Genomic DNA, 114,227 nt, shown 5'->3' on the forward strand with positions numbered 1-114,227 from the left:
GCGCGTCTCTGACAGGCTCATCACGGCACGCTTCATTTCCAGTGGTATTGGCGCCCTGATATTTTTGGCCGTGACAGCAGTGCCGCTGACGCTAAAGCTGACAGGAGTCTGGAGCGGCTACCCGGCATGGTTAGCATGGGCAGCCCCTGCAGTAGTTGTCATCATCATTGTGTGGGAAATGATCCTCATCCCCCGACAGGTGCGTGCTATTGGCTATGCGGAACGTAACGAGGACCTACTGATCCGCGGTGGCATCATGTTCCACCGGGTCATGGTTGTGCCCTACGGTCGCATGCAGTATGTGGACGTGACCATGGGGCCATTGGAACGCTTGCTCGGGCTCAGCACCATCCACCTCCACACGGCATCCCCTGGCACTAACGCGCTCATCAATGGTCTGCCGGCAGTTGAGGCCGCACGCCTCCGTGAGCAGCTCTCTGCCCGTGGTGAGGCAAAATTGGCTGGCTTGTGAACGAGGAAGCTCGCGCTCATGAGCAGTTTTTCCGGACCGACGCCGAGGACTCCTGGCATCGAGTACACCCTGTCTCGCCCTTTGTCCGCGGCTGGGTTGCCATCGTTGCCGTTATTTTCGTTTTTGGCAGGAACTCGCTGAGTTCTCTATTTAGCGAGGATTGGGGCGGCGGTGGTTCCCCCACTGGTGGCGCTCCAGCGTTATTTATTGCGATGGTTGTAGGTGCTGCCATAGTCATTTTTGGTGTGGCGTTCTTCCTGTCGTGGCGCTTCACCCGCTACCAAGTAACCGATCAGCACGTGCACATTAACTCCGGTGTGGTGTTCCGGCAACAGCGCAGGGCCCGCATTGATCGGGTACAGGCGATCGATGTGGTGCAACCGCTGGTGGCAAGGATGTTTGGGCTTGCGGAACTGAAATTTGAAGTGGCCGACGGAGGGAAGTCGGCTATGAAACTCTCCTTCCTTAAGCTCACCGAGGCCAAGCGGCTGCGGGCAGCAATTCTTGCCCGTGCGGCAGGGGTGAGCGTTGATCCGCAAGCCCCGGAGCAGGTCCAGGAGGCCCCAGAGCATCACGTGCTTAGTCTGAATACAGGCCGGATTATTGGTGCGGCAGTTATCAGCAGCACAACAGTGTTTGCCCTGCTTGTCATTGCCGCAGCCGTGGTGGCCGTTGTCTGGAGTGGGAGCCCCGGAATCCTCGTTGCCGCTATCCCCATTTTTATCGGTATTGGGGCGGCGTACTGGAAATCCATCACGACAGATTTTAATTTCAGGGTTGCGGTTTCCCCGGATGGTGTGCGGCTCCACTATGGCATGCTGGAAACCCGTTCCCAGACTATTCCCCCTGGCCGAGTTCAAGCTGTTGGTATCAGCCAAGGACCTATATGGCGCCCATTTGGTTGGTATCGGGTACATGTGAATGTTGCCGGCTATGGCGCTGATGCCTCGGATAATGGTTCACGGACGGTGCTGTTGCCGGCTGGAACGCTTGAGGAAGTCATGACGGTGCTTTCGCTGGTGTTTCCGGATCCGGGAGTTGAAAATCCCTTTGACGTCTTTACCGCCGGGCTGCGCGGGCCGGGTAACACCGAAGGATTTGTTCACTCGCCGCGCTCGGCTCGTTGGATCGACCCTTTGGCATGGCGCTATAACGCTTTCCGGGCTACGCAGACGGCTCTGCTTTGCCGTCACGGAGTACTTTTTAGAAGGCTCCAGGTTGTGCCCCATGAGCGCACCCAGTCGCTGGGCCTGCGCCAGGGACCACTTATGGCAGCACTTGGTTTGGTCGACTTTGAACTGCATTCAACAGTGGGCCCTATCCGTCCACTGGTGCACCACATGTCGGTGGCAAACGCTCTGCAGCTATTCGATGAACAGGCCGTCCGGGCTGCCACGGCACGGCGTTTGCATCGCAACGAGAGATGGCTTGAATCTGAGGTAGACCCTTTTCCGGGGATCTCCACGCAGCCGCCGCGTTTAGTGAAGACAGCTGACGAGCAAAAATTCTTCCCAGAGGAGCATGAACGTGGCCATTAAGCCAGGCCGCCTTGGCATAGGAATCATCGGTGCGGGCAAGGTAGGTGCCGTATTGGGTGCGGCACTGCGCTCCGCCGGGCATGCTGTTGTAGGAGTGTCAGCTGTTTCGGAGGCGTCTTTAGAGCGTGCTGAACTGCTGCTGCCTGGGGTGCCGGTGCTTGAGGTCTCTGACATTGTTGAACGCGCGGAACTGGTTCTACTTGCCGTTCCGGATGATGTGTTGGCTGACTTGGTGGCTGGTCTTGGGGCCATGGGTGCCTGGCAGGTGGGCCAGCTGGTGGCTCACACCTCGGGTCGTTTTGGCACCGGCGTTTTGGCTCCGGTAAAAGCGGCCGGTGGAATTGCGTTGGCGCTGCACCCCGCCATGACGTTTACCGGAATGAGCCTGGATTTATCCCGGCTCTCCGATTGTTGCTTCGGGGTCACTGCGGACCCGGCCATGCTGCCCATCGCCCAAGCCCTTGTGGTTGAGATGGGTGCCGAGCCGGTGGTCATCGCCGAAGCCGATCGGGTCCTGTACCACGGCGCATTAGCCCACTCAGCGAACCATATGGTCACACTTGTAGCCCAGGCAGCACAAATTTTGGGTGATATTGGTGTGGAATCGCCCAACCAGGTCCTGGGACCGCTGCTGCGAGCCGCCTTGGAAAACGCTCTCACTTCGGGTGAATCGGCACTGACGGGCCCGGTAGCCCGGGGCGATGTTGGGACAATCGCGGCCCATTCAGCCGCGCTGCGAGAACACGCTCTTGACACGGGCTCGCGTGACGTACTGGATGCTTATCTGGCCATGTCAGGTGCAACGGCGGCCCGCGCGGCAAGACGCCGGCTCTTGTCCGCCGAAGCGTATTTAGGAGTCCAAGCAGCTTTGGCCAACGACGACGCTGAAACGGACCCCGGGGCACCGCTTAGCTAGTCATTGATACAAGTGAACAAGTGTTTTTCAGACCTTGCCGAAAGTGAAGATCATGAGTATTGCCCTAGTGAAAACCATCGCCGAACTCAAGGCTAGGACGGCGCAGCTGCTGCACTCTCGCGCGCAGAGCCAGGGCTTAAGCGCAGAAACGGCGATTCGCCCGGGCACGCTTGGGTTGGTTCCTACGATGGGGGCGCTGCACCACGGACACAGCGAACTGGCCGGCACTGCCGTTGCGGAAAACTCGGTGGTGGTTGCTTCGGTGTTTATCAACCCTCTGCAGTTTGGTGATGCCGGGGATCTGGCCCGTTACCCCCGGAGCACTGAAGCCGATCTTGCCCTGTTGGATCAGGCCGGCGTTGACTTCATGTTCTGCCCGTCCGTGGCGCAAATGTATCCCGGTGGTGAGCCGATGGTTAGAGTGACTGCTGGAAAAATGGGGGAGATTTATGAGGGTGCCTCACGTCCTGGACACTTCGACGGTGCACTGACAGTTGTCTCGAAGCTGCTGCATGTGGGGTTGCCCGACGGCGGCCTGGGCGCCCCCGAGCTGTCTGGGCGTCCGGCTTACCGGGCGTATTTTGGCCAGAAGGATGCGCAGCAGTTGACCTTGGTGCGCACAATGGTGAAGGACCTGAATTTTCCTGTTGACATCGTGGCCGTGCCAACAGTGCGTGACACGGATGGGCTTGCCTCCTCCAGCCGGAATCGCTTTCTCTCAACGCAGGAACGGGAGGCAGCTCTGGTGCTTTCACGTGCGTTACGGCTTTTAAAGCAGCGTGCCGATGCCCATGAGCCACTTGATATCTTCTCAGCCGAGGAATTGGTCCGTAGCGCGCCCGGGGTGGAGCTGGATTATTTGGAAGTTGTGGATCCGCAGACACTTGCCGCGCGTGGTGAGAACTGCCAAGACACCCCGTTCACTGGAGAGGCATTAGCCCTTATCGCGGCCAAAGTGGGGGCTGTCCGGCTGATCGATAACATGCTCCTGGGCTGATCTCTAAAACTCGCTGGACCACGATTTTTCCCGCCGCTTCCGTTGATATTGGAGATGATGACACCCCGGAGGGGGTGTCATCATCTCCAATATCAACGGAAGTTCCAGATCACGCACACCCGATTACGTGTTTTCCTCCCGCTCCGTCTAACATTGCTCAAGCGTGCCCTGCGCCACAATCGTGGTCCGTATTCTCGCGTTTTTGCAACTGCTTCGACCCGAGGATCACCATGAAACTGTTGAAATCAATCCCGCTACTTGGCTGGATTATCCTAGCCATCGTCCTAGGTATTCTTACGGGCCCGGTGATGCCCGTATGGCTCGGCAGCGTATTCATGACTTACAACTCGATCTTCTCGGGCTTCCTGGGCTTCGTTGTCCCACTGATCATTTTGGGGCTTGTCATGCCAGCCATTGCCGAGCTTGGCAAAGGCGCCGGCAAGTGGCTAGGGATTACGGCCTTGATCGCCTACGGGTCCACTGTCCTGGCGGGACTGCTCGCGTACTTCGTGAGCAGGTGGCTGTTCACCTCGACCCTCTCAGGGGGTGGGCTTGATGCGTTTGGTGATGAGTCCGGCTCGGGGTTCAGTCCCTACCTGACGGTGGTGGCCAATGCCAGTGACTCGGCGACAGAGATTGTCCTGCCTCCCGTGATCGGCGTCATGAGTGCTCTGGTGCTCGCGTTCATACTTGGCATTGGACTCACAGCTTTCCACAGCAAGGTGCTCTTTCGCGGAGCCGTCGAATTCCGCACAGTCATTGAGTCAGTGATCCGGCGCATTATTGTGCCAGCACTGCCGCTATTTATCTTTGGTATCTTCATGGATCTTTCAGCCAGTGGCTCCGCCGTTACCGTTGTAACAAAGTTCCTGCTCGTAGCCGTTGTTTCCTTTGCCCTGACGTTCGTGGTGCTGCTTGCGCAGTACTCCGTGGCGGGGGCAATGTCCGGCCTTAACCCGTTCAAAGCACTATGGAACATGCGTGATGCGTATTTCACAGCATTGGGTACCTCATCCTCAGCTGCGACAATTCCTGTGACGCTTGCCTCTACCAAGAAGAATGGAGTTTCGGACTCGGTATCGGGCTTTGTCGTGCCGCTGTGTGCCACCATCCACCTGTCGGGTTCGATGGTGAAGATTACCTGTTTCTCAATCGCCGTCCTATTGCTCACCGGCGGCAGCGTCACCTTAGGCTCTTACCTGCCGTTTATCCTGATGCTCGGAGTGATGATGATTGCCGCGCCGGGCGTTCCTGGCGGTGCGATCGCTGCTGCCGCGGGACTACTTTCGCAGATGCTTGGGTTTGGCGAGGCCGAGGTGGGGCTCATGTTTGCGGCGTACATCGCGCTGGACAGCTTCGGCACGGCCACGAACGTGACAGGCGATGGCGCCATTGCCTTGATAATGAACAAGCTCACGCGGGGGCACTTGGGTAGCCAGGCGCAGGATCCGGCAGATGAAAATGTGGAAGCTGGAGAAGGCGGCACGGCCACCTCACACGCTCTGGCCTAGAGGTGGGGGGGGCCTAGAGGTGGGCGGCCTAGAGATGGGCGGCCTAGGGATGGGGCGGGAGACCAAGCATATCTTCCATCAGCTCAACACTCTGATCGAAGAGTTCCGCGTAATTGCTGAAGGCCCCTTCCAAGTGACCAAACACTTCTTGGCTGATGATGCCCAGCACTTGGCTCCAGGCGGTGAGGGCACGAATGAGAGTGGCAGGGGCAACTGTGTCGGCAGTGGCCCGGTAGTCCGTGACGGACGAGCCGTAAATCAGGGTGAACTCTCGTGGGTGCGCTACCGCCCAATCTCGGACCGACTGGCATACGGCACGCCACCGGCCGCTGTGATCGCCTCTAGGCGTGTTTTTGACTGCTTGTTCTGCCTGCTCGCCCAGGGCGTCGTAGGCCCCAATGATCAACGCTGTGAGCAAAGCATCGCGGTTCTCAAAGTACTGATAGAGCCCAGAGGGCACCATCTCCAACTCCTGTGCCACCGCTCGAAGGGATAACTCACTAGCCCCGACAGTGGCTAGTTGGCGGCGAGCCACGTCCAGGATTTCTTGGGTCAGGGCAGTGCGAGCTCTAGCGCGCGCGGTTCCAGATACAGTCGTGGATTTAGCGTAGCGGTATGAGAACGCTCGACTACATAGTGAACGGTGTTCTTTAGGTGTTCGGTGAGGTTGGAGATGATGACACCCCATCCTCCGGGGTGTCATCATCTCCAACCTCACCGGGGTGGGGCAGGCGGCAGGGGGCAGTGACGGCGGATGAGGCGGTTAGAGGTGCGCCTGGAGCTGATCTGCCGTTGGGTAAGCGGCTTGAGTGCCCTTCTTTGTTGCGGCCAATGCTGCGGCAACTGATGCGTAGCGGGCGGCTTCAACCAGGCTGTCCCCAGCTGCCAATCGCGCGGCAACAGCGCCGGTAAAGGCATCTCCGGCCCCGGTGGTGTCTACAGCGTCAACCTTGGTTGGCGATATCCGAACCACCTGTTCGGAGGTGTTCAGCGAATCCAGCACAACGGATCCGGCAGCTCCTAAAGTGAGAAGAACCTTGTGCAGCCCGCGCTGGCCAAACTGCGCTATTGCACCATGCCAATCAGTGACCGGGGCGTCCTGGGCAGGCATGTCAAAGCCGTCAAGGAACTGGGAAGCCTCGTGGGAGTTGACGAGCAAAACATCGGTAAGCTCGGCCAGTTCCTGGGTGATGGGAGCGTAAGGCGAAAGGTTTAGCAACACTGTTGCTCCGGCGTCGTGCCCGGCCTGCGCGGCGGCTTGGACGGTATCCAGGGGAACCTCCAGGCATAGACAAACCACCCCCGCATCAGCAAACACGGCTGGAGACATGTGGTCAGCGGACAGTGTTCCGTTGGCTCCGGCGGAGATAATGATGGTGTTCTCGCCGTTGGCATCCACGGAAATCACGGCAACACCTGTGGGCTCAACGACCTGCTGAACATGGCTGACATCAACGCCAGCGCCGGCCGTTGAAGCAAGTAACATCCGGCCATTGTCATCGCGCCCAACGGCGCCAAGCAAGGTGACAGTGCCGCCCAACTTGGCGGCGGCAACAGCCTGGTTGGCGCTCTTGCCGCCGGGATTGACGGCAAAACCATTGCCGTGCAGAGTTTCTCCCGGAGAAGGGAGCCGTTCACAATATATGGTGAGGTCGGCATTGAGCGAACCCGCCACCACTATTTTCTTTGTGGTCATGGTGCAACCTCCGCATCAAGGGGTTTGGGCACTAGCAGGGAGGCGGCAAAAGCTGCCGCCGTGATGGCGATCGCCACGAGAACTACGCTTAGATAAGAGCCATGGCCATTGAGCGGGCCGGTCGCCACCAGAATCGCCGGTAGAACCAAAAAGCTCAGGCCGGCACCCAGGTTGAAGGCTCCGGCGTTCATGCCGGGCAGGAAACCGGGGTTGCCCTCGGGGGAGAGGACCACGCCAAGGCCATTGAGCATGATGTTCACGGTACCGGCGTACATGATTCCCAGCAAGACGGTGCCCGTAATCATCCATGGCAAGCTATGCAGGCCCAGGAATCCGATGATGGCCAGCGCTGCGATGCTACCCAGCAGCCCAACCCGCAACATCTTGGTATAGCCAAAGACGGGTGCGATCCGGCCGGTAATAGGTCCAAAGAGCCACCCCAGCAACGCGTAGGGAGTCAGGATCAACAAACTCATCTGGGTTGCGCCAATTCCAAAGCCGGGGTCCACTGCTTGGACGAACGCCGGAACAATTCCGTTGATTACGGCAAAGATGCCTGTCATTGTCAGTGTTGTTGTTAGAAGTGGGGCCCAGGTGGAACGTTGGCGCAGATGTACTGTCTCAACCATGGGATGTGTGGAGCGTTTTTCCACAGCCCAGAAGGCCATGAAAGCAATAACAGCAAGCACGCCCAGTGCCAGTGCACTGAGCAGTGGACCGGTTTCCATGCCACCAACCAATTTGGTGGCCTCATTCAAAGCAGTCAGAAGGGCGCCGACGGCAACAACAATGAAGAACACGCCAAGCCAGTCCATTGTGGTGCCTTCGCCGGGTTTGCTCTCTCCTGCCAAAACGGCGATCAAGACGGTGGCGATCGCGGCAATGACAACCATGAGCCAGAAAATACTCCGGAAACCAAAGTGTTCGGCAAAGTAGCCGCCCACAAAAGAATCAATGCCAGCGATGCCTCCGTTGACGGCCGTGATCAGGCCCATGAGTGCGCCGTACTTTTTGGGATCCTTAACGGCTGAGTGCAGCATGATCAGGCACAGCGGAACGGTGGGTCCGCTAATGCCTTGGATGATGCGGCCAACAAACAGCCACGTGATATCCGGTGCCATGGCGGAAATGACCGAGCCAATGCCCATCAGGACCATCATGGCGATGAGCACCTTCTTGCGCCCGATGATGTCGCTCAAGCGCGGCAAAAATAGTGAGAAGACGGCTGCCGCTGTGAAGAACCAGGTCTGGGAAAGGCCAATCGATGCCTGATCGGTTTGCAGTTCCTCACCCATTGTCACAAGTGCCGGGCTGAGCATTGAGGCGTTTAGCTGGAAAGCCACACAGGCCGTCAATAATGCAATCATTAAAGCCGTGACGTTACCGGGCTTGGTTAGTGCTCCGGACTTTGCTAGCTGGGATGGACGGCTCAAAGTTCAACCTCGCCAATGCGTACAAGAGCGTCTGTGATCAGGTTCCAGAACTTTTTGTGGTCAAGGCTCACAGCCACGGAGGTTTTGCAGTCAACAGGAGCTGGTGCGCGGAAGTCAGCTACTGTCATGCCGAGGGTCAGGGTGCCGGTCAGCTCAATGTCAACGGGCACCTTGTGCGTTGTCATGACTGTGGGGTCAATGACATAGGCGACGGCGCAAGGGTCATGGACGGGCGGGTAATCGAATCCCTGGATGTCCTTGTAAGTTTTGGTGAAGAACTCCATCAATTCCATGACGAACTTGGCCGGCTTGGTGCCCACGGCCTCGATCGCGGCAACAACCTCAGGGGTTGCCAGCGCCTGGTGCGTGAGGTCAAGGCCCACCATCACTACTTCCCACCCGGCGTTGAACACGATATGGGCGGCTTCGGGATCGATCTTGATGTTGAATTCAGCCACGGGGGACCAGTTGCCCACGTGGTAGCCGCCGCCCATGAGGACAACTTCCTTCACGCGCTGAACAATGCGCGGCTCCTTGCGGGCAGCCATGGCAATGTTTGTTAGCCCCGCAGTGGGGACAAGGGTCACAGTGCCGGGCTCGTGCGTCATGATGGTTTCAATGATGAGGTCGACGGCGTGACGAGGGTCAAGAGTGATGCTCGACTCAGGCTGGGCTGGTCCGTCCATGCCGGAATCTCCATGGATGTCGGCGGCGGTTTCAATACTGCGCACCAAGGGGCGGTCGCAGCCGGCGGCAAACGGCACTCCTGTGATCCCGGCAATTGTGCCTACGCTGAGCGCGTTGCGCGTTACTTTTTCCAAGGTCTGGTTGCCCACAACAGTTGTTACTGCCAATAGTTCAATGTTTGGGTTGCCGTGCGCTAGCAGGAGCGCAACTGCGTCATCATGGCCGGGATCGCAATCCAGGATGATCTTGCGAGGTGTTGTGACCGCATATGCGGCGTCAACTGGCTGGCTGAGGATTTGTTCCGGATTCACTTTTTCTCCACGTCGTTGGGGCGATTCAGGGTCCAGGGACCGTGCGCAGGATTCAGTCTGACATTGAGGTCTTACGTACGTCAAGCGCTTAACGCGGTTCACGTTAAGCGCTTGACGTCCGTTGGTTGACGCAGCGTGCTCAACGCACCGATACGATCGATTCATGCAGCTGCCAACAACACAACAGTCCGGCAGTGCCGTGAGGCCACGCGTCACTGCAGCAATGGTCGCCACCCGGGCGGGTGTTTCAGCGGCAACCGTCTCCCTTGTGACAAGCGGCAAGACCGCCGGGCGGGTCTCCGCTGAGAACATCGCCAAGGTTGATGCCGCCGTCGCAGAGTTGGGCTATGTGGTCAATGGGTTGGGCAGTTCTCTGGCCAAAGGTCGCAGCAACATAGTGTTTCTCGTGGCTCCAGATGTCTCCAACCCGTTTTATGCAAAGGTCATTGCGGGTGTCAAGGAAGCCATTGGCAAAGACTTTCAGCTATTGCTCTCCGTTACCGAGGCTGGGCAGACACCGAAACCGCAGGACGTGCGAAGGCTGCTTGCACTGCGACCGGCGGGACTACTCATTGACGCGCCCAGCGCGGAGTTCCTCACAGAGCTGCGGGCCAGCGATCCCATGGTGCTCTTGGACGCTGCCGGGATTGAAAGTGAAGTCCCTTCCGTAAACTTTGATGTGGCCCATGGGGCACGGATGTTGGCGGTGCATTTGGCCGAGCAGGGACATAACACAGTCTGCTATCTGGATAGTTCAACAGGTACTGGGACCTTCCGGGTCCGCCGGGAAGCCTTTTGCGAAGAAGCACAGCTGCGGGGGATTGCTGTTGTCGCCACGGCGTCCACAACCGTCGATGTTGGCACGGCGGCGCTGGCGTTCACCAGTCACTGGCCAGCCTGGTCAGCTCAGGGGGTGACCGCTCTCGTATGTGCCACGGACACTCAGGCTTATGGGATCTTGCAAGAAGCTCGTGTGGCAGGAGTTGCGGTACCGGAATCTTTGGCCGTTACAGGGTTTGATGACTTGCCGTATTCAGAAACATCCAACCCGGGACTCACATCCGTGCACCTGCCCGCCGGGGAAATGGGAAGTTTGGCAGGAGGGGAATTGCTGAAAATAATATCCGGGGAAGATACCACCGGCACACATTTGACTCTAGAAGCCACCCTCGTCATTCGGGGGTCCACACGCGCAACTTTGCACAGTGATTAGTCACCAACTAAGTGTTTAGTAAAGGGCACGGAGGGTTCACTCAGATTCACCAACTAAGCTGTTATATCGTGAGCGCAGAAAATAACCCCACCCCCGAGCCCAGTGACGCCTCCGAGCAGATGCTCGTCCGCATGGACAAGCGTGCCAAATTGCTTGAGCGAGGTGACCAGGCCTACCCGGTTGGGGTGGCACGAACCCACACGTTAGAAGAAATTCGGGCCAAATACCCGGATTTGGAAGCGGATTCCGCGACAGGCGAGATCGCAGGAGTTACAGGACGCGTTGTTTTTGTGCGGAATAAGGGAAAGCTCTGCTTTGGCACATTGCAGTCAGGCGCGGGAACACGCCTGCAGGTAATGCTCTCTTTTGCCAACGTTGGCGAAGATGCCCTGGCTGACTGGAAGTCACTTGTGGATCTTGGTGACCACGTCTTTATCAAGGGTGAAGTCATCAGCTCCCGCACCGGCGAGCTTTCCATTATGGCCACAGAGTGGGCCATGGCCTCCAAGGCGCTACGGCCGTTGCCGGTGTTGCATGCGGAGCTGTCCGAGGAGATGCGCGTACGCAGGCGTTATGTGGACTTGATTGTCCGTGACGCTGCCCGTGAACAAGTCAAAACGCGCTCCGCTATTGTCAAAGCAATCAGGGACACTCTTCATGGCGAGGAGTACATTGAGCTGGAAACACCCATTTTGCAGCTCGTCCACGGTGGAGCCTCCGCCCGACCGTTCCACACACATCTTAATGCGTTCGACCAACCGATGACGTTGCGTATTGCTATTGAGCTTTACCTTAAACGGGCCGTTGTTGGCGGTATGGACAAAGTCTTTGAAGTTGGCCGAATCTTCCGCAATGAGGGTGTTGATTCCACGCATAGTCCCGAATTCACCATGCTTGAAGCGTATGAAGCGTATGGTGACCAATTCACCATGGCTGCAACCATGCAGCGAATTATTCTTGCCGCAGCAGACGCAACTGGTTCCCGAGTCATTGAAACGGCTCGCGGACAGATTAATCTCGACGGCGAATGGCCTTGGCTTCCTGTCTACAAGGGACTTTCGGATGCTGTTGGAGTTGAAATTACTCCGTCCACCACACCACAAGAATTACGGGATATTGCAGCCAAGCAGGAAATTGGAATTGATTCGACCTGGGATGCGGAGAAACTGGTAACCGAACTATTCGGTGAAATTGTTGAACCAACACTTATTCAACCAACATTTGTTTGCGATTATCCTCCGTCGGCTCAGCCGCTGGCGCGTCAGCACCGTGAAAAGCCTGATCTGATTGAAGCCTGGGATCTTGTTATTGACGGTCGCGAAACGGGAACCGCTTTTTCTGAACTCATTGATCCAGTTGTTCAGCGTGACCGTCTCACACAGCAATCTCTTGCGGCCGCGGCCGGAGATCCTGAGGCAATGCAACTTGATGAAGATTTCTTGCGTGCCTTGGAATACGGCGCCCCGCCCATGGGTGGACTCGGGTTGGGCGTGGACAGACTAGTGATGCTCTTCACGGGTGTTGGAATCCGCGAAGCCATTCTCTTTCCTTTGATGAAACCCGAGTAGGAACGGCGAAATTATGGAATATGTTGCGGTTATCCTGCCTTCTTTAGGTGTAGGAGCCCTTTTCTACTTCGCAATGAAGGCGATATTTAATGCTGATAGGTCTGAACGTGATGCGCTAGCGCGGGCTGAACAGGATGCGGATAGCGACCAGGATCACGCAGCGCAATAGTCATTACACTGATCGTTCTTTGACGTAAATGAATTTTAGAACCATAATTTGTTATGTAGCATTCATTAAATCTAATGTGAGGCGATAACCCCCATGGCACAAAAAATTCACATCACACTCGTGGACGATATTGATCAGAGCCCTGCAGATGAAAATGTCACGTTCGGTTTAGACGGAATCAATTACGAGATTGATCTGTCTGCAGAGAATGCGAACTCATTGCGCGAGGCCTTGGCCACGTACGTTGGCGCAGGCCGTCGCGTAGGTGGCAGAGCTGTTCGCGGCCGCGGCCCGGCAACCGCAACAAAGTCCAGCAGCGATGTGGCACAGATTCGCGCCTGGGCGCGTGAGAACGGCTACACAGTGCAAGAGCGTGGCCGCATTCAAGCTGAAATTCGCGATGCTTACTACGCGGCGCAGGGCTAATACTTGCGTGATCCCATAAATCGGTAAATCGATTTTTTGGAAGTTGGCCAGAAGTCGGCCGGAAGTTAAAGATGTTTCTGAGGTATCTGGTGGGTGTCGAATGAGCACCCGTTTGGGGAGCCAATTACCATAGATCAACGGCGGGATCACCTGAGATGGTGGTCCCGCCGTCGTACTTTAAGAACACAGTGCCGCGCCCGGATGCAAACTTGCTATTTCCCCTGTGGCGAACATGCCCCCATAACGGCCGGGCACTGCGTAGCATCAAAGTACGCAGTAAGAGGAGTGTGGCGAAATGTTTGAGCGATTTACTGATCGAGCCCGACGTGTTGTTGTGCTGGCCCAAGAAGAGGCCCGCATGCTCAACCACAATTACATTGGCACGGAGCATATTCTGCTCGGCCTCATCCACGAGGGTGAAGGTGTTGCCGCCAAGGCCCTGGAGTCCTTGAACATTTCCCTTGATGGTGTCCGGGAACAAGTTCAGGAGATCATTGGGCAGGGGCAACAGGCTCCTAGCGGGCATATTCCCTTCACCCCGCGCGCCAAGAAAGTTCTTGAACTTTCACTGCGCGAGGCCCTGCAACTGGGTCACAACTACATCGGTACTGAGCACATTCTGCTCGGACTGATCCGTGAAGGCGAAGGCGTTGCCGCTCAGGTACTAGTGAAGCTCGGCGCTGATCTGGGCCGTGTGCGCCAGCAAGTCATCCAGCTGCTCTCCGGTTACCAAGGCAAGGAACCAGTGGCCAGTGGCGGCGGCCAGCCTGAAGGGCAGCCCGCGGGCTCGGCTGTTCTTGACCAGTTCGGCCGTAATCTGACACAGGCTGCACGGGAAAATAAGCTTGACCCTGTCATAGGACGCGAGCATGAGATGGAACGCGTCATGCAGATCCTCTCCCGCCGCACCAAGAACAACCCTGTTCTCATCGGTGAGCCCGGCGTTGGCAAGACTGCAGTTGTTGAAGGTTTGGCCCAGGCCATTGTGCGCGGAGACGTTCCTGAGACCATCAAAGACAAGCAGCTGTACACCCTTGACTTGGGCTCCCTTGTGGCAGGTTCTCGGTACAGAGGTGACTTCGAGGAACGTTTGAAGAAGGTGCTCAAGGAGATCCGCACCCGCGGAGACATTATCTTGTTCATCGATGAAATCCACACGTTGGTGGGGGCAGGTGCCGCCGAGGGCGCCATCGATGCCGCCTCTATTCTGAAGCCCATGCTGGCCCGCGGTGAGCTGCAGACCATCGGTGCCACAACACTGGATGAGTACCGCAAGCACATTGAGAAAGATGCCGCCCTAGAGCGTCGATTCCAGCCCATTCAGGTGCAGGAACCCACGGTTCCGTTGACCATTGAAATCCTCAAGGGCCTGCGCGACCGTTACGAGGCACATCACCGTGTCTCCATCACCGACGGTGCCCTGACCGCGGCTGCCACCTTGGCAGATCGTTACATCAGCGATCGGTTCCTGCCAGATAAGGCCATTGACTTGATTGATGAGGCAGGTGCGCGTCTGCGTATCCGCCGCATGACGGCTCCGCCGGAGCTTAAGGCCATGGATGGTGAAATTGCTGCCGTGAAAAAGCGCAAGGAAGACGCCATCGACGCCCAGGACTTTGAGGGTGCCGCATCCTTGCGAGATGACGAGCAGAAAATCATCACTGCCCGTGCCGAAAAGGAACGTCTTTGGAAGTCCGGTGGATTGGATGAGATTTCCGAGGTGGATGAGGAACTCATCGCCGAAGTTCTTGCCAACTCCACTGGTATCCCTGTCTTCAAGCTGACCGAGGCCGAGTCCACGCGTCTGCTGAAGATGGAAGATGAAATCCACAAGCGCGTGATTGGCCAGAATGAGGCCATCAAGTCAATCTCGCAGGCCATTCGCCGGACGCGTTCGGGGTTGAAGGATCCCAAGCGTCCAGGCGGCTCGTTCATTTTTGCCGGCCCCACAGGTGTTGGTAAGACTGAGCTGGCCAAGGCACTTGCTGAGTTCCTCTTTGGCGATGAAGATGCGCTCATCACGCTGGATATGTCCGAGTATTCAGAGAAGCACACAGTGTCTCGACTCTTCGGTGCTCCTCCGGGCTACGTTGGCTATGAAGAAGGTGGGCAGCTGACCGAAAAGGTCCGCCGTCGTCCGTTCTCCGTGGTTCTGTTCGATGAGGTTGAAAAGGCCCACGCCGACCTGTTCAACTCACTGCTGCAGATCCTTGAAGATGGCCGTCTCACAGACAGCCAGGGCAGGGTTGTGGACTTCAAGAACACCATCATCATCATGACCACGAACTTGGGCACGCGCGATATTTCCAAGTCGATCGCCACCGGGTTCCAGTCAGGTTCAGATACTCAGACCGGTTACAACCGGATGCGAGCACGGGTAACAGAGGAGCTCAAGCAGCACTTCCGCCCCGAGTTCCTGAACCGTGTTGATGACGTAGTGGTCTTCCCGCAGCTCACCCAGGATGAGATCATCGAGATCGTTGACCTGATGATTGCACGTTTGGAGTCTCGTCTTGCAGATAAAGGTATGGGCATTGAGCTCACACCGGCAGCCAAGATTTTGCTCGCCACCAAGGGCTACGACCCCGCTATGGGTGCACGGCCGCTGCGCCGCACCATCCAGCGCGAGATCGAAGATCACCTCTCCGAGAAGATCCTGTTCGGGGAACTCAAGGATGGCGACATTGTCACCGTGGACGTTGAAGGCGAAGGTGACGAGGCAAAATTCACTTTTGTGGGCGCAACCAAACCGAATGTTCCGGAGGCCATCACTGCCTCAGCTGAAGCAATCGATGTAGTAAAGCACTAAAGCACCAAAGTACAGCGAAGGGCGCATGACCTGAATGGGTTGTGCGCCTTTTTTGCGTGCTGGTTTATTACGCAGGCCGGATTTGCGACGTCGAAAAACTCCGGCCAAGGGTCATAGACTGAAATGGTGACTACCAATACCTCCAACCCAGCTATTTCACTGCGGGCCGCCCGCACTTCCGACGTTCATGCCATCAAGGAACTTGTGGCGCCCTTGGCGGAAAAACGAATCTTGATTTCCAAAGAATCAGTCACCTACTTTGAAGCTATCCAGGAATTTCTTATCGCTGAGGTTGACGGGAAGATCGTTGGCTGCGGGGCGTTACACGTCATGTGGGAAGATTTGGCGGAAATCCGCACATTGGCCACCGATGATGGATGGCGAGGGCATGGGGTTGGCCGGGCGCTGGTTGATCAACTACTTGCAAACGCTCAAGAGTTGGGTGTGGGACGGGTATTTTGCCTGACCTTTGAGGTGGACTTTTTTCTTCGCAACGGATTCGCAGTCATGGCCGACCAAAGTGTTGTGGACCCTGCTGTTTATTCTGAACTGTTGCGCTCGGCAGATGAGGGTATTGCCGAGTTCCTTGACCTGGCTAGGGTCAAGCCCAACACTTTAGGCAACACACGCATGATCCGGACCCTTCCGGCCTTACCAGCAGGGAACTCTCCGGGGTAAGGTTCGGATGGGAGCCAGACTGAAACTGGTTTGCCATTCACCGCTGTGCGATTCGGAAGGTTTTGCCTTGAAAAAGCTCATCAATGATCCCAAAACAGTTGTCGATGAATCTGTGGAGGGGTTTGGTCAGGCCCACGCAGACCATGTAAAAGTTCATCCGGACCCGTTGTTCATTACGCGCAAAGATGCGCCCAGGGAGGGCAAGGTTGGCCTGGTCTCCGGTGGCGGTAGCGGGCATGAGCCCTTGCACGCCGGGTATGTTGGTTACGGCATGTTGGATGCGGCAGTGCCGGGGGCCATGTTCACCTCGCCCACGCCGGATGCGATCATTCCGGCAACCCTCGCAGCGAACGCGGGTGCCGGCGTCGTCCATATTGTGAAGAACTACACCGGTGACGTACTTAATTTTGAGACGGCGGCGGAAATGGCTGAAGCTGAAGGTGTCTTGGTGCGCACCATTTTAGTGAACGACGACGTAGCCGTGGAAGATTCGCTGTACACGGCTGGCCGGCGCGGGGTTGCGGGCACGGTTCTTGTAGAGAAGATCGCCGGGGCAGCCGCGGAACGCGGAGACGATCTGGACGCCGTCGCAGCTATTGGTAACAGGGTCAATGATAATGTGCGCAGCATGGGGGTCGCACTATCAGCGTGCACAGTCCCGCACGCGGGTGTCCCCAGTTTTGAGCTGGCAGAGGACGAGATTGAGATAGGTATTGGCATCCATGGGGAACCGGGCCGGCACAAAATACCGATGGAGAATGCGGACGGGATCACCGAAAGACTGCTTGAACCCATTCTGGCCGACCTCAAGCCAAAAGCGGGGGATAAAGTACTGCTGTTCGTCAACGGGATGGGTGGTACACCAACAAGCGAGCTTTACATCGTTTACCGCCATGCTGCCAAAGTTCTGGCGCAGGCCGGTCTGGTGGTTGAACGCTCACTGGTGGGCAACTACATCACGGCCCTTGAAATGCAGGGCTGTTCCATCACAGTGCTTCGGCTGGATGATGAAATGACCAAACTATGGGACGCTCCGGTGAACACGCCGGCACTGCGTTGGGGGATGTAAATGTCAGAGACAACACTTGATGTGGCGTGGGCCGTGGACTGGCTCCGCCGCAGTGCAGCAGTAGTGGGCGAAAACCGGGTGGCACTGAGTGAGCTGGACAGGGCCATTGGAGATGGAGACCACGGCGAAAATATGGATCGTGGATTCAGTGCCATCCTCCAAAAGCTGGACGCCGAGCCTCCTGCCACGCCGGGAGCTGCATTCAAGCTTGCTGCCATGACCTTGATGTCCAAGGTGGGCGGGGCGGCCGGACCGTTGTTTGGCACAGCCTTCCTGCGCGCGGCAACCGCAGTGGGGGATGCCACTGCTATTGATTCCGGCATGCTTGCTGCGGCACTGGGAGCTGCCCGCGATGGAGTTGTTGCCCGCGGCAAGGCTGCTGTGGGAGAGAAAACGATGATCGATGCCTGGAGCCCCGCCGTGGATGCGGCAGCAGCTGCTTCCTCTGCCGGGGCTTCGCCGGCGGTGTTGCTGGAGAACGCTGCCGCGGCGGCCGAAGCCGGCGCAGTATCTACCGACCCGCTGATCGCGCGAAAGGGGCGGGCCAGCTATTTGGGGGAGCGGGCAATCGGGCATAGGGATCCCGGAGCGGCCTCGTCGGCGCTCATTTTGCGTGCTGCAGCGCAAGCGGCAGGGGTTAGCGCATGAACGTTGGATTAGTGATCATCTCGCACAGCGCCCAGCTAGCTGCCGGGGTGGTTGAGTTGGCCGCCCAGATGGCCCCGAATGTTGTTCTGGTTCCTGCCGGCGGCATGGACGACGGCGGCATTGGAACTTCCCTGGAAAAGGTCATGACGGCGCTGTCGCGAGCAGATACCGGCAGTGGTGCCGTGGTGCTGACCGACCTAGGGTCAGCCGTTATGACTGCCGAAGCGGCTCTTGAGTTCATGGGCAACCCCGAGGAGCTAAAACTGGCAGAGGCTCCATTAGTGGAGGGTGCGGTTGCAGCCGCCGTAGCGGCTGAATCGGGCGCCTCCCTAGCCGATGTATGTAAAGCCGCTGAGACGGCGTTGCAACCAAGCGCGGTGGCAACGCTGCCAGCGGAGGAAAACGGTTCGGATCTAGATGGTGATGGCGCAGTAAGTGCCGTTCTGACATTGCTGAACCCGATGGGCTTGCATGCACGGCCGGCTGCGGTCTTAGCGGGAAAGTTGGGTGCCATGGATGTTCAGATCGATATCAACGATGTGGATGGCCAATCGGTCATGATGCTGATGACCCTGGGCGCAGGGCAGGGGACCGAGCTGAACGTTTCTGCCACTGGACCGGATGCGCAGCGTGCGGTTGATCTGGTGCGCAGCGAAGTTGCCGCTGGTTTCGGAGAGCTCTGAGGGCCCGCTTTCCAGGGGAGAATTTTTTCTTGCTCCTGATCCCCCGTCTTTACTGGGGGGATCAGGAGCAAAAGGAGAGTCAGGTCAATGCGGTAGGTGATAGCCGGCGTCGGAGAGCTCTGCCAAACCATCTGCCACCAGCCCGGTTAGGGCACGTTGCAGCTGGGGGGCGTGTGTGTTCAAACTATGTAGCTTGCTTAACTCGGAACCGACCTCAGCATGCACCAAGGCTGCCGCCGCGTCCCAGAAGAGATCCGCGTGCACCGGGGAGCTTGCGGCGCGCAGCACGGCCATGACCGCGCCACGAACTTGCCTGTCGGTGCCTGCCCAAGGCTGCCCCTTGGGAATGTATGTGGGTTCGGGCTGGCCGGCCGCGATCCAAGCACACTTATCTAACACCGGGCAACTCTGGCACTTTGGATTGCGGGCAGTGCAAATTAGTGCACCCAACTCCATCACACCCGCATTCCAGAGCACCGATTCTTGGGTGTCTTGGGGCAGCAGCTTAGTGGCCAAAGCCATCTCGGCAGCTGTGAGAGTGGGCGCCGGCAGGGCTTGTCCAATAACGAGCCGGGCGTGTACACGGCGGATATTTGTATCAACAACTGTGCTCCGCTGACCGAAAGCGAAGGCGGCAACTGCGGCGGCCGTGTAGGTGCCCACGCCTGGAAGGGCTAACAGTTCCGCGTAGGTACCTGGCACGGCACCATTGTGCTGTTGAACAATCTGTTGCGCGGCGGAATGCAATCGCAGTGCTCTGCGTGGATAACCTAGTTTGCCCCAGGCGCGAAGCACATCAGCTGCGGGTGCGGCGGCGAAATCAGAAGGGGTGGGCCAGCGCTCCAACCACTGCTCCCACACTGGCCGTACCCTCACTACGGGAGTCTGTTGGAGCATTATTTCACTGACAAAGATTCCCCACGCTGAACAATCCCCACGCCACGGCAGGTCTCTAGCCTCGCGGCTGAACCACTCCTGGATTTCTTTGTACACCCAAACTCCTTGTAGCTTGCTGTTTCTCATGTCGCTGCTGGTGGATACCATGGCGCAGTGGCAGTTCCACTGTAGATTACCCACGGCTCAGTGGCGCCCAGGCCGCCTCATCATGCGGGCTGGGCGCTGCGTTGATCCATCCCACGACATCATTTGGCGGCGTGGTTAGCGATGGGTGGAGCACGATTTAGATAAGCTGAGGATGTGGGAACAAAAGGGAAGTCCGGAGCGGGCAGGGGTCCTTCCTCCGCGCCTCGATCCAAACCCAGAGTTTCGGCCAAAGTGTACCGACGGCGCCGGTTGGTGGCTCTTATTTTGCTGATGGGCGTCATTGTTGGACTTGTTGTTGGTGGGTTCTTCATCGCGGGCTTGCTTGGAACAGGCAGCAGTACCCAGGATTCCCCCGGCCTCGATTCAGGCACAGCGAATCCGAAGAGTGCGCCGAAACCCGGCACACCGCCGTCGGCCGTTTGCGATGAAGCTGGCATCAAGGTAACGGCCGCTGTAGATAAACCGGCCTACGGGCCGGAGGAAACACCTATTCTGACATTGCAGGTGACAAACTCCGGCAAAACATCTTGCGATATCAACGTGGGAACAAGCCAAATGGAGTATCAAATCACCAGCGGAGATGACATCATCTTCAACTCCAGGAACTGCCAGCTGGATCCGAGTGATCTGGTGAAAAACCTCAAACCGGGGGCCTCAGAGTCAGCGAATTTTGTCTGGAAAGTCAACAGAAACGCACCTGAATGCGCCGAGGTTCAGAGCAAGCCAGGCCGGGGCGGGGCAACCTACATGTTTGTGGCAACGCTAGGTAAGTGGTCAAGTGAGAAGGTCACCTTCACCTTGCAGTGACAGCACTAGTGCGGACCTCTCATTCAAGGCAACGCGTAAGCCTACGGATTAAAGGAAACGGTCCAGCAGGCTGGCTTCTGCAATCCGAGACAGGCCCTCCCGGACATTACGGGCACGAAGTTCGCCAATACCGTCTACCCGCATGAGCTCATCAATGGTTGCTGCCATCAAATTCTGTAGTCCGCCAAAGTGGTCAACAAGGCGTCCCGCAACTGCGCGCGGAACCGCCTTCAGTCCTGACACCAAGCGGTACCCACGGGGTTGAATGATGGCGTCGAGTGAGTCGTTTCCACTGGTCAGCCCTACAATTCGCGCAATGAGACTCAGATCGATCAGGTCAGCTTGATCGATCTCCTGCAGGGCGGCAACGGCACCGTCAACATCGGTTGAGCCGCCGTCTGTGTAATCGCGGATGACCATATCTGCACCCGACCCGCGGGCAGTTGAGAGTTCTTCCAATTGCAGGGACAGCAAGCGCCCGTCAACACCAAGTTCAAGGACGTATTGGGCAATTTCTTCCGAAATTCTGCGTACCATTTCATGGCGTTGCAAGGTGACGGCCACGTCGCGAACGGTGACCATCGCCTCAATCTCTAGGGCAGAGAGGGAGTTTGTTACCTGATCCAGGCGGGCTCGGTAACGTTCCAAGGTGGCCAAAGCCTGGTTAGCGCGGGCCAAGACTTTTTCCGAGCCTTCCAAAACGTAACGCAAGCCATCCACGTACAAGGCAATGATCTGCATGGACTGGCTCACGGATACAACCGGCACCCCAGTCTGGATGGCGACGCGCTCTGCCGTACGGTGCCGAGTTCCTGATTCCTGAGTTTCAATGCTTGGATCTGGTACCAGCTGGACGGCGGCACGCAGGATCTTGGTTACGTCCTTATCGCAGACAATGGCGCCGTCCATTTTCGCCAATTCGCGCAAACTTGTGGGAGCAAAATCTATGTCAATTTCAAAGCCACCGGAGCACAGGCTCTCAATTGTTTTATCTGAACCAAGCACAATCAGTGCCCCAGTGCGCCCGCGAAGAATCCGTTCCAGCCCGTCACGCAGGGGTGTCCCCGGTGCGACTCGAGCAAGCGTGGCCTTGAGGGCCTCTTCGGGACTGCGAAGCATGGAAGCTCCTTCTTTTCACGCACGGGAATCCGCGCAGGTATCACTTCCATAATAGTGGGAATTCCGCGTATTTATGGGCTTGCATGCCCAAATGGACAGGGCATCGTGACCGATCTGTGTCTTTTGGGCTGATACATGGCCATTACTGCTTGGTGTCAGGAGCCGTTAACTCCTCGCCACGCCCCGTCGCCACGCCCCGTAGCCGCACGTTCCGTATCTGGAAACACCGTAGCTGGAAACCCCGCAACTGGGCACCCCGTGCCAAAGATGAGGAAGCCGTGACGCTCCGAAGGGGCACCACGATGATGGGCAGCGTTAGATTCGAGGCTCTGGTGAGCCATGGAGGATGAGTTCAGTGGCTTCGGCGATATGTTCAATCTCCTTTACGGTGAAATCAGGGGGGATGATGCCAGGCCCGGCCGGGCTGCGAGGGACAAGGGCATAGGAGTACCCAAGCCGGCTGGCCTCGTGAATTCGTTGGTTGATGCCCGGTACCGGGCGTACCTCACCGGCTAGTCCAACCTCACCAAACGCAACCATCTTGGTATGGACGGGTTTGTTGGTTTTGGCGGAAACTATTGACAGTGCCACGGCCAGATCCATGGCTGGCTCGCTCAACCGGGCCCCGCCTACTGTTGCCACATAACTGTCGTCAGCATCGAGGCGTAGTCCGGCCCGTTGCTGAAGGACCGCAAGCAGCATGCCAATGCGGGTGGAGTCTAAACCGCTAACCGTGCGACGGGGCTGGGAACCTAGAGCCGGTGTCAGCAACGCTTGAACCTCAGCCAGCAGTGGGCGGCGGCCTTCCATTGTCACTGTGATGCAGGTTCCGGACACCGGTTGGGACGTTCTGGAGGTGAAAAGTCCGCTGGGATCGGCAAGCCCCTCAATGCCATCATCGGTCAGATCAAAACAGCCGACCTCGTCAGTTTGGCCGTATCTGTTTTTCACAGCCCGCAACAGGCGTAATCGGGAGTGACGTTCGCCGTCGAACTGACACACAACATCCACCAGGTGTTCAAGCAGGCGTGGCCCGGCAATGGAGCCATCCTTTGTGACATGACCAACCAGTAAGGTCGTCATATTCAGACGCTTGGCAGCAGCAATAAGCGAGGCTGCCACCTCACGGACCTGTGACACGCCACCAGCACTGCCATCGACCATTGCACTGCTGAAGGTCTGCACAGAGTCCACAATCAACAGAGCCGGTTGCACCGCCTCGACCTGGCCAAGAGCCGTGCCAAGGTCAGTTTCAGCACTGAGATAAAGAGTGTCCGCAACGGCGCTAATGCGTTCTGCACGCAGCTTCACCTGCGCGGCGGATTCTTCACCCGTCAAATAAAGCACTACTTTTGGTTCGCGTCCATGCTCGTTGCGGGCAAATTTAGCTGCCACGTCCAGTAGCAGGGTGGATTTGCCGACGCCGGGTTCCCCTGCCAGCAGGATTACGGCGCCCGGAACCATGCCACCGCCTAGAACGCGATCGAGCTCGGGGACACCTGTGAGATTGTGGGCGGCGTGAGAGGCATCAACTTCGGAGATGAGCTGGGCCGGGCGCACCACTGAAGTGGCCGCTGTTGTCCGCACAACAACTGTCCCGATTTCCTCCAATGTGCCCCACGCCTGACACTCGCCACAGCGCCCTACCCATTTGACAGCGCTCCAGCCACATTCGGCACAGCGGAAGTTTTTCCCAGCGTTCGTCTTTGCACTCTTTGTTGCCATGGTTCAACACTATCGCCGGGTACTGACAACGGTATTAGTTGCTGATCGATTCGTTCGCGCGGAGGTGTCATTGTCTCCAATCTCACGAGGGCGGGGTGGCGAGGGAGAGGGATAGATGAGGGTGGGGTGGTGAGGCTGGCTACAGCTTGGGCAGCATGGATCTGGCTTCGGAGGGTGTCATTTTGGCCGTCTCAAGAAGATCAACCATCAGCGTGCGGAATAACAGCACCACAGCTTCACCTTCCATTCGGGTGATTTCCAATTGTGTGGGGTGCAGTCGGGTAGCAATGTCTGCCAGGGTGTGGCGGGCATGGCTGAGCATGGAGTGAGAAGTTGTGTCGGAAAGGGCGGCACCTAGCTCATCCACGGCTGCCGCCGTATCGCTGAGTGCATCGGCAAGATGAACTGTGCCGGTGTCTGAAAGTGCTGCATTGTTGATCACGCTTGCCAGCCGTCTGGCGAGTACCCGACTTGAACGCATGGCGTAATCCACGTGCACCATCAGTTTCGTCAACCCCTCAACTTCCTGCAAATGTTGCCTGTACACGGGGGAAAGCCTGGCAATTTCAACTGAGCCTCGCAGGCCTTGGCGCATGGCGTCAATGCGGGTCTGTTGATTGCGGGCTCTGACAAGGGCGTGCCAAGCGGTGGTTGAGTCGTTGTATGAGAGTGCAGAGGCACATTCACGCAGGACAAGGGAGAGCTCGCCAAGGACCTCTTTAAGGTCGTCTTTGGGTTGCCGGCGAGGATCCCGTGGCAGCAGAAATGTTGCGGCCAACGCAAAGCATCCACCGACGACGGCGTCCAGGCTGCGAGTGAAAGGGCCGCCCACAGGAATTGGCAGCAACACTACAAGCAGGGACTGTAAGGCTAACTGGGTGGTGAAAATAGCGCCGCTGTCAAGGAACCGTGCCAGCAGAATGGATAGGAAAAGTACCAGTGCCGCCTGCCAGATGCCGGAACCAAGGAAGTGCAGAAGCAGGTCTCCCACAGCAATGCCAATGGTGCAGCCCAGCCCCACCTCAAGCACACGGCGCAGGCGCGGATCTCTGGAGAACCCCAAAGCGATAATTGCACTGGTTGCCGCAAACAATGGGCCGTGATGCCCCAAAACCAGCTCAGAGAAATAGTAAGCGCCCACGGCACAAACGGCCATCAACAGCGCGGGGAGAATGGAGCTCCAGCTTCGGCGCAAGCCCAAACGGACACGCCGCTTCAGAAAGATGACGGTTTTGGCGGACCGATCCAGCTCTGACATGGGCACCAGTCTATGCCAGGGCGGCACCTGCGCGAGCCACCGGAAACGTTAGTCCGCGTTCTCATTGAGACGGCCAAGCAGGTCGGCAAAGCGGCGGACTTCCACGGGGTCCCACGTCGAGAGTCTGTCGTAGAGCACGCGCCGGGTGTTGGCTAGCGAGGCGCTGTAACGGGTGTGGGTTTCCTCTGTCATGGCAACCAGCATGGCCCGCCCGTCATCAGGATCCGCGGTGCGGTGGACCAACTTGAGCACTTCTAAATGCTTGACTGTGCGGCTCATGAGGGCCTTATCGACCCCCATCTCCTCCGCCAGCGTCACCTGCTGGGAAGGCCCCAGTTGCGAGAGGATAGTCAGCACCTTGAAGCCCGTAGGCTGTAATTCCGGGTGGATGGCTGCTGCACGTTTCCGGATGGCATTTCGGGTCCTGATGACCATGGTGCCAAACTGTTTCTCCACGTCCGCAATGGCATCGATCATATGCTGATCGGAGTCGGGTAGAGATGGTGGCGACTCACACTGTTCATTGACACGATTCACGTCAGCTTCGTACCCCTGTGTCTTCTTTATTAAGAGTTGGGGTGATCGCAACGACCGCTTCGCTAACCTCAACAAGATTTTGTTCAGCAGCCTCTAGTGCTTGGTTTGAATTCTCTGCGGCTATGTCGCTTTTAGCTCGTTCGTCGCGGGTCTGAGCGCTCAGCTCAAGGTTGGGAAGGAACGCGACGGCCAAGATTGTTAGGATGCTCAGCGGCGCGGCGATCATGAAAATGTAGGCCACAGAATCACCATAGCTTGATTCGATGATGGTGCGTACCGAGTCCGGGAGGTTATGTACGGCAGGGATGTTCCCGCTGGCCAGAGCCGCACCGATGTCCTTGCCCTTGTCCCCCAGGGCGGCGATGGCCGTTTGAAGTTCGGCTGATTTACTTGACATCAAGTCCATGACCTTGGTGGCCATCAGGGCGCCCAATACGGAGACCCCGATGGTGCCGCCAAGTGAGCGGAAGAACGCAATCCCCGAGCTCGCCACGCCGATTTCGGCAGGGGTGACGGCGTTCTGCACAATCAGCACCAGGTTCTGCATGACCATGCCCAAGCCCGCTCCGAGCGCGAACATGTAGAGGGAGACAAGTGCAAAATTTGTGTCGTAATGAATGGTGCCCAGTAGGAACAAACCAAGTAGCTGGAGCACTGATCCTGTCACCATAATGGCTTTCCACTTACCGTGCTTGGAAATCAAGGCCCCGGCAACGGTAGAAACAATCAACAGTCCGGCCATCATGGGGATGGTCATGAGTCCGGACTGTGTGGCGTTGGCGCCGCGAGCCAGCTGCATGTATTGGGCCAAGAAGACTGAGGTGCCAAACATTGATACTCCCACGGAGATGGAAGCAAGCACTGACAGCGTGAATGTGGGGTTCTTAAACATTGTCAGTGGGATAATCGGCTCAGCTGCCTTGAATTCCACAATCACGAACGCGATCAGGGATACGACTGCTCCACCAACCATGACATAAGTGTTGATGCTGGCCCATTCAAACTGACTTCCGGCCAGCGAAACCCAAATCAACAGCAGTGAAACTCCTGCCGAAAGCAAAGCGATCCCGGCGTAGTCGATGGAGACTTTGCGTTTGGGCTGAGCAGGGAGGTGGAGAGTCTTTTGAATCAAGATGATGGCAAGAGCCGCAAAGGGCAGGGCTACAAAGAAGTTCCAACGCCAGTTGATGGCGTCGGTGATGAACCCGCCGATCAGCGGCCCACCCACGGTGCCCAAAGCCATCACGGCGCCAAACAATCCCATGTACTTGCCGCGCTCACGCGGAGAAATGATGTCTGCCATGACAATCTGGGTCAGTGCCGTCAACCCGCCAGCGCCCAACCCCTGAAAAACGCGCATGGTGATCAACATGGTGGTGTCTTGGGAGAACCCAGCGATAGCTGAGGAGATGACAAACACCAGTAAGGAGATCTGCAGCAGCAGCTTTCGGTTCGAGAGGTCGGCAAGCTTGCCCCAGATGGGCGTTGAAATTGTCGTGGCCAGCAAAGTGGCCGTGACCACCCAGGTGTAGGCGGTCTGAGTGCCGTTCAAATCCGAAAGAATGACGGGAAGTGAAGTGGAGACAACCGTTCCAGCAAGGATTGAGACGAACATTCCCATGAGCAGACCTGTCAGTGACTGCATCACCTGACGGTGGGACATGCCGGATTCAGGTGGCGCAGAGGCTGGCTGTGCGGTGGTTGGTGCGTGGGACAAAAGAGCTCCAAAAAATACTTACGAATGGTTGATGTGTATCAACTATATATTTTAAGTTGTCCCAGGACAACCATCTCTCGTGTGAGCTGCCCCAAATTTTTCGCCGACGCCCCGGATTCGTTCAAAAATGTGACTCGCGTCCTACCAGGTTTCCAAGAATCCCCGCAGCGTTAACCTTCCGTTCACTTGGCGGCGGCCGTTGAGTCACTTCCGGCTCTTAGGCTCAAGGAGTAATGAATCGAAAGCAGCGCAACGAAGACGTAGAAGAGGTAAAAAGGGTGAAGTCACTTCACATTGGCCGCGTGGCAGCAGTACTCACTGTTGGCGCATTGGCACTGACAGCTTGCGGTACCGACGCAGTGGTGGACTCCGGCAGCGGAGCAACGACTCCGGCAAACGCTGGCCCCTCCGTCACCGGCACTCTGACCGGCACCGGCGCAAGCTCCATCTCCGCAGCCATGGACGCCTGGAAGGCCGGCTTCGAGTCCTCGAACTCAAATGCCAAGATCCAGTACTCCCCGGAAGGCTCCGGCGCCGGGCGCAAAGCCTTGATCGCAGGAGCCGTGCAGTTCGCTGGCTCGGATGCGTATCTGAAGGATGAAGAGCTAGTCTCCGCACAGGAAAAGTGTGGTCCGGACGGTGCCATCAACATCCCCTGGTACATCTCACCGATCGCTGTCGCGTTCAACGTTGAAGGCGTCAAGACGCTCAAGCTCGACGCCGACACCATTGCGAAGATCTTCCGCGGGGACATCAAGAACTGGAATGACGAAGCCATCAAGGCCGCCAACCCAGAGGCAACTCTGCCCGACCTGGCCATCACGCCCGTGCACCGCTCCGATAACTCGGGCACCACCGAGAACTTCACTGACTACCTGGCGGCAGCAGCTGACAGCGTATGGACCGATAAGAAGTCCGGCGACTGGCCCGCATCTCTACCCGGCGAGAATGCCAAAGGCACCTCGGGCGTTGTCAAGACTGTTACAGAAACCGCTGGTGCCATCACATACGCTGATGACTCCGCTGTAACCGATGCTCTTGGCAAGGCCGAACTGAAGGTTGGAGACTCCTTCGTTGCCGTCACCGCCGAGGCAGCAGCCAAGGCAGTAGACGCAGCCAAGATGGTTGAAGGGCGCTCTGCTAACGATCTGTCCCTGAAGCTGGACCGCAAGACAACTGCTCCGGGCGCTTACCCCGCAATCCTGGTCTCCTACGGTGTGTTCTGCGCCCATTACCCGGACGCCGCCACCACCGATCTGGTAAAAGCCTTTGGCAACTTTGTCCTTAGCGATGAGGGTCAGAAGCAGTCCGCAGCTGCGGCTAAGAGTGCGCCACTGTCCGCTGAGCTGGCCGGCAAGGCCAAAGCAGCAATCGACTCAATCAGCGTCGCCAAGTAAGCATCAGTAGAAAGCACTAGATTGTCCACCACAAAGCTCGAACCGAAAGCAGCTGGGCAAGCCCGGACGGGCCGCATTGGAGACAAGGTTTTCTCCAGTGCGGCCCTGGCCGCGGGCGCGCTGATTGTTGCCGTGCTGTTTGCCGTAGCCCTGTTCCTTGTTGTTCAGGCACTGCCAACCTTTAGCGCACCATCCTCCGATATCAGCGGTGGTGAGGGGTTCTTCTCCTACATCTACCCGATCGTTATTGGTACGCTCATCGCAGCCACGATCGCCCTGCTCATTGCCACGCCCATTGGGGTGGCTGTGGCATTGTTCATCTCCCACTATGCTCCGCGCAGTCTTGCTCGAGGGTTGGGATATGTGGTGGACCTTCTGGCGGCTATCCCATCAGTCATCTACGGCGCCTGGGGTGCCAGTTTCCTGGCATCCCAACTAAAGACACCGTACGCGTGGTTGGCTGAAAACGCTGGCTGGATTCCAATCTTTGGCGGGCCGGCATCTGGAACTGGAAAAACTATCCTGACGGCCGGTATCGTCCTGGCTGTCATGGTGCTTCCCATCATTGCCTCACTAACCCGCGAAATTTTCCTGCAGGCACCAATGCTGCATCAGGAAGCGGCGTTGGCGTTGGGGGCAACACGGTGGGAAATGGTCCGTATGGCTGTTCTTCCCTTTGCTCGCGGCGGCATCATTAGCGCCGTCATGCTGGGTCTGGGCCGTGCACTGGGTGAAACCATGGCCGTGGCGCTTGTCCTCTCCTCCGGCCCGTTGATCGCCTCCTTGATCCGTTCCGGCAACCAAACAATTGCCGCTGAGATCGCACTGAACTTTCCTGAAGCCTTCGGTCTGCGCATGCACGAACTCATCGCTGCCGGACTCGTATTGTTCCTCATTACGCTGGTGGTTAACATGGTGGCTCGATGGATCATCAACCGTCACAAAGAATTCTCGGGAGCCAACTGATGGCCACGCTCATGACCGAACGCAAGCGATCGGCGCTGACCCGCGGTCACTTGCCGCGCTACACCCCTTATGTGATCGGCGGCAGCGCCATTGTGGTGGCCGCAGCACTCATGTCCCTGATCGGATTCAACGTCTTTGGCTGGGCCGTGCTTTCGGCGGTGCTGTTTGCTGCAGGAAACGTCACCAGCGCTGCAGTTGTTGAGGGCCGCCGGAAGGCAACAGACAAACTAGCCACCTCCCTTGTTGTGGGCGCATTCCTGGTGGCGTTACTGCCGCTTATCTCAGTCATCTGGACGGTACTTATCAACGGTGTGCCGGGCCTGCTGACACCTGGATTCCTGAGCACCTCAATGAATGGCGTGACAGGTGCCGTGGATAATGCCTCGGTCAAGGACGGTACTCCCGTCCTTGGTGGTGTCTACCACGCCCTGATCGGCTCGGTTCTGATCACTCTCTGGGCAACTTTGATCTCGGTGCCTGTAGGGCTGCTCACAGCCATCTATCTTGTGGAATACAGCGGCGACAACTATTTCTCAAAGGTCATCACCTTCCTGGTCGACGTCATGACAGGGATTCCTTCGATCGTCGCCGGCTTGTTCGCCGCGGCCTTCTTCGCCATGATCATGGGGCCGGGAACCAAGACCGGGTTCGTGGCCGCAGTCGCCCTTTCAGTGCTCATGATCCCTGTGGTTGTTCGCTCGAGCGAGGAAATGCTCAAAATCGTGCCCAACGAACTTCGGGAAGCAGCGTATGCACTGGGTGTGCGCAAGTGGCGCACCATTCTCAAGATCGTCATTCCGACGGCGATCTCGGGTATCGCTTCCGGTGTGACCTTGGCGATCGCCCGGGTCATTGGGGAAACAGCACCACTACTTGTCACGGCCGGGTTCGCCTCCTCCATCAATATGAACGTTTTTGCCGGTTGGATGTCATCCCTGCCCACGTTTATCTACACGCAGATCATGACGCCCACCTCGCCGTCAAACTCGGATCCCTCCACGCAGCGTGCCTGGGCTGCGGCGCTGTTGTTGATCATCCTTGTCATGCTCCTGAACCTTGGTGCCCGCCTGGTGGCCCGCCTCTTTGCGCCGAAAACCGGCCGCTAAATTATTCTGAAATGGAACTCTAGCTATGTCCAAACGTATTGATGTCAGCGATTTGAACGTCTACTACGGTGATTTCCGTGCCGTGGAGGACGTCAGCATCACTCTCGACGCCAAGAGCGTCACAGCGTTCATTGGCCCGTCAGGCTGCGGCAAGTCAACGTTCCTGCGCACCTTAAACCGCATGCACGAGGTCATCCCGGGCGCGCGCGTAGAGGGGAAGGTTCTGCTCGACGGGGACAACCTCTACGCCGACGGCGTCGACCCAGTGACCGTGCGCAGCCAGATCGGCATGGTGTTCCAGCGACCCAACCCGTTTCCCACCATGAGCATCCGTGACAACGTGCTGGCTGGGGTCAAGTTGAACAGCCGCCGCATGCCCAAATCCGATGCCGATGCACTAGTGGAAAAATCCCTGCGCAGCGCCAACCTGTGGAACGAGGTCAAGGATCGTCTGGAGAAGCCCGGTTCCGGCCTCTCCGGTGGTCAGCAGCAGCGCCTGTGCATCGCCCGCGCCATAGCGGTATCACCGGATGTAATCCTGATGGACGAGCCCTGCTCGGCCCTTGACCCCATCTCCACGCTCGCTATTGAGGACCTCATCAACGAGCTCAAGGACGAGTACACGGTGGTGATCGTGACGCACAATATGCAGCAGGCCGCCCGTGTTTCTGACAAGACAGCGTTCTTCAACATTGCAGGCACCGGGAAACCGGGCAAGCTCATCGAGTTCGCCGAGACGGCAGCGATCTTCAATAACCCGAGCGAGAAGTCAACCGAAGACTACGTCTCCGGCCGCTTCGGTTAGTCCCCACGCCCTCCCCCTGTTCGCAAGCTCACAGCGGGGCCCTCGGGCGCGTGGGCCCACCCACGCCCTCCCACACCGGTCCATGTTCACAGCGGGGCCCTCGGGTGCGTGGGCCCACCCACGCCCTCCCACACCGGTCCATGTTCACAGCGGGGCCCTCGGGTGCGTGGGCCCACCCACGCCCTCCCACACCGGTCCATGTTCACATAATGTACGACGGCGACGCTCACCATAACGGTGGGGTCGCCGCCGAACGTTAACGCCTGGTTTTCTCCTGCAACACAGCCGGAAAGCTAGGGCGTAGTTTTACGCCAGTGGTGCCAGGGCCAGGAAGAACAGCGCGCCCAGGAGCAGGCAGGCAATGGGAGTTGCTACCCAGGCACCGGCAATCCGGGTCAGCACCCGTCCGTTGGTGGCTGCAAAGCGCTGATTCCCCCCGGCGCCGACAATGGCGGCAGTAACAGTGTGGGTTGTGGACAAGGGCATATGAAGTCCAATGGCGCCAATGAACAATAGCCCGGCGCCCACCAGCTGGGCGACAAATCCACGCATGGGGTCGATGCGGACAAGTCGGTGTCCCAGCGTGTAGGAGATCCGCCAGCCACCAAATAGTGTGCCTATTGTCAGAAACGCGGCGGTGAAGATCGGCACCCACAGGGGTATTTCGCCAGCCCCGATGGTGCCGGCGGCTATGAGGGCAAACAAGACAACCGCCGTCGTGCGTTGGCCGTCCTGAAGCCCATGCCCAAATGCCACTGAGGCTCCAGCAACTGACTGTAACTGCCGGGTGCGTTGGTTTACTTTGTTGGGTGCGGTGTTTCGTGCGGCCCAAGATGTGGGGTAAACAGCCAGGAAACCAAGGATGAAAGCAACGACGGGGGAGACCAGCAGCGGCACCAGCACCAAAATCAGCATGGTGGCGTAAATGCCTTCAAGCGGGGGTTGCCCAATAATGGTTGAACCCAAGGAAGCCCCGACGAGCGCACTGATCAGGGCGTGCGTTGAGGATGATGGGAAGCCGCGCCACCATAGGTAGACACCCCATAAATTGGCGCCAATAAGTGCTGCAAGTAGCAGGATCAGACCACTGCGGCCTTCAGGTACCGAGAACAGCTTCTCGGCGAACGTAGCCGTCAGCGCCACGCTAGCTATAGCACCCAGACAGTTGAATAAACCAGCCAAGAGCAGCGCCACGGTGGGCGTTAGCGCGCGGGTTCGCACTGAAAGTGCGACGGCGGATGAGGCATCGCGAAAACCGTTCAGGAACGCGAATATTGCTGCAGTGACGATCACAGCACTGAGCAGGACGGTGATCAACGCTTAGGATTCCTTGACGATGATGCTGCCGACCTGTGTGGCCACTGCACGAATTCGGTGGCTGGCTGCTGCGAACTGGTCTGTCAGCATCCTGTACTTGGTAAAAGTTGTGGGACTGTGAGCGGCAAGCAATTCAGAAACAACGGCGCGGTGAGTGTGGTCAGCCCGCTTGGATAGCCGCAAGACCTCCAGCCAATAGTCCTCCAGGCTGTCCAAGTCGTTAAGGGACTTCATGGAAGTCAAGGTCAGTTCGCACTGCCGCGCTAAGATCTCAAGCTGGTCGCTGACTCGGGACGGAACACGGTCCAGGGTGTACAGCTCCACGATTTCTCCAGCACCTGTGAGGACTTCGGTGGTTTCGTTCAGCAGCCGTCCCAGTGCGTAGAGGTCCTCACGCGGCAGTGGGTTGATGAAACTTGTGCGCATGGTGGTCAGCAGGGTGGCGAAATTGGCTGAGGAGGCGGCCTCGTGCTGGCGCAAGGATTCTGTGAGGGAGGAAAAATTGGACCTCCCGGCCCCAAGGAGTTCGGCCAACGTGTGAGTTCCGGCGAGGACGTGCTCGGCCATGCTTACCAGAGCCTGAAGGCCGGCAGTCTCCTGAGGGAAAAGTCGAAACTTCACGATGAGGCCTTTTTGTTAGCGGATCGAACGGAGTGCCCGGTTAGATTCACGGCATAAAAGTGGTGCCGAACCGGGAGCGCCTCTCGGCACTGGGCCGCTCGTAGCGGCTATAAAATGGAGCCCGGGGGTTCCACGGTTCGACACCGCTTTCAGTCTTCTACGTCCTGCCCCGACTGTCAACTGGGGTCTGTGGATCAGTGGATTAGTCCAGTTCGCCTTTACGCCAGGATCTGGCGGCGCCCTCCAAGTCTTCAGCTGTCCGAACCAGCTGGTGAGCCTTTTTCGTCAGTGTGGCCGAGTGCTCCGGGTGAGCCACTTCACGCTCGCCGGCCATGGTGGCCTGACCTAGCGCGATGACGCGGCAAAATGCGGCTGAACGTTCCAAGGCAACATCGAAATCGCCGTCAAAGGCGCCAGATAAGATCGCATCAGCCATGACGGTGATCTCTTCAGCACCCGGCGGCTCGGCCACACCGGCGACTGCGTTGGAGACCTGCGCGGTGTGCTGCCCTGCTCGGAAGAATACGCTGATGCCTTCTGGATCCTGCAGTGTTGCTGCTCGCAGTGCGTAGAGCCGCCACAGGGCGCCGGGGAGGGAACGGGCAGGGCTGGCCGCCCACATCTCCGCGATGGCTTCCAGCCCTTGCTTATCTGCAAGCTTCACTAGCCGTTTGGTGACCGCGGGGTCATTGCTTGCACGGCCGCTATGGACAAGGGCACGGGCGGCAAGGTGAGCCGCTTCTGAAACGCGTGCCGGGTCGGTGCCGCCTGCGTACTGCTCAAAGTCAATAGGAGCAAATGGGACAGGCTTATGCGGTCGGGGGGTGTTGCTGGCTGGTCGATCATTCATGACACGACACTACCCCTGCTGTCCGGTGTGGTCGAGAGAGACAAAGCGAGCGCACTCAAATCGTTCGATTTCATCGGTGCAGACACATGCGGCTGGGGTTCTGTGAGTAAAACGGTGGGTAGGATCCGTGGCGAAATTGCATTCTGGTGGCGGTGGTGCGGTAGTCTAATATGCGTCAACTTTTGCAGAGATGAATTCATCGCTGCGCGGTTGTCATTAGGTCGGGCCTTTAGCTCAGTTGGTAGAGCATCGGACTTTTAATCCGTGGGTCGCGGGTTCGAGCCCCGCAGGGCCCACCGACAATGCCGCAGTTCAAAACCATATTTTATGGTTTTGAACTGCGGCTCTTTTTTAAGTTCTTTTGAGGAGCCCTTGGCAGGCCACAGGACGGCAGGGGAAGGCACTGCTGGGCGCTGATGAGGTGGCAAGATAGTTCTATGACCAAACATGCCCCCGCACTTGCCCTGACCATCGCCGGCTCCGAAGCAACCGGCGGTGCCGGAGCCCAGGCCGATCTTAAAACGTTCCAAGAACTGGGTGTATTTGGCATTGTTAATCTCACCTGCATTGTTTCCTTTGACCCTAAGGACAATTGGAACCACCGCTTTGTGCCGGTTGACCAGCAGGTTATTGCCGACCAGTTAGAGGCAACGCTGGCGGCCTATGGTGCCGGCTCCGGGGCGCCTGCACTGCTTCAGACGGTGAAGATAGGTATGTTGGGCAGCCCCGCCACTATCAGCACGGTTGAAACTGCGCTTAAAGCTGCGTCTTTCAAGAATGTTGTCCTTGACCCGGTTCTGATTTGCAAGGGCCAGGAGCCCGGGCATGCCCTTGACACCGATCAGGCCCTGAAAAATCAGATCCTGCCGCTGGCAACCTTCGTCACACCTAACCATTTTGAGGCGGAATCGCTGTCCGGTCTGAAGATTAACAACGTTCAGGATCTAAAGGATGCGGCCCGGAAGATCCATGAGATCAGTGGAGCAGCGGTGCTCGCCAAGGGTGGGGTGCGGCTGGAAGGTGCTGACGCCGTCGACGTCTTCTTTGATGGTGAAACTCTGGAAGTCCTCTCTGCCCCGAAGGTTGGCAACGTAGCCGTATCCGGTGCCGGTTGCTCACTGGCCGCCGCTGTGAGTGCTGAATTGGCCAAGGGTGCTACACCTTTGGAGGCTGCGCGCACGGCCAAGGCGTTTGTTACAGAAGGTATCAAGAACCGGGTTGTATCCGGCGCTCCGTTCACTGCTTTGTGGCAGGGTGGCGCCGGAGCGTAGGGACATCAGCAAAGGGTTGTTGCCAGTACCTGCTCAGTGTGCCAAGCTCACTTTATGAGTGTGAATGCAGCCCCAGATTCTGACCCCTTTGATGCAACGGTGCGGATGACCCGCAATGATTCTTTGCATCAGTATGAACTTTTTGCGGCCAACGATTTAGCCGTGGTCATCACCTTCGAGGATTTACCAGGGCACGTAGATCTCACCCATACGGTGGCCCAAACGGGCTTCGAAGGCCGGGGTCTGGCCAAAGTGCTGGTCCGGTACGCGCTCGATGACGTAGTGGCTTCGGGGAAGAGAATCATTGTGCACTGCTCGTATGTGGCTCACTTCATCCAAAAGCATCCCGATCTCTACACGCAGTACACCGACCTTCCCCAGGAGGCATAAGTGAACCGGCCAACCGCGCTCATTACAGGTGCCACCTCGGGCTTGGGTGCCGAGTTTGCCCAACAGCTTGGCCGTGCCCAGCACGATTTAGTGCTGGTTGCCAGGGATGTGCCGCGCCTTGAAGCGAAGGCTGTACGGCTGCGAAATGACTTTGGCGTTCACGTGGAGGTTTTGCCAGCGGATTTAGTGACGGACGACGGCGTTGCCTCCGTTAGAGCCCGGCTGGCGGACCCTGCCCGGCCCGTCTCGGTGCTCGTGAACAATGCAGGCTTCAGTTTACTTAAACCATTTGAAGTCAACAGCATCCAGGATGAGATCGCGCACCTACGCATTCTGGCCCAAACTCCCATGGAGCTGATGCATGCTGTGCTCCCCGGGATGTTGGAACGCGGCAACGGGAGAATTATCAATGTTTCCAGCATTGCGGGGTTCATCCCCAGAGGCAGCTACGGTGCAGCGAAAGCTTGGGTAATCAACTTTAGCCGCTTCGCGAACCTGAGATACGGTGCCCAGGGCGTAAAAGTGAGCGCCGTGTGCCCCGGATTTGTGCACACCGAATTCCACCAACGCATGGGTGCCAACATGGGCGGGGTTCGTTCCTGGATGTGGCTCAACGCGGATCAAGTGGTGCGTGAAGGGCTCATTGACAATGCAGCCGGCAAAGCAGTGTCAATCCCGTCAAGGCGTTATGCAACGCTGATGGGCTTGGCCAAACTGCTTCCTGACAAAGCTCTAGCGGCCGCGGGAAACCGCGGCCGCTAGTGCCAGGCTCAGCCGGCGTTGTTGGCTTTTGTTCAGTTCTCGGAGTTCTCCGGGCGGCCCACGGTGATCGGGATGCCTGTGCCAGGAGTTGGCGGCTCGTAGGTTTCATCGAAAGGCAAGTAGTCCATATCCAACAATGGATTTTCATCCTGCGTCTCAACCAGCTCACGTGCTTCTGCTTCCGAAGCCACGCTGGGCATGGAGCCAGGTAGCGGCTTTTGTGAGGATTCACGCAGGAAGTAAATGCCGATGGCACCAACTGTTGATGTCAACATCAAATAGTAGGCAGGCATCATGTCGTTGCCGGTAAGTGTGATCAGACCCTTCATGACGAAGGGTGCTGTGCCACCGAAAATTGCAACGGCAAAGTTGTATGAGATGCCCATGCCACCGTAGCGGCTTGAGGTCGGAAACAGTGCCGGCAGCGAGGACGCCAGGTTGGAGACGTAGAACGTTACAGGGAAGGCGATGAGCGCCAAACCGAGCAAAGTGGACCAGATATGCCCCAGGCTGATGAACATGAAGGCTGGGGTTGCCAGCACCACTGTGCTCAGCGCACCAATCCACAGCACGGGACGGCGTCCGATTCTATCGGAGAGACGTCCGGCCAGGGGTATGCACAGAGCCATCGCCACCAAGATGGGGATGGTGAGTATGGTTCCGTGGACGGGGTCGTAGCCCTTTGATTCGGTCAGGTAGGTCGGCATGTAGGACGTGAGAGCGTAACCCGCTGTGTTGGCTGCGGCCACCAGGATCATCGCCAGCAGGACCTGGCGCCAATACACCTTGACCAGTTGGACGGGGCCGTTTGAGGTGTTCTCGTCGCCAGCGGCGGCAGACTTTGACTTCTCCTCGTTGGCGTCAAGAGTTGCCTGGAACTGGGGGGATTCCTCGATTTTGAGGCGGAAGTAGATGGCAATCAGGCCCAACGGACCGGCGATCAAGAATGGGACGCGCCAGCCCCACGCCTCCATGGCTTCCTGGCCAAGAGTTAGCTGCATCACCGAGACCAGCGAGGCGCCAATTGCAAAGCCCATGTAGCTGCCGAGGTCCAAGATGCTGGCAAAGTAGCCGCGGCGCTTATCTGGGGCGTATTCGCTGACGAACGTTGTAGCGCCTGCGTACTCGCCGCCTGTTGAAAAGCCTTGGACGAGCTTAACCACGACCAGAAGCACTGCAGCCCAGATTCCGATCTGTGCATAGCCTGGCAGAAGACCAACGGCGAATGTGGAGGCAGCCATGACTATCAGCGTCAGGGCCAGTACCTTTTGGCGCCCAACTTTGTCACCGAGCCAACCAAAGACCACGCCACCCAGAGGGCGCGCTATGAACGTGGCAGCAAAGGTACCAAGTAAGAAGAGCGTCTGAACGTCCGGGTCTGCATCTGGGAGGAAGACTGGACCCATGGTGGCGATCAAGTAGCCGAACACACCGACGTCGTACCATTCCATGGTGTTTCCAACAACGGTGCCACCCAGTGCCTTTTTGAGCATGGGGCCATCAACAATATTTACATCGTCAACACCGAGTCTGCGCTTTTTAAGTTTAGGCATCCGGGGTTTCTTACCCCGGGGCTGCGCTCGGGTCGGGGTGTCTTTTGTACCCGTTTCCGGTTGAGCCAAGCTTGGATCTTTGGGCATTTGTTCATTCCCTTAAGGAGGTCATTTGCTTGCGACTTACTACAACATCGCTACGGGCAGACCACAAATTCTAGCAGATGGGACATTGTGGACCTTTAGATCAGACAATGTCAACCGTGAAAATACCGGTGGAGAATACCTCTGACAGCCCTCTCCACCGGTATTTTTCAACGTCCGGGCGTTTACCTCAGAGGCCTAGTTCTTTTAGGGCAGGAAGTGCATCGCGGACGAGGTCGCGAGCCTCGGTTGCCGATGACGCAGCAACTGCCTTATGGGCGAGTTGGCGGGCCTGTGCCAACGTGACTGTGCGCAGAACTGCGGCGACGGCCGGAAGCGCTCGCGCAGTCATCGACAGTGAAGAAACACCCAGGCCCGCAAGGACCACGGCGAGGACAGGGTCAGCTGCCGACTCACCGCACACGCCCACCGGCTTAGGTAGTGAGTCTTCAACCGCCAGGGAAGCTGAATGTTTCGCCTGGGAAATGGCGCCTTCTACAGTTGCTTGGATCAAAGCTAGGACGGCAGGCTGCCAGGGATCGTTCAACGCGGCTAGTGGGCCAAGCTGCCTGTCGGCTGCCATGGTGTACTGCGTGAGATCGTTGGTGCCCAAGCTGGCAAATTCCACTCGGTCAAGAATATGCCGTGAGGTCAGTGCCGCGGAGGGAACCTCAACCATGACCCCTGGAATTTGCAGCCCGGCCTCCGCGCATTGGGCAGCAAAATCTGCGGCCTCGGCCGGTGTTGAAATCATGGGAGCCATGACCCAGACCACGGCTTCACTCTGAGCTGCCGCGTCTGCAATGGCGCCAAGCTGCCGGAGGAGAACCCCGGGGGTGGTGGTCTCAGTACGGTACCCGCGAACACCCAGTGCGGGGTTTGGCTCTGTGGAATCAGTCAGGAACGGTAGCGGTTTATCCGCGCCCGCATCCAAAGTCCGTACAACAACTTTTTGTCCGGGGAACGCGTCAAAAACTCCCTTATAGGCGGCCACTTGATCGTCATGGCTGGGCTCGGTGCTATTGCCAAGAAAACAGAATTCCGTGCGCAGCAGACCAACACCTTGGGCCTTAGCTTCTGCGGCTTCCTGTGCATCCTTAGCGCCACCAACATTTGCAAGAAGAGGCAGCAATGTGCCACAGCCAAGCTGTCCGTTCCCGTCGAAGACGCTGAGCAGGGCGGCTTTCTCCTGCCAGAGAGCCACGGCTGACCGTTCATTTTCGCCAGGCTCGGTGCTCACCACTCCGGTTGAACCGTCAACGAATATTAGCGAATCCTCAACGAGTTCATAGGCACCTGCGGCAGCAACAACGGCCGGCAGGCCCAGCGCGCGGGCAATGATGGCTGTGTGTGACTGCGGACCACCGCCGGCGGTAACCAAGGCGATGACCTTTTCCGGGTCAAGTGTTGCTGTGTCTGCCGGGGCCAGATCTTCTGCCACCAAAATGAACGGTTCAGGGAAGTCTGGAATCTCCGGCACCTGAACCCCGCGCAATACGGCAATAATGCGCAACTTTACGTCGTGGACGTCGTGTGAACGTTCAGCCATCATGCCGCCAAGGTCATGCAGCATTTGTGCCACCGACTCGCCAGCTTCCCAAATGGCCCTTTCGGCAGAACTTCCGGCGTTGATGAGCTTGATAGCTGCTTTGATCAACATAGGATCGGTGGCCATGAGCGCGGTGGCTTCGAGCACGTCCTTGCCAGCACCGGTTGCACGGCTGGCGCGGTCCTGGAGCTGAGCTTTCACTGTTGCCCCAGCGTCCTTGAGGTTTGCCGCAGCAGCCTCGGGCGTCGTCGAACTTTCCAACTGTTCACCTGCGGGCGGCTCTGCCAGGGCCGGTGGCATGTGCCGGACGGGGCCAATGACGCGGCCGCGGAAGACGCCAACTCCAACAAAATTTTGCATAGGTGCTCCTTCGAACTCAATTTCAGGACCTGGCTGGTCTCGCTTGCAAGCTGCGCTGATGCAAGCGTATCAACGCATTTCTTATGGTCTCCCCGGCAAGGAGACGTGTCTGCTCTAGGCTTGGCCGTATGGATACCGTTTTATTCTCGCGGACGGAAGACGCACGTGAGGGCACACCGCTTTTATTGTTGCTGCACGGGTATGGCTCGGATGAAAATCGAATGGCGGCGCTCTTTAATTGCATGCCAAAAGGGTTCACGTGCGCGGCCCCGCGGGCACCGAGGGAGATCGCAGGGGATCGCGGCTGGTTCCTGCTGGATTATTTTCTGACAAACGACTTTGCCGAGGTGGTTGGTGCCGCATCGAGCGTTCTTGGCTGGTTAGACACCCTCATGAAAAAATATAAGTTCAGTTCTGTCTCGGTTCTTGGTTTCTCACAGGGTATGGCCATGGCCACCACTTTGATGCGGCTGCGCCCGGAGATGTTCACTGCCGGCGTTGGGCTCTCAGGCTTTGTACTGGAGAATGAACTGCTCGCTGCCATGGAACCATTGGCGGTAAAGATACCCTTTTTCTGGGCCCGGGATCCAGAGGATCTTGTGATTAACCCGGATGCCACGGAATTCAGCGCTCAATGGCTTGCCGCTAACACTGAGCTGACGAAGGCTCGCTACGCAGGCATTGGCCACGGTATGGGCGCCGAGGAGCTAAGTGATGTATCCGCTTTTCTCACTGGCCACGTGTCTGGTTCTTTTGTGCCAGGTGTCTAGGGCACAATTCAGCCCGAACCGCTGGGTCCACTGAAGCCGCTTAGTTCTCCTACAGTGAACTCCAGGTTTCTGGCACAGTTGCCGGTTACCCTATTAAACACAGAAGGGGAGGGGAAATGATGGCACGCAAAGATCTCAACCACGTAGGCATTCCGTCCGGTCCGGGATTCGCAAAATCTGCAGGCAAGCCCAACCCGGCCGTGAAAATGGTGGCCGGGGCAGCTTTTGACGAGCAGGGCGCTCCCGCCCCAGCCGTACACGGCATGCTGCTGCGAGCAGTTGAAGTTCAGCGCCCGTTGGTGCTGGCTAATTTGCGGAGGTTGCGCAAGCGGCACCCGAACGCCACGGCGTTTGAGCTAAGCCAGCGTCTAGAGCGGGATTTTCTCAACGGCGTTGGTACGGGAGGTGCTGCCATTGGGGCCACAGCCATTATTCCGGGCGTTGGAACCATCGCTGCCCTGTCCATCTCTGCCGCAGCAACAGTTGTGTTCTTGGAAGCCACCGCGCTTTACGCGCAATCTATCGCCGAACTCCACGGCGTCAGGTTGGCGAATCCGGAAAGTGCCCAGCTCACTGTCATGGCCGTCATTTTAGGTGATGAGGGGCAAGCCATGTTGGCTGGCCTGACGGGACATGCGCTGGGGTCAGGCAAAACGCCCATGCAGGCCTGGGGGAAAACTGTCAGCAAAAGTATTCCACTGACAACTGTCCGCAGCCTTCTTGCACCCATGCGGAAAAAATTCCTCAAGAAATTCGCGCTCAAGGGAAGCGCCTCCGTTGTGGGACGGGCATTGCCGTTTGGTATCGGCGCAGCCGTTGGCGGGGTGGGCAACTACATGATGGGGAAAGCTGTCATTGCCTCGGCCAACCGTGCTTTTGGACCGGCTCCGCTGGAAATCCCGCATGAACTACTGGCCGAACTGAATGCCACGGCCAAGGCACCTAAAGCCGCCAAGGCCCCTAAAGTCCCGAAGGCGCTCAAAGCCGCCAAGGCCCCTAGAGTGCCGAAAATGCTTAAGGGACCCAAACCGCCTAAGTTACGTTAAATCCTTACAGTTCCCTGAACCGTTAGAGCCTTCAGCTCAATGGTTAATACCTTAGGATCGCAGCAACCTCGCTGTTGGGCGCAACAGTTTGGGAAGTCGCAAAGATCAGTCCGTTCGTGTGTAGCGTCGCCACTGCCGCCGCATCAACAAGCTCGCAATCGGCGAATCTTTCATCAGCACCGAGCTCCACAACCGGGGCGTCATCATCCGTGGCTCTTTCCCAACACCAGGGATCGGCTTTAACGAAGAGAGTTTCTACCCGGCCCGCTGTAGCCGCCTCGAGGATCGTGCGCAGATCGCCGGAAACACGTCCAGTTCCGTTAAGTTCCTGGAATCGCCCGATCACCCGGGCACGCTCTGCGCGTAGCCGGCTCTCGATTAGTGGCCACGCCATCTTGTGCAGCTCGTCCTTGGAGAGCTGATCGGGATTGTGCTCGATCGCCTCATCAATGACGTTTGAGTACGTGTTGACCTCTCGATAGGCGGTAACGAGGTGTTCCAAGCCCACAAGCACCATTGGAATTGTTTGACCGGCCAGAATGTCCTTCACGCCCGTGGACACGCTGCGAAGGAACTGCTGGACCTCAATGTCCTTCACATGCCGATCTCCTGCACCGTGTCCGTAGAATACGGCAGAGCCTCCGCGACCGGCCGAGGCGGCAGGCCTAGCCATAGTGTCTGATCGGGGGTCTCTGGGGATGCTGGCATCCTTCAAACTGGTGGGGACATCGGTGAGCTGTAGATCTCCCACGGTGTTGCGGCTTCCTTCCATCAATCGGATTTCGCGCTGGCTCAGGGCTAAAACGAGGAACGCTCCGTCACCGGAGAGGAGTCGCAACATTGGGCCAAGGACTGCTTTGTCACCAACCGTCGCCAGGGTGGGCATGGGCGCTGCTACCCGGAAGGTGCGCTGGCGATCCTTGCTCAAAAACATGGCCAGACCATCACTCATGTACTGCCACTCCATGGCGTCATCACGCAGCTGATGTGCCGGGGCAAGCAGATCATCGATCTCTGCCTGCTTCATCCGTTTTCCGAGGGACGCTTCGACTCCCGCCAGAAGATTTTTAAATCGCAGCCGGTCCGCATCCACACCCCGGCCAAACCTGTGTGTGGGCATGAATAGAGAGATGTTTAGGCCCCCTTGTCCCGGTTCCGCCAGTGCTGCGATATCGGCGCTTGTCAACAGATCCACGAGTCCTCCTGCGTTCGAGTTGGCTTACACTCTTACCATACCTTGGACCGTTATCAGACCAGCTTCTTGGTTGCGGGCGCACTTCGGTGGATGGTGGGCTGTGGCAGGCGTAGCCAAATCCGTGCGTGCTCTTTCCAAATCCGTGCGCGCTCTTTAACCGAACACCAGCGTTGCAACCGTGAAGATGGCCAGCCCAGCCAGTGAACCAACCACTGTGCCGTTAATGCGGATGAACTGAAGATCCTTGCCCACCTGCAGTTCAATCTTCTGGCTTGTCTCCTCAGCATCCCAACGCTCAACCGTATCTGTGATCAGTGAGGTGATCTCGTGCTTGTAGGTTCCCACAAGGTAGGCCGCAGCATCTGAAATCCACTTGTTGACCTTGGCCGACAGCTCAATGTCCTGGACAAGCCGGGTGCCGAAGTCCCGGACGGCTGCCGTGAATTTTATCCGCAGCTCTGAGTTGGGGTCTTCAACGGCTTCTGTGAGAGCTGACTTGATTGTTTCCCAGGTACGCCCTGCCAGTTCGCGAACTTCCGGATCCCCCAGCACCTGGGCCTTGATGGACTCAGCCTTGGCGATCATGGCGGGGTCATGTTGCAGCTCTTGAGCCAGTTCCTTCAAATAGCTATCCAGTTGTTGGCGAACCTGGTGGTCTGGGTCTTCCTGAACTGCGCGGGCAAACTTGTAGATCTCGTTGTAAATCTTGTCTCCCACCAGTCCGTCAACAAATTGTGGGACCCAACCGGGGGAGCGGTCTGAGACAAGACCACTAATGGTTGTGTGGTTTGCCCGGATCCACGTTGCGGAGCGGTCAATCAACAAATCCACAAGTGAATGGTGGTGGCCTTCGGCAAATATCCGCTCAGCCAGTTTCCCGATGGGTGGTCCCCACGGCGGTTCGAGCAAGTGCTTGCGCACCATGGACTCAATGATGTCCTGGACGTCTTCATCTTTAAGCACCGCAATAGCACCGCGCAACGCAGCCGCGCCCTCCGTGGCAACACGTTCGGCGCTCGCAGGCTTTGTCAGCCAGGTGCCGACTTTCTGCGCAATTTCGATCGTTGCCAGTTTCTGGGCAACAACAGTTTCCGAGAGGAAGTTGGTTTCCACAAACTCCGCCAAGGATGCGCCAATCTCATCCTTGCGGTTGGGAATGATGGCAGTGTGTGGGATTTTGATTCCCATGGGGTGCTTAAACAATGCTGTGACGGCAAACCAGTCGGCAAGCGCGCCCACCATGCCACCCTCTGCGGCTGCCCGGACGTATACAAGCCACGGGTAGTGGTGTTGCAGTGCAAAGGCAAAGCAGAAAACAACAGCCATGAACAGCAGTAGCCCCAGCGCAATGTTCTTCATGCGTCGCAAGGCCGCAGCTTTTTGAATGTCAGGATGCGGTACCGGTGAGGTGCCAACCGGGCCAAGTTGTTCTGTCTGCGCCATGAAGTAAGCGTAACGTGATGCCATGACAGTTCAGATCTACGCCCACCGTGGGGCGAGCGAGTTGTATGCCGAACACACCCGGGCAGCCTATCTTCAGGCTCTTGCCGAGGGCGCAGACGGGGTTGAATGCGATCTTCACCTCACGGCTGATGGCGAACTTGTTCTGATTCATGACGACGAGGTGAGCCGGACCTCCAACGGCTCCGGTGCAGTAGCGGCATTGACGCTTGCCGAGCTGCGTGGATTGGATTTCAGCTCGTGGCATGGGGCGTCCATTCCGCCCAGCTACGGGACTACAAGCACACAATTGTTATCGCTTCCTGAGCTGCTAAAGATACTTGGCGGGGCGGGCAGGACTATCGGCTTAGCCATTGAATTCAAGTACGGGGCCGTGTTCGATCCCGTGCTCATTGAGGCCACTTTCAAAACGCTGCGTCGCCACGGTTGGTCCCCCGAGAACTCCACCGCCGGCAATGTGATGATTTCATTTATGAGTTTTCACCCTGCAGCGGTGAAGTATTTGGCCGTGCATGTGCCAGCAAAACACTTATGCCAGCTGTTGGAACTGATTGATGGCCAGGACGCCTACGCCAACCAGGAGTTGGTCTCCCTCATGCGAGCTGCCATGGCTGAAGGGGAACAATTATTGGACGACGGCGTTGCGCACCTGGCCGGGCCCGGCGTCGAGTACCTGCGCACTTTCCCGGAAAAAGCAGCACGGTGGCTTGCCAGTGGCAGAACCTTCCGAGTGTGGACTATTGACACGGCAGATGACGTGCAGTTGTGCCTGAGCGCAGGGGTGAGAGAACTAACAACCAACAAGCCACGAGAGATTCGCTCACTGCTGGCCGCAGAGCGGCGTATTTAGCAGCTATTGGTGCCATGTGGAACCATAGAACCATGGCATCAAGAATTGAAGACTATGCACTGCTTTCCGACCTGCACACGGGAGCCCTGGTGGGCCGTGACGGAAGCATTGACTGGCTGTGCTTTCCCCGCTTTGATTCGCCTGCGGTGTTCACCGCCCTATTGGGCAACTCCGACAACGGGCGGTGGCTCATAGCGCCAACCCATGCGGATGCGAAGGTAGCGCATCGGTCCTATCGTGGCAGAACTTTTGTGCTGGAGAGCGAATGGCAAACACCAGAGGGCACGGCACGCATTACCGACTACATGCCCGTGGGAGACCGCCGAGCTTCCATTGTGCGCCGGATCGAAGGTTTAAGCGGCAACGTTGAGTTTGGTCAGACGATCACCATGCGCCCTGGCTATGGCAAAGTCTTGCCCTGGGTGCGACGCGTTGATGACGGCAATGATACGGAAGCCATCGTTGCCGTTGCCGGACCAGACGCCCTGGTTCTTCGCGGCGATGAGCTGCCTCACGCCGTCGACCGTGAACACGCAGGAAAGTTCACCGTGGCCGCCGGGGCCAGAGTGGAACAGGAATTGATGTGGTACCCCTCCCACCGCCCGGTCCCCACCGCCATTGACACCGATCTGGCGCTGGAACAAACCTGTGCGTACTGGGAGGACTGGGCGGCCCGTTATAACAAGGACGGGAAATATGCCAGCATTGTGGAGCGTTCGCTGTTGGTCCTGCGTGCGCTGACGCATGAAGACACTGGTGGCATCGTGGCAGCGCCAACCACTTCGCTACCGGAAGATTTTGGTGGGGCACGGAACTGGGACTACAGATTCTGCTGGTTGCGGGACGCTGCGCTGACGCTTGAAGCCATGCTCACGCACGGCTACGCGGACGAGGCTCTGAAATGGCGTGACTGGTTGTTGCGGGCTGTTGCAGGAGACCCCGAAGACTTGCAGATCATGTATGGACTGGCAGGAGAACGGGACCTCTCTGAGGGCGAGCTCTCGCATTTGTCCGGCTACGAGGGTGCCCTGCCGGTCCGGATCGGCAATGGGGCAGTGGGACAGTACCAAGCCGATGTGGTTGGCGAAGTCATGGTGGCTCTTGAAAAACTGCGCCTAGCCGGTGGACACGAGGACCATTTCTCGTGGCCGCTGCAACAAGCAATGCTTGGCTTCATTGAAAAGAATTTGCAAGCAAAGGACCACGGCATCTGGGAAATGCGCGGGGACCTGCTGTACTTCACGCACTCGCGGGTCATGATGTGGGCGGCCTTTGACTGTGGAGTCCGAGCTGTTCGCAATCATGGTTTGGAAGGAAGGGTGGAGCTCTGGGAGAGCATTAGGGAACAGCTCCACGCTGAAATCATGGAGCACGGGTTCAATAAGGAACTCAACACGTTCACTCAAACTTATGGCGGAACAGTTACCGACGCATCGTTGCTTGTTATTCCTCAGGTCGGGTTTGTTCACTACAACTCACCCGAGATGCGCGGTACCGTCACTGCTTTGGAAAACGAGCTTGTGGATAAGCACGGCCTGATTCTGCGCTATGAGACATCTGCGGGTCTGGACGGACTGGCGCCGGGGGAACACCCCTTCCTTGCCTGTTCTTTCTGGCTGGTGGAACAATATGCGCACACGGGACGGCGGGATGAGGCCGTAGCGTTGATGGACACTTTGGTGGGATTGGCCAATGAGGTGGGCCTGCTCAGCGAGGAATATGACATGGACCAAGGCAGAATGGCCGGGAACTTTCCGCAAGCCTTCTCGCACCTGGCCTTGGTCCGGGCAGCAGATGCGCTGCACGGTACCGAGAATCTGTGCTTGTCCAGCGATCCGAACAGCACAGTGGCCGAAACTGAGCCCGCAGACATTCTTCAGACGTGAGGACATCCCTGCAGCCTGAAAATCTATGGAGATGAAACTTAGAGATTCACCGGCCGCCAAAATCGGGGTCTCGATTGCCGTAGCCACCGGGCTGTACGGGGTATCTTTTGGTGCGCTTTCAGTAGCCTCCGGTCTGAGCTTTTGGCAGACAATGGTGCTGAGTTTGTTGCTCTTTAGCGGGGGTTCACAGTTTGCGTTCATTGGTGTGGTGGCTGCCGGTGGTACTGGCGTAGCCGCAATGAGCGCTTCGGCACTATTGGGTATCCGCAATGGTGTTTACGGGATGCAGCTGAACGCTCTGTTGGGTCCCAAAGGATGGCGCCGTCTGGCTGCTGCCCACATCACCATCGACGAATCAACTGCAACAGCTACCGGACAAACGGATCCCGACGAACAAAAGCGCGGATTCTGGGTGGCAGGGCTAGGAATTTTCCTCTTGTGGAACCTTATGACTGCTGTGGGTGCCGTCATCGGTGACGCCTTGGGAGACCCCAAACAGTGGGGACTGGACGGGGCCGCAGTGGCGGCATTCCTAGGCTTGTTGTGGCCGCGAATCAGGGCATTCCAACCGGCTGCGATCGCTGTGGTCTGCGCCGTTGTAACACTGCTGGCCGTGCCGCTTGTGCCCCCGGGTGTGCCCATTTTGGTGGCTGCCCTGGTAGCTGGACTGATTGGCTGGTTCAGAAGCGGGAACTCACCTGCTCATGCACTAGGTCACGTCCAGGACGGCTTGGAACCCGATATTGATCCATACCAAAACCACCCCGGCACCCGCGATCCCATAGGCACCAGTCAGAGCGCTAACGACGGCACTACTGGCAGTGTCGATGACAGCGCACAGGGGAGCAGGGCATGAACATGTGGGTTTGGCTACTGGTGGCGGCCGCAGTTTCCTATGCCACCAAATTGCTGGGCTACCTTGTGCCAGCTAAAGTACTGGCCAACCCGCGAATGTCCCGCGTGGCAGGAACCCTAACAATAGGGCTTCTGGCTTCGCTCACCGTTGTTAATGCGGCAGCAAGCGGTACAAGTGTGGTGCTGGATGCTCGAGTCGGCGCCCTGGCAGGGGCGGCAATCGCCCTCTGGCTCAAGGCGCCGTTTCTCGTGGTGGTGCTGGCAGGTGCGGGCGCCGCCGCCGGGTTAAGGCTGCTGGGTTGGCCCTGAGCCGTACGGGTTCTGGTTGGGATCCTGCTGGCCGTACTGAGGCTGAGAGTGTTGCTGCTGTTGCTGTTGCTGTTGCTGTTGCTGTTGCTGTTGTTGGCCATATTGCTGCTGCGCGGAGGGCTGTCCATACTGTTGGCCGTACTGTTGCTGGGCGTACTGTTGCTGTCCGTACTGTTGCTGGGCGTACAACTTTTGATCGGTGCTCATGTAGGACGGGCCGCGGTACTGGGCATCCCCGTAAGAGAGGATCGCAGCAAAAATAAGCGGGAGCAAAACCAGGCCAACGGTGAATCCGGTGTCTTTGCCGAACGACTTGGACATGTCATTCATGATCACAATCACCATGTAAATGTTGAAGTACGGAATAAACAGGAACCAGAAGTGTGACTCGGGACGGCCCGTCATTTTCACCATGATCCACGAGCTATAAAAAGGTACGAAGGCTTTCCATTTCGCGTATCCTGCCTTCTCGAATGCACCGGCCCAGGCGAGGCCTGAAAGGGCAAAGGCCACCAAGAAAATCAGCAGGTAGAGGCCGAGCGTCATAGCGATGATTGCCAGGACGGCACCCGGCTCCATGGTGCTGTCGCTGTAATAAGGGTCGTCGTAGCCGTCAAGGGCAAGAAAGGAAGCAAGCATGGTGCAACGTTATATGCACCAGTGGGTAGATCCCAATGGGGTGAACTGCCCATAATGGAAGAAGTAGCAGAAATAATACAAAAATAGGCAATATCTATAGCCGTCAATATTTATATCCAACGGGAGATACTCATGATCGTGGCATTTTCAGTGGCTCCCAGTGGGACACCCGGTGACGTGGTCGCCGGGACGGGCGAGGACGCCTCAGCGCACACCGCTGTTGCGGCAGCAGTAAAAGTGGTCCGCGAGTCGGGGCTGCCAAACAATACAAGTTCCATGTTCACCGAAATTGAGGGTGAATGGGATGAGGTTATGGACGTAGTTAAGCGCGCAACAGAAGCAGTTGGACGCTACGGCTCCCGCGTTTCCCTGGTCTTAAAGGCGGATATCCGCCCCGGGCATACCGGTGAACTTACTGGCAAAGTTTCTAGGCTGGAACACGCCCTCGAGAAGCTCGGTCAGTGAGAGCGCCGTACATCAGCTACCGCAGCTCTGGACTACGCTGACAGGGTGATGATTCGCCTCCATGATGTCCGCGTCCCGCCCCTTGAGGGTTTCTAATGGGACGCAAACGCGCGCCTAAAAATGTGGTTGCACAGCTGGGTGCAACCACTACCGGGCCCGTGGCAGGCACATTCCAAACTGACACCGGCCTGGCCGAGCTGATCCCCGACGGTGACAACCCCCATGGTTGGCTGCTCATGCTCAATGGGGTGCAAAGCTCGCACGTGGATCTGGCTGACCCACTCCACCTTGAGTTTGAATATATGCGCTGGATCATGGCACTTGTGCAGGACAAGTGGACGGGGGAGGAAAAGCTGCGCACGCTGAGCCTGGGCGGAGCGGCCTGTGCAATGCCCCGTTATTTGGTTGCCGCGTACCCGAGTTCCCGGAACGTTGTGGTGGAGATAGATGGCAAATTGGCCAGTTACGTGCGGGATTGGTTTGACCTGCCGCGGGCGCCGCTGCTGAAGATTCGGGTGGGGGAGGCCCGTGAGGTCACAGAATCGCTCACCGAGGGAAGCCGGGATTTAATCATTCGCGACGTTTTTGCCGGCGCCCAAACCCCACACGCGCTAACAACGGCAGAGTTCACAGCATCCGCCCACAAAGTTCTTATTCCCGGTGGGATATATATGGTTAATTGTGGTGACTCTCGTGCCCTCACCAATGCCCGGAGTGAGGCTGCCACGATTGCCGCAGTGTTTAAGTACACAGCCATCGTTGCTGACCCGTCCATGCTCAAGGGCCGACGCTCAGGTAACGTCATCATCGCCGGAAGTGACCTGCCTTTGGGGGACGGTGCAGGGCTACCCAGAGCATTACTTGGCGGCGCCATGCCGGCGCACATCTGGGACGATGCTCAAGTGCGCCAGTTTGCTCGTGCTTCCGCGGTCCTTACCGATGCCGCCGGGTCATGAATCGTTTGCCCATAAACTAGCGCAAGGCTAGCCAAGCGTCAGGGGCGGGTGTCCGTCGTCGTACTTGGCGAAAGGCGCCCGCGCTTGCTCACGCGGACGCTGGATTCATCCACGAGAACAGCACGTTCCCGACCCTCGCCGCGCACCCATATTTTGTACGCGATGGTTAGCAGCACTAGCCAGACACCTCCCACATACAGGGCCACCCGTGTATCGGAGAACAAGCCCAACAAAACGATCACGCCAAGCATGAATGCCCCGGTCAGTATCGATGCCGGGGGCCAAAAGGGGTTGGAAAATTCGATGGGGCAAGGCGCTTACGGCTGACTTCACGCTTCATAGCCACATGGGAGGCCAAAATCATCAGCCAGACTCAAACAGTGGCAAACGTGGCGATCGAGGCGATGAGTAGGAACACCTCTTGAGGGATGGCGGCGTTGAGAACCACGCCGGCAAGCAACACCCCCGTTATGAGCACAACTCTCATCCACGGAACCCCTGAACGCGAAATTCTGCCAAATACGCTGGGGGCGTGACCCTGCTCAGGGAGCCCTAGGAGGACGCGGCCGGCACCAAAGGTATCGCTATTGACAGCGGAAAGAGCGGCGGTGATCACCACCGCGTTGAGGATATGTGCGGCAAGGGGCATGCCCAACGAATCAAAGATCTGTACAAAGGGGCTAGTCTCGCCGGTGATTTCATTCCACGGGACCAAGCTCATAAGTATGCCGATTGTCAGCACGTAAAAAAGCAGGATGCGAACCGGAACGGTGTTGATGGCAGAAGGGATCGACCGGCCAGGATTTTCTGCCTCACCGGCGCTGACACCGATGGTCTCGATGCCACCAAAAGCAAACATGACCACAGCAAGTGAGGCCAGTAAGCCCACCCCTCCGTTGGGCACGAAGCCGCCGTAATCCACCAGGTTTCCCAATCCCGGGGTGGCTGAACCAGTGTCCAGATCGAAGCCCAGGACAATGATGGCAAGGCCGCCTGCGATCATGGCCATGATGGCTGCGACCTTGATGAGGGAGAACCAAAACTCCAGCTCACCAAAAACTCTCACGCTGAGCAGGTTGATGGCAGCCAAGAAGAAGATGATGGCGAGGACCCAGAGGAATCTGGGATTTCAGACTGCAATATTCTATAGTGTTGGTGCTGTGATCGCGATTCCGGAACCATCCCAAAGCACCACGACAAATCCTCCCCGGACATTCGAAGGGGACCATCTGGCACGGTCCGCGCCAGCGACCTCGGCCAAGACGCCTTCCAAGGTTCCTGCAGCAGAAAATACGCTGCGAATCTTGAAGTTGTTGTCCTCCAAGCGTGGACCGCTGGCGGCGTCGACCATAGCCAGCACATTGAAACTTCCGCGTTCAAGCGTCTATCACCTCCTAAATGTTATGGAGCAAAGTGGCTTTGTCATGCACTTGCATGAAGAGCAGCGCTATGGACTGGGCGTGGCCGCTTTTGAGCTCAGCAGCGCGTATTCGCGGCAGGAACCCTTGTCTCGGCTTGGCCGGCCCCTGCTGGTGGCGCTGGTGGATAAGATTGGTGAAAGTGCCCATCTTGCCGTGCTACATGGGCGCGATGTGGTCTATATTGCGGAGGAACGAGCCAAGAACCGGCCATCTCTTGTGACAGATGTTGGGGTCCGCTTGCCCAGTCACCTCACAGCTAGCGGTCGGGCTATCCTTGCGGCGCTGCCAAAGTCCCAGGTCAGGGTGCTCTACCCGAATGTTGCGGCGTTCAGTTCATTGACCGATGTTCCAGAGCCCATCAGTAAATATTCCACCCTCTCCGCCCACCTCGATCAGGTGCGGATCCGGGGCTACTCCACTGAGCACGGTGAAGTTAGCGATGGGTTTGGTTCCGTTGCGGCCGTGGTGACCGATCACCTCGGTTGGCCGGTTGCGGCGGTGGCCGTCACATTTTTAGAAGAAAAGGTGCCCGTTGAGAAGTGGCCTGCCCTGGCTGAGAGGGCAAAGAAGGTTGCTGCTGAGCTCTCAATCCGCATTTACGGGCGCCGCGAGGAGTAAGCCTGGTGCTCGGGGGTAGCTAATACTTTGTGCAGTACGTCCGCCACGGGCGAAAAGTATTAGCTACCCCCTAGCCCCTGTCGTCGCCCGGATTGTTGAGGGCAACCCGGCCTCGGAGAGGAGCTGAGCCAGCCTCCGTGGATCTTTGAGGTCACGCCAAACCCACCGAACCACGTTGTAGCCTTTGGCGCGCAGGCGGTTCTCACGGTTCTTTTCAGTAACAACCACTTCAGATGGCGTCCTGCCTCGGAGGAATCGTTGATCTGAGTACTTTTCGTAGCCATCGAATTCACCTATCAACCTATATTCTTCCCAATGGAAATCTGTTCTTCCGATGAGTCCTTCTCGATCTGTAAAGAGACTCTGCAGGACTGGAAGTGGGAAGCCATACTCGATCATGAAGGCCCGGCTGACAGATTCGCCAGGTGACTCGGAGTGTGGGTTTGCCACCTCCAATACGCGCAGAACTCGGCGACGTTGGACGCCATAGAGCAGCGTCGCCAGGCTGTCCTGAACGCTGGTTTCGGAAAAGGTCAGCTGGGTGTTGATGGGGGAGCCCGGCAGGATCTTTCGTTGCAGGAGGTAGTCCATGGCTGGAAGCGATTCACTCAGTGGTAAACGCACGGCCAAATCACGCACTGTTTGCGGCGGTGGCGTTACCAGCAGACCGAACATCTCCCACGGTGGAGGATCGCCGGCAACGGCACTGATCCGGTGAACTCCGTAGTTACTCTGCCCACCATTGTTATTGGGGGAGATCACCGTTTGGACTTCTTGGGGAATGCGTACCAGTGGAAGACCCATAATCTGGGCGGCAGACTCTCTGGCAAAAACCGGCGGATACTGAGCCAATTCATGGACGGCTTGAATTTTCATGCGGTATTTTTCCCAAGGTCTTAATGACTCCCACACCTCCGTGGGGAGATAGCACCCGCGCCGTACGCGGATCAAGGAGCCTTTCTTAGCTTGCTGAGCAAGACGCCTGGTGGAATATTCGTCGGTGTATTTACTTGAGGCAGTAATAAACGGGGGCAGTAGAAAGTTCGTCATGTCTCAAGAATGGGAGGCGCCTGGCCGGCGGAACATGGAGACCCACACGAATGTGGAAAACCTTGCCCGCTGTCCGGAGTGTGGAGGAGTGATTCCACAGAGCCGCCTTGGTGCTCGGGGGTAGCTAATACTCTGTGCAGTACGTCTGCCACGTGCGAAAAGTATTAGCTACCCCCGAGTGTTCAAAAGGGCACCGGTTGTGACAAAACCTACGCCAAGTTGCCATGTCTGGCATCCCGGACAGCCTGCGCGTCAACGGGCAGATTTCGCTGCGGTTAAGCGCCATAGTTGAAGGCAAGAGCACTGCAACATAAAGGATTCCGCAATGAGCGCCGCCGTACAGTCCCCAAAAGTCACACTCTCATCCACGGGCGTCACCCCCGAAGATGTCATCGCTGTTGCCCGCCACGGCGCACAGGTGGTGATCAGTGCGGAGGCGCTGGCTGGCGTGGAACGCGTTCGGGCGCACATTGAAAAACTGGCACACTCCGAGACACCTGCTTATGGTATCTCCACCGGTTTCGGTGCCTTGGCCAACCGGCATATCCCGACGGACATGCGAACGCAGTTACAAAAATCGCTCATCCGGTCCCACTCAGCGGGCATGGGCCCTGCCGTGGAGCGTGAGGTGGTGCGCGCCTTGATGTTCCTGCGGGCCAAGACCCTGGCCAGTGGCCGCACAGGGGTCCGCCCCGTTGTGGTCCAAACGATGGTGGATGTACTCAACGCCGGAATTACCCCTGTGGTCCGCGAATTTGGCTCATTGGGCTGTTCCGGCGACCTTGCACCGCTCTCACACTGCGCCTTGGTGCTTATGGGTGAAGGTGAGGCGGCCGGCCCCGACGGCGAGATCCGCCCCGTCCCCGAACTGCTCGCCGAAGCCGGTATCACGCCGATCGAACTGGCCGAGAAGGAGGGCTTAGCGCTTGTCAACGGCACCGACGGCATGCTTGGGATGCTCCTGATGGCCATCGCCGATCTAAAAATGCTGCTGACGACGGCGGATATCACGGCCGCGCTCAGTGTGGAGGGTCTGCTCGGTACCGACCAGGTGTTTGTGCCCGAACTGCACATGGAACTGCGCCCGCACCCCGGCCAGGCCGCTAGCGCCGAAAATATGCTGGCCGTACTGGCGAATTCACCCATCGTGGCCTCGCACCGTGTAGGAGACTCCCGCGTGCAGGACGCCTATTCATTGCGCTGCGCCCCGCAGGTGGCCGGGGCCGCCCGCGACACAGTGGATCACGCACTCATGGTTGCCACGCGCGAGCTTGCCGCCACCATCGATAACCCCGTGGTGCTTCCCGACGGCCGCGTGTCCTCCAACGGCAACTTCCATGGCGCTCCGGTGGCGTATGTGTTGGATTTTTTGGCGATTGTCTGCGCTGATGTGGCCTCCATCGCCGAACGCCGTACCGACCGCATGTTGGATCCTGCCCGCTCACACGGCTTGCCCGCGTTCCTTGCCGGTGACCCCGGAGTTGATTCAGGATTGATGATCGCCCAGTACACACAGGCAGGTCTGGTCTCCGATTCCAAGCGTCTGGCCGTGCCCGCATCCGTGGACTCCATCCCAAGCTCGGCCATGCAGGAAGACCACGTATCCATGGGCTGGCATGCCGCTCGCAAGTTGCGTAGTTCCGTGGAAAACCTCCGCCGGGTGCTCGCCATCGAGCTGGTCACAGCCACGCGCGCCATTGACATGCGCACTTCCATGTCCGACGGCGAATTGCTCCCCGGCCCAGCTGGCGCGGCAGTGCTTGAGGTGCTTCGTGCAACGGTTCAGGGCCCTGGTAGTGACCGCTTCTTATCCCCGGAACTTGAGGAAGCGGACCGCTTGGTGGGTTCCGGGGCCATCCGGGCTGCCGCAGAGAAAGCCACTGGGCCGCTGAACTAAAGCGGGAAAGGCTGATAGGTGGAGTGAGGCTGGCGTCAGCTTAATCTGCCGCTGCCCCGAGGACGGCATCCAGTAAGCCAGGGAATCGCAGGTTCAGATCTGCTGTGCGCAGGTTGTTTAGAATTGATGTGCCGCGGTAGTGCTGGGAGATGACGCCGGCCTCACGCAGTACCCGAAAGTGGTGTGTGGTGGTTGATTTACTCACAGGCAGCGCGAAAGCAATGCATCGCTGGTCCTCGTGACCACAGGACAACTGCGCCACGATGGTGCGGCGGATGGGGTCGGCCAGGGCGGATAGGACTAAGTCCAGACTCATTTCTTCGGCGGTGGGGTGCTCAAGGTTCCGTGGGGACACCATTGATTGCTGCTCTCTTTCCTCCGGCTTGCTTGTACGAGTTTCATCATACTACGATGAGGCTCGTACTAAGAATGAGACATGCCAACATATGGGAGATCCTGCGCATGACTGAGTTGTTCGAGCCCCTGACCATTCGGGGAACCACCATCCCCAACCGTGTGTGGATGTCCCCGATGTGCACATACTCCGCGCTCTCGGAGGGCAAGGAGGCGGGTGCTCCAAACGATTTCCATCTGGCTCACTATGCTGCCCGCGCCGCAGGTGGTGTTGGTTTGGCCATGGTTGAGGCCACTGGGGTGACGGCGCAAGGACGGATCTCTGCCTACGATCTAGGGCTGTGGGACGACACGCAGATTTCTGCCCACCGCAGACTGGCACGTGCCATCAGCGATGCCGGTTCCACCCCTGGGATCCAGCTGGCTCATGCGGGGCGCAAAGCGTCTATGGAACGGCCTTGGTTTGGCGGTGGACCTGTGGCGGTAGCCGACGGCGGTTGGGACACGGTGGCGCCTAGTAGCGTTGCCTTCCCCGGCTATGCCGACCCAGCCGCCATGACAGTGGCGGAGATTGGTGACGTCGTTGCGGCGTGGGCAGAGGCGGCGCGGAGGGCACTTACAGCTGGCTATCAAGTGGTTGAAATTCACGCGGCCCACGGCTATCTGCTGCACTCTTTCCTGTCCCCGTTGAGCAACACCCGTACGGATGCTTACGGCGGGAGCTTGGAAAATCGGGCCCGCATAGTCCTTGAAGTCCTCGATGCTGTTCGGAACGTGTGGCCTACTGAGAAGCCCGTATTCCTGCGCATCTCCTCCACTGATTGGGTGGCTGAAAACCAGGAGAGCAACGGCAATGTCAGTGAGGCCTGGACGCTGGAGGACTCAATTGTGCTCTCACGCTGGGCTCGTGAGCACGGCGCAGATTTGATCGATGCGTCCTCGGGTGGCTTGGTTCCGGCGAAGATTCCGCACCGGGACGACTACCAAACGTTCAATGCAGCGCAGCTGAAAGCTAGCAGCGGCGTGGCTGTTGCCGCCGTGGGACGGATAACTGACCCGGTTGCGGCAGCACAACTGCTAGAAAATGGTTCTGCAGATGCCGTCTTCATTGGTCGGGCGCTCTTGCGAGATGCCTCCTGGGCCAACAATGCCGCAGCGGTTTTGGGCGCTCGTGGCCGTTTCATGCATCAGTACGACTACGCCGTCTAAGGGCTTCGGTGGCGTCCTGAGGCGCTGACATTCTTTAAAAGCAACTGTGTGCAACGGGCATCACTGTTGCCAGAGGTTGGTGGCGCGGGGATAATATTCGAAGACAGCGAAAGATCAAACATCACTTCGAATGGGATCCCTCGTGACACTTCTCCGGTTGGCGATTCGCCACGCCCGGCCCTATCGCCGCTGGATTGCCGCCGTGCTCCTCCTGCAATTAATAGCAACCATTGCAGCTCTGTACCTGCCCAGCCTTAACGCGCAAATCATCGATCAAGGTATCGCTAAGGGTGACACCGATTTCATCTGGTCAACGGGTGTCCGGATGATTATTGTCTGCTTCGTGCAGGTTGCGGCGGCGATTGGCGGTATTTATTTTGGTGCCCGCACAGCCATGGCCATTGGTCGCGATCTGCGGCGTGAGGTGTATTACCGGGTCAACGCCTTGGGAGCCCTGGATGTCACCCGGTTCGGTACGGCAACCCTGATCACCCGCAACACCAATGACGTCCAGCAGGTGCAAATGCTAGTGCTGATGGCCCTGAACTTCATGGTTTCAACGCCCATCATGTGCGTAGGTGGGATCGTCATGGCCTTGCGAGAAGACGTGGGGCTGTCTTGGCTACTGTGGGTTTCTGTGCCTCTACTGTTTGTGGTGGTTGGTTTCCTGGTGGTTAAGCTGCTGCCGTTGTTCCGTGAGATGCAGGAGCGGATTGACACCGTCAATGCAGTGCTGCGTGAACAAATTGTTGGCATCCGGGTGATCCGTGCCTTTGTGCGCGAGAAGTTTGAGGCTGAACGCTACCGAGGCGCGAACCTGGCGCTGACCCGTGTCTCAGTGCGCGTGGGGAACTTGTTTGTGCTCATGTTCCCGCTGATCATGATGATCCTGCACCTGGCCACCGCCGCCGTCCTCTGGTTTGGCGGACACCGTGTGGATGCCGGACAGATGCAGATCGGTTCACTGACCGCTTTCCTGCAGTATCTGCTGCAGATCCTGATGGCCGTGATGATGGGCGTCTTCATGGTAATGATGATTCCCCGGGCGGCTATCTCGGCCGAGCGCCTGGATGAGGTGCTCAGTGCCAAACCCTCGCTGGCCGTGCCGCAGGAGAGAACTCTGCCGGAAAATCACGCCGTCGAATTTTCCTGCGTTTCCTTTGGTTACCCCGGCGCTGAGCGTCCCGTGCTGAATAACGTGAGCTTTACTGCGGTGCAAGGGGCGACGACGGCGATTGTGGGCTCCACTGGTTCGGGCAAGTCCACCCTGTTGAACCTGATTCCGCGGCTTTTTGATCCGCAGCAAGGCACGGTGCGTATTGGCGGTGTGGATGTTAGTGAGCTCAGCCGGAGCCAGCTGGCGAAACTTGTGGGACTGGTGCCGCAAAAGCCGTACCTGTTCTCGGGAACGGTGGCATCCAACCTGAAATTTGGCCGGCCGGAAGCTGACGACGACGAGCTGTGGGAGGCTCTGCGGGTGGCCCAGGCCAAAGACTTTGTGCAGCAGAAGCCCAAACAGCTCAATACTGGCATCTCCCAAGGCGGCACCAACGTTTCAGGCGGCCAGCGGCAGCGGCTATGCATTGCCCGGGCGCTGGCTTCACAACCACGAATTTTCCTGTTTGATGATTCCTTCTCAGCCCTGGACGTGGCCACCGATCAGCGGCTGCGTGAATCGCTTAGTGCTGCCACCAAAGGAGCAACAGTGATCATTGTTGCCCAGCGGATAGCAACCATCAGGGAAGCGGATAACATCATTGTGCTTGAGAACGGTGAGATTGTGGGCTCCGGCACCCATGATGAGCTCCTTGCGGATAATGCAACGTATCGCGAGATTGTGCAGTCGCAGCTCAGTGTTGAGGGGGTGGCGTAATGGCGCGCAAAAATAAGGCAAACGGACCCGCCGATTCCAAACCCCAGGATGCCCGCACAATGGCGGAAGCCGAAGCTGATGAAGAACTAGTCTCCGAATACAAGCCAACAGAGGCTGATGGGGACATGTTTGGTGGAACTCCGGCGAAGAAAGCCGAACATTTCTGGCCGGCCGTGAAACGGCTAGTTGGTCTGCTGCGCCCGGAGCGCATGATGTTCTCTGTGGTGATCATGTTCGTTGCCGCCTCAGTGGTGTTGACCGTCATTGCACCTAAGATTCTCGGTGCTGCCATGGATGTGATCTTCAACGGAGTCATTGGTTCGCAACTGCCCCAGGGCGTGCCGCTGCAGACGCTGGTGGAGGCGCAACGAGCTGCCGGCAACGAGCAGTTCGCGGACATGCTCGCAAAGACCGCACTGACCCCCGGTGCGGGCATCGACTTTGTTGAACTGAGCCGGCTCATAGTCTTTGTATTAGCCCTGTACATGGTGGCCTCGACACTCATGTGGCTGCAGGGTTATTTGCTGAACGCCCTGGTGATGCGGGTTGTCTTCCGCCTCCGCGAGGACATTGAACGCAAGCTCAACCGGCTGCCCCTGGGCTACTTTGACACCCGCCAGCGCGGGGACCTGATGTCTCGGGTGACCAACGACGTTGATAACATCCAGGCCGCCCTGCAGCAGGCTTTCTCGCAACTGGTGCAGTCCGCACTGACGGTTATAGGCATTGGCGTCATGATGTTCATAGTGTCTTGGCAGCTTGCGTTGATCGCGTTGATTGCCCTGCCACTCTCGGCAGTCTTTGCTGGGGTGATAGGGACCCGTTCGCAGAAACTTTTTGCCGCGCAGTGGAAGCACACGGGCTCACTTAACGGCCACATTGAAGAGACGTTCTCTGGGCTTGAACTTGTTCGAGCGTATGGCCGGGATAAGGAGATGCTGGAAGAATTTGATGAGCGCAACGAGGACCTGTTTAAAGCTTCCTTTGGGGCCCAATTTGTTTCAGGCATGATCATGCCGGCAATGCAGTTTGTCTCCTACCTCTCCTACGTTCTGGTGGCCGTGGTTGGCGGCCTGCGGGTGGCCACGGGGCAAATGACGTTGGGTGATGCAACAGCGTTCATCCAGTATTCGCGGGAGTTTTCCCAACCCATTGGTGAGATGGCCGGCATTGCCAATATGATCCAGTCGGGTGTGGCCTCGGCTGAGCGAACCTTTGAGATTCTCGACGCCGATGAACAGGAAGCTGAAGAAGACTCGGCGTTGCTGCCCGAACAAGCAGACGGCCACGTACGTTTTGAGAAAGTGTCCTTCAGTTACTCACCTCAGACCCCGCTCATCAACGATGTCTCCTTCACCGTGGAACCAGGTCAGACAGTTGCCATTGTGGGGCCCACCGGTGCGGGCAAAACAACGTTGGTGAACCTTGTTATGCGCTTCTACGAGGTCACCGGCGGGCGCATCCTGCTCGATGGGGTGGACACCCGGGCGCTGACCCGCGAACAAGTCAGAGCCCAAGTGGGAATGGTCCTTCAGGACGCGTGGCTGTTTGAGGGCACCATCCGGGAGAACATTCGCTACGGTCGGTTGGAGGCCACCGACGAGGAGATTATCGCGGCGGCCCAGGCCACCATGGTGGACAGATTCGTGCGGCAACTTCCTGATGGATATGACACGGTGCTCGATGCCGATGGGGGCACGGTCTCGGCCGGTGAACGCCAGCTCATCACCATTGCGAGGGCCTTCATTGCCCAGCCATCGTTGTTGATCTTAGATGAGGCAACGTCCTCGGTGGACACCCGCACGGAGCTGCTTGTTCAACATGCCATGGCCGCGCTGCGCACTGACAGGACCTCATTTGTGATTGCGCACAGACTTTCAACCATCCGCGATGCTCACGCGATTTTGGTCATGGAAGATGGAGACATCGTTGAACACGGCACCCATGAGGAATTGCTGAGCCGTCGGGGTGCGTACTACAAGCTCTACAAGACCCAATTCCAAGGTGGTCATGAGCTGGACGACGAGGTAACAGCCCAAGCCCACTGATGCTAACGGGCTGCCCTCCACTTCCACTTAGCGCAAGAGGGTGTCGATCAGCCGGGCCGCAACTTTGGCCGTACGGTTATCGATGTCAAACTCCGGGTTTAACTCCGCAACATCGAAATGGAACAGCTTTCCACTGGCTGCAACCTGGCGGCACACGGCGGCGATCACCGGTAAAGGCGCCCCGTAGGCTGCAGGGGCGCTAACCCCGGGCGCCACGGCGGCTGGCAGCACATCCAGATCAATCGTGAGGTACACAATGTCCACGGTTTCCAAAAACGCATCAACAAACCCTGCACTCCGTTCATCGCTGCAGTCCTCATCCAGCAGGTACTTCACATCGAGTTCATGAGCCGTATCAAAAAGGGCGCGCGTGTTGTTGGGTTCACTGATGCCGACGACGGCGTAATTGAGTTCCCGGTCCGCGGCAGCTTCGGCGCGGGCCATCTGTAGAAACGGTGTGCCCGAGCTAGGTGCTGGGTCAGCACGTAAGTCAAAGTGGGCGTCCAGGTTCAATACCCCGAGCCGGGCCCCGTTGCGCACAGCCGCTGTGCCGGCCACACCCAGATAGCTGGCATAGGCGGTCTCGTGGCCCCCGCCAAGAACGAACGTGAGGTAACCGGCGTCGAGCATCTGCGTGAGGGCCGCACCGGCACGGATCTGGCCGTCCTCAAGTCCGTCACCAGCAACCACAATGTCGCCGGCGTCTGTGATGGAGCGGGCGCCGTGGAAGGCCAGCGAGCCCAGCGCCGAGCGGATCGAGGCGGGGGCTGCGGCGGCTCCCGCGCGCCCGTGGTTGCGCAGAACGCCGGCATCCGAGGCGAAACCCATCAGGGCGGCGGAGCCGGGCAGCGAGGCGTCCAGGGAGGTGTCCGGGGAGGCGTCCAGGGAGGATTGCGCAGATATTTTCACGGCTTGCCACCAACGGCGGTGGGCGGGACCGTCGCCGTCGTTCCTTCCAGTCCACGCAGAAGGGGCAACGTCCATGGTGAGCCGGGAAAAGTCCATACTTCCAGAGAACATCAGGGCGCCGTTAAATGCCAGCCCGGCACGCAATGAGCTGTCTCACCGGGCAGACTCCACGGTCGCGGCGCCCGTCATGGTTGAGTTGGTCAGTTCCTAACCGATGCCAAACAGCGCTTCAACCGTGCCAATCCCAAAGAACAGCAAGAAGGCTGCCGCAACGGCCCACATCAGCGGGTGAATTTCGCGTGCACGGCCCTGGAACAAGCGGATCAGCACAAAAGCGATGAAACCTGCGCCTAAACCGTTAGCGATCGAGTACGTGAAGGGCATCAACGTAAACGTCAAGAAAGCGGGGATGCCAATGCCCCAATCGGACCAATCGATTTTGCCCACCTGGGAAACCATCATGAATCCAACCACCACCAGGGCCGGGGCCACTGCTTCGAAAGGAACCAGCTTGATCAGGGGAGTGGCAAACATGGCGACCAGCAGCAGCAGACCCGTGACGATAGAAGCCAAACCGGTTCGCGCGCCCTCACCAATTCCGGCCCCGGATTCCACGTAGATCTGGTTTGAGGAAGCAGAGGCGCCACCGCCGGCGATCGCACCAAATGCGTCAACTAGCAGCACACGGTCCACATTGGGAATGTTGCCGTCTTTGTCGAGTGTTCCAGCTTCAGCGGCCAGCCCAACCATGGTTCCCATGGCGTCAAAGAAGATACTGAGCAGGATCACAAACGCGAGCAGAATCGCTGCAAGGGCTCCGAGCTTGCTGAAAGCACCAAAGAGGTTGACCTGCCCCAACAGCGAGAGATCGGGCAGGGACCATTGCGAAAGCTGCGGGGAAACAAGTGACCAGCCCTGCGGATTGCTGGTGACGCCGTCAAAGGAAGGACCGATGTGGAGGGTCATTTCCAAGATGTTTGCAAGGATGGTCGACACCACAATGCCGATCAAGATTGCACCCTTGACCTTGCGTACTACCAAGCCAATGGTCAGTACCAAACCAACCACAAACACCAACGTGGGCCAGCCCATGAGTTTTCCATCGAAGCCCAGTCCCACGGGAACTGTTGTGCCGGCAACATCGGGAATACGGCGGACAAAGCCTGCATTAACGAGACCGATCAGTGCAATAAACATGCCGATGCCCACCACAATGGCGGTTTTAAGTCCTTCGGGGACGGCTCTGAAGACGGCTGTGCGGAATCCTGTAAGCACCAAGATGAACATGGTGATACCGGAGAGCACCACAAGACCCATCATGTCCGGCCAGGTCAGACCCGGGTTGGTGGCAACTGTGACGGCCACAAACGCGTTGACGCCCAGTCCGGCTGCCAGCGCGAAGGGATGTTTAGCCCAGGCGCCCATCAGGATGGTCAGGATACCTGCAACAAAAGCTGTGACGGCGGCTACGCGCTCCAGCCCCAGCTCACCACCAGTGGCGTCCGCACCACCAAGGATCAGCGGGTTCAACACCACGATGTAGCTCATGGCAAAGAAGGTCGCAAAACCACCGCGGATTTCCCTCGAGTAGTTCGAGCCGCGTTCGGTGATCATGAAATATTTATCGACCGCAGACAAGCGGGTAGCCGTCTTCGTTGCCATAAGGAGCCCTCCGGGCGAAGTGAAATGAAAAAGGTTATTCCCACAAATTCTAGCTGCTAAAGGCTTGGGGCAATTTATTGGCTCAGGCATAGTCGTCTCGGGTGCCCCAACTCTGCGGCTACTCACATAATCTTGGGGTAGCGTGTGATAGCTTCCCCTGAATCTATCGAAGGATATTGCGCTGTGAACAGTCCTGTAGGTCATCGCCGGAATGAGACGAATCTTTCGCTGCACAGGCTTGTGCGACGCAGCTTTGCAGGAGTCATGGCTGTGCTGTTTTTGCTGCTTGGTTCATCGACAATGGCCAGTGCCCATGACGTTGTCACAGGCACTGCACCGACCAATGGCTCAACCGTGGAGAGCATGCCTGAAAATGTTGAAATCAGCATGAGCAACACCCCTGCCGTGATTGGTTCACAGGTTCTGGTTGTTGACGATGCTGGTACCAACTGGGCTAGCGGGGAAGTAGATGTTTTAGATCAGATTGCCAGCCAAAACATACGTGCTGGTGCTCCAGCAGGTAAATACACCGTGAAGTGGCGTCTGGTGTCCTCCGATTCCCACCCCGTTGAGGGCGAATTCAGCTTTAGCGCGAAAACCGCCTCAACCAGCACAGCTGCACCGGGTGCTGTTGCCGGTCCGGTGGCATCGGTGGAGCCTGCCCCGGAAGCCGCGCCGCAACAAACACAGGATGAGTCCGCCGTGCCGTGGAGTGTAATCGGACTTATTGCTGTCTTGATTGGCGTGGTTGTGGCCATGGTAGTTGTTGCTCGACGGCGTTTGTCCAGGGAAGACTGACCTTCCCCAGCACGCACCTGCTCCGGCACTGACCCGCTCCGGCACTGACCCTACCCAGCGAGGGCAGATACTGCCGGGAATGACTGGTTGGGCTAAGCCACTACTGCGTGAGGGCCCAGTTCGCGGGCGGCGACGCGTGCGGAGATCGACTGGCTGGCACGTTTTGCCTGATGCAGTATTTCCTGCGTTGTGGGGATTGCCAGGTCGCCAACACCCACCAGATACAAACCCAAGGAATGCATACCCGAGCGGACGTCGGTTGCCGTTGTAACACCCATGCTGTGCAGCACGCGGCCCAGCTGGCTCAACGCGCCGCGGGTGAAGACTACGCTGTGTGCGCTCAGAGTTCCGTTGGATGTATGCACGCGCCATTGCTGTTGCGCGGCTACGCTCTGGTGCACCCGGGTGAGCTCCAATGCCTGAGTTTCAGGGCGGATATCAAGACTGTTTCGACGAGCGTAGTGCTCGAGTAAACGAACAATTTCACTGCGCTCACTGAGTGCGTCCAAGCTGATGCCGCCGGTGGTGGGTTGCAGCGGCGCGGATTGCTTTAAGGGACAAAAAGTATCAACAACGATTGCCTTAACACCCTGCCTGTTGAGTTCGGCAGCCACTGCCAGCGCGGAAAATCCTGAACCAATCACAACGGTGGAGGTTACCTCAGGTGCGCCAGACCGGGCCGCCGGGGGATTGGCAGTCAAAGTCGCAGCAATCATGGCTCATGCCTCCACGAACGGTAACGGAACAGGCGGGTGGCGCCACCCGTGGACGGGGTGGTGCCTTGATGAATATCAGGGTAGTACCCGGTCCAGGTATGCGTTGGAAAACACGCGTTTGGGATCGAGAACATTTCGAACCTTACAGAACTTTTCAAGGTCTGGGTAGAGCTGGCTAAAGTCTTTCGAATGGAGGAAATGCCACTTGCCCCAGTGCGGACGTCCGGCGTAGGAGCGGAAAATTTCCTCCGCCGCTTGGAAGTACTCGCTGTGCTTTGAATTGATGTGCTGATGGATGGCTATATACCCACTTGGGCGTTGATTGGCTGTGGATAAGGCTATGTCGTCACCAGCAGCGCTGCGCACCTCCACAGGGAATGAAATCTGCAACCCGCGCCGGTTAATCATTGCCTCAAGATCCCGCAGCGCTGCTGGAATGCTCTCCAACGGTAAGGCATACTCCATTTCCCGAAAACGGACTGTCCGGGATGTAGTAAACACCTTGTGTGAGGCATCGCCAAACTCCCTGTGTCCGGTCAAAGTAGATGCCAGCCTGTTGACCCGTGGAATGGTCTTGGGCATTTTGCCTGTGACGTTGCACAGCGCAGAAAAGAGGGTGTTTGAAACAATCAGGTCATCCACTATGTGTGAGGACACACTTAGGGGGCGGACACCGTCCGGCAAAGTGCCCGGTGCATGCCGGGTATTGCTCTTAGTGAGTGCGATCTCGGTGTGCGGAAACCAGTAAAACTCGAAGTGATCATGCGTAGCGTTGCGTTCAGCCAGGCTTTGAAGCACCTCGGCCAACGGTTCAGGACGCTCAACCGCGTGCAGCATGAAGGCGTCAACGCATTGCAGGGTGACTGCGGTGATGATGCCCAGGGCTCCGAGGCCAACCCGGGCGACGGCGAATATCTCGGCATTGTGCGTGGCGGAGCAATGCAGCACCTCTCCGGTCCCCGTAACCAACGTCAGCGCCCGCACTTGTGTGGCGATACCACCAAATTTCAGTCCCGTACCGTGCGTCCCGGTGGAGATGGCTCCGGAGATTGACTGTGCATCGATATCACCCAGGTTCTCCATTGCCAGCCCGTAGGGCTTCAGCAGGGCAGGTATCTGGTGCAGGCGCGTGCCGCCCCATAAGGTGATGAGTTTAGCGTCGCGGTCCACGTTCAAGAGCCCGGTGAGCGAGTCAAGGCGCACTTGCACACCGTTCGTTAAGGCAATATCCGTGAAGCTGTGCCCGGCACCCACCGCTTTGATGGTATGCCCGGAGGCCCCGGCCTCGGCAACCAGTGAGCAGAGCTCTCCCACGGTGCTAGGCCACGCTACGGCAGTAGGTCTGCAGCGCTGATCCCCGGCCCAATTACGCCACTGACGCCTAGCACCACTCATACAAAAGCCTTCCCTTCGCCGCGGTAGGTACGTGCTGAACCCACTCGTTGGCCGCCGTCGAGCAGTTCCAAGGCATCCACATGTTCACAAACCTCCCCGGACTTGGCGTGCCTGAACCAAACATTATCGCCAATACACAGCTGCGCGGCGGCAGAACCGCGCAGTGGGGTTTGCACCTCACCGGCGCCTTCTGTGCCGATGGTTGAGAGTCCGGGCGGATACACCGGCACGGGGGACCTGTCCGGGCCGGTGGGCCCCGAGGCAATCCACCCTCCACCAAGCACTGTGACAATTTCAGGTCCGGGCCGGCGCACCACAGGGGCGGCGAAGCCAACGGCATGGGCTGGCATGAAGCGTGAATAACCGTCAAAGAGGGCCGGACCAAAAAAGCCTGACCCCGCGGCAAGTTCCGTCACCGAGTCATCGGCACTTGTTAGCTCGATGCTGCCGGTACCTCCGCCATTGACGAATTCTAATTCGGCAACGTTGCGCACAGCTGCCACGACGTTGGCACGTCGCTGGGTTATTTCAGTCATGGAGGCGCGCTGCATTTGCTGCAGAACAGCGGCTTTGGCTGCGTCTGCCACCTTGTTGCCCGAACGTGGTTTGTCCTGCAAACCCGCAACTTGGGCCTCGTAGGCCATGATGCCGGCAAGTCTGAAGCGTGGCGCGGAACCGTGACGGTAGCCACCAATCGCCAGGGCCAGCGCGATGGCGTCGGCACCTGTGCGCAAGGGTGAACGGTACACGCCAATGTGTCCTACGGTCCGGCCCCGAACCGTGGGCCGCCAGGATGCGTCCAAGTCCAGGCAGAGCCGGATGGGGGCGCTTTGGAACTGTCCTGCCAACGTGGCATTCATCCACTCCAGTTGTTCGGTGGAGTCAACCATGAGCGTCACGCGCTCGCAGGCGAGAGGGTCAGCGGCCAATGCCTGCAGGGCTTGGGCATCAGCCGTGGGATACGCAACAACAATGTCAGTGAAAACGCTTGAGGGATCAGTTGCAAGCCATAAGGCTTCGGGCAAAGTAAATCCTAAAATTCCTGCAAATCCGGGCTGTTTCAATAGGGCTCGGAGCACTTCTTTGCTACGGATCGATTTACTAGCCAGACGGATGGGCTTCCCGGCCGCCCGGCGCAGCAATGACCCGGCATTGAAGGACAGCGCTTGGATATCCAAAACCGCCATCGGAGCGGATAATCCCCTGCATGCAGCATCTGCGTCAGCCCAGATAGTTGCAGGGGCGCCCTCGCCGGCGCGCCCACGGGCAAGGAACGGAACAAGTAACTCCAGCATCGCCGCCTACTTTCTCAGTGTGGTTCAGGTCTCAACTCTTGCATATGTCTTGCATAAGCGGGCATGTATTTGGCGATGGGTAAGAGCAGTGGGTACGCACTGCCAGGCCATGGCCGCCTCGAGGTGGAACTTGACGAGCCAAGCCGAACCCGCAATAGTCACAAGTACAGGCCGCGAAGGGGAGGCGCCACGGCGTTTGTGTACCCTCCGGCATACCAGAACCAGGAGGCGCAGCATGAGTAGCCCAGAAGAAAACCTGCAGGGCGCATCGCCTACGGAGGTTCCCAGTCCCACAGGAATCGTTGTTGGTATTGATGGGTCCGAACAAAGCAATTGTGCCCTGATATGGGCCGCCCGGGAAGCCAAGGCACGGAATCTTCCGTTGCATCTGGTCACCGCCTACACAGTGCCTATTTTCGCTGCCTCAGGGCTCGACGGTGGATATGCCACAGTGGACGACGACGTTATCCGCCAAGGCGCCGAAGCTGTCCTTCGTGAGGCGGCCGCGAAGATTGCCCACCTGGACATTCAGATCGACGCACGCGTTGAAAACGGTGACGCCGCAGGGGTGCTGCTTGAGTTAAGCGAAACTGCGGAGTTACTGGTCTTTGGTTCACGTGGCCGCGGCGGCTTTCTCGGGCGGCTTCTTGGCAACGTCAGCACAGCGCTTCCGGCGCACGCCAAATGCCCCACTGTGACAGTGCCCCTGAGTTGTGCGCCACGCCTTGGGGAGGGCCCTGAGGGTGAAAAAGCCGATTCGAAGGTTGAGAAGGTCATCACGGCCGGCGTTGATGGTTCAGATCAGGCGCGCTACGCCGTCCTGCTTGCCGCCGAGGCGGCCGAACGGGCTGGCAGCACACTGCGTATTATTTGCGCAGTCCAGCCGTACACCGGCTCACTTGCGTGGATGCCGGCACCTGTGGATCGGGAAGCCCTGTTCGTAGAAATTCAGGGCCAGCTGGATGCTGGCGAGAAATGGCTTCGCAACCACTTCCCGAAACTTCCCATTGAGGTTGTGCTGCTCGAGGGATCGGCAGTTGACGCACTGGTCACTGCCTCGGCAACGTCAGAATTAGTCGTGATGGGTACTCGCGGGCGGGGCGGGTTCGCCGGCATGCTCCTTGGCTCAACCACGGATGGAGTCCGGCACCATGCCAAGGGCCCCATCATGGTTGTTCGTGACAATGAAGACCCGCGTCTGGGCGACCGGTCAGCATTTGGTCCACTCTTGCAGGCCTGAAAATTCGGAGATCTTGCACAGAAATAACTGAGGCGCTTTGCTCCATGAAATCCATGGAGCAAAGCGCCTCAGTTATTTGATCCTTGACTTTTGTGAACCAGCCTTTTAGTACCTGGCCGCATAGGGGTACAAGCTCATACCTGACATCCAGGACAGCGATGTGATACCCAAAGGCTGGCTTGGATTTAGGGCCTGAACCACCTGGTTATTACCAATGTAAATAGCGATGTGGCCAAACCGGCCGGCTCCGTTGTCGTCAAACACCAGCAAATCCCCGTACCGCATCTGGGAGAGCGGGACTCGTTGCGGTGCGGCCCAGAACTGGTCGCTGCCTTGGCGAGGGACCGCGATGCCAGCGGAGGCAAAGGCCTGCTGCACCAGCCCGGAGCAGTCAAACGCAGTGGGGCCATTGCCGCCCCACTGGTAGGGCCCGCCAATTTTGGACATAGCGTAGTTGACCATGACCTGCGTGTGCGAGCCTGACGGGGCTGGCGCTGGCGCTGGCGGCTTGGGAACCGGTGCGGGAGCCGGAGCCGGCGGTTTTGGTGCCGGTGGCCTGGGAACTGGTGCGGGGGCCGGTGCTGGTGGTTGAGGCGCTGGTGGTTTGGGGACTGTCGGTTTGGGGACTGTCGGGGCAGGCGGGGCAGGCCGGTTGGGTGCCTGCGGCTGCACAGGCAGTGGGCGGGTAATTATATTACCGGCAGGGAGTAGTTCATTTGCCGGGGGGCGCAGTGGTTCAGGGGCGCTGGTTGATTCGGCGATTTGCTGCTTCAGGGCCGCTTCCTGTGCTTGACGAGCCAGTTCATCCACACGGGCGCCTTCCAACGCCACGGTGGTGTTGTGCAAAGCGGCCATTCTTTGCAGCAGGACGTCTCGCTGTGCCTGGTTTTCAGCGATGATCCCGGCCTGTGCGTCGGCAGCTGACTGGGCTTGTGTGTGTGAGGCTTTTGCGTCGGCAATGGCATCGTCGGCCGCGTTCCGTGATGCCACGGCTTGGGCGTCAAGTGCTGCCGAAGTTGCCGCAGATGCCTTGGCGGTGTCAAAGGTGTGGGCCCGATTGGTGCTCAACGCCATCAGCGTTGACGCTTGATACATGGCATTGTCAGCATCGGAGCTGGCCAGGAAGCTTTGCACGCTGAGGTCAAGCCCGCCATTTTTGTACAGACTACCTGCCAGTTGCCCCAGCTGGGCTTGGGCCAACTTGCTGGCGCTGGTGGCTGCCTCGGATTTTGCCTTGGCTGTCTGCGCTTCAGCTTCTCGCTGCTCCATAATCACCAAAGCGTTGGTGTATGAGCTGTTGGCGCCCATGGCGGCGAGGGTTGAAGCTTGAAGTTTGTCATTCGCTGAGCTGATAATCGCATCTAGCTGCGCCGAAGCAACAGCAGTGGCACTTTCGGATTGCTTGGCTTCGGTGATGTCATCTGCGCTGGGAACGGCGGGACTGAACGGGCGCAGCGCCAACTGTTGCCACGCCGTCGTACTGAGAGCGCCGGGCCCAAAGGCGGAAGAAGGGGCATCTGCAGCAGTGGGGGCGGCAAGTGCGGGGGATAGCAGTGCCGTTGAGGTGAGAACAGCACACGCCAGTGCCGTTGTACCGCGAACCAAATAACGCATAGTCATCCAATTGCCTTACTGCAGATCGGTAGATAAGTGGCGCATTGCTGCGGGCCGTGGGGCAGGGAAGCGCTTGCGAAGAAACTTGCCCAGCTCATCAGACCTTACGGCTCCGAAGAGGCCTTGGCAACATGAGCACCATGGGCAACATGAATCACATTGGTGTCATTTATCCCCAGCCGAGCTCATGTAGACGCGCGTCGCTGATCCCAAAGTGGTGAGCGATCTCATGGACCACGCTCACGGTGACTTCATGAATGACTTCCGCACGGTTCTGGCAGATTCCCATGATCGGGTGGCGGAAGATCGTGATGCGGTCAGGCAGGGATCCTGAGTCCCACCACGCATCACGTTCAGTTAGAGGCGTTCCTTCATATAACCCAAGCAGCACCGCTGTGGGGTCATCGCCCGGTTCGGGGACGTAGTCATCGCAGATAAAAATCGCCACGTTGTCCATCTTCCCGCGTAGCTCATCCGGGATCCTTTCAATAGCCGCTTCCACGGCGGCGTCAAACTCCTGTTCATCCATGGTGAACGGGGCGAAAGAGGGGATGCTGGCGAGTGGATTTTCAGGCATACCCCCCAGCTTAATGAGTGGTTGCGGCAACGCCAGATCCTTGGCACATTTCAGCTATTTTGAACTGTGCAACCGGGTGGGGTGGATGGCCGTTTTGTGTTCTGGGTAAATAGGCTCTATAGTTTTTGGAGTCCACTTCAAACCGAAGCGCTGGAAACAACGCGGCGGCCTGAAGGATGACTAGGCCCCCATCGTCTAGCGGCCTAGGACACCGCCCTTTCACGGCGGCGGCACGGGTTCGAATCCCGTTGGGGGTACTTTTACGAGTAAGTGGTTAGCCGGTGAAAAAATTGCTGGTACGCTATAGATCGTGAAAATTACGCGAAAGCGTTGTTTGAAACAAGTTGTTTGAAGCAAAATGCAGTAATTAAGTATGGCCCTGTAGCGCAGTTGGTTAGCGCGCCGCCCTGTCACGGCGGAGGTCGCGGGTTCGAGTCCCGTCAGGGTCGCTTTGGTTTTCTTGACTAGTGCAAGAGGATCTGGTGACGAGGATTTTCAGATCACCAAGGCTCTGTAGCTCAGTTGGTAGAGCGTTCGACTGAAAATCGAAAGGTCACCGGATCGACGCCGGTCGGAGCCACCAGTAAGACCCCGAGAAATCGGGGTCTTTCTCGTTTAACCTGCCAGGTTCTTTCGGGGGTTAGCTCTCCCGGCGTTGCCCCTTAAGTAAGCGGTGCATAGGCTTACCGTAAGAGGAACAGAAAAGGACCCGTTAATGGACGCGCACAACCAGGCTTCATATTCTTCAAGCACAGCCAACCCGGAGGGCACCCAGGGCCGCACCACTATTGCCGAGGCAGCGGTGGCCAAGGTGGTGGGCGTGGCCGTTCGCGGTGTGGCGGGTGTCCATGCGGTGGGTTCCGGTGCGTCCCGCTCCCTTGGCGCGATTCGCGAGGTTGTGGGGGCAACGGATCTAACCCAAGGTGTTCGTGTGGAGGTGGGTGAATCTGAAGTTGCTGTGGATATTGTTTTGCTGGCAGAGTACGGCTATCCACTGCAGGCCCTCGCCGACACGGTTCGTCGAGCCGTTTATGCCGCAGTGCAGGAGCTGGTGGGGCGCAGCGTCATTGAGGTGAATATTGAGATCACTGACGTGTTCATTCCGGCCTCTGAGTCCGAGAAGTCTGTTCAGCGTCCGCGCTTAGCGGGACGTTTGGGCGCGCTGGACGTACAGCCGCCCGCGCCAAATTCAGCGGCGATCCTGCCACCGGCGTCAACCAAGAACCGCAACAATCCAATGGAAACCGGGGAACAGCTGTGAATCTCAGCGTAGTCTGCGCCGCATTCGGCGCGTTTTTAGCATTTATGGCGTTTGCTTTTGGTTTTTGGGGCTTCCTGATTTCAGTTATCTTTATTGTTGTTGGAGCATTCGTGGGCCGCGCGGCCAGCGGTCAGCTTGATTGGCGCGGTGCCTTGGATGCGCTCACCGGACGGCGCTCGTCCTCGTGACTGAAGACCTCACCAAACCTACTGAATTTGCCGGGCACAACCGGATAAGCACCCAGGCGCTAACCTCGCTGGCCAAAGTTGCCGCAGCCGAAGTGCTTGCTGTAGCACCAGCCCAGGTGCGGGTGGAGTTCTCCGACGACGCCGGTTCGCTGGCTCTGTCTATCTCCTCGGCCATGGGTGCCCCCTCCTTGAATGATGTGCGGGGCAATCGGGACCGGATAACTCAAAGCGGCGGCAGTATTTTAGTTCGGGCAAAGGCTGCCAAGGCCAGCATCATGGCTGAGGTTGAGCGTTTGAGTGGATCACACGTTAGCCGTGTCAATGTGCGAATTTCAGGTTTGGTCACTCGCAGTGACGGGCGAGTCCTGTGAGTGAAGCCAGGCAGGAGAAGTCTGGATTCAGCGGCGAGAAACTAAACGACTACACGCGGCGAGTGCTGGGGCGTGAGACTCACTCGGCACGCTCTGGCGTGGCTGTTGTGGCGGCAATTTTGGTTACAGCAGTGGCGCTGTACTTCATGCTTGAAATGATCCTGGCAGGGCTGGGTCAACCTGCCTGGATAGCGCACCCGATCGACGCCGCCCGACGCGCAGCCGAGCTGCCGGGGGCCACCCCGCGGGTCCTGCTAGGTGCTGCGGGGGTGCTTATTATCCTGAGCGGTTTGATTTTTTTGGCGCATGGGCTGCTCCCGGGGCGTCGGGCACGGCATGTGATTCTCAACAGCAAAGTAGCGATTGTGGTGGATGACGAGGTCATAGCCTCCGCCCTTGCTAGGTGCGCTCGCGTGGCGGCAGGTGTGACTCGTGAGCAGGTCATGGTGGTGGTTTCGGCTCGCCTGGTGCAGGTTAGCATCCGGCCCACATCCGGGATTCACCTCTCTGAGAATGCTATTGCGGCTGCCGTTGAGGCACAGGTCGCGGACATGGGGCTAAGCCCTTCCCCGGCCGTGAGCGTGAAGCTGGCCGTGAGCGGGGTGGTCGGGGTATGAACGGAACTCCTCGAGCCTTAAACCGCCTCCTATTGACTGTGCTTGGGTTGTTCCTTGCGCTGGTAGGTGCGGGGGCGATCCTGCTTGCCGCAGTACCGTCAGCGGCCCGGTGGTGGCGGGGCTGGGCGGGTGGTCAGGTGGACGCGGTGGCGAGGTATGCGGAGCGAACGCGGCTGCTGGGAACGTCGGAGAGCTGGATTTGGTTTGCCGGGGCAGCCATCTTCTTGTTGGTGGTAATTGTGATGGTTTCTTGGATCGCGAACCAGGGCAAGGGCAGGGCCGGCACTCTGTATGACAATGGCGGCAACGGGGACGACGACGGTGCCGCCGGTTCGGTCAGGCTTAGCTGTGCGGTGGCCGAGCAGGCGCTCAAAAGCGCACTTTTGGAACGTACCGACGTGTTTGGTGTTTCTGTGACGAGTTATGACTTCCGCAAACGAACGGCACTGAGGGTTCGTGTACTCCCCCGTCAAGGCGTTGCGCCACAAGAAATTGCAGCAGAAATTACCGAACTGGTGAGCATCCTTGAGGAACTACTGGGCCTTGAAGTCCCGGTGCTGCTCAGCATCGGCTCCGGGGCAAGGTCACGCTTCACTAAAGCCGAACGAGTCCGCTAGTCTCGATTTATCATCAACCTTGGGCGTAGAGCGCCTCGGGTCCGCAGCGGCACACGATGGAGGGCATCATGACTGAGAGCAATACTGAAAAGACGGGTGGCGAAGCCATGGATAAGGCCAAGGATTTCGCCGCGGACGCAGTTGGAAACGCCAAGGAATTTGCTGGGGATGCCGGTGAAAACATCAAAGAATTCACCGAAGATGCTGTTGAGAACGTAAAGGAATTTGCAGGAGACGCTGCGGAGAACGTAAAGGAATTTGCTGGGGATGCAGCTGAGCATGCCAAGGGCCTTGGGGCCAAGATTTCCGGTCTGTTCAAGCACAATAAGTAGTCTGCTGGACAAAAGTCCAGCAAGGGCGGCGGCTATCCCAGGGGTAGAAGCCGCCCTTATTTCTGTCTAAAGCGCCGCCTAGGGGCGTCCAGCGCGGCCATGGGCGCACCGTGGCGAATCTGGCGCGGGCTCCCGGGCCCATATTCTTGTATGGAAACGAAATGGTAAAGAAAAGGTGTAAGCGCTTGCACTATATGCCCGCTTGTAACTAGTGTGAGGTTCACCACTGGCGCGATCCGTCCAAAAGGATGCAGCGTATGGAGATTTTCACTTTAGGAGAATGAGCATGGGAACCAAGATTTCAAAGTTGTATATGCCACTGGCGGCTGCTGCGGTGTTCGCCATGACACTTTCCGCTTGTGGCGGGGGCACCGGAGGGGGGACCAGCGGCGGCAACGGCGCCGCCTCAGAGAACCTTGATGGCCGAGGTCCCATCACCTACGTGCAGGGAAAGGACAACTCCGACGTGGTGCGCCCGCTCATTGAAAAGTGGAACGCTGCGCACAAAGACGAGCAAGTTAAATTCAAGGAACAGTCTGATAACGCCGATCAGCAGCATGATGACTTGGTAAAAAACTTTCAAGCAAAAAACGCTGATTACGACGTGGCCAGCGTTGACGTGATTTGGACGGCAGAGTTTGCGGCCAAAGGCTGGCTGCAACCCTTGTCAGACGCCATGAAGGTAAGTACTGATGGCATGCTTGAGGCCACAGTGAAAACAGGAACCTACAAGGACGTGCTCTACACGCTCCCGCAGACCTCCGACGGTGGCATGCTTTATTACCGGAAAGACTTGGTACCCACCCCACCCAAAACTTGGGAAGAAATGATGGGCATGTGCTCCATCGCCAAGGAAAAAGGCATCGATTGCTACGCCGGTCAGTTCGCCCAGTACGAGGGCCTAACAGTCAACGTCGCTGAAGCCATCAACAGCGAAGGCGGGAAGATTGTGGATAAAGATGGCAAATCCACAGTAAATTCCCCAGAGGCAAAAGCTGGGCTGCAAAACTTGGTTAAGGCTTACAAGGATGGGGATATCCCCAAGCAGGCTCTGACCTACCAGGAAGAGCAGGGTCGCCAGTCATTTGAAGCTGGCAAGCTAATGTTCCTGCGCAACTGGCCCTATGTTTATAATCTTGCCAAAACAGACGGCTCCTCCACAATCAAGGACACCTTTGGTGTTGCGCCGCTGCCGGGCAAGGATGGCCCAGGCGCTTCCACCCTTGGTGGACACAATCTGGGAGTCAGTGTGTACTCCAAGAACAAAGCCACTGCTAAAGACTTCCTAGAATTCATGACGTCGGAAGAAACCCAAAAGTTCTACGCCACGCAGGGATCCATGGCACCGGTGCTCGGTTCCTTGTACGACGATGCGGAACTCATTGCCAAGCTGCCGTACTTGCCAGTTTTGAAGACCTCGATTGAAAATGCTGTGCCCCGTCCGGTAACTCCGTTCTACCCGGCTGTTACTCAGGCAATCCAACAGAACAGTTTCGCGGCTCTGCAAGGTAGCAAAACCGTGGAGCAGGCGTTGATGGATATGGAAGCAGCCATCAACACCACCACATCCAAGTAGCCGGTGGCGGTACTCGCACCAGTGTGAGAGCGAAAACAAGGGTGCCGAACCGCTAGTAACGGGTGGTGCTGCTGAGGCTGAGAATAGCCAAAACGCGCACCACCCGTTGTTGACGTTGCACATCAATCGAGGATTATGAAAGGGGCCGGCATGTCCACAAATGTAGACCCGCAAGCCAAACCTGGTAAGGCGCCAACGGGGCCGAGCGCCAAAAGTGAAGTAGGCGCGGATCGCAAGGAAAAGACCCAAGGGCGGACAGCGACGCTGCTGATTGTCCCAACACTAGTTGTTTTGGCAATCGTCATCTTGTATCCAGTGATCAACGCCATCATTATGTCGCTGCAACAAGATGAGGGTCTGGACCCGGTTACGGGCACATTTGTGGCTGGCGGCTTTGCCGGCCTGACAAATTACATTCACTGGTTGTTCCAGCAGTGCACCGGCCCCAGCGGCGACGCACTAAGTTGCCCCCCTGGCACTTTGGGTGCGCAGTTTTGGTCAGCGACCGGAGTAACGTTCTTTTTCACCGTGGTAACGGTGTTTTTTGAAACCATTCTTGGTTTTTGGATGGCATTGATTATGGCCCGCACTTTCCGGGGCCGCAGTGTGCTGCGTGCGGCAGTTCTTGTCCCGTGGGCTATCCCGACAGCTGTCACAGCAAAGCTGTGGTTCTTTATCTTTGCCTTTGATGGGATTGCCAACACGCTCTTCAACACCTCGATCCTATGGACAGGAAGTGAAGGCCCCGCACGGACTGCGATCATTATCGCCGACGTGTGGAAGACAACACCATTCATGGCACTGCTGATTTTGGCGGGTTTGCAAATGATCCCGTCGGACATCTACGAGGCTGCAAAAGTGGATGGTGCTTCCACCTGGCAAAGATTCCGGTTGATCACACTGCCCTTGGTGAAACCAGCTCTCATGGTCGCCATCTTGTTCCGCGTCCTGGATGCGCTGCGTATGTACGATCTACCGGCGATCATGACAGGAGGGGCAAATGGCACCACAACGCTCTCCATTTTGGTTGTCAATCAAATCCGGATTGGTTTTAATTCGGCGGCCGCCCTGTCAACAATTACGTTCTTGATTATTTTTATTGTGGCGTTCATTTTTGTTCGGTTCCTCGGTGCAAACGCAGTTGAATCAGCCAGTGGCGGAGCTAAGGAGAAGCTGAAATGAGCACGGTTATGCAAACTCAAAGCGAACATACCGCCGCGGCCAAGACTGTTGCCCGGAGACGCGCACGATGGGCTAGCTCACGAACATACATCAGTGCCGTAGTTATAGTGATCTGGTGCCTGCTACCGTTTTATTGGATGGTAGTCACCGCTTTTCGCGAAGTTGGGTACACCTTCGATCCAACACCGTTCTTTACCCATGTCACGTGGGACAACTTTGCCACGGCCTTTTCTGCCGAGATGGGCAACCACTTGGATAGGGCGCTGCTAAACTCCCTCTTCATCTCAAGTGTCACCACTGCGGTTGCTTTGCTTTTTGGGGTGTTTGCGGCTTATGCCTTGGCCAGGCTGAAATTTCGCGGGAAGTTTCTTGTATTGGGAGTTGTGCTCGGGGCTTCTATGTTCCCGGGCGTGGCAATCGTGACACCTTTGTTCCAGCTGTTTACAAATATCAACTGGATGGGCACATATCAAGCGTTGATCATCCCGAACATTTCTTTTGTCCTCCCACTAACCGTCTATACACTGACATCTTTCTTCCGTGAGATGCCGTGGGAGTTGGAAGAAGCCGCCCGCATTGATGGCTGTTCAGCCGGGCAGGCCTTCCGCAAGGTCATTATGCCGCTGGCGGCTCCGGCAGTATTTACCACTGCTATCCTGGCGTTCATCGCAGCCTGGAACGAGTACCTGATTGCCAGTATTCTCTCCAGCGACGCCACCCAGACCGTGACAGTAGCTATCGCCAGTTTTGCTGGTTCCCAGCCTCACCAGGAACCTTATACGGCCGTGATGGCCGCAGGAACTGTTGTGACCATTCCGCTGGTGATTTTGGTGTTGATCTTCCAGCGCAAGATCGTCGCGGGGCTCACAGCAGGGGCGGTGAAATAAAGAATGCGAAAACAAACGGAAAAAACCAATAGTTTGCACATTCCCACAACCAAGCAAAAAAGTGCTGAAGACTTTGACATCATCATCGGTTTCCTGGGTTTTTGGGCAGTAGTACTCTTCGCAGTGACGGTATGGCTGGAACTCACCGGAGAACCAGCATTGATTTGGGCGATAGGGTTATTGCTTGTTTGCTTGGGTCTTTGGGGCATGATCCGGCTTCGTAAGAAACTGCCCCAGAGGCGGAGTAGACGCCCTCAGTAGCTCCAGATGTCAGACTCTGTTCTCATAGCCTGCACTGCCGTTCCCGGTTTGGGCGAGCCGCCAAGGTGATTGCCAAGCCAGTGCCACCTTGGCAATGACTGAGGAAATAGAGAGGAAGACACAGGCATGAGAGTCAGTATCGACGACGTTGCCGAGCGTGCGGAGGTTTCAACCGCAACAGTCTCACGCGCCCTCCGTGGTCTGCCTAAAGTCCATCCGACCACACGGGCACGAGTGTTGGCCGTGGCCAAAGAGATGGGTTATGTAGCATCTCCGTCAGCCACCAGATTGGCCACAGGTCAGATGAAAACGGTGGGAGTCCTGGTCCCGTTCATTGACCGCTGGTACTTTGCACGTGCGCTGGAAGGGATTGATCAAGAACTGCGCGAGCACGGCTTCAACTTGATGCTGTTTAGTTTGGGCGGCTACATGCATGGCCAGCAGCGCAGGTTTACTGAACAAATGGTGCGCAAGCAGATCGATGCGTTGGTAGTCCTTTGCTTGGGGTTATCCGCCACGGAGCTTGGGGAGCTGCAACGAACCCACGTTCCGACAGTGTCTGTTGGTGGTCCAGTGGAGGGCTGTCAAGGGATACATATTGATGATGCGGCGGCGGCCGCTGCCGCTACCCAACACCTCATCGATTTAGGTCATCGCAAGATCGGGCACCTGCGTGGCGGTATCAATGATGAAAAGAACTTCGTAGTTCCTACTCTACGGTCGGCGGCCTTCGAAGCCACCATGCTCAGGGCGGGACTTGAGCTGCGCCCGGAATGGAATGTCGTTGGCGACTACACGGTTGGTGAGGGTGTGGCAGCGGCCGCCCGACTCTTTGATTTGCCCGGGGAAGCGCCAACTGCTATCTTCTGTGGCTCCGACGAGATGGCCTTGGGTTTGATGTTTGAGGCGCAACGGCGGGGTATCAGAATTCCGGAGGATCTGTCCGTGGTGGGCATTGATGACCACGATTTTGCTGGGCCGGCGGGCCTGTCAACCATCGGACAAAAACCAGCTGACCATGGGAGGCTGGCTGCAAAGATGTTACTGGCGGAAGTAAGTGGAAAAATTGACTCCATACGCGCAGAATTCATGCCGTTTAGCCTCATCAAGCGCGGATCGACGGCTCCATGGCAGGAGCCCTGATAGCGGCAGGGGCTCAAAACACGCAGCGCTAGTTGGCCCGTGCAAGCTGCCGTATGGGCATCCAGCGGTTCGCGAGCCTGCGGTATGCTGCGGCTGCACCAGTGAAATCGCCGTCGGCCAGGCAGGCCAAGCCCATGTGTACGTCGGCCGGTGAATCGTCAGGGTGCACACGGTTAGCCACCGGACCATAGTCCAACTCCACGGCGCCGCTGGAAAAACCGCTCAGCCAGCTGCCCAAGTTCTCAAGCTCGGTGTACAGGTCAAGATCCGGAGCCATTTGGGCGAGCATCTCCAGAGTGCGCTCAACGCGGCCCACGGCGGTAGCCAACGGAACCTGGATGCGCACCGTGAGGATCCGCCCGTTCAGTTCCACAACTTCCATGCGGTCATTGGCATATACCAGGATGAACCAACTGAACGGGATACCCCAGGTCGATGAGCGTGTCTGCAAGGGCATCTGCAACGGCGACGAACTTGACGCCCGGGCAAGCTCAAGCGCCCATTGTTCCTCGGAGAGAACCAAGGCAGCCAGCTGGGCCATATTTCCGGAGAATAATTCGCTTGAGCCCAAAACCGATCGGGCCAGGAGCTGGTTGGGCGCGTAAAGAAGCGGTGTGCCTTCGCCCATAGTTAGGACACGGACCCGATCTTCTGAAATTCGCGGAAGCGGGTTGGGGTGCGCCCGGCTTACTCTAGCCAGCGAATCCGTCAGCTCATTAGTGTCGGTGCTGATGGCATGTGCCTCGGAGTGCATCAGCCCCTCCAATGACGCAAACTCCGCTGCACCATAGGCTTCGCGTGGCAAGTAGACGCGCAGGTTGGAGATGAAGGGGAGTTGTGTGCCGCCCAGGTACAGCCCACCCGTCATGGGCTAGCCCAATTCCACAATGACAGGTGCGTGGTCGGAAGCGCCCTTGCCCTTGCGTTCCTCGCGGTCAATTTCAGCGGCGGTGACGCGCGCGGCAAATGCTGGTGAGCCCAGAACGAAGTCAATGCGCATACCTTCGCGTTTTGGGAAGCGAAGTTGGGTGTAGTCCCAGTAGGTGTAAACGCCCGGCCCAGGGTTTAGCGGCCGGACAACGTCGGTAAAGCCCGCCGTTTCGAAGGCAGTGAACGCAGCTCGTTCGGGTTCACTAACGTGGGTGAGGCCTTGGTTACGGAAGAAATCGATGTCCCAGACGTCGTCGTCCTGGGGTGCAATGTTCCAGTCACCTGTGAGCGCGATCTGGGCATTGGGGTCCTGAGCAAGCCAGCCCGCAGCCTGATTTTTTAGCTCGTCAAGCCACCCCAGCTTGTAAGGCATGTGTTCATCATCGAGTGCACGGCCGTTGGGCACATAGAGGCTCCAAATCCGAACTCCGTTGCAGGTAGCGCCAATGGCCCGTGCCTCCTGCACGGGATCCTTGCCACCCTTCCCAAAAGTGGGTTGATTGGAAAAGGTGCGTTCAACGTCCTCCAGGCCAACACGGGAAGCAATAGCTACCCCGTTCCATTGGCTAAAACCAAAATGCGCTACTTCATAGCCATTGCTTTCAAATAGTTCCCATGGGAAGTTCTCGTCTTTGCATTTAGTCTCCTGAATGGTGAGCACGTCGGCATTGGTTCGGCGCAACCAATCCTCCACACGGTCGGCACGGGCACGCAGGGAGTTCACATTCCAAGTAGCAATCTTCACGTCTTCAAGCTATCAAGTTAACGTGGACAAAGCGTGCGGCAATCGCCTACGGCATGCGGGAACTGTGGGCAGGGACACGCTAAAAGCAGTCGTGAACAGTGCCAACTGTTGCTGTTAGTTACGAAAGCGTAACTCTTGCACAGCCGCATCAGCGCGCCAAAAATTCTATATTGTAGCCCCTCGCCGTCACCATTAATCGCGCATTTCCGCTCTTAGCGAAATCGCCTTTGTTATCGTTTAAGGTGAACCAGTAGACCGACAAGCCTGCAGGCAACTGCCGCTGCTTTGCGCCAGATGAGGCATCATCTTCGCAAGGTATTGGGGCAGCCTGACATGAGTCGCTGAACTGGCGGTAGGGATAGCCTCCCGATTTCAGTCCTTATTTACAGGGCGAGACCGTCTTTCCTCACAGCCCCGATCGGGGTGAGTGGGGAATCGAAGAGTTTGACGAACGTCAGCGCCTGCAGCACGAGATCACTAATCGCAGTGTTCAGCTGCCCATCATAAAGGTGGGTTTCGAACCGCTGTGTAGACGGGTACTACGTGTACGAATCCAAACAGAATGACGCGCAGCAACAAAGCGTCCCTTCGACACTTGAAGGCAGTGCAGCTGCGAAAAACACTGCAGGGGAAGCGTCCGGAAATGACGTTGCACTGAGCGTCAAGAATGTTTACAAGGTCTTCGGCAAGCGACCAGCCGAAGTTGTCAAGCGCCTTAAAGCTGGCAAGAAGCGCGATGAACTGACAGGGCTAGGCACAGCCGCAGTCATCGATGCATCATTCGAGGTTAAAAAGGGCGAGATCTTTGTTGTCATGGGCCTCTCGGGCTCAGGCAAGTCAACGCTGATCCGTACGCTGAATGGACTGTGGGCGCCCACTGAGGGTTCCGTGGACATCGGTGGGATAGATATTTCCAAGATTAGCGATAAAGAATTACGCCGTGTACGTCAGCAAAAGATCTCCATGGTCTTCCAGCACTTCGCGCTGATGCCGCACCGAACTGTGGTTGATAATGCCGCATATGCCTTGGAAGTACAGGGCGTAGCCAAATCAGAACGGTTCGCTCGTGCCGAGAAGATCCTGTCTTTGGTAGGGCTTGAGGGGTGGGGTGCGAAGTACCCGGGCGAGCTTTCCGGTGGCATGCAGCAGCGCGTTGGCCTCGCCCGTGCACTCTGCGCCGAGACCGATATTTTGTTGATGGATGAGGCCTTCTCGGCGCTGGACCCGCTTATTCGCCGCGAGATGCAGGAACAGCTGGTGCTGCTCCAGTCCGAGCTGGATAAAACAATTGTTTTCATCACCCACGACCTCAACGAGGCCATGTTCTTAGGTGATCGGATCGCTGTCATGCGTGACGGTGAGATTGTCCAGATCGGCACGCCCGATGAAATTCTGACAAGCCCGGCCAACGATTACGTGGCCCAGTTTGTGCAGGATGTGGACCGTACTCGCGTGCTAACGGCAGGGGGTGTGATGGAAGCGCCACTGGCAGTGGTAAACCTTTCCGGAGGACCCCGCAACGCGCTGCGAACCATGCGAGACCGCCAAGTCTCTGCAGCGTTCGTTGTGGACCGTCGCGGCATGTTCCATGGCGTGGTGCGCGACCGCGACGTAATGGCATTGGTGGAAAAGCGCGGAACTGACCTCGTGTCCGCCGTGCGCAACGGCATCGATCCGGTTAGCCCCGACACAGCCTTGAACGATCTTTTTGGCCGTGCAGTTGAGAGCCCCATCCCGTTGCCCGTAGTGGACGACGCCGGACGGCTAGTAGGTGCCTTGCCGAGAGTTACGCTCCTGGCAGCGTTGGGCAACGTGCCATCCACCACCAGCGAATTTCCCGTTGTGGACGGCGGCCTTGCACCCATCCCGGAACAAATTGTCACAGCTGCACTGGCCCAGACCGAAGGAGACGCGTAGTGGAACCGAAGTTTAGGATCCCCCTGGGCGACTGGGTTGAAGTAGGCCTTGACTGGCTAATAGTCACCCTTGACAGCTTTTTCTCCGTGGTGCGCAGCATTTTGGTTGGCGCCTACGACGGGCTCGAGTGGGTACTCTCAGCACCGCCCTACTGGGCAGTCATTCTGATTTTCGCTGCAATCGCGTGGTGGGCCAGCGGCTGGAAGCTTGGTGTTGGGACAGTAATTGGCTTTGCCGTCATTGTTGGGGTCAATCAGTGGCAGAACGCCATGGACTCCTTAGCGCTGGTGGTGATCGCCACTGTGGTTGCCATTGTTATCAGCATCCCTCTCGGTATCTGGGCTGCCCGCTCTAACAGGGCTTCCTCCATCATTCGACCGATTCTGGACTTCATGCAGACCATGCCGGCCATGGTCTACCTGATTCCGGCTCTGGTGATGTTCCGGGTGGGCGTTGTGCCAGGTATTGTGGCAACAATCATTTTCTCGATGGCCCCCGGGGTTCGGTTTACCGAACTGGGCATTCGAGGAGTGGACAAGGAAGTAGTTGAAGCGGGGCACGCCTTTGGTTCCAGCCCAAGCAAAATACTGCGCCAAATCCAGTTGCCTCTAGCCCGGCCCACCATCATGGCCGGTGTCAACCAGGTCATCATGCTTTCACTTTCCATGGTGGTCATTGCCGGCATGGTCGGTGCCGGTGGTCTTGGTGGAGACGTAGTAGCCAGCTTGAGCAGGATCGATGCCGGGCTTGGCTTTGAAGCCGGAATTGCGGTTGTCATCTTGGCTATATTCCTTGACCGTGTGACATCAAGTTTTGGCACCAGTTCAGAAATTGGCCGCGGCAAGACCGCCTGAGGGCACAAGAAAAACTAATTTTACAAACCAATCGCGGCGGCAGGAAATAAGTGCCGCCAATGAAAGGAATGAACCATGAACAAGAAATTTATGGGATTTGCTGCCATTGCAGCAACCTTGGCGCTAGGTCTGAGCGCCTGTGGCTCCGGAAACGAAGCGGCAACTCTGGAAAACGGTGACAAGAAGGACGTCACCATCGCCGTCTTCAACGGCTGGGATGAGGGCATTGCCGCCTCAGAACTGTGGAAGGCAATTCTTGATGAGAAGGGTTATGACGTCAAGTTGCAAAACGCCGACGTTGCCCCGGTCTTCTCGGGCCTGTCCACCGGTGACTACGATCTGACCCTGGACACTTGGCTGCCGGTTACCCACGCAGACCTCCTGAAGGAATACGGTGACAAGATCGCCGAGCTGGGTCAGTGGAACTCAGAGGCATCACTGACAATCGCAGTGAATGAGGACGCACCCATTGATTCACTGGATGAGCTGGCCGCAAACGCCGACAAATTCGGCAACAAAATTGTTGGCATTGAGCCGGCAGCTGGTTTGACCAAGGCCACCACCGAGAAAGTCATCCCCGGTTATGGCCTGGAGAAGATGGAATACATCACCTCCTCCACACCGGCCATGCTCTCCGAGCTGAAGACGGCCACCACCAAGGGCGAGAACATTGTTGTCACCCTGTGGCGCCCGCACTGGGCCTATGACGCGTTCCCGATCAAGGACCTGAAGGACCCCAAGGGAACCTTGGGTGACGCTGAGGGTATCTACGGCTACTCACGTCTTGACTTCGACACGGATTACCCAAAACTTAACGGTTGGTTGAAGGACTTCAAAATGGATTCCGAGAAGCTGTACTCTTTGGAAAACGCCATGTTCAACGGCGAAAAGAAGGATGATTACACCGAGGCAGTGAAGACCTGGATGGGCGAGAACCAGGATTACGTGGACTCACTGACTGCGTAATAGCCCTCCACCCCAACCCTCCTGCAGTTTAGGTCGGGTTTTACAGAACGCTCCTTCACGGAAGTGAAGGAGCGTTCTGTTTTTTCCTACGTAAAGTGAGCGAGCGTCGGTTGGTGGGGTTAGTTTGCTGGGAAGTCAGACTCCAAATATTCCCGCCCCGGACCGGACTCCACAGCTGTCTCCGGCCGCAGCGCCTGTGAAGCGCCGCTGCCGTGGCGCGCTTCTTCATTGGCGCGCAATTCCACTCGGCGGATCTTTCCAGAAATGGTTTTCGGCAGATCCGCAAACTCCAACCTGCGGATCCGTTTGTACACGGGGAGGTGCTCGCGGCAGTAGGCGAAGATCTCTCTGGCTGTCTCCTCGCCTGGCTGGTAGGCAGCCGTGAGCACCACGTAGGCTTTGGGCACGCTCAACCGTAGTTCATCCGGTGAGGGAACAACGGCGGCTTCGGCTACGGCGGGGTGTTCCAGCAGCACACTTTCCAGCTCGAACGGGGAGAGCCGGTAATCGGAGGACTTGAACACATCATCACTGCGGCCAACATAGGTCAGAATCCCGTTTTCATCCCGGCTGGCTACATCGCCCGTGTGGTAATAACCGCCCCTGAACGCTTCTGCCGTTTTCTCCGGGTCCCCAAAATAGCCTTTGGTGAGTCCCACCGGGGCGGGGTTCAGGCGCAAGCACAGCTCGCCGTCGTCCGCTTCCTCGCCAGTAAACAGGTCCACCAAAACCACGTCGTAGCCGGGCAGCGGACGCCCCATGGAACCGATCTTCACCGGCTGTCCCGGGGTGTTAGCGACCTGTACCGTGGTCTCTGTCTGGCCAAAACCGTCGCGGATGAGCTGTCCCCAGGCACGTTCAACTTGGCCGATGACCTCGGCATTTAGCGGCTCACCAGCGGAAACAACTTTGGTGGGCGGGTGCTTCAGGAGTGTGAGGTCTGCTTGGATGAGCATCCGCCAAACTGTGGGAGGAGCGCAGAAACTAGTGACGTGTTCCTTGTCCATTTGATCCATGAGCGCCGCGGCGTCGAAACGCGAATAGTTGTAAACAAATACACAAGCCTCTGCGATCCAGGGTGTGAAAACGTTTGACCAGGCGTGCTTGGCCCAGCCCGGTGAAGCGACGTTCAGGTGAACATCGCCGGGTTCCAGGCCGATCCAGAACATGGTGGACAGATGGCCCACAGGGTAGGAAGTGTGGGTGTGTTCAACGAGCTTGGCCTTGGAGGTGGTCCCGGAAGTGAAGTACAGCAGCATGGTTTCATCCGCCAGAGTGGGGGCGTCAGGGGTAAATTCCTCCGGTGCCGTTGCTGATCCCGCATAGTCCAGGACGGGCCTGTTAGCGGCTGTGGCACTGTCAGCACCAGAGGCGTTAGTGCCGATGCAGAAAAGGGTGTAATCACCAGGGACATCCGCAAATTTGGCGGCGTCCTCGGCACGGGCCCCCACCCATCGAGCCTTGCCGCGATCAACGCGGTCACGCAAGTCCATTGGTCCCATCATGGTGGTGGTGGGGATCATGACTACGCCGAGTTTGATGCAGGCGAGCATTAGTTCCCAGAGCTGGACTTGGTTGCCCAGCATGATGATCATGTGGTCTCCACGGCGAATTCCCTGGTGCCGGAGCCAGTTAGCTACCTGATTGGAACGGGTGGATAGCTCCTTGAAGCTGCGACGAGTGGAGGATCCATCCTGTTCCACAATGACCAGCGCCGGGTTATTGCCGGTGGCCGGGTCCTCAGCGATTTTATCGATCCAGTCGAGTGCGAAATTGAATTCGGTGAATCGTGGCCAAACAAATTCGCGTTGTGCACGATCATTGTCCAGACGCATTTCCAATAGTTTATTTCGGGCCGCACGGAACTCTTCAGTGACGTTCATGGTGTCTACCTTTCGGCGTCGTTGCCGGTGTTTGATTTACCTTGAATATACGCCCGGTTTATATGGCCAGAGCGCTACTTCCACCAAGTGTCTAGTAGGGAAACCGGGGTGGCACGTTTGTGCCGGCTCTGTATAAAACGGCGTTCGATGGATTCGGCGGCAGGCTCGGGGATGGTCTTGCCTTCGAGATAGTCGTCAATGTCGTTGTAGGTAATACCGAGCTCGTCCTCGTCAGTGCGGCCGGGAACACCATCGAGCAGGTCGGCGGTGGGATCCTTGTTCCACAGCCGTTCTGAGGCGCCTAGTTCTTTTAGAAGTTCCCGGTTTTGACGCTTGTTCAGTGTGTAGAGGGGCAGGATGTCCGCGCCGCCGTCACCAAATTTAGTAAAGAAGCCCGTCACGGACTCCGCAGCATGGTCGGTGCCTATAACCAATAGGTTGGCCTGCCCCGCCAGTGCGTACTGAGCGATCATGCGCGAGCGTGCTTTGATGTTGCCCTTGTTGAAGTCAGTGACATTCTCGGTGGCAGTTTTGGCGAACTCGGTTTCAAAGCCGTCCACGGCCGCTGCAATATTGAACGTCCATTCGGTTTTGGCACTGATGAACTCCATGGCGAGCCGGGCATCGTCCTCATCGTGCTGTGCGCCGTAAGGCAGGCGAACGGCGATGAAGTTCACCTCAATGCCCTCGGTGGCGAGTTCCTCTACGGCCAACTGTGCCAAACGTCCGGCCAGGGTGGAATCCAGGCCGCCGCTGATGCCCAGCACATAGCCTCGAGTCCCAGTTTTTTTGAGGTACTCCTTGAGGAACTCCACCCGCCGTGTTATTTCCGCCCGCGGGTCGATCTGGGGCTGGACGCCGAGTTCACCAATGATCTGAGCCTGTAATTCGCGCATGTGATCAGCCTATCGTGTGCGTGTTTCTGCGGTGAGTAGACCTTCTATGGGTGGGTGACATTCCAGATGTCCCCCATTTCATCCATTGATTGCTCCACGATTTTTGTCATAGCCGTTCGGGCGTTCTCGCTATCTCCTCGCTGGATGGCAGTAGCGACGTCAACGTGAAGCTGCATGGCTTCTTGGTTCGGGATGTGCGGCATCAATCCGTGTTCAATGCGTCCTGTGAGGACTTCAGTGATCAGAGAGTCCAGCTGACCAAACATAGCGTTTCCCGAGCTTGCCAAGAGTTTCGCGTGGAAGAGCACGTCAAGTCGGAGGAATTCTTTGAGGTCCCCATCATGGCCAGAGGCCCACATCTGCGCGGAGAGAGCCACGAGCTCGCTTGCCTGCGTGGAACTGGCACGGTGAGCGGCTAATTTGGCGGCGTGTGGTTCTACAGCAGACCTGAGTTCGCTGAGGCTGCGGAGCTGCTCGATCCGGCCGTCAGAAGCCAGCCGCCATCGAATAACGTGGGGGTCATAGAGATTCCATGAGGCTTCGGCCTGGACCACCGTGCCAAGTCGCCGCCGTGAAGCCAGCAGACCCAACGACGATAGAACCCGAATGACTTCGCGAATCACTGACCGTGAAACGCCGTAGTGCAGCTCGAGCTCTTCAATGCGAAGAACGGCATGAGGAGCGAGCTCACCTGTCACAACAGCCAGGCCGATCTTGTCAACCAAAGAAGAATGCAAATACCCTCTTGGCGATGCGCCGGGCAAGGTTTTGGGGGCTGTCACCAAGCTGGAGCTCGAGATGTCTGCAGTGACTGGGGACAGTGAGCCAGTTGCCCGGGGTGCTTTCATTGTGCATCGTACCGATCTGGTTACACCTATTGATTAAGTATGCCTTATGTGACTAGCATCTCACATAAGGCATATATGTTGCTGTGCCGACGAACGTGTCCGGAGCCCCGAATCCGGCCTAATCGAAAAGGAAGTCGTAATGAAGCGACGCTCTGTACTCCAACTTTTAGCTGTTGCCGTTGTAGTTCCGTTTGGTGTCACTGCCTGCGGAGGCGCAGATGATGCCAAGGCCTCCGGCACAGTTCGTGTCACGCTAGCGAACCATGTTTGGACCGATGGAATTAAAGCAGCAATTCCCGAATTCGAAAAAGAGTCAGGCTTAAAGGTTGAACTCACGCAGCTAGGAGAGGACCAGCTCTCGGACCAGTACAACGTGAAACTTAACGCCGGCAGCGACGAAGTCGATGTGATGATGTACCGCCCGCTCCAAGAGGGCAAGTCCTTTGCCAGGAATAAGTATTTGGCCGATCTTACCGAGCATGTCAGCTCCGATAGCGGCTGGGATTGGAAAGACTTCCAGAAGGGACCGGTTACCGCTAGCACCTTTGAAAACAAGGTTGTGGGTGTGCCAATCATTACCGAACGAGAGGTTCTCTACTATCGCAAGGACCTTCTCGAGGCTGCGGGCTTGTCGGTGCCCAAGACTATGGATGAGCTGGAAGCTGCAGCAAAGAAAATCTCTGAAGACAATAGTGATGTTGCTGGGTTCGTTGCTCGCACCAATAAATCAGCGGCCGTTACACAGTTCTCCAGCTTCTTGTACAGCTTCGGCGGAGACTTCATGGACGATTCTGGTCAGTCCACAATCGCAACCCCAGAGGCCAAGGCCGCTTACGCCTACTACGGTGGATTGCTGCACAACTACGGTCCAGCCAACGTCAGCACGGATATGAGCTGGCCCGAGGCTATGGCCATCTTCACCCAAGGCAACGCTGCGTTCTATACAGAGGCAGATTCGCTTTACAAGAACGCCATGGATAAGGAAAAGTCCAAAATCGCTGACAAAGTTGGTTTTGCTGCTTTCCCGGCCGGTCCGGCAGGATCGAAACCATACAATATTCCTTCCTGGGGACTAGGCATCAACTCGGCGTCAAACAATCAGGACAACGCTTGGAAGTTCATCCAATGGGCCACTTCTAAGGAACGTACCCTAGAGGCTCAAAAGGCAGGCGTACCCGGACCTCGGGCCTCAGTTTGGGCAGACCCCGCAGGTATCTCTACATATCCGAAGGACCTTGCCGAAGCCATCGCTTTTAGCGCCGAAAACGGTGTGGGCCATGACCGTCCCCTCGTAATAGCTGTAGGCAAGGCTCGCGAAATTGTGGGTGAACCGATTGTTACGGCCATCACCGGCGGTGATTCCGCGGCTGCGGCAACGACATCAAATGAAGCCTTCCAGAAGTTCTTGGACACCGACAAATAAAGTCTGACGTGCGTGGTTGGCGGCCAACACCAGCCAACCACGCCCACCATGAAACCCGCTTATTCAGCACAACTCCTTAGGTGAACCATGACCGTTTCTTCCAAGTCCGAGGCACGGCCAAGGACCGTGGCGCAGTCCAGCGCCTTTTCCAACTGGGCGAACAAACACCGTAAATGGTTGTTTGCATCGCCCGCCATGATCTTCGTGGGACTGTTGATTGTCTTCCCACTCGTTTGGACCCTATACCTGAGCCTGACTGATTCGCGTGGCTCAGTGCGTGCTCCGTCGGATTTTATTGGGTTCGGGAACTATCTCACGGTCTTATCCGATTTTGATAGGTTCTGGCCTGCTGTTGGGAGAACCGCCTACTTCACCGTTACAGCACTCGTGGTGGAGATGGTGGTGGGCATGATGATCGCGCTGCTGCTCTGGCGGCCTTTTCGCGGCGAGAAGTGGGTTCGCGTAGCTATCCTCCTGCCTCTGGTGGCGACACCTGTGGCCGTGGGCATGATGTGGAAGCTAATCTTTGACCCGAATATGGGCTTCGCCAACCAAATGTTGGGCTGGTTTGGCATCCCGGCCCAACCCTGGCTTTCGGGCCAGGCTACGGCACTACCAACCACCATTTTCATGGATATTTGGCAGTGGACGCCCATGGTGGTGCTCATTCTGTTGGCCGGTCTGACGTCGCTACCCGAAGAAACGGATGAAGCCGCCCGTGTAGATGGCGCAAATGCTTGGCAACGTTTCTTTTTCGTGACCCTGCCGCTGTTGAAAACAACCGTCATTGTCGCCGTACTGTTGCGCAGTATTGACGCATTGAAAACCTTCGACATTCTCTACGCCACTAAAGGCAAAGGCGGCGGCTCCTTCCATGAGGTCGAAACACTGAACGTCTATGCCTATGGGCTGAGCTTTGACTACAACGAATATGGGCTTTCATCGGCAGTGCTCATTATCTTCTTTTTGATCATCATCGGGTTCATGTGGATCCTGACCCGGCGCAGGAAAGGAAACAACTAAATGGCGCATTCAGTGATCCCCCAAGGCAAATCCGTGGTGACGCCTGCACGCTTAAGCAATGCCAAACGCAAAAAACCGCGAGGTGTACGCGCATACACGGCATTCCGAGTGGCAGCGCTGATCGTGATCGTGTTAGCACTGCTGGCGCCGCTCGGCTGGCTTGTTGCTTCGTCGCTCAAGACAAATGTGGACATTTATGACCCGACAAAGACGATCTTCTTCACTCCAACTTTGGAGAATTACGTCAACGTCTTGACCCGCAACAATTACTTCGTTTACATTTTCAACAGTTTTTGGGTTGCTCTTGTCTCTACTGTGTTGTCACTGGTCTTGGGTGTTCCAGCGGCCTACGCCATGAGTAGGTTCACCATGCATCGTTCAGCGTTGGTAGTTCTGATGGCCCGTGTCATCCCTGGAATCTCGTTGCTGGTGCCCTGGTACTACGTTTTCTCCAACCTGCGCATGGTTGGTGGCTTCTCCGTGCTGATCATGAGCCACATGTTTGTGGCACTGCCTTTGGTTGTTTACATCATGATCAGTTACTTCGACTCCATGCCTTTGGAACTGGAAGAATCAGCCCAGGTAGACGGGCTGACCCCCATTGGTGCATTTCAGCGGATCACGCTACCGCTGTCCGTTGGTGGCATGGCGACGGCCGGAATCCTGTCTTTCATCTTTTCTTGGAACAACTTCATGTTCGCATTAGTGCTCTCGGGCGCTAAAACTAAGACTCTTCCAGTGGCCATTTTCGATTTTGTTTCATACGCCAGCATTGACTGGGGCGGACTTATGGCTGCGGCCACCGTTGTCACGGTCCCGATCATGGTCATTGCTCTCTTCACGCAAAAATACATCGTCTCCGGCATGACTGCCGGAGCCATCAAGTGATAGGCGCCTTCGTGAACCGCATAGTAAAAATTGAAACATTCATGGTCCCACCGCGGTGGCTGTTTGTCCGCGTTGAGACCGCAGATGGCATTGTCGGCTGGGGGGAGGCTACCTGCGAGGGACGCAGCGAAACTGTGCGCACCGCTGTGGATCAACTTTCAGAAATATTGCTCGGTTCCGATGCGCTTCGGATCGAGGACCACTGGCAAGTAATGACGAAAGGTTCGTTTTATCGTGGCGGGCCCATCCTGGCCAGCGCTGTCTCTGGGCTGGATCAGGCGCTATGGGATATTGCAGGTAAATATTTCAATACTCCTGTCCACCAGCTGTTGGGAGGGCATGTCCGAGACAGGATTCGTGCCTATGGGTGGGTAGGCGGAGATGAGCCCGGTGAAGTTGCAGAGTCTATTCAGGCGCAGATTGATGTTGGATTGACCGCTGTGAAGATGAACGCAAGCGGACGCATGAGTCCGCTCGGTTCTGTTGCTGACCTCGACGGAGTGGTCCGCCGAGTAGCTGCGGCACGGGAAGTCTTGGGTGAGCATCGTGACGTGGCCGTGGACTTCCACGGCCGATTCACCTTGGCCAACGCCCGTCGGGTGGCGCCGCTATTGGAGCCGTACAGACCGTTCTTCCTCGAGGAACCCGTAGTGCCGGAGAATACGCACCTTCTGCGTGAATTCACCTCTTCCACCAACATCCCAGTCTCCACAGGCGAGCGTCTGTACAGCCGGCAGGAGTTCTTACCGGCGTTGCAAGCCGGAATCGCTGTTGCACAACCGGACCTTTCCCACGCGGGTGGCATAACGGAAGTACGCAAAATTGCGGCACTGGCTGAGGTATATGACGTCCAATTGGCCCCGCACTGTCCGCTGGGCCCCATTGCTCTGGCGGCATGTCTCCAAGTTGGCTTCGCAACACCGAATTATCTGATTCAAGAACAAAGCATAGGTATTCATTACAACAAAGGGGCAGAAGTGCTGGACTACGTGGTGGACAAGTCCCCGCTGAAGTTTGTAGACGGTCATTTTGAGCGTCTACTGGGCCCGGGGCTGGGCATTGAAGTTGATGAGAAAGCTGTCAGGGAGGCAGACAAGCGTGGTCATGCATGGCGTGGACCCGTGTGGCGGCACGCTGATGGCTCATTTGCGGAGTGGTGAGGAACATGGGACAAACACCTGAAGAGTTTTTAAATGGAGTGCGGGACGCCAAACTTGTGGCGATTGTCAGGGGCACCGACAGTGACGCGGCGGTTCGGACGGCTCTCTCACTGATGGCAGAGGGCTTTCGCTACGTGGAAGTGGCGCTGACCACGCCCAACGCGGCGGATGTCATAGCGGCCATCCGCGAAACAGCTCCAGATGAGGCTCAAGTTGGGGCCGGGACCGTGCTCAGTATTCGCGACGTTGCTGACGTGGTGGCCGCGGGGGCGCAATTTATTGTCACTCCTGCGCTCGCAGAGTCTATTGGTGCGGCTGTGCGTTGTGGCTTACCCGTACTTGCGGGTGCATATACTCCCACAGAGGTGCTCGAAGGAATGAACCGGGGAGCTACTCTCGTTAAACTCTTCCCAGCTTCTGTTGGCGGGCCACGCTACTTGAAAGCGCTCCGCGACCCCTTCCCAGACGTGCCACTAGTTGCTGTCGGAGGGGTTGGGGCCAACGACGCCAAGGATTATTGGGATGCCGGAGCTGTTGCGGTGGGGCCTGGCAGCCCACTCGTGGGCGACGCTGCATCGGGCACTGGCAATCTGGATAAACTGCGCGAACGGGCGCGAGACTATCTGCGCCAAGCCGCCGACTACTCACCAGCCGAGGGATGATTCGGGCATGTTGCCGGTAGAGCTATTGACCTTCGGCGAAACAATGGTTTCGTTGCGTTCCCGTGGTCCGTTGGCCCAGGGCGGAACTTTAACCATGCATGCGGCCGGATCGGAATCAAACGTGGCTATCGCTTTGGCGCGGCTTGGACACTGTGTCAGGTGGACAGGATGTGTGGGGATGGATCCGCAGGGGGACTTCATTGAACGCCAGCTCCGCAGCGAATCTGTGGAGCTAAGCTTGCGTCGGGATGGGGACAGAAGCACAGGGGTGATGTTCCTCGAGCAACGAACAGCGGACATTGGCAGGGCGTTCTATTACCGCAGCGACTCGGCTGGTTCAATGATTGGGTGGGCGGATCTTGAGCCTGCGCTGGAGGCCGGAACAAAGGTTCTGCATTTGAGCGGGATAACCCCAGCGCTGTCTTCCTCAGCGTTTCAGGCTGTTCAACTTGCTGCCCAACGTGCTTACGAGAGCGGCGTTGTTGTCTCCCTAGACGTGAATTTTCGCAACAAACTCTGGACTCGGGAACACGCTAGGAAAGTTCTTACCTCACTAATCCAACATATACATATAGTGATCGCCTCAGATGACGAATTGGATCTACTCTCAGAAATGTCCTCTGAATTGCATCCCAGCGATTCGTTGGTACCTCGCATTGCCAACGAACTACTAGAGGGCGGTGTTCAAGAAGTGGTCGTAAAATTAGGTGCCGACGGTGCTGACGTGTATTCAGCCGCCGGGTTCCATCATCAAAATGCCTTGAAAGTTCAGGCATCTGACACTGTGGGCGCTGGTGACGCATTCGCTGCAGGGTACTTATCGGCGCTGCTCGACGGTGAGCCGGTGGAGAACAGGCTCCGACGAGGGACCATCATGGGGGCATTCGCTGTGAGCACCGAAGGTGACTGGGAAGGTTTGCCGCGCCGTAGCGAACTTGAATTGTTCAACGACCAGCTTCTAGGTGGGACTGAGCGCTGAGCCCAGTCGCGCCCAATACTAACCAACAGTTTTGGAAGGAAATCCTTGTGAAAATTGTTTCTGCGGAAGTTTTTGTTACGAGTCCTAGTCGGAATTTTGTCACGTTGAAGCTGACTACTGATGAAGGTGTCGTGGGGATTGGTGATGCGACTTTGAATGGACGTGAGTTGGCTGTTGCTGCGTATTTGAGGGAGCATGTGGCGCAGCTGCTTGTGGGGCGGGATCCGCATCGTATTGAGGATACGTGGCAGTTTATTTACCGGAGTTCGTATTGGCGTCGTGGTCCTGTAACGATGGCGGCTATTGCGGCTGTTGATATGGCTTTGTGGGACATCAAGGGCAAGATTGCAGGGTTGCCGGTGTATCAGTTATTGGGTGGGGCCTCCCGGAACGGGTTACGTGCCTACGGGCATGCTTCTGGTGCTGATCTGCCGCAGCTTTTTGATTCGGTGCGTGAGCATTTGGAGTTGGGGTATAAGTCCATCCGCATTCAAAGTGCGGTCCCGGGCATCAAGGCCGTTTATGGTGTTGCTGGGCAGGCTCAGGCGTCGGGGGAGCGTTACGATTACGAGCCTGCTGGGCGAGGCGCGTATCCGCAGGAAGAGGACTGGGATACTCGGGCTTATTTGCGGCATTTACCCACAGTTTTTGAAGCGGTTCGGAATGAATTTGGCCCGGAGATCCCGTTGCTGCATGACGGTCATCATCGGATGACCCCGATTCAGGCTGCGAAGTTGGGGAAGTCTTTGGAGCCATACGATTTGTATTGGCTTGAGGATTGCACTCCGGCGGAGAACCAGGAGGCGTTGCGTCTGGTTCGTTCACACACGACGACACCGTTGGCGATTGGGGAAGTGTTTAACACAATTTACGACTTTCAGGCCATTATCAAGGAGCAGCTCATCGATTATGTTCGGGCGGCTTCAACACATTTTGGTGGTATTTCGCCTCTGAAGAAGGTGATGGATTACGCCGCACAGTATCAGATTAGGTCTGGTTTTCATGGTCCTACCGATATCTCTCCGGTGGGGTTTGCTGCGCAGTTGCATGTAGGTTTGGCTATCCATAATTATGGCATTCAGGAATATATGCAGCACTCTGATGCCACCAACGAAGTTTTTGAGCAGTCCATGACGTTCAAGGATGGATATCTGCACCCTGGAGATGCCCCTGGTATAGGTGTGGGATTTAACGAGGAAGCTGCTGCGGCTTTCCCCTATCAACAGGCTTACCTGCCCTACAACCGCCTCGTTGACGGCACGGTTCACGACTGGTGAACTCTCAGTAGCGCCCGGACCGGCCAACTCAAGGCTTGTCGTGGCGTTCAAGATCGGTGGGGCTGCGATCTAGAATGGATGTCATGACTTCCACTCTTGCCGCCGACCGTGCCCGCCTACTAGAACTTGTTAAGGAGCTGGCCGTTGTTCGTGGCAAGGTGATTCTCTCCTCAGGAAAAGAAGCCGAGTACTACATCGATCTGCGCCGCATCACCCTCCACCACGAGGCTTCCCGCCTGGCTGGCCGGGTCATGTTGGCCATGTTGGACGACGCCGGAATTGAGTTTGAGACTGCCGGCGGCTTGACCATGGGTGCAGACCCAGTCGGCACCGCACTAATGCACGCCGCCGGTGATGCTGGCCGTAATATTGACGCTTTCGTGGTCCGAAAAGCCCAGAAATCCTACGGTATGGGCCGTCAGGTTGAAGGCCCGGAGGTTAGCGGGCGCAAGGTGGTGGTGCTGGAGGATACCTCTACTACCGGTGGTTCGGCGTTGACAGCTGTTGAGGGCGTGCGCAAAGCGGGCGGTAATATTCAGGCGGTTGCCGTCATAGTTGACCGCGATACTGGCGCCAAGGAGCGCATTGAAGCCGAAGCTAACATCCCGTACCTGTTCATCTTTGGTAAGGACGAGCTCGGCCTGGACTAAGGACCCAACCTCCCTGAGGTTTCGGAGCAGATTCAAGCCCGGCCGTCATGAAATTTGTAACCCTTTGAAAGGGCTGTCTTGTCGAAATTGTATTTCCGTCACGGTGCCATGAATTCAGGCAAGTCCACGGGTTTGTTGCAGGCCGCGTTTAACTACGAGGAGCGTGGCCAGCGGGTTCTCCTGGCTAAACCAGGTGTGGACACCAAAGGTGAGAACTCGATTGTTTCGCGTTTGGGTGTCAGTCGTGAAGTTGATTTCGTCATTCCCCCTGGCGCTGATGCGCGGGAGTTATTTGCTGAGAGGGTCATTGGGGACGATCCTGATGCCCTCCTCAAACACGTGGAGCTGGCGCCGGTTGCTTGCCTGCTGATCGATGAAGCCCAATTTCTGGACCCCGCCCAGGTTGATGATTTGTTTCGGATCGCAGTGCTGGACAGAGTGCCAGTGCTGGCCTATGGACTCCGCACGGACTTCCGCACCCGCGCATTTCCGGGAGCGGCCAGGCTCTTGGAAATTGCGCACTCACTGGAAGAGCTGAAAACCATTTGTCGTTGCGGGCGCAAGGCTATGTTCAACACCCGTCGTGTTGGCGGGGAGATAGTGTTCGACGGCGAACAGGTCGCCATTGAAGGTTCTGAGGTTTGGTACGAATCACTTTGCGGCACCTGTTATTTGCAGGAGTCTGGCGGGCAGCTGGGGTCCTGACCATCCGCCCCGGCAGTTATCAGCCGGCTGCTATGTCGAAGCAGTCAGGATTCTCTGGAAGAGGACGCAGTCCTGCCACCGGCCAGCAATTTTCAAGTACGCAGGGGCCACGCCGTACTGGCTAAAACCATTCTTCTCCAGGACCTTTCGCGAGGCAACGTTATGGGGCAAGGTCTCCGCCTGTAGCCTGTGCAGACCGAGTTGGGTCCTTGCGAATTCTACGGCTTCGGCTACAGCCGCTGTGGCCAGGCCTAAGCCGTTTTCATTCTCGCTCACCCAGCAGCCCAGAACAGCCGATTCAAAGGCGCCGCGGACAATGCCGTTGATAGTCAGCCGCCCTGCAACAGCCCCCGCAGAGTTGAGAATGACCATAGGGACCATGGTTCCGGCACTGTAGGCATCCAGCGCTATGCGGGTGATGTCGGTTTGTTTCTCAACAGTGAAGAAATCATCACCGCGCAGTGGATCCCACGGGCACAAGAATTCCCGATTTCTGCCCAGAAGCTCTGTGAGCTGTGCCGTGTCAGTTGGTTCCAGCAACCCGGTGATAGCGCCCGTGATGCACTTCCTTATCTCATTGTGCTGGTGACCAGCTTAACGCCAAAGTGGTGCCGGATCCGGCTGGTTATCAGCTGGAGCCGGCACCACTTTTTCACTTAGTGTCCGGCTGGGCTCAAACCAACTGAACGTCGGCGTAGAAAAAAGCCGCCAGTCAGCAATGCCATAGCTATTAATATCCATAACGTTACCGAAGCGCCGGTAACAGCGAGCGGATTGGAACCGCTGCTGATACCGGGTGCAGCGCCGTTGTCCTTGTCGCCAGGAACAATAACGCCGGCACCTTCTGAAGGATCTTTTGTGTTTGGTGCTGTTGGGCGTGGGGTTTCGCTTGTTGTGGGTGCTGTTGTGGGTGCTGTTGTGGGACTCGGCGTTGGTGTTGGTAAAGTCGCTGCCGGATCGAGCTGAAGCGCATTGCTGACGGTGAAGAAAACATCAGTCTGATCGGTGAATCCAATGACGCGGACTGAGCCGGGACCGTAACCTGCAATGCGCACCTGCGATCCGGTGTGGCCCTGTGACTTACCTTCCTCAGCGGTGCCGTAGCTCATCGTCATGGTCTCCCCGTCAAGGGTGGTCAGACTGCGAGTCAGGCCGGGAGTGTTTTTTCCTGCCGCAATGATCTGGCTGGTGTGTGCGTGATCGGCGGTGACAATGACCATGGTGTTGCCATCGGCCACGGCAAAGTCCATTGCAGTTTTGACGGATTCATCTAAATCAAGGGTTTCGCCAATCTGACCGCAGGGGTTCGCGGCATGGTTCTGCTTGTCAATACTGCCACTTTCAACCTGCAAGAAAAAGCCCTTTTTGCCGTCTTCCAACAGCTCGATGGACTTGGCTGTCATGTCCTTGAGCGTGGGGAGGTTGGCTGTGCGAGCAGGGTTGTCGGTGCAGGAGACAGGAGCCTCGGCACCTCCGGTGTGAGTGGCCAAGGGGCCCTCCCACCGGACGGGCATGTTGCCTGGGGTGAACAGACCCAGTACGGGTGCATCAGTAGATGCGGAATTAATGCCGTTCATTCCGGCTAAATCGGTTACTACGTTAAAGCCGCGCTCGCCGGCCTGCTCAAGCAAGCTCTTGCCGGCATATGTACCGCCCTTGGCTTCTTCGTCGAACGATTCGGAGCCGCCACCCATGCTGACGTCGGGGCGTGTCTGGAGCAGTTGCTCCGAGATGGACCCTTTGCCGCCGTTTTCCAAGGCGTTTTCGGGGCATTTTTTGCTGGTGGCTTCAGGGCCGAAGCAACTGCGGCTGGTGACGTTTGCTACCTGAACTGCTGGGGTTGCATCTTGAATTGCTGTGGTGGTGATGTTCCCGGTCTTCAAACCGTTATCCTTGGCGATCTGCAACAGTGTCTTTTGTGCAGCGCCATTGACATCGACTGAAATGGCACCGTTATAGGACTTTGTGCCAGTAGCCCACGCGGTGCCTGTGGCGGCTGAGTCTGGTACGTAGTTGGGTGCGCCCGTTTCCTTGTTCAGGGAATAGGTGGTGTACTGCCCGGTCAACGGCAAGGCGTCGATGCCGGGAAAAGTACCAGCAGCTCCGTGGATGTAGTTACGGGCAGCAGTGATTTCAGAGTCGCCCATGCCGTCGCCGATGATCAGGATGACATTCTTGGCGGAGCCTTCAGCCAGTGACTTCTGCAGATTTTCGACGTGGTTCTCTTGTACGCGGGTGGCTCCTCCGTGACTTGTGATGTCACCGTCCGGAGCTGCACTGGCAGGGGCAGTAGAACTCAAGGCCAGGATGGCCAATGTTGCGCAAGCAAGCACTATCTGCGCGGTTCCGCGACGTGTAACGGACTTACGTTTCTGGTGAAGCACTGTGTTTTCCCTTCAAAAAGATGCACTTTTTCATGCCGTCTATCTTTAGATTTGCGCTATAAATTCTCCTTGATCAAAAAAGACAAACGTTTTCGAAGGCATGGACTATGGGCAGAGCGGAGATGAACAAATAGTGTTCCTCTGGGGTGTAGACGTTTCTGCGCACGCAGCCGATGGGCTATTGTCCCCATCGCCGGGCTACTTTGCTGCCGCTACGATCAGAGGAGGACGTTGCCAGTCCATTCGACTTATATTTATTAAGGAATTTCCTACATGTCAGTTCAGCCACCGGGGCCGATGTTCTCCGCACCGAAAAAGAAATCTGTGCTTCCTTGGGTGCTTGCTGGCGCCGGCGTGATAGTGCTGGCCGTGATGCTTTTTGCTGCGGTTTTGGTTGCTGGTCTGTTTGGGGCAGGAAGTAAGGTGAACACGGCCGAATCACCGACGCTGGCAGCATCGTTCCAATACCCCCAAGGGTGGGTGCGAACGGGCGAGAACGTCACCGTCATCAAGGAAGATGGCAGCAAACCCGCAGAACGGTTCAATGCCATCAACCGACACAAGGACGCTACGGCTCTGTTGGTGTATGAGGCAGGTGCAAAACCCCGACAAGTGCTCACACAGCGCCAAATCCACGACGCCATAGATACGGGCATCCAAAAACAGGTGGATGCCACCCAAGAGGACCTGGTTTATTTTCGGTCCACCTCAGGTTTTGGTTGTGTTGCAGACTTCAATTACACGCACAAGCCCACCCTCGTGGAACGTGATGGCATGTACGGATACAGCTATGGCTAAACCTGCGAGACCTACAAGGGCGCCGTCACTGGTGAGTACTTTGTCGCTTTTGACGACGCGGGTATCTCGCACAGGATGACAGTTGAGGCACTGCAAACTGAATGGGAACGCAACAAGGAGGCACTGAGCGCCATTATCGACTCGCTCAAACCGGCACTCTAAAGAACCTCAGTAAGCTGGCTGCTTACAGGTGGTCTAGAAGATCGGCTACGGAGTTCATTGTCTGGTCCGGACGGAACGGGTAGGCGTCAATATCCTCGGGTGCTGTGATGCCGGTGAACACCAGAACCGTGTGGAGCCCGGCTTCCATGCCCGCGATGATATCGGTATCCATGCGGTCTCCGATCATTGCAGTGGTCTCTGAGTGTGCCTGGATCCGGTTCATGGCAGAACGGAACATCATAGGATTTGGCTTGCCCACAACGTAGGGCTCCCGACCAGTGGCCTTGGTGATCAACGCGGCGATTGCGCCCGTGGCCGGTAGTGGGCCTTCCGGGGAAGGTCCGGTTGCGTCCGGGTTGGTGGCAATGAACCGTGCGCCGTCAACTATGAGTCGGATGGCCTTGGTAATGGCCTCAAAGGAGTAAGTCCGGGTCTCACCCAACACCACGTAATCAGGTTTCTGATCCGTCAGGATGAAACCGGCCTCGTGCAACGCTGTGGTTAGCCCTGCTTCACCAATAACAAAAGCGCGTCCGTGCGGCATCTGGGACTTTAAGAACTGCGCTGTGGCTAGGGCAGAGGTCCATAGATTCTCCTCCGGAACCTCCAACCCGGAAGCTTTTAGCCTGGCAGCAAGATCGCGCGGGGTGTAAATGGAATTATTGGTTAGCACTAAAAAGCGTCGTGAAGTATCAACCCAGCGCTGGATGAGATCGGCAGCTCCGGGGACGGCCTTGTTTTCATGGACCAAAACGCCGTCCATGTCAGTGAGCCAGCATTCGATGTCGGCGGGCTGGCGATTGGATTGCGTAGTCATGGTTCTCCTTGAGTTGCTGCTTGAGGGTTCCAGTCTTGCAGAGAAATGTGCTGTTGCCGCGATATGTGGGCCGTGTGCGTAAAGTTGAGTGGTGAGTAAAACCGGTGAAAATTCTGCCCCTGACGCCTCTGATCCCTCCGCGGAGCCCGTGTATTTAGAACTGCACCATGAAGTGGGTGTTGGTCCGTGGGAAGGCGAGCTGCCACAGGGTGAGCATTGGGATCGGGAGTTACTAGCTGATGGTGATCGCCGCAACGTACTGGATCAGTACCGGTATTGGAGTATGGATGCCATTGTTGCGGAACTGGACACCCGGCGTCATGACTTCCACGTCGCCATCGAGAATTGGCAACATGATATGAACATTGGCACTGTGGTGCGCACTGCCAACGCTTTCCTGGCTAAAGAAGTGCACATCATCGGACGACGGCGGTGGAACAAGCGCGGCGCCATGGTCACCGACCGCTACCAGCACGTCCGTCACCACCCCACAGTGGATGACTTCGTTACGTGGGCTCGGGGTGAGGGGTTGGCGATCATAGGGATCGACATCTTTCCCGACTCGGAAAAACTTGAAACGTACGAGTTGCCGCGCAACTGTGTGTTTGTGTTTGGCCAGGAAGGCCCGGGTCTCAGCGACGAGGTGCATGCGGCGGCGGAAACCACCCTGTCAATTGAACAATTCGGGTCCACCCGTTCAATCAACGCGGCATCAGCAGCCGGTATAGCCATGCATGCGTGGATCCGCCGGCACGTGTTCAACCAAACAGTTGGCTAAGCCAGCCCGCCGCCTTGGGTGAGCCGGTCCGGCGTCGTACATAAACAAGCCCACAGACGCAACCGCCGCTTCATGTTCTGCCAGACTGGTGGCGCACTGGCTAGGATGGGGGGAGTCATGCGGGAGCTGACCTGTTGTCAGCCTCTTTGAACCGTTCAGCCCAGAGGAGCTCTTAATGCCCATTGCAACACCGGATAAGTATGCCGAAATGATCGACCGCGCCAAGGCTGGCGGCTTCGCCTACCCAGCGGTCAACGTGACATCCTCGCAGACTCTCAACGCAACTCTGCAGGGCTTTGCCGACGCCGGAACTGACGGCATCATCCAGGTTTCCACCGGTGGTGGCGCCTACTGGTCCGGTGCCGGTGTCAAAGACATGGTGGCCGGCTCGCTGGGCTTTGCAGCGTTCGCCCGCGAAGTTGCCAAGAATTACCCCATCAACGTGGCACTGCACACCGACCATTGCCCCAAGGATAAACTGGACGGCTTTGTGCTGCCACTGCTGGCGGCCTCTGAGGCTGAAGTCAAGGCTGGCCGTGACCCCATCTTCAACTCACACATGTGGGATGGCTCAGCGGAGACGCTTGAAGAAAACCTCCGCATTGGCCGCGAACTGCTGGCCCGTACGCACGCCGCCAAGATGATCCTGGAAGTTGAAATCGGAGCTGTGGGTGGCGAAGAAGACGGCGTTGAAAATGCTATCAACGACAAGCTCTACTCCACCATCGAAGACGGACTGGCCACCATTGACGCGCTGGGCTCCGGCGAGCACGGCCGCTACATTACAGCACTGACTTTCGGCAACGTGCACGGCGTGTACAAGGCTGGCAACGTCAAGCTGCGCCCCGAAATTCTCAAGGAAATCCAGGCCGCTGTCGGTGCCAAAATCGGCAAGGAAAACCCGTTCGACCTGGTGTTCCACGGCGGTTCAGGTTCCTCCGAGCAGGAAATCTCCGATGCTGTCTCCTACGGTGTCATCAAAATGAACATCGACACCGACACCCAGTACGCCTACACGCGTCCCGTAGTGGATCACATGTTCACCAACTACAACGGCGTCTTGAAGATTGATGGTGACGTTGGCAATAAAAAGACTTACGATCCCCGCGTCTGGGGTGCAGCGGCCGAAAAGGGCCTAGCAGCACGCGTTGTTGAGGCTGCTACACAGCTCGGCTCCGCAGGAAAGACGAACAAATAAATGAGCGATGATTTCCGCCGGAACCTACTTGGCCCGGAGCCAACACTGCTCCCGGTCGAGGTTGATGTCCAGGCTCGTTTGGATGCGGGGGATGAGGCGGTTGATTTAGCTGCTGCGAACCCCACGTCCTCGCTTTTGTGGGCCATCTTGGCTGATGAGGCGTATGCCGAAGGCCGCACCATTGAGTCCTACGCCTATGCGCGCACCGGCTACCACCGCGGCCTGGATTCACTGCGCCGCAACGGTTGGCGTGGAACCGGCCCGGTCCCGTATGAGCATGAAGGCAACCGTGGATTTCTGCGGGCGCTGTATGCGTTGGGCCGTGCAGCTGGTGCAATCGGAGAAGCGGATGAGGCTGCCCGGATTGCAACGCTCCTCAACGACTCCGATTCGGCCGCCCGGGTCGCGATCGAGGCTGCGCTGTAGCGTCCGTTCCATAAAAGCCGCCGTTTGCGGATTAGGCCACCCTGCGACGGGTGGCCTAATCCGCAAACGGCGGCTTTTTCGGTGTGCGGGAAGAAATTAGTTCCGGATCATGCTCAATTTCCACAGTTCCGGACCGTCTTCTACATAATTGACGGTGAATTTCCCTGCTGAACGCTGCTCCAGCTGGGCCAGTAGCGGGAGCGGGTTGTGGTTGGCTACGAGCAGGATGCCCCGACCGGTGGTGAGGCCTTCCAACGCGCCGAAGATGGTGGCATGGCGGATAGCGTGGGGGATGACGCGGGTATCCAGTTCCGACAGGCCGGGCTCGTCGTGACCTCCGCAGGCGCAGCCGCCCGACGCCGGAACTTGGCTTTCGGTGGCAGCCGCGGCTGTGCGGGCGGGAAGGATCGCGGAGAGTGTGAGCGCACCGTTTTGTGCAAGCGCCGGCAGGATAAGCTCGCTGGCCATTTCCACGAAGATGCCCATAGCTTCTTGGAGACGGCCGCTTGCGTGAACCATCGTCACGCCGGATTCCTGAACCTCAAGTTCCTTCGTTGCGGCCACCAGCCTGGTGCTGTGGGTGGCGGCCAGGGAGGCAAGTATTTTGAAGGAATCGTCGGTGTGCTTAGCATTTTGAAAGGCGTCTGCGAATGCAGCAGCCAGCGGAAGAAGCTCCTTTTCGGCGAAGTCCACCAGTGCTCCCTGGTCCGCTTCTACCAGTTCACCACCGGCGGGATTCGTTGCGGACCTAACAAGGTTACTGCCCAGGGTGTGCACCGTTCCAGCGGCTTCAGCCAGGCGGGTACGGGCATCTTCTAGGGACGCAGCTTCTGTAGAAGAGGAAGCGAGAACAAGGTTATTCACGGTCAAAACCTTTCATGACGACACGAATTTATTGCGAATGGCGATTCTCCGACTATATTACTACAATTAATTCCGTGGAAAATAATAGTCTTGTACCGGCGTCATACGGGCCCAAACCTGGTGGGCCGGATGCTGTCGCACCCATGTCAAAGGCGCGTGCTGGCGTGCTTGGGCGACTGCGCAAAATTGAGGGCACGCTCAGCGTGGAACAACTTTCTTTGAAAACGGGGCAACATGCCAACACCGTTAGAGAACATCTCGAAGCCCTTGTAGATGGCGGCTATGCCACCAAAACTGCCGCACCCAGAGAGGGTAGAGGCAGGCCGGCATGGCTGTATAGTCCTGCCGCCGCTGACCCTGTGGGGTATGCGGGACTTGCTGCGGCCCTGGCGCAGCACTTGGCACTGACCAGTGAGGACCCTGCCGCGGAAGGCGAAGCCGCCGGACGTGCTTGGGCGCGGGCCATGCCAGCTTTTGGACCGGGGCCCGTATCCGGAGTTGCTAGTGCAAAAGCCACCAGTAGCAAGGTGGTGGCGGCACTTGAACAAGCAGGGTTTGGTGTGCAGAAAAACCGTAATGGCCGGGAACTTACTCTAACCCGCTGTCCCATCATTGAGGCTGCGCGCGAGAACCCGGAAGTGGTGTGTGCCGTTCACTTGGGGCTTGTCAAAGAGCTAGTGGTGGGCAGTGGGCTGTCAGAGGATCAAATCATGCTTGAGCCTTTTGCCGGACCCGGGATCTGTTCCCTGCAGATGCCTGAAGATGCTGTGGACACTAATGCAACCACCGAAGCGTCCCTGGAATTCTCATGAGCACCACCAAGCCTGCTGGCATGGAACCAGTTCAAGCCGAGCCGGGCACCACGCCCAGCGCACGCAACAAAGCCAGCGCTGCCCGTCCAAACATGCTGCGCCGGCCAGTCTTCCGCATGCTATTTCTACTTCCAGCTGGCGCGGCACTGCTCATTGGTCTCAACGCTGGCTTGCAGTTATTGGGAGCGGACGCGCCACTGAAAATAGATCGCTTCCCGCAAGTTCACGGCATGCTGCTGGTCCTGAGCTTTGTGGGAACAGTCATTGCGCTGGAGCGGTCGGTGGCCCTGAATAAAGCGTGGGGCTATGCCGCCCCGGCTCTGCTTGGTATTGCGGGGCTGTTGCTGATTTCACCGATTGAGTTGTGGATCGGGAAGGTGGTTCTCCTAGCCGGAACCATGGTCATGACGCTTGTCTACATTCCGCTTTGGCGCCGCCAGTATGACAACGTTGTGCTCATCCAAATCCTTGGCGCCGTGGCCGCCGTAGCCGCTGCGGCGCTGTGGCTGCGAGTGCCCGGCATCATGCACCTGCTGCCGTTCTTAATCACGTATGTGGTGCTGACCATTGCCGGGGAACGGTTGGAACTGGCCCGAATCGGCATCGCCAGCCCCCGAGCCGAGCCGCTCCTGCTCGCCGGCGCTTTTGCTCTTCTTGCCGCCACCACCGCAACTCTGCTGTGGCCGGCTGCCGGGTACCCGCTCTACGGCGTATTGCTGCTTGCCCTCGTAGGCTGGCTGACGGGATACGACGCCGCCCGTAAAACCATCCGTTCCCAAGGCCTGCCGCGCTACATTGCCGCGTGTCTGCTGGCAGGCTACCTCTGGTTAGCGGTTGCCGGGGTGGTACTTGCCCTGCATGACGGGCCACTGACCGGAGCCGCCTATGACGTTGCCGTGCATTCAGTGTTCCTTGGTTTCACCATCTCCATGATTATGGCGCACGCACCTGTCATCCTGCCTGCTGTGCTGCGCAAACCGCTGCCTTACACCTCGGGATTCTGGCTTCCTGCGGGACTTTTGCATATTTCCTTGGCGCTGCGTCTGGGATTGGGCGACGGCGCTGGGCTCAACGGCGCGTGGGTCACCGGTGGCGTCCTGAACGTCATATCAATCCTGCTGTTCGCCGTCATGGCGATTTGGCAGGCCACCCATGCGCAGAAGGCAGCAGCGTGAACATCGGCTCCGCACCAACCCCAGACCCCGCCGCCAACAAGAGCGCCAACAAGAACGCCAACAAGTCAGCCGCCAACAAGAGCGCCAACAAGTCAGCTGCCGGTAGGACCCCCATGAATCGGGCATCCTGGCATCTGCGTGCCAACGCCCCGGCTGTCTTCTGGCTGTTAGCCCTAGTGGTGGTGGTGTTATTTCACCGCAATATTGCCGTTTCTGGCTGGCTTATGGTGCATCTGTTGCTGCTGGGGGCGATCACAAACTCCATCCTTGTGTGGAGCTGGCACTTCGCCCAGGCGCTGTTGCGTGGACCGAACCCGGGCAACCGGGGCATGGCGGCGCGCCTGATCGGGTTGAACGTTGCTGTGGCACTTGTGGTGGTGTCGATGGTCCTGAACGTGTGGATTTTCACGCTCGTGGGCAGCATTGGAGTGGGGCTGGCCGTTGCCGCCCACGCGGTGGTTCTGGGGTTGCGTGCCAGAAAGGCGCTGCCCTCCAGGTTTGGGCCTACTGTCTGGTACTACGTAGCCGCGTGCCTGCTGCTGCCGGTGGGTGCCGGGGTGGGTGCTGCGCTCGCATCCGGCATCAGCGGTGAAGCGCATGTGCGTCTATTGCTGGTTCACCTGGTTGTGAACGTGTTGGGCTTTGTGGGGCTAACCGTTCTGGGCACCCTCATGACGCTGCTGCCCACCATGCTGCGCACAAGAGTGGCCGACGGCGCCGAGGCAGTTGCCCGTCATGGCGCGGTTCCGCTGTTGGCCGGCGTGCTGCTCACGGCTGCCGGGGCAGCGGCAGGGGTAGTGTTCCTGTGTTCATTGGGCCTTGCCGTCTACTTAGGTGGGGTTGTGTATATTTGCGTACCTCTTGCGAAAGCGGTGCGAGTGAAACGGCCCGTAAACTTTGCCCCCTTGTCCGCCATCTCCGCCCTGCTTTGGCTGCTGGTTTCACTGGTATGGCTGCTTTTTCTCTCGTTGACATCCGGAGGCTGGGAGGCGTTGCACCGGGGGATCGAGTCCGTGGTCCCGGTTCTCGCCGCCGGATTCGTGGCCCAAGTGTTGGCAGCGGCGCTGACGTACCTGGTACCCGTCGTTTTAGGTGGCGGCCCTGCCAGGCTCAAGCACCGCACGGCAATTTTGGACAAGGCCGGCTGGTTCCGCGTGGTGCTTGCCAATGCCGCGCTGGTGGTGTCGCTGCTTCCGGTGCCCAGCTTGGTGCGCGTAGGGACCACGTTTCTGGTGTTTGGCGCCCTGGTCTGGTTCCTGCCGCTGCTGGGCATGGCGTTATTTAGCAAGGCCCCCGCTGTAGCGAAAGCACAGCCGGAGAAAGCGGCCGCGGGGTTTGACCCAACCCCACGCAAAAGGATAGGCCAGGGCGCAACCGCACTGGCCGTCGTCGTGCTTGTCATGGTGGCAGGAATTGTGGCTGATCCGCAGGCCATGCCAGGATTTGCCTCCGCAGTCCAGGAGCCTGCCGTAACGGCCACGGGCCAAACCACCACGGTGGAGATGACGATGAAGAACATGCGCTTCCATCCGGACAAGGTTGAGGTGCCGGTGGGGAACAAACTGGTCATTAATCTTGTCAACGAAGACAACATGGTGCACGATCTCATTACGGCCGCCGGCACCGAGTCCGGGCGGCTGTACCCGGGGGATAAAACCACAATCGACGCGGGTGTAATTGGGGCCGATGTAGCCGGCTGGTGCAGTGTGGCCGGGCACAAGCAGCAGGGCATGGTGTTTAGCATCGTGGCCACGGGTGGAAGCGGTGCGCCGCCTATTACCCCTGGCGAGAACGCGCCAGGCGGGGGTATGCCTGGTATGCCTGGTATGGATCATGGCGGGGAATCCGGCGACCCAGCTGCCTTTGATTTCATGAAGGAACCTGCCGCGGGCTTCACCGCGCACGACGCCGTGTTGGCGCCACTGCCGTCCGGAACGGTGCATGAGCTGGCCATCAAGGTCACCGAGGAGGAGCGTGAAGTAGCCTCCGGAGTCATGCAAAAGCTGTGGTTATTCAACGGCACCGCCCCGGGCCCAACACTGCGCGGAAAGGTGGGCGATACTTTCAAAATAACGCTCACAAACGACGGTTCCATGGGCCACTCGATCGACTTCCATGCCGGCGCATTGGCCCCCGATCAACCCATGCGCACCATCAACCCGGGGGAGTCACTAACGTACAATTTCACGGCGACCCGCGCCGGAATCTGGCTGTACCACTGCAGTACCATGCCGATGAGCCTGCACATCGCCAATGGCATGTTTGGTGCCGTGATCATCGAGCCACCAAACCTTGCCACAGTGGATAAGGAATACGTGCTCATCCAGTCGGAGATCTACGCCGGAGCCCAAGCGGGGGTGGCGGACTTGGCGAAGATACAGGCTGAAAAACCTGATGCTGTTGTGTTCAACGGCTACGCAAACCAGTACAAGTTCAGGCCATTGCCGGCCAAGGTGGGCGAGCGGGTGCGGATCTGGGTGCTCGACGCCGGACCCAACCGTGCAACGTCCTTCCACGTGGTGGGAGGCCAGTTTGATACGGTCTGGAGCGAGGGCCGGTATTTGATTGACGGCTCCGATCCGACCGCCGGCGCGCAGGTTCTGCCGCTGGCCCCGGCTCAGGGCGGCTTTGTTGAACTAGCCTTCCCCGAGGCCGGAAACTACCCATTTGTTTCGCACAGTATGATCGACGCCGAGCGCGGAGCCATTGGGGTGTTCAAGGTCCAAAAGTGACGCCTGGATTCTGACGTGCCGTGAGGACACCGCCAGAAGACTCACTCCACACAAGTGCCGAGCGCCTCACAATGGGTGCCTGGTCCAGGCTGTTGACCCACTGGGCTTCGTTCAGGTCTAAGTGAAGGTCGGCGATGATCGTGGGCAAGGAAACGCCAAGAATAGTGCCGTCAATAACGATCATGGACAGCCCAGCCGCCAAGACGCCCAGGCCAGCCCATTTATTGTGTGCGGTTCCCACCGGCGAACCGCTTGTATCGCTGCCGCTGTGTGCTCGGCCCGTGTGCTTTTACAGGCACCTATTGACGGTCATGAACAGGCGAGACTAGCTTGGAAGCAGCCGGTATTATCCGCTCTTCGGAATTTCTACACTGTTTTTGTGTTTTGGCGCACGTCCGCCCACCCGTCTTTTCACTCCCCCGTTTAGTGCCCACCAAGGAGATCCAACAATGCCGTTGTACGAGTTCCGTTGTCCCGAAGGCAAGGCGTTTGAAGCGTCATTTTCCATGAGTGAAGCACCCGAGGTGCTGCCGTGTCCCGACTGCGGGGGAGCGTCCCGGCGCCGCATCAGCGCACCGAAACTCTCCATTGCGGGTTCGGCGGAGTTCAAGCTCATCGATGCTAGTAAACGCAGTGCTCACGAGCCGGAAGTGGTCTCCAGCCGCCTGCCATCAACGAACAAACCAGGTGGTACCCGGTATACAAACAACCCGCTGCACCAAAAGCTCCCACGGCCCTAAGCCGCGAAGAGAAGAAGTGATTCCACGAAGAGTTCGTTAGGAGAAATCTAATGCCTGAAGTGTTATTCCCTCTCGATTCAACCAAGAAATTCGAAGATCAACAGAAGCTCGGACACAATAGGTGGCACCCGGAAATTCCTCCCGTGGCAGTGGTTAAGCCCGGAGACGTTTTCCGGGTGGACTGCCGGGAATGGTTTGACGGGGCTATTGTCAATGACGACTCAGCCCAGGATATTCTCAATGCACCATTGTTGACGGTGCATAAACTCTCCGGTCCTTTCGGTATTGAAGGAGCTAAACCCGGGGATTTGCTGGTTGTTGACATTCTCGATGTGGGGCCGATTCCGCAGGAAGATTCGGGGCCGTTGGCCGGACAGGGCTGGGGCTACACAGGCATCTTCTCCAAAAATAATGGAGGTAGTTTCCTTGTTGATCAATTCCCCGATGCCTACAAAGCAATTTGGGACTTTACCGGACAAGTCGCCACCTCCCGGCACGTCCCGGAGGTCCGCTTCGAAGGGTTGATTCACCCTGGCCTGATGGGGACAGCACCCTCTGCCCAGCTGCTGGCTAAATGGAACAAGCGCGAAGGAGATTTGATTGCTACCGACCCGCACCGTATGCCACCGCTGGCGCTACCTCCGGAAGCGGAGCATGCAGTTCTTGGCGGGCTGCCCCGCGATCAATGGGCTCGTGTAGGCGGTGAGGGGGCAAGGACTGCCCCGCCGCGTGAAAATGGCGGAAACCAGGACATCAAGAACCTCTCCAAGGGGTCCAGGATCTTCTACCCAGTATTCGTGGACGGTGCCAATTTCTCGGTTGGAGACCTGCACTTCTCCCAGGGAGATGGCGAGATCACCTTCTGTGGTGCTATTGAAATGGGTGGCTTTGTCGACCTTCGGGTGGACATCATCAAGGGTGGCATGGACACATACGGTGTCAGCGAAAACGCTATCTTCATGCCCGGCCGGGTAGAGCCGGCGTTCAGCGAGTGGCTGGCGTTCTCCGGCACCTCCGTCACCCTTGACGGGGAACAGAGATACCTCGATTCGCACCTGTCGTACCAACGGGCATGCCTGCACGCCATCGATTATCTGGCCAAATTCGGCTACGCACCCGAGCAGTCATACCTACTGTTGGGCGCCGCACCCATCGAGGGCCGGCTTTCCGGGGTGGTGGATATTCCAAACTCGTGCTCCACGGTGTACCTACCCACCGCGATGTTTGATTTCGACGTGCGGCCATCCGCTGCAGGGCCCTATCAGATCAATCCGGGCATGGGCGCACCACGGGCGGCCAATGCCGGGTAGTAATGGTGTGCGCATAACAAGATGAGCGGCTTCTACTTGTGAATGGTGGGCCAGGTACCCTACCTGGCCCACCAACCCCTCCATGGCGATTCAGGCCTGTGGTGTTCCCCTGACGCAGTGTGGAAAAACAGTGTGGAAAATCAGTGTGGATGACGCGCGCCGCGGCGGTATCCTGGGCTCAATGTGCACCTCCGTGGTGGTTCCGGTAAACTTCTGAGGTAAGACCCCCTTGTTCGCTTGGTCAGGTAAGGCGCGCGCTACGCGCCCGCCTTTTCTCCACGTGGTTTCCAAGGGGTATTTTCGTGACCGGACGGTGCACGGCAACAGCCGATTTCGCAGCGCCCGGCTCAACTTATGAGCAAGGGGGAGGGTCCCATGCCAGCAATCGTAATCGTAGGCGCCCAGTGGGGTGACGAAGGTAAAGGCAAGGCCACCGATCTTCTAGGTGGTTTGGTCGACTATGTTGTCAAGCCCAATGGCGGCAACAACGCAGGGCACACAGTAGTTGTAGGCGGTGAGAAGTATGAGCTCAAGCTCCTTCCAGCCGGTATTCTAAGCCCCAATGCAACACCCATCATCGGCAACGGTTGCGTGGTGAACCTTGAAGCCCTATTTGAAGAAATTGAGGGACTGGAAGCGCGCGGGGCGGACACCTCCAAGCTGCGTATTTCAGCCAACGCGCACCTCGTGGCCCCGTACCACCAGGTGTTGGATAAGGTCACGGAACGCTTCCTTGGCAGCCGCGCCATCGGCACAACGGGTCGCGGCATTGGGCCGGCCTACATGGACAAGGTGGCTCGTCTGGGGATCCGCGTTCAAGACCTCTTTGACGAATCGATTTTGCGGCAAAAAGTGGAAGGCTCACTTAAGCAAAAGAATGAACTTCTTGTGAAGGTCTACAACCGCCGCGACGTTGAAGTGGAGGAAGTGGTTGAGTACTTCCTGAGTTTCGCGCAGCGTGTACGTCCTATGGTTATCGACGCAACTTATGTGTTGAATGAGGCGTTGGACCGTGGCGAAGTTGTGCTCATGGAGGGTGGCCAGGCAACCTTCTTGGATGTTGATCATGGCACCTACCCGTTCGTGACCTCATCCAACCCCACAGCGGGAGGTGCAAGCGTTGGCTCAGGCATTGGCCCCACCCGCATCACGCGCGCTGTAGGTATTATCAAGGCCTACACAACGCGGGTTGGCGCCGGCCCGTTCCCCACCGAACTGTTCGATGACATGGGCATCTACCTGCAGAAGACTGGCGGAGAGTTTGGCGTCAATACCGGGCGCCCCCGCCGCTGCGGCTGGTATGACGCCCTCCTTGCCCGCCACGCGTCTCGTGTGAACGGCTTCACCGATTACTTCGTCACCAAGCTGGACGTGCTCACAGGAATCGAACAGATTCCTGTCTGCGTTGCCTATGACGTTGATGGTGTGCGACATGATGAAATGCCCATGACGCAGACTGAGTTTCACCACGCCAAGCCCATTTACGAGTACTTCCCCGGTTGGACCGAGGACATCAGCACGGCACGGACCATGGAAGACTTGCCGGAAAACGCGCGCAGCTACATCCTGGCGCTTGAAGGCATGTCTGGTACCCGGATCTCTGCCATTGGCGTAGGGCCGGATCGGGATCAGACGATTGTCCGGCACGACCTGATCAACGATAAGTAGCCGGTGCCTAAAGAGGGTTGCCCCTAGCTGTACCGAACGCCGGGCAAGGGCGACGTGCGGAACTAAAGTTCCGCGCGTCGTCCTTGCCTTTTTTGCTGTGGTGAAGGATGCAGGGCCGCGGCAGCGGAATCTCGGGCTAGGCTGGTTGGATCAGAAATCCACCGAAAGGACGCATGGCCATGAAAGTCAGTGTTGGACAGTTCAACCCAGGTCCCGATGTCACGGCAAACCTGGATACCATGCGCCGTCTTTCGACAACGGCGGCACAAGAAGGCAGCAAACTCATCCTGTTCCCGGAGGAGGCAATGTTCTCCGTTGGCCGGGTAGTAGGTGATTTTGTGGCTGCAGTTGATGCGAATTGGAGCACATTTGTGCAGGGCCTGTCCATGGTTGCTGCCGAGGTGGGGATCGCCATCATTGCCGGTGGGTATGAATCAAGCGGCGAAAACCGTCCGTACAACACTGTTGTTGCTGTTGGGGATGACGGTGAGATCCTGGGCACCTACCGGAAACTGCACCTGTACGATGCCTTTTCTTACCAGGAATCCACCCGAATCAAGCCTAGCGACAGGGGCATGACGACGGTTGACGTTGGCGGTTTCAAGGTGGGCATCATGACCTGCTACGACATCCGATTCCCGGAACTCGCGCGCGCGCTGGCCGTCTCAGGAGCGGACCTGATCTGTGTCTCGGCTGCCTGGTTCAAGGGTGAACACAAAATCGAGCATTGGGAGACTCTCCTTAAAGCTCGTGCCATCGAAAATACGTGCTGGGTGGCGGCTGCCGGAACATCCAGCAAGCACTGCATCGGGCATTCGGTGATTCTTGACCCTATGGGGATCCCGGCCGACTTCCTCAATGACGAAGATGAAGGCGTAGCGACTACCGATGTTACCCACAGGCGTATTGAAGAAGTTCGAGAGTTCCTGCCCGTATTACTCAACCGCCGATT

Annotated in this window: 106 protein-coding genes, 4 tRNA genes and 1 pseudogene (2 of these 111 only partly in view); 73 read left to right on the plus strand and 38 right to left on the minus strand. The window is 57.6% G+C overall.

The window, feature by feature from the left end; translation table 11 throughout:
• The 5 genes from QMG40_RS05865 to QMG40_RS05885 form a co-directional block, all read left to right on the plus strand.
• Positions 1–472, plus strand: the 3' portion of a protein-coding gene (locus tag QMG40_RS05865) for a PH domain-containing protein (protein WP_283529001.1). The gene continues 50 nt to the left of window position 1, outside the view; the window shows 472 of its 522 coding nt (coding positions 51–522); the start codon falls outside the window, past its left edge; the stop codon is at positions 470–472.
• Positions 469–2,010, plus strand: a complete 1,542-nt coding sequence (locus QMG40_RS05870) for a PH domain-containing protein (RefSeq protein ID WP_283529003.1) — start codon at positions 469–471, stop codon at positions 2,008–2,010. The genes QMG40_RS05865 and QMG40_RS05870 overlap by 4 nt, the downstream gene beginning before the upstream one ends.
• Complete coding sequence (locus QMG40_RS05875; RefSeq protein WP_283529005.1) at positions 2,000–2,926, plus strand: Rossmann-like and DUF2520 domain-containing protein; 927 nt, start codon at positions 2,000–2,002, stop codon at positions 2,924–2,926. Before QMG40_RS05870 ends, QMG40_RS05875 begins: the two co-directional genes overlap by 11 nt.
• A gap of 52 nt (positions 2,927–2,978) precedes the next feature.
• Positions 2,979–3,923, plus strand: a complete 945-nt coding sequence (gene panC / locus QMG40_RS05880; RefSeq protein WP_283529007.1) for a pantoate--beta-alanine ligase — start codon at positions 2,979–2,981, stop codon at positions 3,921–3,923.
• Between the two features lie 230 nt (positions 3,924–4,153).
• On the plus strand, positions 4,154–5,434 hold the full coding sequence (locus tag QMG40_RS05885) for a dicarboxylate/amino acid:cation symporter (protein ID WP_283529009.1): 1,281 nt from the start codon (positions 4,154–4,156) through the stop codon (positions 5,432–5,434).
• A 43-nt stretch (positions 5,435–5,477) separates the two neighbouring features.
• Here QMG40_RS05885 and QMG40_RS05890 read toward each other — a convergent pair whose 3' ends face one another.
• Genes QMG40_RS05890 through uriH form a run of 4 tightly spaced genes read right to left on the minus strand, consistent with a single transcriptional unit; the run spans position 5,478 to position 9,561 of the window.
• Positions 5,478–6,140, minus strand: coding sequence for a TetR/AcrR family transcriptional regulator (locus tag QMG40_RS05890; RefSeq protein ID WP_349361604.1), 663 nt, complete (start codon positions 6,138–6,140; stop codon positions 5,478–5,480).
• Between the two features lie 57 nt (positions 6,141–6,197).
• Positions 6,198–7,130 (minus strand): ribokinase, encoded by a 933-nt coding sequence (locus QMG40_RS05895; RefSeq protein ID WP_283529011.1) that lies wholly within the window; start codon positions 7,128–7,130, stop codon positions 6,198–6,200.
• Positions 7,127–8,563, minus strand: coding sequence for a uridine transporter UriT (gene uriT / locus QMG40_RS05900; RefSeq protein WP_459252961.1), 1,437 nt, complete (start codon positions 8,561–8,563; stop codon positions 7,127–7,129). The genes QMG40_RS05895 and uriT overlap by 4 nt, the downstream gene beginning before the upstream one ends.
• Positions 8,560–9,561 carry a uridine-preferring nucleoside hydrolase UriH gene (uriH, locus tag QMG40_RS05905; protein ID WP_283529013.1) on the minus strand — a complete coding sequence of 334 codons (1,002 nt, stop codon included), beginning with the start codon at positions 9,559–9,561 and terminating at the stop codon, positions 8,560–8,562. Before uriH ends, uriT begins: the two co-directional genes overlap by 4 nt.
• A 163-nt stretch (positions 9,562–9,724) precedes the next feature.
• Between uriH and QMG40_RS05910 the strand changes: the two genes are divergently transcribed.
• From QMG40_RS05910 to dhaM, 8 genes are all read left to right on the plus strand, one after another.
• Positions 9,725–10,774, plus strand: a complete 1,050-nt coding sequence (locus tag QMG40_RS05910; protein WP_283529015.1) for a LacI family DNA-binding transcriptional regulator — start codon at positions 9,725–9,727, stop codon at positions 10,772–10,774.
• A 119-nt stretch (positions 10,775–10,893) separates the two neighbouring features.
• A complete protein-coding gene (gene lysS, locus QMG40_RS05915) occupies positions 10,894–12,342 on the plus strand; it encodes a lysine--tRNA ligase (RefSeq protein ID WP_283530105.1) in 1,449 nt (482 codons plus the stop codon).
• A gap of 262 nt (positions 12,343–12,604) precedes the next feature.
• Positions 12,605–12,937, plus strand: coding sequence for a histone-like nucleoid-structuring protein Lsr2 (locus QMG40_RS05920; protein ID WP_283529017.1), 333 nt, complete (start codon positions 12,605–12,607; stop codon positions 12,935–12,937).
• A gap of 295 nt (positions 12,938–13,232) precedes the next feature.
• Complete coding sequence (locus QMG40_RS05925) at positions 13,233–15,746, plus strand: ATP-dependent Clp protease ATP-binding subunit (protein WP_283529019.1); 2,514 nt, start codon at positions 13,233–13,235, stop codon at positions 15,744–15,746.
• A gap of 123 nt (positions 15,747–15,869) precedes the next feature.
• On the plus strand, positions 15,870–16,424 hold the full coding sequence (locus QMG40_RS05930; protein WP_283529021.1) for an amino-acid N-acetyltransferase: 555 nt from the start codon (positions 15,870–15,872) through the stop codon (positions 16,422–16,424).
• Positions 16,425–16,491: 67 nt separating this feature from the next.
• Positions 16,492–17,493 (plus strand): dihydroxyacetone kinase subunit DhaK, encoded by a 1,002-nt coding sequence (gene dhaK / locus QMG40_RS05935; protein WP_283529023.1) that lies wholly within the window; start codon positions 16,492–16,494, stop codon positions 17,491–17,493.
• The gene (gene dhaL, locus QMG40_RS05940; RefSeq protein WP_283529025.1) at positions 17,494–18,141 is read left to right on the plus strand and encodes a dihydroxyacetone kinase subunit DhaL; all 648 of its coding nucleotides are present in this window, start codon (positions 17,494–17,496) and stop codon (positions 18,139–18,141) included.
• Positions 18,138–18,824, plus strand: a complete 687-nt coding sequence (gene dhaM, locus QMG40_RS05945; protein ID WP_283529027.1) for a dihydroxyacetone kinase phosphoryl donor subunit DhaM — start codon at positions 18,138–18,140, stop codon at positions 18,822–18,824. The genes dhaL and dhaM overlap by 4 nt, the downstream gene beginning before the upstream one ends.
• 84 nt (positions 18,825–18,908) lie before the next feature.
• Here the strand turns inward: dhaM and QMG40_RS05950 are convergent, their stop codons facing one another.
• Positions 18,909–19,847, minus strand: coding sequence for an HhH-GPD family protein (locus tag QMG40_RS05950; protein ID WP_283529029.1), 939 nt, complete (start codon positions 19,845–19,847; stop codon positions 18,909–18,911).
• 174 nt (positions 19,848–20,021) lie between these two features.
• Between QMG40_RS05950 and QMG40_RS05955 the strand changes: the two genes are divergently transcribed.
• A complete protein-coding gene (locus QMG40_RS05955) occupies positions 20,022–20,675 on the plus strand; it encodes a hypothetical protein (RefSeq protein WP_283529031.1) in 654 nt (217 codons plus the stop codon).
• 48 nt (positions 20,676–20,723) lie between these two features.
• Here the strand turns inward: QMG40_RS05955 and disA are convergent, their stop codons facing one another.
• The 5 genes from disA to QMG40_RS05980 form a co-directional block, all read right to left on the minus strand.
• Entirely contained in the window at positions 20,724–21,794 is a 1,071-nt protein-coding gene (disA, locus tag QMG40_RS05960) for a DNA integrity scanning diadenylate cyclase DisA (RefSeq protein WP_283529033.1), read from the minus strand.
• Between the two features lie 315 nt (positions 21,795–22,109).
• Positions 22,110–23,519 (minus strand): DNA repair protein RadA, encoded by a 1,410-nt coding sequence (gene radA, locus QMG40_RS05965; RefSeq protein ID WP_283529035.1) that lies wholly within the window; start codon positions 23,517–23,519, stop codon positions 22,110–22,112.
• A gap of 139 nt (positions 23,520–23,658) precedes the next feature.
• A complete protein-coding gene (locus QMG40_RS05970; RefSeq protein WP_283529037.1) occupies positions 23,659–24,777 on the minus strand; it encodes an FUSC family protein in 1,119 nt (372 codons plus the stop codon).
• A 48-nt stretch (positions 24,778–24,825) separates the two neighbouring features.
• Positions 24,826–25,314 (minus strand): MarR family winged helix-turn-helix transcriptional regulator, encoded by a 489-nt coding sequence (locus QMG40_RS05975; RefSeq protein ID WP_283529039.1) that lies wholly within the window; start codon positions 25,312–25,314, stop codon positions 24,826–24,828.
• Between the two features lies 1 nt (position 25,315).
• Positions 25,316–26,977 (minus strand): MDR family MFS transporter, encoded by a 1,662-nt coding sequence (locus QMG40_RS05980; protein WP_283530107.1) that lies wholly within the window; start codon positions 26,975–26,977, stop codon positions 25,316–25,318.
• 332 nt (positions 26,978–27,309) lie between these two features.
• Between QMG40_RS05980 and pstS the strand changes: the two genes are divergently transcribed.
• From pstS to pstB, 4 genes are read left to right on the plus strand one after another with little or no spacing between them, the layout of a single operon-like run.
• Complete coding sequence (pstS, locus tag QMG40_RS05985) at positions 27,310–28,428, plus strand: phosphate ABC transporter substrate-binding protein PstS (RefSeq protein ID WP_283530109.1); 1,119 nt, start codon at positions 27,310–27,312, stop codon at positions 28,426–28,428.
• A gap of 21 nt (positions 28,429–28,449) precedes the next feature.
• Complete coding sequence (gene pstC / locus QMG40_RS05990) at positions 28,450–29,394, plus strand: phosphate ABC transporter permease subunit PstC (protein WP_283529040.1); 945 nt, start codon at positions 28,450–28,452, stop codon at positions 29,392–29,394.
• A complete protein-coding gene (gene pstA, locus QMG40_RS05995) occupies positions 29,394–30,500 on the plus strand; it encodes a phosphate ABC transporter permease PstA (RefSeq protein WP_459252962.1) in 1,107 nt (368 codons plus the stop codon). The genes pstC and pstA overlap by 1 nt, the downstream gene beginning before the upstream one ends.
• 25 nt (positions 30,501–30,525) lie before the next feature.
• A complete protein-coding gene (pstB, locus tag QMG40_RS06000; RefSeq protein WP_283529042.1) occupies positions 30,526–31,305 on the plus strand; it encodes a phosphate ABC transporter ATP-binding protein PstB in 780 nt (259 codons plus the stop codon).
• A gap of 306 nt (positions 31,306–31,611) precedes the next feature.
• Here pstB and QMG40_RS06005 read toward each other — a convergent pair whose 3' ends face one another.
• From QMG40_RS06005 to QMG40_RS06015, 3 genes are all read right to left on the minus strand, one after another.
• Entirely contained in the window at positions 31,612–32,622 is a 1,011-nt protein-coding gene (locus QMG40_RS06005) for an inorganic phosphate transporter (RefSeq protein WP_283529044.1), read from the minus strand.
• 3 nt (positions 32,623–32,625) lie between these two features.
• On the minus strand, positions 32,626–33,243 hold the full coding sequence (locus tag QMG40_RS06010) for a DUF47 domain-containing protein (RefSeq protein ID WP_283529046.1): 618 nt from the start codon (positions 33,241–33,243) through the stop codon (positions 32,626–32,628).
• A gap of 202 nt (positions 33,244–33,445) precedes the next feature.
• Positions 33,446–34,093, minus strand: a complete 648-nt coding sequence (locus QMG40_RS06015; RefSeq protein WP_283529048.1) for a hypothetical protein — start codon at positions 34,091–34,093, stop codon at positions 33,446–33,448.
• Between the two features lie 223 nt (positions 34,094–34,316).
• Here QMG40_RS06015 and QMG40_RS06020 point away from each other — a divergent pair.
• From QMG40_RS06020 to QMG40_RS06035, 4 genes are all read left to right on the plus strand, one after another.
• Positions 34,317–34,389: transfer RNA gene (locus QMG40_RS06020), tRNA-Lys, on the plus strand.
• 141 nt (positions 34,390–34,530) lie between these two features.
• Positions 34,531–35,364 (plus strand): hydroxymethylpyrimidine/phosphomethylpyrimidine kinase, encoded by an 834-nt coding sequence (locus QMG40_RS06025; RefSeq protein ID WP_283529050.1) that lies wholly within the window; start codon positions 34,531–34,533, stop codon positions 35,362–35,364.
• Positions 35,365–35,418: 54 nt separating this feature from the next.
• On the plus strand, positions 35,419–35,754 hold the full coding sequence (locus QMG40_RS06030; RefSeq protein ID WP_283529052.1) for a GNAT family N-acetyltransferase: 336 nt from the start codon (positions 35,419–35,421) through the stop codon (positions 35,752–35,754).
• A complete protein-coding gene (locus QMG40_RS06035; protein WP_283529054.1) occupies positions 35,755–36,516 on the plus strand; it encodes an SDR family NAD(P)-dependent oxidoreductase in 762 nt (253 codons plus the stop codon).
• Between the two features lie 32 nt (positions 36,517–36,548).
• On the opposite strand, the gene QMG40_RS06040 is transcribed toward QMG40_RS06035, so the two are convergent.
• Together QMG40_RS06040 and QMG40_RS06045 are read right to left on the minus strand one after the other, a co-directional pair.
• Positions 36,549–38,156, minus strand: coding sequence for an MFS transporter (locus QMG40_RS06040; RefSeq protein WP_459252963.1), 1,608 nt, complete (start codon positions 38,154–38,156; stop codon positions 36,549–36,551).
• A 187-nt stretch (positions 38,157–38,343) separates the two neighbouring features.
• Positions 38,344–40,062 (minus strand): phosphoenolpyruvate--protein phosphotransferase, encoded by a 1,719-nt coding sequence (locus QMG40_RS06045; RefSeq protein ID WP_283529058.1) that lies wholly within the window; start codon positions 40,060–40,062, stop codon positions 38,344–38,346.
• Positions 40,063–40,190: 128 nt separating this feature from the next.
• Here QMG40_RS06045 and QMG40_RS06050 point away from each other — a divergent pair, with 128 nt between their 5' ends.
• Both QMG40_RS06050 and QMG40_RS06055 read left to right on the plus strand, forming a co-directional pair.
• Positions 40,191–40,832 (plus strand): alpha/beta hydrolase, encoded by a 642-nt coding sequence (locus QMG40_RS06050; protein ID WP_283529060.1) that lies wholly within the window; start codon positions 40,191–40,193, stop codon positions 40,830–40,832.
• Between the two features lie 116 nt (positions 40,833–40,948).
• Positions 40,949–41,878 (plus strand): hypothetical protein, encoded by a 930-nt coding sequence (locus tag QMG40_RS06055; RefSeq protein ID WP_283529062.1) that lies wholly within the window; start codon positions 40,949–40,951, stop codon positions 41,876–41,878.
• Positions 41,879–41,921: 43 nt separating this feature from the next.
• Here QMG40_RS06055 and QMG40_RS06060 read toward each other — a convergent pair whose 3' ends face one another.
• Both QMG40_RS06060 and QMG40_RS06065 read right to left on the minus strand, forming a co-directional pair.
• Positions 41,922–43,073: a baeRF3 domain-containing protein gene (locus tag QMG40_RS06060; RefSeq protein ID WP_283529064.1), complete on the minus strand. Its 1,152-nt coding sequence runs from the start codon at positions 43,071–43,073 to the stop codon at positions 41,922–41,924.
• A 153-nt stretch (positions 43,074–43,226) separates the two neighbouring features.
• Positions 43,227–44,516: a DUF445 domain-containing protein gene (locus QMG40_RS06065; protein WP_283529066.1), complete on the minus strand. Its 1,290-nt coding sequence runs from the start codon at positions 44,514–44,516 to the stop codon at positions 43,227–43,229.
• 22 nt (positions 44,517–44,538) lie between these two features.
• Here QMG40_RS06065 and QMG40_RS06070 point away from each other — a divergent pair, with 22 nt between their 5' ends.
• From QMG40_RS06070 to QMG40_RS06085, 4 genes are read left to right on the plus strand one after another with little or no spacing between them, the layout of a single operon-like run.
• Complete coding sequence (locus QMG40_RS06070; protein WP_283529068.1) at positions 44,539–45,384, plus strand: glycerophosphodiester phosphodiesterase; 846 nt, start codon at positions 44,539–44,541, stop codon at positions 45,382–45,384.
• 14 nt (positions 45,385–45,398) lie between these two features.
• Positions 45,399–47,270 (plus strand): glycoside hydrolase family 15 protein, encoded by a 1,872-nt coding sequence (locus QMG40_RS06075; protein ID WP_283529070.1) that lies wholly within the window; start codon positions 45,399–45,401, stop codon positions 47,268–47,270.
• Between the two features lie 31 nt (positions 47,271–47,301).
• Positions 47,302–48,126, plus strand: a complete 825-nt coding sequence (locus QMG40_RS06080; protein WP_283529072.1) for an AzlC family ABC transporter permease — start codon at positions 47,302–47,304, stop codon at positions 48,124–48,126.
• A complete protein-coding gene (locus QMG40_RS06085; protein WP_283529074.1) occupies positions 48,123–48,434 on the plus strand; it encodes an AzlD domain-containing protein in 312 nt (103 codons plus the stop codon). The genes QMG40_RS06080 and QMG40_RS06085 overlap by 4 nt, the downstream gene beginning before the upstream one ends.
• Here the strand turns inward: QMG40_RS06085 and QMG40_RS06090 are convergent.
• Entirely contained in the window at positions 48,411–49,073 is a 663-nt protein-coding gene (locus QMG40_RS06090) for a DUF5684 domain-containing protein (protein ID WP_283529076.1), read from the minus strand. The genes QMG40_RS06085 and QMG40_RS06090 overlap by 24 nt on opposite strands.
• Before the next feature lie 132 nt (positions 49,074–49,205).
• Here QMG40_RS06090 and QMG40_RS06095 point away from each other — a divergent pair, with 132 nt between their 5' ends.
• Both QMG40_RS06095 and QMG40_RS06100 read left to right on the plus strand, forming a co-directional pair.
• A complete protein-coding gene (locus tag QMG40_RS06095; protein WP_283529078.1) occupies positions 49,206–49,538 on the plus strand; it encodes a thiamine-binding protein in 333 nt (110 codons plus the stop codon).
• A gap of 95 nt (positions 49,539–49,633) precedes the next feature.
• The gene (locus tag QMG40_RS06100; RefSeq protein WP_283529081.1) at positions 49,634–50,494 is read left to right on the plus strand and encodes a spermidine synthase; all 861 of its coding nucleotides are present in this window, start codon (positions 49,634–49,636) and stop codon (positions 50,492–50,494) included.
• A gap of 38 nt (positions 50,495–50,532) precedes the next feature.
• Here the strand turns inward: QMG40_RS06100 and QMG40_RS06105 are convergent.
• Positions 50,533–51,617, minus strand: a pseudogene (locus QMG40_RS06105) (amino acid permease); the annotation flags it as partial.
• 106 nt (positions 51,618–51,723) lie between these two features.
• Between QMG40_RS06105 and QMG40_RS06110 the strand changes: the two are divergent.
• Positions 51,724–52,533: an IclR family transcriptional regulator gene (locus tag QMG40_RS06110; RefSeq protein ID WP_283530113.1), complete on the plus strand. Its 810-nt coding sequence runs from the start codon at positions 51,724–51,726 to the stop codon at positions 52,531–52,533.
• A gap of 63 nt (positions 52,534–52,596) precedes the next feature.
• Here the strand turns inward: QMG40_RS06110 and QMG40_RS06115 are convergent, their stop codons facing one another.
• On the minus strand, positions 52,597–53,583 hold the full coding sequence (locus QMG40_RS06115; protein ID WP_283529083.1) for a hypothetical protein: 987 nt from the start codon (positions 53,581–53,583) through the stop codon (positions 52,597–52,599).
• Between the two features lie 325 nt (positions 53,584–53,908).
• Here QMG40_RS06115 and hutH point away from each other — a divergent pair, with 325 nt between their 5' ends.
• Positions 53,909–55,480 (plus strand): histidine ammonia-lyase, encoded by a 1,572-nt coding sequence (hutH, locus tag QMG40_RS06120; RefSeq protein WP_283529085.1) that lies wholly within the window; start codon positions 53,909–53,911, stop codon positions 55,478–55,480.
• Positions 55,481–55,520: 40 nt separating this feature from the next.
• Here the strand turns inward: hutH and QMG40_RS06125 are convergent, their stop codons facing one another.
• Complete coding sequence (locus tag QMG40_RS06125; RefSeq protein WP_283529087.1) at positions 55,521–55,838, minus strand: ArsR/SmtB family transcription factor; 318 nt, start codon at positions 55,836–55,838, stop codon at positions 55,521–55,523.
• A 104-nt stretch (positions 55,839–55,942) separates the two neighbouring features.
• Here QMG40_RS06125 and QMG40_RS06130 point away from each other — a divergent pair, with 104 nt between their 5' ends.
• From QMG40_RS06130 to QMG40_RS06140, 3 genes are all read left to right on the plus strand, one after another.
• Positions 55,943–57,043, plus strand: a complete 1,101-nt coding sequence (locus tag QMG40_RS06130) for an NADH:flavin oxidoreductase/NADH oxidase (RefSeq protein ID WP_283529089.1) — start codon at positions 55,943–55,945, stop codon at positions 57,041–57,043.
• A gap of 142 nt (positions 57,044–57,185) precedes the next feature.
• Positions 57,186–58,916, plus strand: a complete 1,731-nt coding sequence (locus tag QMG40_RS06135; protein WP_283529091.1) for an ABC transporter ATP-binding protein — start codon at positions 57,186–57,188, stop codon at positions 58,914–58,916.
• The gene (locus QMG40_RS06140; RefSeq protein ID WP_459252964.1) at positions 58,916–60,964 is read left to right on the plus strand and encodes an ABC transporter ATP-binding protein; all 2,049 of its coding nucleotides are present in this window, start codon (positions 58,916–58,918) and stop codon (positions 60,962–60,964) included. The genes QMG40_RS06135 and QMG40_RS06140 overlap by 1 nt, the downstream gene beginning before the upstream one ends.
• Positions 60,965–60,991: 27 nt before the next feature.
• Here the strand turns inward: QMG40_RS06140 and hutG are convergent, their stop codons facing one another.
• A complete protein-coding gene (gene hutG / locus QMG40_RS06145; RefSeq protein WP_283529093.1) occupies positions 60,992–61,969 on the minus strand; it encodes a formimidoylglutamase in 978 nt (325 codons plus the stop codon).
• A 111-nt stretch (positions 61,970–62,080) separates the two neighbouring features.
• Positions 62,081–63,535, minus strand: a complete 1,455-nt coding sequence (locus QMG40_RS06150; protein ID WP_283529095.1) for an NCS2 family permease — start codon at positions 63,533–63,535, stop codon at positions 62,081–62,083.
• A 183-nt stretch (positions 63,536–63,718) separates the two neighbouring features.
• On the opposite strand from QMG40_RS06150, the gene QMG40_RS06155 reads away from it, so the two are divergent.
• Complete coding sequence (locus QMG40_RS06155) at positions 63,719–64,333, plus strand: copper resistance CopC family protein (protein WP_283529097.1); 615 nt, start codon at positions 63,719–63,721, stop codon at positions 64,331–64,333.
• Positions 64,334–64,425: 92 nt separating this feature from the next.
• On the opposite strand, the gene QMG40_RS06160 is transcribed toward QMG40_RS06155, so the two are convergent.
• From QMG40_RS06160 to QMG40_RS06170, 3 genes are all read right to left on the minus strand, one after another.
• A complete protein-coding gene (locus tag QMG40_RS06160) occupies positions 64,426–65,049 on the minus strand; it encodes an NAD(P)/FAD-dependent oxidoreductase (protein ID WP_283529099.1) in 624 nt (207 codons plus the stop codon).
• A 75-nt stretch (positions 65,050–65,124) separates the two neighbouring features.
• The gene (locus QMG40_RS06165; protein ID WP_283529101.1) at positions 65,125–66,444 is read right to left on the minus strand and encodes a D-arabinono-1,4-lactone oxidase; all 1,320 of its coding nucleotides are present in this window, start codon (positions 66,442–66,444) and stop codon (positions 65,125–65,127) included.
• Positions 66,441–67,739 (minus strand): type III PLP-dependent enzyme domain-containing protein, encoded by a 1,299-nt coding sequence (locus tag QMG40_RS06170; protein WP_283529103.1) that lies wholly within the window; start codon positions 67,737–67,739, stop codon positions 66,441–66,443. Before QMG40_RS06170 ends, QMG40_RS06165 begins: the two co-directional genes overlap by 4 nt.
• 235 nt (positions 67,740–67,974) lie before the next feature.
• On the opposite strand from QMG40_RS06170, the gene QMG40_RS06175 reads away from it, so the two are divergent.
• Positions 67,975–68,979 carry a universal stress protein gene (locus QMG40_RS06175; RefSeq protein WP_283529106.1) on the plus strand — a complete coding sequence of 335 codons (1,005 nt, stop codon included), beginning with the start codon at positions 67,975–67,977 and terminating at the stop codon, positions 68,977–68,979.
• Positions 68,980–69,084: 105 nt separating this feature from the next.
• Here QMG40_RS06175 and QMG40_RS06180 read toward each other — a convergent pair whose 3' ends face one another.
• Positions 69,085–70,599, minus strand: coding sequence for a C40 family peptidase (locus tag QMG40_RS06180; protein WP_283529108.1), 1,515 nt, complete (start codon positions 70,597–70,599; stop codon positions 69,085–69,087).
• A 163-nt stretch (positions 70,600–70,762) separates the two neighbouring features.
• Positions 70,763–71,170, minus strand: a complete 408-nt coding sequence (locus QMG40_RS06185; RefSeq protein WP_283529110.1) for a metallopeptidase family protein — start codon at positions 71,168–71,170, stop codon at positions 70,763–70,765.
• Between the two features lie 184 nt (positions 71,171–71,354).
• Between QMG40_RS06185 and QMG40_RS06190 the strand changes: the two genes are divergently transcribed.
• From QMG40_RS06190 to QMG40_RS06255, 13 genes are all read left to right on the plus strand, one after another.
• Positions 71,355–71,427: transfer RNA gene (locus tag QMG40_RS06190), tRNA-Glu, on the plus strand.
• 118 nt (positions 71,428–71,545) lie between these two features.
• Positions 71,546–71,619 (plus strand) — tRNA-Asp (locus QMG40_RS06195).
• Positions 71,620–71,677: 58 nt separating this feature from the next.
• Positions 71,678–71,753: transfer RNA gene (locus QMG40_RS06200), tRNA-Phe, on the plus strand.
• A 132-nt stretch (positions 71,754–71,885) separates the two neighbouring features.
• Entirely contained in the window at positions 71,886–72,431 is a 546-nt protein-coding gene (locus QMG40_RS06205) for an Asp23/Gls24 family envelope stress response protein (RefSeq protein WP_349361605.1), read from the plus strand.
• Entirely contained in the window at positions 72,428–72,619 is a 192-nt protein-coding gene (locus QMG40_RS06210) for a hypothetical protein (RefSeq protein ID WP_283529112.1), read from the plus strand. The genes QMG40_RS06205 and QMG40_RS06210 overlap by 4 nt, the downstream gene beginning before the upstream one ends.
• Positions 72,616–72,990, plus strand: coding sequence for a hypothetical protein (locus QMG40_RS06215; protein ID WP_283529113.1), 375 nt, complete (start codon positions 72,616–72,618; stop codon positions 72,988–72,990). The genes QMG40_RS06210 and QMG40_RS06215 overlap by 4 nt, the downstream gene beginning before the upstream one ends.
• Entirely contained in the window at positions 72,987–73,607 is a 621-nt protein-coding gene (locus QMG40_RS06220) for an Asp23/Gls24 family envelope stress response protein (protein ID WP_283529116.1), read from the plus strand. Before QMG40_RS06215 ends, QMG40_RS06220 begins: the two co-directional genes overlap by 4 nt.
• Positions 73,604–74,224 (plus strand): hypothetical protein, encoded by a 621-nt coding sequence (locus QMG40_RS06225; protein ID WP_283529118.1) that lies wholly within the window; start codon positions 73,604–73,606, stop codon positions 74,222–74,224. The genes QMG40_RS06220 and QMG40_RS06225 overlap by 4 nt, the downstream gene beginning before the upstream one ends.
• 68 nt (positions 74,225–74,292) lie before the next feature.
• Complete coding sequence (locus QMG40_RS06230) at positions 74,293–74,556, plus strand: CsbD family protein (protein ID WP_283529120.1); 264 nt, start codon at positions 74,293–74,295, stop codon at positions 74,554–74,556.
• A gap of 286 nt (positions 74,557–74,842) precedes the next feature.
• Positions 74,843–76,132 carry an ABC transporter substrate-binding protein gene (locus QMG40_RS06235; protein ID WP_283529123.1) on the plus strand — a complete coding sequence of 430 codons (1,290 nt, stop codon included), beginning with the start codon at positions 74,843–74,845 and terminating at the stop codon, positions 76,130–76,132.
• A 150-nt stretch (positions 76,133–76,282) separates the two neighbouring features.
• Complete coding sequence (locus QMG40_RS06240) at positions 76,283–77,314, plus strand: carbohydrate ABC transporter permease (RefSeq protein WP_283529125.1); 1,032 nt, start codon at positions 76,283–76,285, stop codon at positions 77,312–77,314.
• Between the two features lie 8 nt (positions 77,315–77,322).
• Entirely contained in the window at positions 77,323–78,201 is an 879-nt protein-coding gene (locus QMG40_RS06245) for a carbohydrate ABC transporter permease (RefSeq protein ID WP_459252968.1), read from the plus strand.
• 387 nt (positions 78,202–78,588) lie between these two features.
• On the plus strand, positions 78,589–79,605 hold the full coding sequence (locus QMG40_RS06255) for a LacI family DNA-binding transcriptional regulator (RefSeq protein ID WP_283529131.1): 1,017 nt from the start codon (positions 78,589–78,591) through the stop codon (positions 79,603–79,605).
• Positions 79,606–79,633: 28 nt separating this feature from the next.
• Here QMG40_RS06255 and QMG40_RS06260 read toward each other — a convergent pair whose 3' ends face one another.
• Together QMG40_RS06260 and QMG40_RS06265 are read right to left on the minus strand one after the other, a co-directional pair.
• On the minus strand, positions 79,634–80,473 hold the full coding sequence (locus QMG40_RS06260) for a hypothetical protein (protein WP_283529133.1): 840 nt from the start codon (positions 80,471–80,473) through the stop codon (positions 79,634–79,636).
• A 3-nt stretch (positions 80,474–80,476) separates the two neighbouring features.
• On the minus strand, positions 80,477–81,280 hold the full coding sequence (locus tag QMG40_RS06265; RefSeq protein WP_283529135.1) for an exodeoxyribonuclease III: 804 nt from the start codon (positions 81,278–81,280) through the stop codon (positions 80,477–80,479).
• Positions 81,281–81,934: 654 nt separating this feature from the next.
• On the opposite strand from QMG40_RS06265, the gene QMG40_RS06270 reads away from it, so the two are divergent.
• The 3 genes from QMG40_RS06270 (at position 81,935) to QMG40_RS06280 (ending at position 85,017) form a co-directional block, all read left to right on the plus strand.
• Positions 81,935–83,197 carry a quaternary amine ABC transporter ATP-binding protein gene (locus tag QMG40_RS06270; protein ID WP_283530118.1) on the plus strand — a complete coding sequence of 421 codons (1,263 nt, stop codon included), beginning with the start codon at positions 81,935–81,937 and terminating at the stop codon, positions 83,195–83,197.
• On the plus strand, positions 83,197–84,051 hold the full coding sequence (locus QMG40_RS06275; RefSeq protein ID WP_283529137.1) for an ABC transporter permease: 855 nt from the start codon (positions 83,197–83,199) through the stop codon (positions 84,049–84,051). Before QMG40_RS06270 ends, QMG40_RS06275 begins: the two co-directional genes overlap by 1 nt.
• A 75-nt stretch (positions 84,052–84,126) precedes the next feature.
• Positions 84,127–85,017, plus strand: coding sequence for a glycine betaine ABC transporter substrate-binding protein (locus QMG40_RS06280; protein ID WP_283529139.1), 891 nt, complete (start codon positions 84,127–84,129; stop codon positions 85,015–85,017).
• Between the two features lie 119 nt (positions 85,018–85,136).
• Here QMG40_RS06280 and QMG40_RS06285 read toward each other — a convergent pair whose 3' ends face one another.
• The 3 genes from QMG40_RS06285 to QMG40_RS06295 all read right to left on the minus strand — a co-directional run bounded on the left by QMG40_RS06285 (position 85,137) and on the right by QMG40_RS06295 (position 88,644).
• Positions 85,137–86,900, minus strand: coding sequence for an AMP-binding protein (locus QMG40_RS06285; RefSeq protein WP_283529141.1), 1,764 nt, complete (start codon positions 86,898–86,900; stop codon positions 85,137–85,139).
• Positions 86,901–86,974: 74 nt separating this feature from the next.
• Positions 86,975–87,796 (minus strand): ammonia-dependent NAD(+) synthetase, encoded by an 822-nt coding sequence (nadE, locus tag QMG40_RS06290; RefSeq protein WP_283529144.1) that lies wholly within the window; start codon positions 87,794–87,796, stop codon positions 86,975–86,977.
• Positions 87,797–87,840: 44 nt separating this feature from the next.
• Complete coding sequence (locus QMG40_RS06295; RefSeq protein ID WP_283529146.1) at positions 87,841–88,644, minus strand: FadR/GntR family transcriptional regulator; 804 nt, start codon at positions 88,642–88,644, stop codon at positions 87,841–87,843.
• Positions 88,645–88,783: 139 nt separating this feature from the next.
• On the opposite strand from QMG40_RS06295, the gene QMG40_RS06300 reads away from it, so the two are divergent.
• The 9 genes from QMG40_RS06300 to QMG40_RS06340 all read left to right on the plus strand — a co-directional run bounded on the left by QMG40_RS06300 (position 88,784) and on the right by QMG40_RS06340 (position 97,411).
• Positions 88,784–90,067 carry an ABC transporter substrate-binding protein gene (locus QMG40_RS06300; RefSeq protein WP_283529149.1) on the plus strand — a complete coding sequence of 428 codons (1,284 nt, stop codon included), beginning with the start codon at positions 88,784–88,786 and terminating at the stop codon, positions 90,065–90,067.
• An 87-nt stretch (positions 90,068–90,154) separates the two neighbouring features.
• Positions 90,155–91,090: a carbohydrate ABC transporter permease gene (locus QMG40_RS06305; protein WP_283529152.1), complete on the plus strand. Its 936-nt coding sequence runs from the start codon at positions 90,155–90,157 to the stop codon at positions 91,088–91,090.
• On the plus strand, positions 91,091–91,978 hold the full coding sequence (locus QMG40_RS06310; RefSeq protein WP_283529154.1) for a carbohydrate ABC transporter permease: 888 nt from the start codon (positions 91,091–91,093) through the stop codon (positions 91,976–91,978).
• 11 nt (positions 91,979–91,989) lie between these two features.
• Positions 91,990–93,138, plus strand: a complete 1,149-nt coding sequence (dgoD, locus tag QMG40_RS06315; protein ID WP_283529156.1) for a galactonate dehydratase — start codon at positions 91,990–91,992, stop codon at positions 93,136–93,138.
• Positions 93,139–93,143: 5 nt separating this feature from the next.
• Complete coding sequence (locus QMG40_RS06320) at positions 93,144–93,800, plus strand: bifunctional 4-hydroxy-2-oxoglutarate aldolase/2-dehydro-3-deoxy-phosphogluconate aldolase (protein WP_283529158.1); 657 nt, start codon at positions 93,144–93,146, stop codon at positions 93,798–93,800.
• Positions 93,801–93,807: 7 nt separating this feature from the next.
• Positions 93,808–94,779 (plus strand): sugar kinase, encoded by a 972-nt coding sequence (locus QMG40_RS06325; protein ID WP_283529160.1) that lies wholly within the window; start codon positions 93,808–93,810, stop codon positions 94,777–94,779.
• A gap of 47 nt (positions 94,780–94,826) precedes the next feature.
• On the plus strand, positions 94,827–96,056 hold the full coding sequence (gene manD, locus QMG40_RS06330; protein ID WP_283529162.1) for a D-mannonate dehydratase ManD: 1,230 nt from the start codon (positions 94,827–94,829) through the stop codon (positions 96,054–96,056).
• A gap of 83 nt (positions 96,057–96,139) precedes the next feature.
• Positions 96,140–96,706, plus strand: coding sequence for an orotate phosphoribosyltransferase (pyrE, locus tag QMG40_RS06335; RefSeq protein ID WP_283529164.1), 567 nt, complete (start codon positions 96,140–96,142; stop codon positions 96,704–96,706).
• Positions 96,707–96,784: 78 nt separating this feature from the next.
• On the plus strand, positions 96,785–97,411 hold the full coding sequence (locus QMG40_RS06340) for a thymidine kinase (RefSeq protein ID WP_283529166.1): 627 nt from the start codon (positions 96,785–96,787) through the stop codon (positions 97,409–97,411).
• Between the two features lie 30 nt (positions 97,412–97,441).
• Here QMG40_RS06340 and QMG40_RS06345 read toward each other — a convergent pair whose 3' ends face one another.
• On the minus strand, positions 97,442–97,951 hold the full coding sequence (locus QMG40_RS06345; RefSeq protein ID WP_283529167.1) for a GNAT family N-acetyltransferase: 510 nt from the start codon (positions 97,949–97,951) through the stop codon (positions 97,442–97,444).
• A 116-nt stretch (positions 97,952–98,067) separates the two neighbouring features.
• Positions 98,068–99,795 (minus strand): alkaline phosphatase, encoded by a 1,728-nt coding sequence (phoA, locus tag QMG40_RS06350; RefSeq protein ID WP_283529169.1) that lies wholly within the window; start codon positions 99,793–99,795, stop codon positions 98,068–98,070.
• Positions 99,796–100,068: 273 nt separating this feature from the next.
• Here phoA and QMG40_RS06355 point away from each other — a divergent pair, with 273 nt between their 5' ends.
• Positions 100,069–100,593 carry a hypothetical protein gene (locus tag QMG40_RS06355; RefSeq protein WP_283529170.1) on the plus strand — a complete coding sequence of 175 codons (525 nt, stop codon included), beginning with the start codon at positions 100,069–100,071 and terminating at the stop codon, positions 100,591–100,593.
• 184 nt (positions 100,594–100,777) lie between these two features.
• Here QMG40_RS06355 and QMG40_RS06360 read toward each other — a convergent pair whose 3' ends face one another.
• A complete protein-coding gene (locus QMG40_RS06360; RefSeq protein ID WP_283529172.1) occupies positions 100,778–101,572 on the minus strand; it encodes an HAD-IIA family hydrolase in 795 nt (264 codons plus the stop codon).
• 148 nt (positions 101,573–101,720) lie between these two features.
• Between QMG40_RS06360 and QMG40_RS06365 the strand changes: the two genes are divergently transcribed.
• From QMG40_RS06365 to QMG40_RS06375, 3 genes are all read left to right on the plus strand, one after another.
• Positions 101,721–102,350 carry a TrmH family RNA methyltransferase gene (locus QMG40_RS06365; protein WP_283530120.1) on the plus strand — a complete coding sequence of 210 codons (630 nt, stop codon included), beginning with the start codon at positions 101,721–101,723 and terminating at the stop codon, positions 102,348–102,350.
• Between the two features lie 175 nt (positions 102,351–102,525).
• Positions 102,526–103,548 carry a class II fructose-bisphosphate aldolase gene (fbaA, locus tag QMG40_RS06370; protein ID WP_283529174.1) on the plus strand — a complete coding sequence of 341 codons (1,023 nt, stop codon included), beginning with the start codon at positions 102,526–102,528 and terminating at the stop codon, positions 103,546–103,548.
• Positions 103,549–103,974: a DUF3151 domain-containing protein gene (locus QMG40_RS06375; RefSeq protein ID WP_283529176.1), complete on the plus strand. Its 426-nt coding sequence runs from the start codon at positions 103,549–103,551 to the stop codon at positions 103,972–103,974.
• 96 nt (positions 103,975–104,070) lie between these two features.
• Here QMG40_RS06375 and QMG40_RS06380 read toward each other — a convergent pair whose 3' ends face one another.
• Positions 104,071–104,838, minus strand: coding sequence for a DUF2249 domain-containing protein (locus QMG40_RS06380; protein WP_283529177.1), 768 nt, complete (start codon positions 104,836–104,838; stop codon positions 104,071–104,073).
• 74 nt (positions 104,839–104,912) lie between these two features.
• Here QMG40_RS06380 and QMG40_RS06385 point away from each other — a divergent pair, with 74 nt between their 5' ends.
• The 3 genes from QMG40_RS06385 to QMG40_RS06395 are packed head-to-tail and all read left to right on the plus strand — an operon-like array spanning position 104,913 to position 109,557.
• The gene (locus QMG40_RS06385) at positions 104,913–105,650 is read left to right on the plus strand and encodes a helix-turn-helix transcriptional regulator (RefSeq protein ID WP_283529178.1); all 738 of its coding nucleotides are present in this window, start codon (positions 104,913–104,915) and stop codon (positions 105,648–105,650) included.
• Positions 105,647–106,825 (plus strand): hypothetical protein, encoded by a 1,179-nt coding sequence (locus QMG40_RS06390; RefSeq protein ID WP_283529180.1) that lies wholly within the window; start codon positions 105,647–105,649, stop codon positions 106,823–106,825. Before QMG40_RS06385 ends, QMG40_RS06390 begins: the two co-directional genes overlap by 4 nt.
• Positions 106,822–109,557, plus strand: a complete 2,736-nt coding sequence (locus tag QMG40_RS06395; protein WP_283529182.1) for a multicopper oxidase domain-containing protein — start codon at positions 106,822–106,824, stop codon at positions 109,555–109,557. Before QMG40_RS06390 ends, QMG40_RS06395 begins: the two co-directional genes overlap by 4 nt.
• Here the strand turns inward: QMG40_RS06395 and QMG40_RS06400 are convergent.
• A complete protein-coding gene (locus QMG40_RS06400; protein ID WP_283530142.1) occupies positions 109,541–109,798 on the minus strand; it encodes a hypothetical protein in 258 nt (85 codons plus the stop codon). The genes QMG40_RS06395 and QMG40_RS06400 overlap by 17 nt on opposite strands.
• Positions 109,799–110,006: 208 nt before the next feature.
• Between QMG40_RS06400 and QMG40_RS06405 the strand changes: the two genes are divergently transcribed.
• The 4 genes from QMG40_RS06405 to QMG40_RS06420 all read left to right on the plus strand — a co-directional run.
• Positions 110,007–110,297, plus strand: a complete 291-nt coding sequence (locus tag QMG40_RS06405; protein ID WP_283529184.1) for an FmdB family zinc ribbon protein — start codon at positions 110,007–110,009, stop codon at positions 110,295–110,297.
• A 50-nt stretch (positions 110,298–110,347) separates the two neighbouring features.
• On the plus strand, positions 110,348–111,607 hold the full coding sequence (gene fmdA / locus QMG40_RS06410; protein ID WP_283529187.1) for a formamidase: 1,260 nt from the start codon (positions 110,348–110,350) through the stop codon (positions 111,605–111,607).
• 375 nt (positions 111,608–111,982) lie between these two features.
• Complete coding sequence (locus QMG40_RS06415) at positions 111,983–113,275, plus strand: adenylosuccinate synthase (protein WP_283529189.1); 1,293 nt, start codon at positions 111,983–111,985, stop codon at positions 113,273–113,275.
• A 179-nt stretch (positions 113,276–113,454) separates the two neighbouring features.
• Positions 113,455–114,227, plus strand: the 5' portion of a protein-coding gene (locus QMG40_RS06420) for a carbon-nitrogen hydrolase family protein (RefSeq protein WP_283529191.1). It continues 34 nt past the right edge of the window; only the first 773 of its 807 coding nucleotides appear in the window; it begins with the start codon at positions 113,455–113,457; its stop codon lies beyond the right edge, outside the window.

Origin of the sequence: Arthrobacter antibioticus (assembly GCF_030063205.1) — a bacterium.
In the GTDB taxonomy this organism is placed as follows: domain Bacteria; phylum Actinomycetota; class Actinomycetes; order Actinomycetales; family Micrococcaceae; genus Specibacter.

Excerpts from the sequence above, each read along its gene's own strand:
- QMG40_RS06375 (WP_283529176.1), top strand. The coding sequence starts at position 103,549 with ATGAGCGATGATTTCCGCCGGAACCTACTTGGCCCGGAGCCAACACTG.
- QMG40_RS06045 (WP_283529058.1), bottom strand. The coding sequence starts at position 40,062 with ATGCAAAATTTTGTTGGAGTTGGCGTCTTCCGCGGCCGCGTCATTGGC.
- QMG40_RS06355 (WP_283529170.1), top strand. The coding sequence starts at position 100,069 with ATGTCAGTTCAGCCACCGGGGCCGATGTTCTCCGCACCGAAAAAGAAA.
- QMG40_RS06090 (WP_283529076.1), bottom strand. The coding sequence starts at position 49,073 with ATGCTTGCTTCCTTTCTTGCCCTTGACGGCTACGACGACCCTTATTAC.
- QMG40_RS06055 (WP_283529062.1), top strand. The coding sequence starts at position 40,949 with ATGATGGCACGCAAAGATCTCAACCACGTAGGCATTCCGTCCGGTCCG.
- QMG40_RS06245 (WP_459252968.1), top strand. The coding sequence starts at position 77,323 with ATGCAAACTCAAAGCGAACATACCGCCGCGGCCAAGACTGTTGCCCGG.
- QMG40_RS06170 (WP_283529103.1), bottom strand. The coding sequence starts at position 67,739 with ATGCTGGAGTTACTTGTTCCGTTCCTTGCCCGTGGGCGCGCCGGCGAG.
- QMG40_RS06130 (WP_283529089.1), top strand. The coding sequence starts at position 55,943 with ATGACTGAGTTGTTCGAGCCCCTGACCATTCGGGGAACCACCATCCCC.
- QMG40_RS06115 (WP_283529083.1), bottom strand. The coding sequence starts at position 53,583 with ATGACGAACTTTCTACTGCCCCCGTTTATTACTGCCTCAAGTAAATAC.
- QMG40_RS06040 (WP_459252963.1), bottom strand. The coding sequence starts at position 38,156 with ATGCCCAAAGATCCAAGCTTGGCTCAACCGGAAACGGGTACAAAAGAC.
- QMG40_RS06405 (WP_283529184.1), top strand. The coding sequence starts at position 110,007 with ATGCCGTTGTACGAGTTCCGTTGTCCCGAAGGCAAGGCGTTTGAAGCG.
- QMG40_RS06230 (WP_283529120.1), top strand. The coding sequence starts at position 74,293 with ATGACTGAGAGCAATACTGAAAAGACGGGTGGCGAAGCCATGGATAAG.
- QMG40_RS05920 (WP_283529017.1), top strand. The coding sequence starts at position 12,605 with ATGGCACAAAAAATTCACATCACACTCGTGGACGATATTGATCAGAGC.
- QMG40_RS05970 (WP_283529037.1), bottom strand. The coding sequence starts at position 24,777 with ATGTCAGAGCTGGATCGGTCCGCCAAAACCGTCATCTTTCTGAAGCGG.
- QMG40_RS06180 (WP_283529108.1), bottom strand. The coding sequence starts at position 70,599 with ATGACTATGCGTTATTTGGTTCGCGGTACAACGGCACTGGCGTGTGCT.
- QMG40_RS06310 (WP_283529154.1), top strand. The coding sequence starts at position 91,091 with ATGGCGCATTCAGTGATCCCCCAAGGCAAATCCGTGGTGACGCCTGCA.
- hutG (WP_283529093.1), bottom strand. The coding sequence starts at position 61,969 with ATGGACTTTTCCCGGCTCACCATGGACGTTGCCCCTTCTGCGTGGACT.
- radA (WP_283529035.1), bottom strand. The coding sequence starts at position 23,519 with ATGGCAACAAAGAGTGCAAAGACGAACGCTGGGAAAAACTTCCGCTGT.
- QMG40_RS06235 (WP_283529123.1), top strand. The coding sequence starts at position 74,843 with ATGGGAACCAAGATTTCAAAGTTGTATATGCCACTGGCGGCTGCTGCG.
- QMG40_RS06015 (WP_283529048.1), bottom strand. The coding sequence starts at position 34,093 with ATGAATGATCGACCAGCCAGCAACACCCCCCGACCGCATAAGCCTGTC.
- QMG40_RS06150 (WP_283529095.1), bottom strand. The coding sequence starts at position 63,535 with ATGGCAACGAAGACGGCTACCCGCTTGTCTGCGGTCGATAAATATTTC.
- disA (WP_283529033.1), bottom strand. The coding sequence starts at position 21,794 with ATGCTTCGCAGTCCCGAAGAGGCCCTCAAGGCCACGCTTGCTCGAGTC.
- QMG40_RS06300 (WP_283529149.1), top strand. The coding sequence starts at position 88,784 with ATGAAGCGACGCTCTGTACTCCAACTTTTAGCTGTTGCCGTTGTAGTT.
- QMG40_RS05890 (WP_349361604.1), bottom strand. The coding sequence starts at position 6,140 with ATGATGACACCCCGGAGGATGGGGTGTCATCATCTCCAACCTCACCGA.
- QMG40_RS05980 (WP_283530107.1), bottom strand. The coding sequence starts at position 26,977 with ATGTCCCACCGTCAGGTGATGCAGTCACTGACAGGTCTGCTCATGGGA.
- QMG40_RS06100 (WP_283529081.1), top strand. The coding sequence starts at position 49,634 with ATGGGACGCAAACGCGCGCCTAAAAATGTGGTTGCACAGCTGGGTGCA.
- lysS (WP_283530105.1), top strand. The coding sequence starts at position 10,894 with ATGCTCGTCCGCATGGACAAGCGTGCCAAATTGCTTGAGCGAGGTGAC.
- QMG40_RS06320 (WP_283529158.1), top strand. The coding sequence starts at position 93,144 with ATGGGACAAACACCTGAAGAGTTTTTAAATGGAGTGCGGGACGCCAAA.
- QMG40_RS06390 (WP_283529180.1), top strand. The coding sequence starts at position 105,647 with ATGAGCACCACCAAGCCTGCTGGCATGGAACCAGTTCAAGCCGAGCCG.
- QMG40_RS05925 (WP_283529019.1), top strand. The coding sequence starts at position 13,233 with ATGTTTGAGCGATTTACTGATCGAGCCCGACGTGTTGTTGTGCTGGCC.
- QMG40_RS06075 (WP_283529070.1), top strand. The coding sequence starts at position 45,399 with ATGTGGAACCATAGAACCATGGCATCAAGAATTGAAGACTATGCACTG.
- QMG40_RS06070 (WP_283529068.1), top strand. The coding sequence starts at position 44,539 with ATGACAGTTCAGATCTACGCCCACCGTGGGGCGAGCGAGTTGTATGCC.
- QMG40_RS06255 (WP_283529131.1), top strand. The coding sequence starts at position 78,589 with ATGAGAGTCAGTATCGACGACGTTGCCGAGCGTGCGGAGGTTTCAACC.
- pstB (WP_283529042.1), top strand. The coding sequence starts at position 30,526 with ATGTCCAAACGTATTGATGTCAGCGATTTGAACGTCTACTACGGTGAT.
- QMG40_RS06305 (WP_283529152.1), top strand. The coding sequence starts at position 90,155 with ATGACCGTTTCTTCCAAGTCCGAGGCACGGCCAAGGACCGTGGCGCAG.
- fbaA (WP_283529174.1), top strand. The coding sequence starts at position 102,526 with ATGCCCATTGCAACACCGGATAAGTATGCCGAAATGATCGACCGCGCC.
- nadE (WP_283529144.1), bottom strand. The coding sequence starts at position 87,796 with ATGCGCGAATTACAGGCTCAGATCATTGGTGAACTCGGCGTCCAGCCC.
- dhaM (WP_283529027.1), top strand. The coding sequence starts at position 18,138 with ATGAACGTTGGATTAGTGATCATCTCGCACAGCGCCCAGCTAGCTGCC.
- QMG40_RS06285 (WP_283529141.1), bottom strand. The coding sequence starts at position 86,900 with ATGAACGTCACTGAAGAGTTCCGTGCGGCCCGAAATAAACTATTGGAA.
- QMG40_RS05930 (WP_283529021.1), top strand. The coding sequence starts at position 15,870 with ATGGTGACTACCAATACCTCCAACCCAGCTATTTCACTGCGGGCCGCC.
- QMG40_RS06205 (WP_349361605.1), top strand. The coding sequence starts at position 71,886 with ATGGACGCGCACAACCAGGCTTCATATTCTTCAAGCACAGCCAACCCG.
- QMG40_RS06085 (WP_283529074.1), top strand. The coding sequence starts at position 48,123 with ATGAACATGTGGGTTTGGCTACTGGTGGCGGCCGCAGTTTCCTATGCC.
- QMG40_RS05950 (WP_283529029.1), bottom strand. The coding sequence starts at position 19,847 with ATGAGAAACAGCAAGCTACAAGGAGTTTGGGTGTACAAAGAAATCCAG.
- QMG40_RS06125 (WP_283529087.1), bottom strand. The coding sequence starts at position 55,838 with ATGGTGTCCCCACGGAACCTTGAGCACCCCACCGCCGAAGAAATGAGT.
- hutH (WP_283529085.1), top strand. The coding sequence starts at position 53,909 with ATGAGCGCCGCCGTACAGTCCCCAAAAGTCACACTCTCATCCACGGGC.
- QMG40_RS06140 (WP_459252964.1), top strand. The coding sequence starts at position 58,916 with ATGGCGCGCAAAAATAAGGCAAACGGACCCGCCGATTCCAAACCCCAG.
- dhaL (WP_283529025.1), top strand. The coding sequence starts at position 17,494 with ATGTCAGAGACAACACTTGATGTGGCGTGGGCCGTGGACTGGCTCCGC.
- QMG40_RS05895 (WP_283529011.1), bottom strand. The coding sequence starts at position 7,130 with ATGACCACAAAGAAAATAGTGGTGGCGGGTTCGCTCAATGCCGACCTC.
- QMG40_RS06095 (WP_283529078.1), top strand. The coding sequence starts at position 49,206 with ATGATCGTGGCATTTTCAGTGGCTCCCAGTGGGACACCCGGTGACGTG.
- QMG40_RS06160 (WP_283529099.1), bottom strand. The coding sequence starts at position 65,049 with ATGATTGCTGCGACTTTGACTGCCAATCCCCCGGCGGCCCGGTCTGGC.
- QMG40_RS06030 (WP_283529052.1), top strand. The coding sequence starts at position 35,419 with ATGAGTGTGAATGCAGCCCCAGATTCTGACCCCTTTGATGCAACGGTG.
- QMG40_RS06415 (WP_283529189.1), top strand. The coding sequence starts at position 111,983 with ATGCCAGCAATCGTAATCGTAGGCGCCCAGTGGGGTGACGAAGGTAAA.
- pstA (WP_459252962.1), top strand. The coding sequence starts at position 29,394 with ATGGCCACGCTCATGACCGAACGCAAGCGATCGGCGCTGACCCGCGGT.
- QMG40_RS06280 (WP_283529139.1), top strand. The coding sequence starts at position 84,127 with ATGAACAAGAAATTTATGGGATTTGCTGCCATTGCAGCAACCTTGGCG.
- QMG40_RS06065 (WP_283529066.1), bottom strand. The coding sequence starts at position 44,516 with ATGGCGCAGACAGAACAACTTGGCCCGGTTGGCACCTCACCGGTACCG.
- fmdA (WP_283529187.1), top strand. The coding sequence starts at position 110,348 with ATGCCTGAAGTGTTATTCCCTCTCGATTCAACCAAGAAATTCGAAGAT.
- QMG40_RS06260 (WP_283529133.1), bottom strand. The coding sequence starts at position 80,473 with ATGACGGGTGGGCTGTACCTGGGCGGCACACAACTCCCCTTCATCTCC.
- QMG40_RS05910 (WP_283529015.1), top strand. The coding sequence starts at position 9,725 with ATGCAGCTGCCAACAACACAACAGTCCGGCAGTGCCGTGAGGCCACGC.
- QMG40_RS06225 (WP_283529118.1), top strand. The coding sequence starts at position 73,604 with ATGAACGGAACTCCTCGAGCCTTAAACCGCCTCCTATTGACTGTGCTT.
- QMG40_RS06185 (WP_283529110.1), bottom strand. The coding sequence starts at position 71,170 with ATGCCTGAAAATCCACTCGCCAGCATCCCCTCTTTCGCCCCGTTCACC.
- QMG40_RS06025 (WP_283529050.1), top strand. The coding sequence starts at position 34,531 with ATGACCAAACATGCCCCCGCACTTGCCCTGACCATCGCCGGCTCCGAA.
- QMG40_RS05885 (WP_283529009.1), top strand. The coding sequence starts at position 4,154 with ATGAAACTGTTGAAATCAATCCCGCTACTTGGCTGGATTATCCTAGCC.
- pyrE (WP_283529164.1), top strand. The coding sequence starts at position 96,140 with ATGACTTCCACTCTTGCCGCCGACCGTGCCCGCCTACTAGAACTTGTT.
- QMG40_RS06360 (WP_283529172.1), bottom strand. The coding sequence starts at position 101,572 with ATGACTACGCAATCCAATCGCCAGCCCGCCGACATCGAATGCTGGCTC.
- QMG40_RS06080 (WP_283529072.1), top strand. The coding sequence starts at position 47,302 with ATGAAACTTAGAGATTCACCGGCCGCCAAAATCGGGGTCTCGATTGCC.
- QMG40_RS06295 (WP_283529146.1), bottom strand. The coding sequence starts at position 88,644 with ATGAAAGCACCCCGGGCAACTGGCTCACTGTCCCCAGTCACTGCAGAC.
- QMG40_RS06050 (WP_283529060.1), top strand. The coding sequence starts at position 40,191 with ATGGATACCGTTTTATTCTCGCGGACGGAAGACGCACGTGAGGGCACA.
- QMG40_RS06175 (WP_283529106.1), top strand. The coding sequence starts at position 67,975 with ATGAGTAGCCCAGAAGAAAACCTGCAGGGCGCATCGCCTACGGAGGTT.
- QMG40_RS06325 (WP_283529160.1), top strand. The coding sequence starts at position 93,808 with ATGTTGCCGGTAGAGCTATTGACCTTCGGCGAAACAATGGTTTCGTTG.
- QMG40_RS06240 (WP_283529125.1), top strand. The coding sequence starts at position 76,283 with ATGTCCACAAATGTAGACCCGCAAGCCAAACCTGGTAAGGCGCCAACG.
- QMG40_RS06165 (WP_283529101.1), bottom strand. The coding sequence starts at position 66,444 with ATGAGTGGTGCTAGGCGTCAGTGGCGTAATTGGGCCGGGGATCAGCGC.
- panC (WP_283529007.1), top strand. The coding sequence starts at position 2,979 with ATGAGTATTGCCCTAGTGAAAACCATCGCCGAACTCAAGGCTAGGACG.